Raw genomic sequence first — 115,343 nt, forward strand, 5'->3', positions numbered from 1 at the left:
CTACCGTAATTTCAATCTCATTGTATTTCATCATTCCTCCGGTCACAGTGATGCTATCGCAGATAAATTCCATATCAGAATATGCTAGATGGATTTCGCTGGGACACTCGTCTTCAATTTTTGTAGCCGGTCTAACCCCTCAAACTTATTCTCAGATTGTTGTTTCAGTGATTTTCTGGATAGTTCTGCCGTTCGTACTAGGTTTTGTGAACATCTGCAGACGAGATATTTCATAGCCCTAACTTGATGCACTTTTGCCGAAAAAACATTGAACATAAACACGAGACCACCCTACCGGCGGACACGCCGCGAACGCCCGGCCCGCCGACTTCGCCGCGCCGGGCGACGGCCTTCTCAGGCGACGGACGGGGCGGTCTTGGCGGCATCGGACGGACGGGCCGCGTCGACGACGTTCGCCGCGGAGCCCTTCTCGCCGTTGTCGGAATCCCAATGAATCTCATGCCGGTCATCATGGTTGCGCCACCAGCTGGACAGGATGGAGCCGGAAATGTTGTGCCACACGGAGAAGAACGTGGACGGCACGGCGGCGAGCGGGTTGGACGCGAAGGAGGTCAGGGCCAGCGTGGCGCCCAGGGCGGAGTCCTGCATGCCGACCTCGAAGGTGATGGCTTTCTGCTGTGCGTAGCGGAAGCCCTTCGGGTAGATCTTGTACATCAGCTTCGAGAAGCCGAAGCCCAGCGAGTAGCCGCACAGATTATGCAGGATGACCACCGGGATGGCCATCAGGGAGCTGGCCACGAACAGCTTCGGACCGTTGGCGGCGACGACCACGCCGATGATCAGCAGGATGGCCACCTGAGACACGATCGGCAGGGCCACGGTGACCTTCTCGATCTTCTTGCCGAAGACCATGTGGCAGATCACGCCGAGGGCAATCGGGAAAAGCACCACCTTGACGGCATTGAGGAACAGGGATTCGACCGGCACGCTCACATACTGGGAGGCCAGCAGCTGCATCAGCAGCGGAATCATGAACGGGGCGCACAGGGTGGAGAGGATGCCGATGGAGACATCGAGGGCCACGTCACCACGGGACAGGTAGCTCATCACGTTGGAGGAGGTGCCGGACGGGCAGCAGCCGACGAGAATCACGCCCACGGCCAGCGGGCCGGACAGGTGGAAGACCGCGCACAGGGCCACGGCGACGAGCGGCATGATGACGAAATGGGCCACCGTGCCGACGATGACCATCATCGGCTGGGTGAGGATGCGCTTGAAATCGTCCAGCGTCAGGGTCAGACCCATGCCGAACAGCACGATGCCCAGCATGTAGCCGGTGTACGCCTTGCCCCACAGGCTGGCGGCCGGCACGAAGTAGTTGAAGACGGCCCAGACGATGACGATGACCGTAAACCACTTGGTCAGCCAATCTGCAAAGGCTTTAACCTTTTCCATGGTGTTTCTCTTCCCTTGTTCGGTGTAGGTAACATCGCATGAAACTAGGCGGGTCGCGGTTGATATGAAACATAATGCTCACATTGTGAACGCTCACGTAATCATCTCTGCAATCCCCAGTCGCACCATCACGCCGTTGTGTGCCCTGACTTTTCATCAATCGCTGCACAAGACCCACTCGTCCACATCCCACCATTTGAGACAGCCCACAGCCTGGCCCCAAGAATGAAACCAACCACTTGATTCCATCGCGACACACCGATGAGCACACATCCGAAAAGTTGTGTATAGTATTCACCTGTTGTGCGAATTCAGCTTGCTGAATACGGCACTATGGTGGCCATAGCTCAGTTGGTAGAGCATCTGATTGTGGTTCAGAAGGTCGCGCGTTCGAGCCGCGTTGGCCACCCCAGTAAAACCCTTCCGTTCGCGGAAGGGTTTTGTTTTTCCTGAATTCCCCGCTCCTGCAGGGAACCACCGCGTTGTACACTCGGGCATATCCAATTCACCGAACATAAGGACAAAAGGTCCGTCATGCTGTCTTTTGAGAACGATTACTCCCGCGCCGCCCATCCCGCAGTGCTTGAAGCCGTGGCTGAAGCCAACAACCATCTGTATCCGGGCTACGGGTCCGACGAACTGAGCGATCAGGCCAAGGCCAAGATCCGCGAGGCCTGCGGCCAGCCGGACGCGGATGTGTGGTTCCTCGTCGGCGGCACGCAGACCAACCAGGTCGTCATCGACACCATCACCCCGGCGTATGCAGGCGTGGTCGCGGTCGCCTCCGGCCATCCGAACGTGCACGAGGCCGGCGCCATCGAGTTCTCGGGCCACAAGGTGCTTACGATTCCCCAGCACAACGGCAAAATGGATCCAACCGAACTGGACGAGTTCTGCAAGACCTTCTATGCGGACGGCAACTACGAGCACATGGTGTTCCCTGGATCCGTGTACGTCTCGCAAAGCACCGAATATGGCACCATCTACTCCAAAGCCGAACTGCAGGCTATCGCCGATGTGGCGCATAAGTACGATATGCCGCTGTTCGTGGATGGCGCGCGACTCGGCTACGCGCTGACCGCCACTGGTTCCGACATGACGCTCACGGATCTGGCGACCATCGCCGACGTGTTCTACATCGGCGGTACCAAGGTGGGTGCGCTGTTCGGCGAGGCCGTGGTGTTTACCAAGCACAACACGCCGAAGCACTTCCTGACCCGCATCAAGCAGCACGGCGCCTTGCTGGCCAAGGGCTTCGTGCTGGGCGCGCAGTTTGACGCCTTATTCACCGACAACCTGTATTTCAAGATTGCCCGCAGCGCCAATGAGGCGGCCGATCGTATTCGCGAGGCCCTGCGCGCCAAGGGCTACATGCTCACTTTCGAAGCGCCCACCAACCAGATTTTCGTGACGATGGATCAGCCGACCATCGACCGTCTGGAGCGCGAGGTCAAGCTCGGCTTTACCGAGAAGGCCGACGACACGCATACCGTGATGCGCATCTGCACCAGCTGGGCCACCACGCATGAAGAGGTCGATCAGCTTATTGAGGTGTTGTAAAACCCTTCGCTAATCTCTCTCTCCGTCATCGCTTCGCGATGCCACCTCCCTCATCAGAGGGAGGTTTTTTCGTAGCTCCCGCCGATGAGGGAGCTGGCCGCCGCAGGCGGACTGAGGGAAAGACCTCTCCGCAAACGAGAAGGCTCCTACTCCCCTATCGCCTTGCGTTCCATATCCACGAACTTGTGGACCGAGGCTTCCACGGAATAATGCGCCTTGGTGTATTCGGCGTATTTCTCGCCCCATTCGGCGCGCTCGGCCTGATGTGCGATCCACCAATCGATGCGTCGGGCCAGCAGGGCCGCGTCCCGCACGGGGAACAACGACTCATCGATCAGCGCGAACTGGCCGGCCGCCGACAATTCGGACGCGGCGATCACCGGCACCAATCCGCACGCCATCGCCTCGATCACGCTCACCGATTCGATGTCGGCAATCGAACAATGCACGAACAAATCGCCCGAACGCAACAAATCGGGCATATCGGCGTGCTTGTGGAATCCGATATCGGCCTTGCGCGCCAGCAAACGCCCGGCGCGGAACTTGAGATACTGCTTGAGCGGCCCAGTACCGGCGATCACCAGCTGAATATCGCCGGCGTGGCGGGACATCGACACCGCCTTGATCAGCGTAATCTGATCTTTCTCGCTGGCCAGTCGGCCGGAAGCGACGACACGGAACGGCACGGGAGCCGAGGCATCCGGATCGGCCGGCTTCTTCGGCGAATACACCGGTGAATAACCATTGGAAATCACGTGCAACTCGGCTTTATACCCGTGCGCGCGCAACAGGCTCGCGGTCATTTCGGTGGGCACATGGATGTGGTCAATGTGCTTGTACAGCCAGTGCTTGAACAGCCAGTACAGGAAGCTGGAAATACCGGGAATGCGACGTAGCGGGCCGGCCGAATACAGCACGTTCTCCGGCTGCAGGTGGAATCCGGCAGTCACGGGAATGCCCATTTGGTGGGCGACTTTAGCGGCACGACGGCCGAATTTGAACGGCATATAGATATGCACCACATCCACGCCTTGGAAGGCGGTGCGGAACAACGTGTCGCTGGGTTCGGCGAATTGCATGAGCTGCTTGGCGGCCACCCACGAGACGAGCGGCACCTTATTCACGCGCGCCGGATATTCGGGCGCCCCTATACCGACAAGCCTCACATGATGGCCTTGCCGCTCCAATTCCGCAGCCCATTGCAAGGCCGAATTGGAGGTGCCGTTGCCCTGATTGCCCACCGTATCGACCACAAGAGCGATAGTCAGCGGACGATCAATGCTCTCTTCAATCCCGTTTTCGCGCATTGCCTCATCCTAAACCACCGCGCGGCAATGGCGTCGGCCGCGCTGCCTGAACGCGTGTGAAATGGTATGGGCTGCCGCATTTTGCCCAATATTGAATCACGCGCTTCGCAGCGCACGATCGGCGCGGGCCACGGCCTGGAACAACTCGGCGGTGTGCTTGAGCAGACTGATGCGCACCCAGCCTTCGCCCGCCTGACCGAAGCAGACCCCCGGCATCAGCGCCACGCCGGCCGTGTTGAGCAGCCAATCCACGAATGCGGCGGAATCGCCATGCCACCGCACCGGCACGCGCGCCCACGCGAACAGGCCGCCTTGGGCCTCGGCCACCGGCAGACCAGCCTGGGTAAACCCGTCACGCACCACTTCAAAACGATGCTGATATTGCACAGCCAGCAGCTTCACCGTGCTCTGATCGGATTCCAGCGCCACCGCACCGGCCTGCTGAATAACGCTGGAAGCCAACACCGCAGTCTGCCGGTGTACGGCTTTGACGGCAGAGAGGACTTCGGCGTTGCCCGCCACGAATCCACCGCGCCAGCCGGCCACCATATACATCTTGGACAGCGAGCCAAGTTCCAGCGCCACGTCCAGCGCGCCCGGAGTCTCCAGCAGGCTCAGCGAGCGCACGTCGCCGAATTCGAGCCCCGCATAGGCGAAATCGTTAAGTACGATGAATCCGTATTGCTTGGCCAGGCGCATGGCCGTCTCATACAGTTCGGGTGTTGCGGCCGCGCCGGTCGGATTGTTGGGATAGTTCAGAATCAGCAGTTTGGCGCGAGTCCATAGCGCTGGGTCCACCGCATCCAAGTCGGGCAGGAATCCGCGGCTCGGGTCAGCGGGAATCGCCTCGAACTGGCCACCGGCCACTACTGTTGAGCCCTCGTACTGCGGGTAATACGGGTCGACCGCCACCACCGTATCTCCCGGATCGACCAGCGCCTGGATGACGGTGGTTATGCCGACGGACGAGCCGGAAGTCGCCAGCAGCTGGGTGGCGGGGTCCACGGTGACGTTGTGCTGGCGCGAATACCAGCCGGCAATCGCATTCAGATATTCCGGAAGCCCATCAAATGGCGGGTACCGGAACAGGGAAGGATTGTGGGAAGCGTGAGAAAGCGCGTCCTGTACAAAGGATGGCGGCCAGCCATCGGGATTCCCTTTGCTCAAGTCGATGATATCCTTGCCAGCGGCGACGGCTGCTGCAGCGCGTGCGTCCGCCTCAGCAAAAGGATTGCCGGGCAGACTAGCCGCCCGTCGAGAAATCAGAGCCGCGTTCGACGTCGGCATGTCGCCCTCCCCCTTCGACTATTGCCGGCGTGCCGGCTTGTAGCCTGAAACGCCGGAACCGACACGCCGCTATTCGCTATATGTCGCATCCAAAAATGTTGGCCCGACCGCCCCATACTTCATCGGCCGGTGATTGCTAAGGTACGACGGCTCTGTTACACACGCAATGGCGTGTCTATACGCAGTATTTATGGCGGGTTACGGGCATCTGAATCTTCATGGGGCGGTAACCTGCCCATGGGGCGGTATTTACCCCATGGGGCGGTGAAATTCCCATGGGGCGGTAAGGCAAAACGGCTTAATTCCGCGGTTTCACAAAACCAACAAACCGCCCCATGGACTCATTACCGCCCCATGAAGCCGGATATTCCGCCCGTAATTTTGGCCGCGCGAGGCACTCCGCTCACGCGACATACCGAAATCATCGCGTCATGGCAGAATGTGGGTATGACTGAAAACGCCGTGAATACTGCCGTGACTTCCGCCTCCTCTCCCGCAATTCCCGCCGAGACTTCCGCCGTCCCCCCCGCAACTCGCACAGCCAACCGCCCGCTGGGCACACCGCTGGGCAAGCACCCCACCCGCGTGCTGTTTTTGGGCGCTGGCGAGCTGGGCAAGGAGGTCACACTTGAACTCATGCGACTGGGCGCATGGGTGTGTGCTGCTGACTCCTATGCCGGCGCTCCGGCCCAGCAGGTGGCGCATGAATACCGCGCGTTGGATATGGCGAATGCCGCCGAATTGCAGGCATTGTTCGATGAAATCAAGCCGGACATCATCGTGCCCGAGGTAGAGGCCATCGCCACCGATGTGCTGGCCGGTGCTGCGGCCGCGGGCGCCCAGGTGGTGCCGAGCGCCGAAATCGCCGCGATTTGCATGGATCGGGAGCGTCTGCGCGTACTGGCCCACGAAGAATTGGGCTTGCCGACCACACCGTATCGTTTTGCCGGCTCGCTGGAAGAGCTGCACGCCGGAGCTTCGGAAGTCGGCTATCCGTGCGTGGTCAAGCCGGTGATGAGCTCGTCTGGTCACGGCCAGTCGGTGGTGCGTTCCGCCGACGCCATCGATGCCGCTTGGACCGAAGCGCAGGAGGGCCGCCGCGCCGCCGATGAGGGCGATGTGTCGCGCGTGATCGTTGAGGCGCTTGCCCCGCTGGAGCGTGAGCTGACGGTACTGACCGTTTCTTCGTCCGCCGGCATTGTGACGTGCGCGCCGATCGGCCAACGTCAGGAGTCCGGCGATTACCGCGAGTCCTGGCAGCCGGCTACCGAGCCCGATGGCGAGGCCGAGCGGGCGCGCGACATCGCACGTACCGCCGTTGAAGGCTTGGTGGCCAAGGCTCAGGCGACCGGCGAAACCGGTTGGGGCGTATTCGGCGTGGAGCTGTTCGTGCTCACCGACGGCTCGATTCTGTTCAACGAGGTCTCCCCCCGTCCTCACGATACCGGTATGGTGACGATGACCTCCCAGCGTCTGAGCGAGTTCGCGCTGCACGCCCGCGCGATTCTCGGCCTGCCGATCACCCCCGAACATGTGGCGCTCACGATTCCGGCCGGCTCGGTGGCGGCAAGCCATGCGATTGTGGTGGCCGGCGACGGTGAGGCCGAGTTCACCGATGTGGCCGCTGCTCTGGCCGGACCCGGCACGGACCTGCGCATTTTTGCCAAGCCCGAAGTGCATGGCCACCGTCGTATGGCCGTGGCACTGGCCGTCGGCGAGTCCGAAGCCGACGCCCGTGCCAAGGCCGGCCGTGTTGCCGATGCGTTGACGATTACCGTGGAGTAGTCCACGGCCTGATCAGCTCAGCATGGCCTCAATATTATTGCCGTCCGGGTCGTGGATGAACGCGGCGTAATACGTGGGGCCATAGTTCGGGCGCGGGCCCGGAGCGCCGTTGTCGGTACCGCCAGAGGCGAGACCGGCCTCATGGAACGCCTTGACGGCGTCCTCATCCTTGGCGCGGAACGCCACATGAGACGGCACCACCGGGTTGCCGTCCTTCGGAGACTCCAGCCAAACGCTGTCGCCATCCTCGTCATTGGCAAAGCACACGGCGGTCGGGTACGCCACTTTCTTGACGTAACCCAGCGGGGCCAGCAGCTTCTCGTAGAAATCCGCGTACTGTGCGGCGTCGGAAACAAACAAACCAATATGATCGATCATGACGAACCTCCTTGCACCATTTCGTCACTCCCATTATCGTGCGTGCGCGGCCGTACACTCACGTTTTGTCTATTGACGAACACCTGAGTGTCCGCGCGCTTGCGTAGATACTGTTACGCCGAACGACTATGCGACCGGCAATGAGTCGATTGTCGGACCAATACCGTCCGCCTCCGCCATCCCAACAGCGTATGGCCGTTCGATGCAGCGACGTATGATGCGCTGACCGCATCGTAGCGTCATGCTGAGTGTTGTTGTAGCCCTCGATTGGTACCCTTTTACCGTTAGTTCACCCAGAAATTCCACTCCTGAAAGGTGAGTCATGGAGAAGCTGGAAAAGCTCTACGAGGGCAAGGCCAAGCAACTGTACGCAACCGACGATCCAGAGGTTCTGTGGGTCGAATACAAGAACACCGCCACCGCTGGCGATGGTGAAAAGAAGGAAGACTTCACCGGCAAAGGCCGCCTGAACAACCTCATCACCACCATCATCTTCGACCTGCTCAAGAAGCGCGGTATCGACAGCCACCTCATCAAGCGAGTGAACGACACCGGCCAGCTGGTGCGCAAGGTGAACATGTTCCCGTTGGAGATCGTGCTGCGCAACGTGGCCGCCGGCCACTTCTGCTCCCGTCTGGGCGTGGAGGAAGGGCTGCCGCTCAAGGAGCCGGTGCTTGAGTACTTCCTGAAGAACGATGATCTGCACGATCCGTTCGTCAACGACGATGACCTGGTGGCCCTCGACGTATGCACTCGCGAGGATCTCGCCGAGATCGCCCCGCTGGCCCGCAAGATCAACGAGGCCCTGATCGAGATCTTCGCCAAGATCGACGTCAAGCTGGTCGACTTCAAGATCGAAATGGGCCGCGCCACCGACGGCACGCTGCTGTTGGCCGACGAGATCACCCCGGATTCCTGCCGTCTGTGGGACCAGAAGGACCACTCCGGCAAGGTCGAGCACCTTGACAAGGACCTGTTCCGCCGTGGTCTCGGCAGCATCATCCCGGCCTACGAAGAGATCGAGGAGCGCCTCGCCGAACTCGCCAAGTCCGAAGGCATCGAAGTCGCCGAATAAGTCGTTTAGGTGCAGGTAGCAGAACATACAGCTGGCTCCCCTCTCTGAGGGGAGCTGTCGCCGATAGGCGACTGAGGGGAGGTCAAGACGTTCACCGCCATGACAACTCTCCTCAGTCAGCTCCGCTGACAGCTCCCCTCAGAGAGGGGAGCCAAGTTCTTTTACCGCACTTCTTCAATTTTTCAATAATTTCAAGAAAGGATTTCCATGGTTTTTCGCGTGTACGTGGAAAAGAAGCCCGGCTTTGATGTCGAAGCCCAGCAGCTTGCGGGCGAACTGCGCACAATCCTCGGACTGAACGGCCTCAAGGCCCTGCGCATCGTGAACCGCTATGACGTCGAAGGCATCTCCCAGGAACTGTTCGACCAGACCGTGCCCACCGTGTTCAGCGAACCCCAGGTGGACAATGTGGCCTACGACCTGCCCGACTTCGCCGGAGCCAAGGTCTTCGCCACCGAGTTCCTGCCTGGTCAGTTCGACCAGCGCGCCGACTCCGCCGCCGAATGCATCCAGCTCATCTCCCAGGGCGAGCGCCCGACGGTCCGCTCCGCCAAGCTGTACGCGCTGGAAGGTGACCTGACCGACGCCGACGTGGACACCATCAAGCATTACGTAATCAACCCGGTCGAGGCCCGCGAGGCCAGCCTGGAGACCAAGGAAACCCTGAAGACCCAGGTGCCGGTGCCCGGCAAGGTCGAGACGCTCACGGGATTCAACGAGATGGACGCCGAGGCCGGTCAGCGGTTCATCGACGAGCGCGGTCTGGCCATGGACCTGGCCGACCTCGAATTCTGCCAGAAGTACTTCAGCGAGGAGGGCCGCGAACCCACCATCACCGAGATCAAGGTGATCGACACCTACTGGTCCGACCACTGCCGTCACACCACGTTCGGCACTGAGCTGGACGAAGTGACCATCGATGACGCCACCGTCAAGGCCGCCTTCGAGCGTTATCTGGCGATGCGCCACGAGCTCGGCCGCGATGCCAAGCCCGTCTGCCTCATGGACATGGGCACCATCGGCGCCAAATGGCTCAAGAAGAACGGCATCCTTACAGGCCTCGACGAGTCCGAGGAAATCAACGCCTGCACCGTCAAGGTCAAGGTTGACGTGAACGGCCACGACGAGGACTGGCTGTTCCTGTTCAAGAACGAGACCCACAACCACCCCACCGAAATCGAACCGTTCGGCGGCGCGGCCACCTGCATCGGCGGCTGCATCCGCGATCCTCTGTCCGGCCGCTCCTACGTGTATCAGGCGATGCGCGTCACCGGCGCCGCGGACCCGACCGTGCCGGTCTCCGAGACGCTGGAAGGCAAGCTCCCCCAGCGCAAGCTCGTGACCACCGCCGCAGCCGGCTACAGCTCCTACGGCAACCAGATCGGTCTGGCCACCGGTCAGGTCGACGAGATCTACCACCCCGGCTACGTGGCCAAGCGCATGGAGGTGGGTGCGGTCGTGGCCGCCACCCCGGCCGACCATGTGCGCCGCGAAACCCCGGCCCCCGGCGACAAGATCATCCTCTTGGGCGGCCGCACCGGCCGTGACGGCATCGGTGGCGCCACCGGTTCGTCCAAGGCGCATAACGTGGAATCGCTCGAACTCGACGGCGCCGAGGTGCAGAAGGGTAACGCTCCGGTGGAGCGCAAGCTGCAGCGTCTGTTCCGCCGCGGCGATGCCTGCCGTCTGATCAAGCGCTGCAACGACTTCGGCGCGGGTGGCGTGTCCGTGGCGGTCGGCGAGTTGGCCGACGGCCTGTTCGTGGACCTCAACACCGTGCCCAAAAAGTACGAGGGCCTGGACGGCACCGAGCTGGCCATCTCCGAATCCCAGGAGCGCATGGCCGTGGACGTGGCCGCCGAGGACGTGGACGAGTTCCTGGCCTACGCCCGCGAAGAGAACCTCGAAGCCACGGTGATCGCCACCGTGACCGAGGACCCGCGCATGGTGATGACCTGGAACGGCGACAAGATCGTGAATCTGTCCCGTGAGTTCCTGGCCTCCAACGGCGCTTCCAAGCACCAGACCGTGCATGTCGAGGCACAGCAGTCCTACGAGACCCCGTGGGGCGAGGGCACGCTGGCCGAGCGCATGAACGAGCTGGTCACCGACATCAACGTGGCCTCCAACAAGGGCCTTTCGGAGCGCTTCGACTCCACCATTGGCGCGGGCACCGTGCTCATGCCGTTCGGCGGCAAGCGTCAGCTCACCCCGAACATGGCCATGGTCGCCAAGCTGCCGGTGTTCGGCGAGACCACCACCGCCTCGGCGATGGCGTGGGGCTTCAACCCGTACATCATGTCCAAGAACCAGTTCACCGGCGCCTACCTGTCCGTGGTCGAGTCGCTGGCCAAGCTGGTCGCAGCCGGCTTCGAGCATGAGAAGGCCTACCTGAGCTTCCAGGAGTACTTCGAGAAGCTGCGCGACGAGCCGGAACGCTGGGGCAAGCCGGCGGCCGCCGTGCTCGGCGCGCTGATGGCCCAGGTGGACCTGGGCGCCGGCGCCATCGGCGGCAAGGACTCCATGTCCGGTTCGTTCGAGGATCTCGACGTGCCGCCGACGCTGATCTCCTTCGCCGTGGCCGTGGGCAACATGAAGCGCGCCACCTCCCCCGAGTTCAAGGACGCCGATCACCGTATCGTGCGCATCGCACCGCGCTACCTGGCCGACGGTCTGACCCCGGACAAGGATGCGCTGCTTGAGGCGTTCTCCGTGATCGAGGAGCTCACCGACTTCCACGATGCCCTGGCCGTCTCCACGCCGGGCTATGGCGCCACCGCCGAAGCCCTGTTCAAGATGACGCTCGGCAACCGCATCGGCGTGACCCTGAACAACAGCATCGCCGTGGACGACCTGTTCACCCCGGCATACGGTTCGTTCATCGTCGAGCTGGCGGACGATGCCAAGCTTCCGGCCGTCTCCAATTTGGTCGAGATCGGCGAAATCGGCACCACCACCTCCGAGTACGTGTTCAAGGCCGCCGGCGAGACGCTGGACCTGGACGCTGTGCAGGAAGCTTGGGAGTCCGGCATCGAATCCGTGTTCCCGTACCGTTCCAAGGGCGAGGACAAGGGCGCGACCGTCGAGACCATCGACTTCCACGCGCCGAAGAAGACCGTGTACGTCGGCTCTTCCGTGGCCAAGCCGCATGTGGTGATCCCGGTGTTCCCGGGCAACAACTGCGAGTACGATTCCGCCGCCGCCTTCGAGCGCGCCGGCGCCGACGTGACCACGCTGATCGTCAACAACCTGACGCCGGCCGCCGTCGCCGAATCCACGCAGGCGTTGGTCGATGAGATCAACAAGAGCCAGATCGTGATGATCCCGGGCGGCTTCTCCGGCGGCGACGAGCCGGACGGTTCCGCCAAGTTCATCACCGCGTTCTTCCGCGCGCCGGCCGTCACCGAGGCCGTGCGTGACCTGTTGAAGAACCGCGACGGCCTGATGCTCGGCATCTGCAACGGCTTCCAGGCGCTCGTCAAGCTGGGTCTGGTGCCGTACGGCGACATCGTGCCGATGACCGACGCCTGCCCGACGCTGACCTTCAACACCATCGGCCGCCACCAGAGCCGACTGGTCCGCACGCGCGTGGCCTCCGACCTCTCCCCGTGGCTGTCCAAGACTTCGGTCGGCGACATCCACACCGTGGCCATCTCCCACGGCGAGGGCCGCTTCGTGGCCTCCGACGAGGTACTCGCCCAGCTCAGGGCCAACGGCCAGATCGCCACGCAGTACGTGGACGAGACCGGCACCCCCGGCATGGATCTGGACGTGAACCCGAACGGCTCGCTGCTCGCCATCGAGGGCATCACCAGCCCGGACGGCCGCGTGTTTGGCAAGATGGGTCACTCGGAGCGTTCCGGCAACGGCCTGTACGTCAACGTGCCCGGCAACAAGTACCAGCCGATCTTCGAGGCCGGCGTGGAATACTTCGCCGCCTGATCGCCCGGACGCCCGAACCGTGTCCGATGGACAGCCAGGGGGAGGAAGCCCGATCGGGTTTCCTCCCCCTGTCGTTGCCGAATCGTATGCACCGCGAACCCGACGTTGAAAGGACCTGCCGTCATGCCGATTAACGAAGCATTGCTCGCCGCGATGAAGGCCGCCACCCTCATCAAACCCAACGTGAGGAAAACCTATAGGATCCAACGCGCTGCCGAGGCGCTGGTCGCCAAGCAGACGCCGCCGAACCCGAAATGCCGCATCGAAGACGCCGCCGTCCCCATGCCGGACGGGCACGAGGTGCCGCTGCGCACGTTCACGCCGATCGCCCCGTATGGGACGGCCTTCCCCGGCGCCGATGCCGTCGGTGCCATCGTTGCCGGCGCTTCGGCCGATGACGCCGGCAACATCACGCCACGGGGCACGATCCTGTTCGTCCACGGCGGTGGCTGGTGCACCGGAGGCATCGACCTGTACGCGCAGGCGTGCGCCCATATGGCGGTTCGGCTGCAGCGTCGAGTGGTCGCGGTCGAGTACCGTCTGTCCCCCGAGTACCGGTTCCCCGTGGCGGTCGAGGAATGTTATGAGGTGGCGCGGCGTCTATGCCGCGAACGGTCGTCGTCATCCGCGTCCGGCACCGACGGCATCACCTTGTTCGGCGACAGCGCCGGCGGCAATATCGTGGCCGCCGTATCGCTCATGGCCCGCGACCGCGGCGAGTTCATGCCGCAGGCGCAGATGCTGCTGTATCCGGTGGTCGGCAACGACTACAATCCCGAGACCAGCCCATTCGAATCGGTGCGGACCAACGGCACCGACTACATCCTCACCGCACAGGACATGGCCGACTACATCGACATGTACCGTTCGTCCGTGGCCGACCTGACCAATCCGTATTTCGCGCCGCTCACCGCGCATGACCTGAGCAATCAGCCGCGCACGCTGGTGTTGTCCGCCGAATACTGCCCGCTCAGAGACGAGGACGAAGCGTACGCCCGTCGTCTGCAATTGGTGAACGACAACGTCTCCTGTTACAGGATTCACGATGGCATCCACGGCTACCTACTCAACACGTCGGCCGTGGGACTGGTGGCCACCACCTACCGAATCATCGAGCATTTCCTCGACGGCACACCGCTGGAACCGGCTCCCGGCACCGGCACCACCGCCAACGCACCGGAGGGAGGCGACGCGTGGCAAGACGTACTTGGTACCGACTAGACAACATCGGCAAGTTCTACTCCTCCCAGGCTGGCCGCTCCTCGCAGACCGTGTTCCGCTATTCGGCTGAGCTGGAGGACGACATCGCCCCGGACATCCTGCAGCACGCGCTCGACCATGCCATCGCCCAGTTCCCGAGCTTCAACGTGCACCTGCTCAACGGCATGTTCTGGCATTACCTCGAACAGTCAGATGGCCGGCCGCTGGTGGAGCCGGAACATCTGCCGATATGCTCGCGACTGCATTACGGGCCCAAAAGCATGCTGTTCCGCGTGAGCTATTTCCGCAATCGTGTCAATCTCGAGGTCTCGCACATCATTTCGGACGGTCGCGGCGCCATCAACCTGTTCAAGTCACTGCTGCACGCCTACATCGCCGAGCGGTACGACGTGCCGGGCGTGCCTTCGGATTATGACGGTTCGGATAGCGACAAAGCCGAAAACAGCTTCGACAAATACTACGAGAAAGACAAGGCCGGTGCCGCGCCCGGCACGAAGATCTACCGGCTGTCCGGCCCTATCGACCGGGACGCGCCCACGTTCATGGAATATCACGTCAGCGCCAGCAAGATGCTTGGTGCAGCACATCAGTGCGGAGTGAGCCTCACCTCCTACCTCATCGCCGCGATACTGTGCGCGATTCGCGACGTCATGCCCTCGCGCGCCCGCAATCGCGCGATTCGCGTGGATATTCCGGTCGACTTGCGCGCCTTCTTCAGGTCGGAGACCGTGCGCAACTTCTACGGCATGACTTACGTGGCGTACACGCCGGCCGATATCGAAGCCGATGAGGACTCCGCGAAAACTTCCGCAACGGGCCCAGACGCGACCGGCGACGGCCAGCAGTCCGCCGCCCGCACCGCGCACGGCAACGGTATGGGTGGGTTGCTGACCGATGAGCCGTTGGCCGACATCGCCCGCCATGTGCAGGAGCAGCTCGGCCATGCCACCAGTCGCGAGCGCGTCGAATCGCATATGAACCGCATGATTGCGCTGGAAAAGAATCCGGTGCTGCGTCTCGCGCCCTCCCCTGCCAAGGACTGGGTGCTGGAGCTGGCCCGGTTCATCACCGACCGCGAAACCACGACCACCGTCTCGAACCTTGGCCGAGTCACCTTGGACGAACGACTCGCGCGCCATGTGCGTTCGGTGAGCTTCCTCACTACACCGGCCAGCCTTAATTTCACGGTCTGCTCGTTCGGCGACGACCTGAGCATCGGCATCTCCACCATCTACCATGATCTGAACGTCATCAAGAACCTGTGTCGGATTCTCGCCACGCAGGGCATCAGCGGCCTTATGAACATCGCTGGCGTGCATGTGGAGAAAGGAGCGTCGGCATGAAGCATTGCGATGCCTGCAGCGTCGATTTCACCGGCGATATGGCCCGTTGCCCGCTCTGCCAGAACGAATTGCACGGCGAGGCCTCTCCCGCCGCATTCCCCGCGCAGCAGATCTATCTGCGTCCGAGGCGTCTGACGGTGGAGATCATCACGTTCGTCGCCGGTGCGATCCTGTTGCTGCTCGGGTTCTTCGCCTATCTGTGGTCGTGGCCGGCGCCGATCGTCGGCGCTTCGGCGGCCGCGCTGATCATCAGCGTGCTGTTCGTCAACAGTGCGATTCTGCACGCGCCACGGCCGCTTCGACTCATGTTTCGATATTTCTATATCATGCTGGCGATTGCGCTGGTCTGGTTTGTCGCGACGATGAATCATGTCGTCACCATGTTCGTCATACCGATCACGTGTCTGGTTTCGCTGGTCTTTGACGTGGTGCTGCTTATCGTGCTGAGGACCAAGGCCATTGACCAGTACGCCAAGTATCTGGCGTTCGACATCGTCGCTGGTCTGCTGCCTCTGACGTTCATTCCGCTCGGCTGGGCTCCGTGGGATGTGCTGGTGATGGTCAGCGGGCTGGTCTCCCTGCTGATGCTGCTCGGCCTGCTCGTCTTCGCCCGCCGTCAGCTCTTCTCGGAATTCGGCAAACAGTTCTCGGCCTGATTGCCTCGTGCGCTCAATCGCCCGATTTAGGATGGAAACCATGAGCGAACATGTGGAGCATGGGTTTGGGCCGGTGTGGGATGGCGAGTCGCGGGTGCTGATTCTGGGGTCGATGCCGAGCCCGAAATCCCGAAAAGCGGCGTTTTACTATATGCATCCGCGGAACCGGTTTTGGCCGGTGTTGCAGGCGCTGTTTGCCAACTCCGCTGATCCTACTGACGCTGTCGGCGATTTACCTGAGTCCCGTCGTGCGTTTGCTCTGCGCCACCACATTGCGTTATGGGATGTCATTGCTTCTTGCGATATCACCGGAGCCAGCGATGCCAGCATCCGCAATGCCGCGCCCAACGACTTGGCACCAATCTTGCGCGGCGCTCCAATCGCCCACATCTTCACAACCGGCGCGAAATCAGCGCAACTTTACCGCAAACTTATCGAGCCGCGCCTGACCGAAGCCGGTATCGCCATCGGCATGACCCAACTGCCCTCCACCAGTCCGGCCAACGCCTCAATGCGTTTGCCGGACCTTATCACCGCCTATCGCGAAGCTTTTCAAAAGGCAAACGTGCTAGAGAATGCGTATTGGAAAAACTAAGCATGGCGAAACCATCAATCTCGGACGGCAAACCCAGTATCACGAATCCTATCTTGCATTTCATTGGCAATAGCAATACAGCGCGCCCGCGAAATACCAGCCTTCACACCGACACTAGCCAAATCCGCAATAGTGATGTTCTTCCCCTTACCATTAACCGAAGTGGTGTGCTCGCCGTTTATCCCGGGATTCTCTGTCAAATCATATCCAGGCGACAATCTCCACGCTTGGCGAGAACGATCATAGAGATAAGAGAAATTCTTCGCATGATCGTCGCGGTTTCCGATGAGCACGTTAAAGCACATGAGACGGTACAACCGCTCGCATTCCTCTGTACTGTTGCAAACACGCATAGTCAGCCGCATCAATAGTCCGTAATCCAAATTGGGAATACGATGCGACGTTTCCAGCAATCCGCCGGCGGAAATCATATGCACCTTATGTTCGGTGCCATCGTCATCCCGTGTACGGTCAAACCGCCGGACACCGAAATATCCAGAACATTGCGCTGATGCGAACAAACGAGTTTCCGGCATATCAATGCCGCACTCGCGCGCAAGTACAGAAATTTGATACTCCTGTTCTCCGATATTCGCCGAGTCTACGGATGAGGGGAATTTGATAATCCATTCTTCTCCATCAACCTCAGTCAGAATTTTCGGCCGCGCGCCACCGGACGAGCCACCAAGTGCAAAAAGCTGATCCAAATCCTCAGAAAAATCAGTTTCCAGAAGATTCGCGCACTCTCTCGCTATATCGTCCAAGTCGGTAGCTGCAACGCTATTTTCAATAACCGCTGCTGGTTCATATTCCAAGGCTCCCATGCCGCTTGATCCCACAATGGACAGCCTCGTCAAGGTTCCGATAGAGTAAGGATCTATTCCTCTCTGGCGCAGAAGACGATCCGTAAGCAAACGCCCCCACCCGTCTGGCATACTGTCATCGAACACCCCAAACAAACCATGCAATGGATCTCTTTTGGCGACAAAGACCCCCTCACGCAATGGCAGACTCAGCGGACTTATGCTGAATCCACTGGACAACCACGAGCTTTCGTACGAGAACGCCACTGTTTTTGCCGGCGACAGCGTCAGCGAGCCAACAATTTCACCATCCAAAAACACCCGTACCCGATCAACCGATAAATCCAACGGTACTGTCTCGCTCATCGCGCTTCCCTCTCCCGCGCAGCAATGACATCATCGATAGTTGCATAGTACGGCTGTGAAAACAGTGTCTCAAAATCCTGCTCGCAACTCAGCACAAACGCGATATTGATGAGCGCCGTCAACGAAATTTCGTGCTGCTGCTCGAACCGTCTGATTGAGCCAAGACTCACACCGGATTTTCTAGCCAGAGCCGTTTGCGATAACTTATGCTCTTTGCGCCTGGCAACCATGCGTTCGGCAATCGCAGCCGAAACATCCCCAGGCATAGGCTCATCTAACAAAGAAAACATACTAATATACTAGCAATTTCGGCCCAAGAAGCCAATAACTACTCATATTTTAGTAGTTATCGATTGCGGCAAGTTTCACAGGACTACAACCGGCGTGTCGCAGTAGCCGCCAATTTGCGTCCAAGCGGGGTTGAGCTGCCTCAATAAGAATTGTTAACGCTCACGACTGGCTATGGAAAGACGGCGGTGGCGATTGGTCAGCAAGGAGCACATATGCAGTATCGCAATGTTGGCAAGTCGGGACTGAGGATCAGTGAGGTCGCGCTGGGCAGCTGGGTCACGGATCTCAAGGGCATAGCGGCCGAGGATATGGCCAAGTAGACCGTGAAGCTCGCCTACGATTCCGGCGTCAACTTCTTCGACTGCGCGGACGCTTACTCGGGCGGCGCCGCCGAACGCTTCCTCGGCGAGACGCTGAAGCAGTATGAGAGACCTGGTCGCCCAGGGCAAGGTGCTGTACTACGGCGTCTCCGAAGAGTGGGGTTCGGCTCGCCTCGAGGAAGCCCGGCGCATCATCGACCGCTACAACCTGTACCCGATCACCGTGGTTCAGCCGCAGTACAACCTGAACGACCGTTACATCGAGCACGAGATCATGGGCACCTGCCGCAAGCTCGACATCGGCATCATCACCTTCTCCCCGCTCGCACAGGGTCTGCTGACCGGCAAGTACCGCAAGGGTCAGCCGCTGTCGGCCGGTTCTCGCGTCACGTGGGCTGACGAATCTGAGATTTCCTCCAACGGGAGCGATTGTTAAGCACCGAAATCGGTATCGCCTTGGGCCTCGGCCTGGGCGATGGCGGTTTCGGCGTTTTTTGCTGTTTGCTTGATGACTTGGTTGTAACCGGTCAGGGCCGCGAACGGCATGAACTGCGCGGCCCGCTGGTGGCGGGACATGTGCGGATGCTTGCGCGACTGGTGATGGGGCAGGTTGATGATGTCGTCGTATGCCCGGGTCTCTTGCAGGGTCATGCGCGATGGCCTCCGATCTGACGGTTGCGGTCCTGACCGGTGGCGCCGTCTTCCATATCCATGGCTTTGATGACGGCGTTGCGGCCGAATTTACGTTTCACATCCAGCAGCGCACGCTGAATATCATGCTCTCGAGCCAACGTCTGTGCGGCGGCATCGTCCCCACAAGCCGGCATACGCCCGCTTCCGTCGCCACCGGATTCCGTGCTATCACAGTCATATCGCATATCGCCATCATCACCGAACAAATCAAGCTGCTCATAGCGTTTGCCCGCCGCCAGTTCTTTGGGCGTGGCCACATCATCGGCAACAACCGTGAGTCGACGCACCAGCAACCGCGCATCCACAATACGCTCGTACAGCATGGTCATCGCCTCGCGAATACGTGCGGCAGACGACGTAAAATCACCCAATCCAATCGACCCCACGGCCGACTTAGGCACCCGACGACCGAAACGGTCAACGGTCACCGGCCCTTGATAGGTCTTTGCCGCGCGTTCGGCGGCACGCCTCATCGCCCGGTCTGCGCATGAATCAAGCTTCGAAGCATCGAGACTGCCAATGTCATAGCCGACCGCCAGTGTCAGCCGATTCGTCATCACCCCCTTATCGACCAAATCGAGGGCGAGCGCATCGGCCATCTCCTTGGCGATCAGCCGAGCCGTATGCCAATCGGCGGGCCCGGTGAGCACCTGCCCGCTGCTGATGCTGTGCGCACCTGGCTCATAGGATCGGATATCTGCGATTTCGCACGGCTCCCAGCCCCACGCATGGTCGATGAGCAGTTCGGCATTGACACCGAACATGCGATACAGCAGGTCTTCGTTGTAGTAATCCGAAGCACGACCCACCGAGCATCGGGCGATATCCCCCATGGTCGTCAATCCGGCGCGCTCGAGTTTTCGGGCATATCCACGCCCTACCCGCCAGAAATCGGTGAGGGGACGATGGTTCCAGAGCAGCCGGCGGTATGACATTTCATCCAATTCGGCGATGCGCACGCCGTCGCGATCCGCGGGCATGTGCTTGGCGACGATATCCATGGCGACTTTGGCCAGATACATGTTGGAGCCGATGCCGGCAGTGGCGGTGATGCCGGTTTCATCGAGAATTTCGCGCACGATGGTTCGCGCCATGGCATGCGGCCCCATACCCAGCGAGCGCAGATATGGCGTGACGTCGATGAACACCTCGTCAATCGAGTAGACATGGATGTGCTCGGGTGCGGCGTATTTGAGGTAGATGCCATATACCTGCCCGCTGACCTCCAAATAGTGCGCCATGCGCGGCTTGGCGATGACCATCGAGGCTTTGAGTCTCGGCGAGCGTTCCAGGTCGCGCGCATCGCAGGACTCCCCGATTAATCGGCCGCCGGGAGCATGGACCGCGCGCTCGATGTTGACTCCATTCAGGCGCTGTTTTACCTCGAATAGCCGCGCACGACCGGGAATGCCATAGTTCTTCAGCGAGGGTGAGACCGCCAAACATATTGTCTTATCGGTGCGGGTTTCATCGGCCACCACCAGATGCGTGGTCAACGGGTCGAGTCCGCGCGCCGCGCACTCCACCGAGGCATAGAAGGACTTGAGATCAATGGCAATATAGGTATGCTCGCGTTGCGTCGATACCGTTCCGCTGCCCATCGCCATCACCTCCTTACCACCGCCGTCCCGGCCAGCATATCAATACGGTCGAACATTTGTTCGATGCAACATGCCTGTTCGAAGCTGCCGAAGTCGACGCACGCAACGCGCCCAAGCATGCTCTTCACCCACACCACACACGCAGCGGCAGAGCAGCGGCATGCATGCGTACCATGGGGAATATGAAGAAAAGCATTACGGCAGACAGCGATTTTGCGGCGTGGGCGGCAGCCCGATCCCAGAAAACGAATCGATCACTGGCAGGAGCCCGCCTCGCGATTCCGGAGCCGCAGGAGCATGCCGAAATCAAGTTTCAGGCCCAGCAATGGGGCATGACCGTCGAAGATGCCACGATGACTGACGGGCACAGCGAGGAATTCCTATGTGACGGCACACAAAGCATTGATTCCATTGCCGACATGCGCACGGCAAGTGGGCTGGAGGCAATGGAGTACGCGGAACAGCACATGCCGGTATTACGCGACACCATGGATGACCTCACCACCCGCGTCGATTTCTCAGGCATTCGTATTGCCGTCTGCCTGATACTGGAGCCAAAAACCGCGATTCTGCTGCGCAAGCTTAAGGCCGCCGGCGCAATCGTCGGCGTATATTGCGGCCCGGATTCCACGGATCCCCGAGTGGCGGAACAGCTGCGCCGGGAAGGAATCACGGTCGAATCCAGCCGAGCCTGGACCGCGGAACAGGCGCACGAGGCAGCCCTGCGCCTGCTGGACAAGATACAGCCGAACATCATCATCGACGATGGTGCCAGCTTCGCCCGTCTCGCCTCGTTCGAACGCCCCGAACTCACGGCGAACCTCATTGGAGTGGCCGAGGAAACGACCAGTGGCGTACGCGCGTTCCAGCAGATGCAGGAAGCGGGAGCGCTCACCTACCCGGTCGTAGCCGTTAACGACAGTGTGCTGAAAACCGGATTCGACAACGCCCACGGCACTGGGGAGACATGCGTGACCACCATGCAGCGCATTCTCGGCGAGCATGCATTCGACGGTAAGAACGTCACCGTCATCGGCTACGGCCCGGTCGGCCAAGGCTTCGCACGGCGTATTCGCGCGCTTGGAGCCGAAGTCACCATCTGCGATATCGATCCAGTGGCTTCACTCAAAGCGGTGTTCGACGGCTTCGCCGCACAAGACATTGACGAGGCACTCCCTTGCGCGGATATGGTGGTGTCCGCCACTGGCGTGAGACATACAGTCACACTTGAGCACATGCGCGCAATGCACGAGGGCGCGGCGCTCGCAGTGATCGGCGGCATCGCCAACGAAATCGCCTTGGACGAGGTAAGCGACTTCACCCCACAGGTCAACAGGGACACCGCGCAACTCATTGTTCCCGACGGACCAACGCTCACGCTAATCGCCGACGGCGATGGCGTGAACTACACGGTGGGAGGCGGCAATCCAATCGAGATCATGGATCTGAGCTTCGCCGTACAGGCCAGCGCCGTCGCATATCTTCTGGAACATCGAGGCACACTGGATCACACGCTTATCAGACTTGACGCAGCGACCGACCAGCGCATCGCCGCCAGCGCGCTCAAGGCGCGCGGATACCGAGCCAGCCATGCCGTGGAGGACAACGGCTACGATTGGCGACTGACCAGATTCGCGGAAAACGACCGAGAGAACGCCGACCGATAGCCATAGACACGGCACCGAACACAACGCAGCGAGGAGAATATGACCGACAACACCTGGCCGACCGTCGATACCGAGCTTATCGATGATGTGACACTGTATTCTGCCAAACTCATCATCCCCGTGACGGGCCCCGTCATCATCGATGGCGCAGTTGCCATACATGGCGACCGCGTGGTTCATGTAGGTAAACGCCGCTGGGTGCTGGAGGCGCTGAAGCAGGAAATGACGTCTCACGGCACCATCCGTGAACGGCATTGGGATGGGGTGCTCACCCCCGGATTGGTCAACGCGCACACTCATCTGCAGTACAGCGGCATGGTGCAGGTCGGGCAAGGCACCTACGATCGGTTCCGCGCCTGGGAACTGGCATTCAACGAGGTGTACGCCGAGGCGCAGAAGACCCAGCCATGGAAGCAGTGGGCCGAGGACGGTGCTCGCCAGATGGTCGAATCGGGAACGACGGCCGCCGCAGACATCGTCACCGATTTGGACGCCGCCGGCGCGCTGGCTTCGCAGGGCATGCACGGCATCGCTTATTGGGAGGTAATGGGCTGGCACAACGACGAATGGATGGAAAAGGGCCGCACCGAGCTCATCCGGCAGTTGCGCCGGATGAACGAGGAGCAGCTGCCGAACCTCGGCATCAGCCCGCATGCTCCGTATACGCTGGAGTCCGAACCGTTCGTTGATCTTCCAGACATTGCTCGTCAGCTGAACATGCGACTGCATATCCATCTGGCGGAGACCCCGCTCGAGGCCGGCACTTATCCGCCGGTGCTCACCACTTATTCGGCGTCCGACTGGCGTGACCACGATTGGGAAAGCTACCGGCAGCTCAAAGACGTGGGCAAAGGTGCCTCCGCCATCCAGTTCGTCGATCAGCTTGGCTCGCTTGGCCCGGATGTGCACATTGCACACGGCGTGTGGGCCAATGGCGAGGATCGGCGTATTCTACGTCAGCGCGGCGTGGGCGTGGCCTTGTGCCCCCGATCGAATCGCATTACCAACACCGGCAAAGATGCACCGGTGCGCGAATACCTCGAGGAAGGTAATCTGGTAAGCGTGGGCACCGATTCGCTCTCCAGCACGCCGACCCTCGATCTGCTTGATGACGTGTCGATGCTTTACGACCTGGCCCGCGAACAAGGCTATGCCAGCGACGATCTGACACATCGCCTGATTCGTATGATGACGCTGGGCGGTGCCGCCTCCATGGGTATGCACGTGGGCCGAAACCGCATTGGACAGATCAACGCGGGCGCATTGGCTGATTTCGCGTTCTTCGACATCCCCGTCGACACATCATCTCCGGCCGGCATCGAAGAAACGCTGGAAACACTGGTGAAGCACGGTGCAGGCACGAACCGAGCCACGGTGATATCCGGGCGCGAAGCCTACAACAACGTCTGGTGACACCGCTGACCCGACCTGATATCAAGAAGCCAAAAACCAGCAAACCCGCCAAGAACAGGAGATCTCATTATGAGCGTCGCTTTGCGAGACATGAGTCCATACGCCCGGTCCATAGTGGAACGCCTTGGACTGGAAGCCCACCCCGAAGGCGGCTGGTACACGCGTGACTGGCAATCCCCGCACACGGATGAGGCCTCAAGCCGACCGCTATCGTCACTGATTTACTTCCTGCTGCCCGAGGGAGATGCCAGCACCTGGCATAAGGTCGATGCGGATGAGGTCTGGCTGTGGCATGGCCCGGCATCGGTCAAGCTGGAACTCGGCGGCAGCGGCGAGACTCCGGAATCCGACGAATCCAAGCGAACCGTAATCACCCTGGGTTCCGGCATCACCACCGATCAGGCCGACGTAACCGTATCGGGACATGCGGTCGTACCGGCTGGCGTCTGGCAGCGCACAGTGCCTGGCCAGGGCGATGCGCTGGTCTCCTGTGTGGTCAGTCCGGGATTCGTATTCGACGGCTTCACACTCGAACAGTGAACGCCATTTCGCTCTGCGCCAATATGAGATATCCGTTCGCTTACGCGCCAGATTGCGCGGCTCTAGCCGGCCATAAGCAATGGAGATAACCAGCATCCGAGAATATCACTGTTTTGTAGTAACCCAATAGCCATACAATTGGCGCGCATGCATCAAGCACGACTTTGAACCGTGTGCATGACGAACACTTGAGGAGAGGAAGCCCATGTTCAATAAGCAACACATCGTCCGTACCATTGCGTCCACCGCCAGCATCCTGGCTCTGTCGTTCACCGCAGCCTGCGGTTCCGGCCAGTCCACCGCATCCAATTCCGCCGATTCGAACGACATCACCCAGCAGACGTACAAGCCGGGCAAGCTGACCATCGCCACCGGACAGCCGGCCTACGAGCCGTGGGTTATGAACGACAAGCCGGAAAGCGGTGAGGGCTACGAGGCGGCCGTCGCCTACGCAGTGGCCGACAAGCTCGGTTTCAAGAAGAGCGACGTGGTGTGGACCCGCACCGCATTCGACACCGCCATCGCTCCCGGCGCCAAGGACTGGGATCTCAACATCCAGCAGTTCGGCATCACCGACGAGCGCAAGAAGGCCGTTGACTTCTCGTCCAGCTACTACAACGACAGCCAGTCCGTCGTGGTCAAGAAAGACAGCAAGTTCGCCAACGCCACCAAGGTATCCGATCTGAAGAATGCGACCGTGGGCGTCATGGTCGGCACCCTTGCCTACGACTACGCCAAGGCGAACATCAAGGACGACATCCAGACGTTCAATGATGATGCCGCACTGGCTCAGGCACTTGACGCCGGTCAAATCGACGCACTGGTCACCAGCACCGTGGAATGCGTGTACATGGTGCAGTCCGAGCAGGTCAAGGACGCCAAGGTGCTCGGCCGTCTGCCTGACTCCGAAGACAAGAGCGGCATGGGCATCGTGCTGCCGAAGGATTCCAAGCTAACTGCAGCCGTGACCAAGGCAGTGGATGACCTGAACGCCGACGGCACCATCAAGAAGCTTCAGGACAAGTGGCTGGCCGAGTACACCACCGACCTGACCGAACTGAAGAAGTAAGTGGAGTAGGCTCACATCATAAGGTCACAACACCTTGGCCGGACGCTGCGGAAATTTTCCTGTGACACCCGGCCATTCCGGCATTCAGGAAGCGAGCGACATTCATCACATGACCGCAGCACCAACCGAAACCAGGCAGCACAATGCCCCTGACGGACACGAGGTAAGTCAGGTCGAGCTCAGACGACGCCAATATCGTGTTCATCAGCAAATTCAATCGACGATTACCAGTCTGATCAGCACCATTGTGTTCGTTGTGGTCATCGTCATCGGCCTGAAGCTCTCCCCCGGCTGGCCACGAGTCAAGGAGACCTTCTTCTCCGGCGAATACTTCGTCAAATCGTTTCCCCATGTGCTTGACGGCCTATGGCTCAACATCCGCGTTCTGCTCGTCGCAGTGGTCGGCGTGGCGATTCTAAGCACGCTGATCGCATTGGTGCGCACCAGCCGCTCCCCTATTCTGTTCCCGCTGCGTATCCTGGCATTGATCTACACGACTGTGATGCGCGGCGTGCCTATTATCGTCGTGCTGTATCTAATCGGTTTCGGCATTCCCGGCCTAGGCTTGTTCGGCCGTATCGATCCCTCGGTACTCGGCACCATTGCAGTGGTAATGGGATACAGCGCCTACGTCTCCGAGGTGCTGCGTGCCGGTTTTAACGACGTACATCCTTCTCAGCGAGCCTCGGCCCGCTCGTTGGGCCTGACCTCCGGCCAGACGACCCGACTGATCGTCATTCCTCAGGCATTGCGCAAAGTCGCGCCCGCACTGATGAATGACTTCATCTCCATGCAAAAGGACGTCGGCCTGATTTCCGTGCTGGGTGCGGTGGATGCCGTGCGCGCCGCACAGATCGACGTGGCCAGCACCTACAACTTCACGCCGTATGTGGTCGCCAGCCTGCTGTTCATCCTGATGAGCGTGCCGTTCATCCTGCTGAACGACTGGTACACGGAACGTCTGCGTAAACGCGAACTCAGCGGAGGAACGGTATGAGCGGAATAACCAATATCAACACCGAGGCGAGTGACTCCCCCGTGAGCAACAAGACGGTGCTGCGTCTTGATGACGTGCGCAAATCCTTTGGAAACACGCAGGTGCTGCGTGGCATTTCCTTTGACATTCACCAACATGAGGTGGTGGCTTTGCTGGGGCCTTCCGGTTCGGGCAAATCCACATTGATGAAATGCGTCAACCTGCTTGAGCAGGTCGATGACGGCCAGATTTGGCTGGGCAATACCGATATCACCGACCCGCGTGCCGATCAGGACAAGATTCGCGCACGTATCGGCGTGGTGTTCCAGCAGTTCAACCTCTTCCCCCACATGTCGGTGCTCAGGAACGTGACCCTTGCCGCAATCAAGGTTCACCACTGGAGCAAGGATCGCGCCGAAACCCGCGCTATGGAACTGCTTGAACGCATCGGCATGCGCGATAAAGCCAGCGCCTACCCTGATCAGCTCTCTGGCGGCCAGCAGCAGCGCGTGGCGATTGCGCGCGCACTGATGACCGACCCGGAACTGCTGCTGCTTGACGAGATCACATCTGCTCTTGATCCGATGCTGGTCGGCGAAGTGCTCAACATGGTTGCCGAGTTAAAGGCCCAAGGCACCACAATCCTCATGGCCACGCACGAAATGAGCTTCGCCCACGACGCGGCCGACCGCATCGTACTGCTCCGTCACGGCGTCATCGCCGAGAACGGCACACCCGCCGAGGTGATGGACGAGTCGCAGGATCCCGAGACCATCGAGTTCTTCAGCCATTTCAGGCACTGAGACGAAGCCGAAAAACAAACACCGGATTCATACGACGAAAGGCCAAAATCCTAAGCCACTATTCATACTCAACTGATCTGGTGCTTAAACCGCGTCCGCGAACCCCAACAAGTTCCACCACCCCACAACACGCGATGTAGCCGCCGATTGGTAGGGTTGGCAGATAGTTAATCCCCTGTTTGAAAAAGGAGCTTTGGCTTGTCGGCTGAACTCGAAGACATTCATGAGGAATGTGGCATCTTCGGCGTATGGGGCCACCCCGACGCCTCACGACTCACCTATTTTGGCCTGCACGCGCTGCAGCATCGCGGTCAGGAAGGTGCCGGCATCGTCTCCAACGATAACGGTCATCTCATCGGTCATCGCGGACTCGGCCTGCTCACCCAGGTGTTCGGCGATGAGCGCGAAATCGAACGACTGAAGGGCAATTGCGCCATCGGCCACGTGCGTTACGCAACGGCCGGCTCGGGCACCACGGACAACATCCAGCCGTTCATCTTCCGCTTCCATGACGGCGACGTGGCTCTGTGCCATAACGGCAACCTGACGAACTGCCCGTCACTGCGCCGCAAGCTTGAAGACGAAGGCGCCATCTTCCATTCGAACTCCGACACCGAAGTGCTGATGCACTTGATTCGCCGTTCGATGCAGCGCACCTTTATGGACAAGCTCAAGGAAGCGCTCAACACGGTGCATGGCGGTTTCGCCTACCTGCTGATGACCGAAGACGCCATGATCGGCGCACTCGACCCGAACGGCTTCCGCCCGCTCTCCCTCGGCAAGATGAAGAACGGCGCCTACGTGCTCGCCTCCGAAACCTGCGCCCTCGACGTGGTCGGCGCCGAACTGGTGCGCAACATCCGCCCCGGCGAAATCGTGGTGGTCAACGACCACGGCTACAAGATCGTGCAGTACACCAACAACACGCAGCTGGCCATCTGCTCGATGGAATACATCTACTTCGCCCGTCCGGATTCCGACATCTACGGCGTCAACGTGCACTCCGCCCGCAAGCGCATGGGCGCGCGTCTGGCGCAGGAGTCCCCGGTCGAGGCCGATATGGTCATCGGCGTGCCGAACTCCTCCCTGTCCGCGGCGTCCGGCTACGCGGAGGCCGCCGGGCTGCCCAACGAAATGGGTCTGATCAAGAACCAGTACGTGGCCCGCACCTTCATCCAGCCCACACAGGAACTGCGCGAACAGGGCGTGCGCATGAAGCTGTCCGCCGTGCGTGGCGTGGTCAAAGGCAAGCGCGTGGTCGTCATCGACGATTCGATCGTGCGTGGCACCACCTCCAAGCGCATCGTGCAGCTGCTGCGCGAAGCCGGCGCCGCCGAAGTGCACATGCGCATCAGCTCGCCGCCACTCAAATACCCGTGCTTCTACGGCATCGACATCTCCACCACCAAGGAACTCATCGCCGCCGAGAAAAGCGTCGAGGAGATCCGCGAATACATCGGTGCCGACTCGCTGGCCTACCTGTCGCTGGACGGTCTGGTCGAATCGATCGGCCTGAACGCCGACGCCCCTTACGGAGGCCTGTGCGTCGCCTACTTCAACGGCGACTACCCCACCGCGCTCGACGACTATGAGACCGACTTCCTGAAATCCCTCACGCCCGAAGACCGCGTGCGCCTGCCCGAATTCGCGCTGTACAAGAGCAAGTACATCGGCAACGAATACAACACCGTGCAGCCGGAAGCCGAATAGCTCACCACCAATCCACTCAATAACAATTCTTTGAACCAGAGGCGCTTGCCTCCCCTCAGTCGGCTTTGCCGACAGCCCCCCCCTCCAGAGGGGAGCCAAAATAAGTAGAAAGGCCAACCAAATGCCAAAAGCATATGAGAACGCCGGCGTGAGCGTCGAAGCCGGGTACGAAGTCGTCAAGCGTATCAAGTCGCACGTGGCCCGCACGAACCGCCCTGGCGTAGTTGGCGGTATCGGCGGTTTCGGCGGTCTGTTCGACCTGGCCTCCCTGGGATACAAGGAGCCGGTTCTCATCTCCGGCACCGACGGCGTGGGCACCAAGCTCATGGTCGCCAAGCTGGCCAACAAGCACAACACCATCGGCATCGACTGCGTGGCCATGTGCGTCAACGACATCGCCGCCCAGGGAGCCGAGCCGTTGTTCTTCCTTGACTACATCGCCTGCGGCAAGAACGACCCGGCACTGCTTGAGCAGGTCGTGGCCGGTGTGGCCGACGGCTGTGTACAGGCCGGTTCCGCGCTGGTCGGCGGCGAAACCGCCGAAATGCCGGGCATGTACGACGAGGACGAGTACGATCTCGCCGGATTCTCGATCGGCGTTGCCGAAAAGTCCGCCATCGTGGACGGTTCCACCATCGTTGAAGGCGACGTGCTCATCGGCCTGCCCTCCACCGGCGTACACTCCAACGGCTTCTCCCTGGTGCGCAAGGCCCTGTTCGAGCAGGCTGGCTACACCGTGGACACCAAGCTCGACGAGCTGGGCGGCGAAAAGCTCGGCGACGTGTTGCTCACCCCCACCAAGATCTACGTCAAGGCCCTCTCCCCGCTGTTCAAGGCGGGCGTGGTCAAGGGCGTGGCCCACATCACCGGCGGTGGCTTCATCGAGAACATCCCGCGCATGATCCCGGACGGCCTGGCCGCCGAGATCGAGCTCGGCACCTGGCCTGTGCTCCCGATTTTCGACGTGCTGGAGAAGGCTGGCAACATCGATCACAAGGAGATGTACAACATCTTCAACATGGGCATCGGCATGGTGCTGGCCATCGACCCCGCTCGCAAGGACGAGGCGCTGAAGCTGCTCGCCGATAACAACGAGCCCGCCTATGTGCTCGGCCAGATCACTGCCGACACCACCGGCACGCAAATCGTACTGAAGTAACTCGCTTTCCGCAGGAAAGGAACAACATGGGTCAGAAAGTATTGGTTATCGGCTCCGGTGCGCGTGAGCACACCATTGCCTACACGCTGCTCAAAGCGCCGAGCGTCGATGAGGTCACCGTGGCGCCCGGCAATCCGGGCATGGTCAGGGACGGCATCCACATCACGCAGCTGAGCCAGTCGAACCACGCCGCACTTATCGAATTCGTGAAGAATAATGGCTATGACTGGGTGTTCGTAGGCCCGGAAGTCCCGCTGATCGAAGGCATCGTGGACGATTTCGCCGCCGCGGGCATCAAGGCGTTCGGCCCCTCCAAGGCCGCCGCCCAGATTGAAGGCTCCAAGAACTTCGCCAAGCAGCTCATGGAGCGTCATGACATCCCGACCGCCCACTACCAGACCTTCATCGACCTGGAGATGGCGCAGGCGTACGTGCACGAGCATGGCGCCCCGATCGTCATCAAGGCCGACGGACTGGCCGCCGGCAAGGGCGTGACCGTGGCCATGGACGAGCACACCGCCCAGCGCGCGCTCGAGGACATCTTCATCGACCACCGCTTCGGCGTCGCCGGCGCCAAGGTCGTCATCGAGGATTTCCTGGAAGGTCAGGAGTTCTCCCTGATGAGTTTCGTCAACGGCACCGATTTCTGGCCGATGCCGATCTCGCAGGATCACAAGCGCGCCCATGACGGCGACGAGGGCCCGAACACCGGTGGCATGGGCGCCTACAGCCCGGTTCCGCAGATTCCGCAGTCCGTGATCGACGAGGCCATCGAGACCATCGTGCGCCCCACCGTCGAAGGCATGGCCGAGGAAGGCACGCCGTTCACCGGCATCCTGTACGCCGGCCTGATCGCCACCGCCGACGGCCCGAAGGTCATCGAATTCAACGCCCGTTTCGGCGACCCGGAAACCGAAGTCGTGCTCCCGAAGCTCACCTCCGACCTCGGTGCCGCCATCGCCGCCATGCTCAACGGCGAAACCCCCGAATTCACGTGGAATGAGTCCAACGCCACCCTCGGCGTGGTCATCGCCTCCAACGGCTACCCGGAGAATGTCATCAAGGGTGCCCGTGTGCCCGAAATCGAGGTCGACGAGAATTCGCATGTCTACTATGCCGGCGTCACCTCCGACGACAAGGGTGGCCTGATTGCCAACTCCGGCCGTGTCCTGCTCGTCGAAACCTCCGCCCCGGACATCAAGTCCGCCCAAGACAAGGTCTACGCGATCATCGACACGCTCGAGCTGCGCGGACTGTTCTACCGCCACGACATCGGTTTCAAAGCCCTGAAGTAACAGAAGCGGCGCATCTGCCGCATATTTTGGCCCGGTGGCCATGTCAATCGATTGACGTGGCTACCGGGCCAGATTTTTCTGTCCCGGTAGCCGATTTCGGCTCTTTTTCGCAAACCAGGACAGTTGAACACCTCGAATATAGGAATATTTGGAATTCCCTTCCATGCAAAACCGCACTATTCCGCCATTTTCGTAATACGCGGACGATACTTTCGGCGTCAGTTTTGTCCCGGTAAGCAGAAAATGACTCGAAATCAAATACCAGGACAGAAAAATCTGGCCCGGTACACGAATCAATCGATTGACGTGGCTGCCGGGACAGCGAACGTCACTATGACAACGCCATCACCCAATATCAGCGAGCGATATCATGCTAGCTGAATTTGGCGATGATGTTGAACAGTTTGGCCTTGGCTTCATTGAAGGGCGGGTACACGAGGCGCAGAGTGTCGGGGAACTGCGGCTTGGTAACCACGGTTTTGACGTGGCTGAAGGTGAGGAAGCCTTCTTTGCCGCGGTAGGCGCCGATACCGGAATCGCCCACACCGCCGAACGGCAGTCGGCTGGAAAGCAGATGGCCTAACGGCAGCGAGTATCCAAGAGCACCGGAACTGGTCTGACGTTCGAAAGTCAGCCGCACCTCGTGATCGCGCGAGAACACGTACGCGGCCAACGGTCGAGAGCGCTTGTTGATGAATCGGATTGCGGACTCGGCATCCTCGACCACCAGAATCGGCAGAATCGGCCCGAAAATCTCCTCCTTCATTACCGGCGCATCTGGCGACGTGCCGTACAGTACGGTGGGCGCGATATATCGGGCGGCGCGATCGACCTTGCCGCCGCAAATGATTCGACCGGCCGGGTCGAACACGCCGGGCACCTTGTGAATCTCGCTCGGCTCGACAGCGGCCGAGGCAGTCGCATCACTATCAGCGGCTGCCGTATTCGAACCGGCCGCCGGCTTCGCCGCATTGTTCGCGCTACCGGCACCGCCACCGGCTGTCTCCCCCGCGCTTCCGCGTCCGGCAGCCACGACATTGAAGCGCCGCCCGACCATATCCATGGCCGCGCCTACCGCCGATGCCACCTGCACCAGCGGCGAGCTCGGCTCCTCAGGCGGCACGGTGCCGACGGGCAGTAGCTTGCACAGTCGTTCAAAATGACGATCGTTGATAATACGACCAAAATCAGGCGAGGCTTTCGGATCTTCACCATAGAATTCGGTGATGGATACGGCGATACGTTCAGCCAGAGCCTCGGCCACATCCGGCGTGGCAAGCACATAGTCGGGTGCCACACATGTCTGTCCGGCATTGGTGAACTTGCCCCATGCGATACGTCGTGCAGCTACATTGATATCCACCGTATGGTCTACGAAACACGGTGATTTGCCGCCAAGTTCCAGCGTGACCGGCGTCAGGTGCTTGGCCGCCGCCCGCATGACGATTTTGCCGACGTGGCCGCCGCCGGTGTAGAAGATATGGTTAAACTGGCACTTCAGCAGTTCGCCGGTTTCCTTGGGACCGCCTTCGACCACGCGCACGGCCTCGGGGTCAAGGTACTGCGGCACGAGTTCGGCGATAAGACGCGAGGTATTCGGCGAAAGCTCGGAGGGTTTCAGACAGATGGCATTGCCTGCGGCTAGCGCGTCGGCCATGGGCTCCAGAGCCAACAGCACCGAGTAGTTCCATGGCGAGATGATGAGTACCACGCCTTTGGGTTCGGCGATCGTCCAGCCGACTGCGGGCTGCAGCATCCAATGCATTGCCTTGGGATGGCGAGCGGCCCATAAACCGAGCCGATTACGGACGAACTTCGCCTCGCTGGCCACCAGATTGAGCTCCATCAGTATGGTTTCCGCCGCGGGTTTGCCCAAATCGGCCATGGCCGCGGATGCGAAGGCGTCGCGATTGTCCGTTACCAGCCGGCGCAGCGCATCCAATTGCGCCCGCCGCCAAGCCAACGGTCTCGTGCGGCCTGATTCATAGGCGTGACGTAGCCGGGTGAATTCCACATTGACCATGACGCTTCCTTCCCACACACCCCCGGAATGGTCTTCCCGGGTGCCGACCTACCCATCGTACGTCATCGCGCCCGCGTCCCGCCGTCGCGCCGGCGCGCGCCGCCCGGGTTTACGGCAACGTCATGAAATCAGTGTCTTTGAGGTAGTTTTTGCCGGCGGTGATGTCGTATTGGATGAGCTTGTAGTCGGCAAGCAGCTGCTTGGTTTCCTTGTCGAAGTCATCGGTGGACATCGGGTTGCCGTTCTGATCAAGGTAGATGCTCTGGCCTTCGGGGATACGGTCCCAGCCTTGGATCTTGTTGACCACGGGCGGTTCCATGGCGGCGATCTTGGAATGCATCTCGGTTAGGAACGCCAGATACGGGCTGACCTTGGCGTTCATGTGATCGGCGGCCTGCGCCACGAAGAAGTTCGGCGAGGAGTAGGCTGCATCACTTGCTTTATTGCCTTGGGAACCAGAGGCCTTGTTCGACCAGATGAAGTAATCGGTCAGGTGCAGGGCCAGGGAGTTATTGTCATCCTCACTGGCGGACGAGTAGATGCCCGGCAAGTGGTCGCCATAGAACACCACGGTGACGGGCTTATCCAGCGCATCCAGTTCATTCAGGAACTCCTGAGTGGCCTGATCGGTAATCTCCACACCCTTTTGATAGGTCTCAATCGACTGCTGTTCATCATCACCCAGCGGCGTACCCGTGGTGGATTCGGCGGTGTAGTCGTTATTCTCATACCACTCGTGGTATGGCATGTGATTCTGCATGGTGATGATCTGGATAAATTTGTTCGTCTTGCCGGACTTGATGCCTTCCAGCGCAGAATCATAGGAAGACTTATCAGAAACGTACGGCGACTCGTCGATCTTGTCCTGATACTTGATCACGTCCGGACCGGTCAACGTGTAGAAGTGCGAGAAGCCGAACTTCTTGTAGTTCGTGGCACGCGAGTACATGCTGGATTCGTACGGATGATAGCCGAGCGAGTTGGCGGGCGCGCCCCACATCTGGTTGATGGTGGGGGTCCAATGCTGGCTCGGGACCAGCTGCTGGTACGGGCTGGACAGGGAGGAATCGAAATTGGCCATGCTCAGGCCGGAAAGTCCCATGTATTCGAGGTTGGCCGTACCGCCGCCGTAGCCGGAGGAGAGCATCAGGCCGGAGGTGGTGCCCGCCTTGATCTTGCGGATGTTGGGCATCGAATCCTTGCTGGTCTTCAGTCCCGGCACGCGGCTCGGGTCGGAGAAGGATTCGGACAGCACGTACACCACTGTCGAATCAGTAAGATTATTGGTGCGGGAGGCGTTGATCATCTCCGCTTTCTTCTGGTAGCGAGCGGCGACCTTCTTCATGGTCTCCTCGGAGTAGTTGCTCGGCTTGTCCATGATCTTCGGGTTGAGCTGGCGGGTAAAGGCTACGAGCGGACCGTTGCGCTGCGCGTCATACACGGAATCCCACATGGATGGCGTGTCTCCCAAGGCGCGGGAGAACTTGTTGGCCAGCGAATCGGTGGTGCTCACATGCATGCAGTACAACGCGAACACCAGAATCGGCAGCAGCAACAGGATCAGACGGGACGTGAGGTTCAGGCGGCGATCATCCGTTTGAATCATGCGGCCTTTGCGTCCGTCGGCGTACCGCAGCGCCAATACCGGGACGAGCAGCACGGCGAACACGGCGAGCGCGATGAGGATGGTCACGTGCGCGCCGGCCGGGGCGAAGGTGAGCATGTTGCCGGTATTGGAGCCGAGGAACCCGAGATCGGCGGGCAGGATGGCCTCGTAGCGGATCTCGATTTTGAAATGCTCGATGACGGCGACGATGATCCCGGCCGCGAGCATCACGATGCTCGACGCCCAGAACCGGTTGAGCAGCATCAGGAGCATAAGGTACAGCAGCGCGACAAGTATCATGTTGAGCGCGAACACGAAGTTGCCGTCGGTCCACATCTTGCTCACGAAGCCGAATCCGACGGTCGGACTGGACAGCTGCACGCGGGTGGAGCTTGCCGAAACACCGACTTCGAGCGCCGTCACGACGATGATGTCGAAGATAACGAAGAGCACGCCGTACACCCAGCCGGGGAAGGGCTTGTGGGGGTGCTGGGGCGTGACTTCATTGGCTTCGGCCTTTTTGGCCCAAAGCTTGAAATGGGGTTTCACTGTGGTGGTGGTACTACTAGTGTTCTCGCTCATTCGCCTGTTTCCGTATGTGCCTTTTCAAGGGCATATTGTTGCCACTGAACTTTGGAAAATCCATAGTTCCACTATTTTCTTACCGTTTCCTAACTATTCACCCTAACGCAAAGGGTGCCTCGGGACATCCCCGAAGCACCCTGATATATAAGGAGCCTTCCCTGATAGCGAAGTGTTCTGTTCTCCCCTAGACAACGCCTCGCTATCTGACTTGGCTATTTCCCTTATCGCTGTTGCGGATTGCCAGCTACTGCCGCATTACTTCACGGCGGCGGCGAACTGGTCGACCAGCGCGCTCATCCAGTCGAGCAGGTTGGTGTACTGCTTCGGCATCTGCTCGGTGAGCTCCACGATCGGCACGCTGGCGTCCTTGGCGGCACCGGTGATCTGGTCAGTGGTGGAGGTGGCTTCCTGACTGTTGAAGACGAGCATCTTGATGGAGCCAGCCTTCAGGGTGTCCTGGAAGTCCTTGATGTCGGCCGGGGTCGGCTCGCTCTCGTTGGCGGAGGCCTGGGCGTAGCCCTTCGGGGTGACGTCGGTCATCTTGAGGTCGTCGGCCAGGTACCAGGCCACGGATTCGGTGGCGGCGTACGGCAGGCCCTCGGTCTTGGCGGAAGTCTCCTTGATCTTGGACTCAAGCTGGTCTTCCTTGGCGTGCCAATCCTTGTTGAGCTTGGCGTAGTCGTCCTTGTGGCTCGGGTCGGCCTTCTGATAGGCGGCGGTGATGGCGTCGGCGGTGCTGGAGCGCACCTTGGCGGAGAACCAGACGTGCGGGTTGTCGCCTTCCTTGATGCCGGTGGTCTCGGCGGCGGTGACCAGCGTGGCCTTGGTCGACTTGGCGGCCTTGGTGGCCCACGGGTCGTAGTCGGCGCCATTGACTACGGCTACCTTGGCAGTGCCGAACTTGGCGACATCCTGGCTGGTGGGCTCGTAATCGTGCGCCTCGACGTTGGTCTTGGCCATGATGTTGGTGACTTCGACGTTGCTGCCGCCGAGGTCTTCGGCCACGGAACCCCACTGGTTGATGGAGGCGACGACCTCGATCTTGCCGGAAGACGCGGCGCTGCTGGAATCGGACTTGCTGCCGGCGGCATTGCTGGAACCGCAGGCGGCCATCGAGAACAGGGTCGCCGAGGCGGCCGCGATGGCGAGCGCGCGCTTGGCGTTGGACATGATGGACATGATTGGATTTTCCTCTCTAATTCAGCTGTTTGGCCGGGCGATGCTGCTGTTGCTGCATCATCGCCCGGCCCCCAACACGACAGAATAACATGTATTGAGAATTATTATCATTTGCATTTACGTCGGCGTGTTGCACGCGCACACCCGCGCTGCCGGCGGAAATCCCGCGCCCCGACGATGACAACGCGGGATCCCGCCGTTTTCGGCAGACGAAACGGCAGTATCCCCGCGTCCGAACGATACCCGCGCGGGGGTTCTGCCATTTAAGGCCTCGGAAACGACAGAAATCCCGCGCCACCTTCGTTCGGACGCGGGGGTTCTGCCGTTTGCCGCACATGTCACAACGGCATCGCGGCACAGACCGACGCCTGCACCAGGTCGACGAGCCCCACGGTGTGGGCATCCTCACAGACCAGCGCATCACGCAAGGCGATTGCACGGATGATGTCGCGGCAGGCGCACTCCCCGTCTGTATCCAAATGGCGTGCCAGGCAACCGGCACCAATGACCGGCAATTCGAGCACGCACGAGGCCTCACGGATCAGGCGGGAGACCACTACGCCGGTCGAACGCTCGTCATAGACGCCGTTCTCCTCGCCCATGCCGTACAGGCACAAACGGTCGTCGTCAAAGAATCGCTCTTCGAATTCGTCAAGGCCTACGGCATTGGCCACCGCACCCACGAACATCGACTCACCCCACTCGTTGAGACGGAAGGAATCGGCCAGATACTGCGCGACCGGCGTGGCCTCAAGGCCCACAGGCAGCGAGACCAGAAACGCGCCGGCCCGCCCTTGCAGCGATCCGAGCGTCCGTTCAAGGTCATGTTTGACCGTGCAGCTCATGCAGCACCCCTCGAGCCCGAACGAATCGGACTCGCCGAACACCACCCCGCTTGCCTGGGGCTTCGCGACGTTGCGCACGATATCGAGACCGGATTCCACGGCTTCGTTCGGGCGCACGTCATAAGCAATCGAGCATACGGATGGGAAGGAATCGACCAACGAGAACGTCACGGAGTCCAGGCTCAGGCGGTCGGCGCCGGTGAGCAGCACCACGGGCGTGCGCCCCTCCGCGTTTCCCTGTGATTGCAATGCCGGATGAATCATGACAGCCTTTCTGATTTGATAATGGTTATCATTATGATATAGTTGCAGGCATGTCCAAAACATGTCAAATTCTGGGAACACGCGCCGGGGTCGGCAACCGCGTCTCCCACTCGCACAGGAAAACACGCCGAACCTTCGCCCCGAACCTGCAGTCCAAGCGGTACTGGGTGCCGTCCTTGCAGCGGCACGTCACGCTTACCGTGAGCGCCAAGGGCATCAAGACCATCGACCGCATCGGCATCGAGGCGGCGATCGCCCGCATCCGCCGCGATCAGAACGTCAACTGAACCGGCCACGGCATCACCCCCATGCTCGGGCAGTCAGTAGGCCCGCCACTGTGCCGGCGCGTAACCGCGCAACAAACCGCGCTAACGAGCTGCATCACCCACATGGCACCGCGACGTACGCGACATACGTGACATAACAGCGTGACACCCACACATAGAAAGCACCACTCATGGCAAGCAAATCCTCCGCAATCCGCCCGGTCATCACCCTGAAGTCCACGGCCGGCACCGGATTCACCTACACCACCACCAAGAATCGTCGTAATACGCCGGACCGTCTTGAGCTCACCAAGTTCGATCCGGTAGTCCGCAAACGGGTGCTCTTCCGAGAGACCCGCTAATCCATCTGTTCGTTCATTGGACACCAGTCGCGAGGCGAGGAAGAGGCTTAAGCACCCGCCGAAATCGTTTCCTTGTTGGCATTCCGGCGGTTTCCTCTATCACCATTTCATGAACTCATCTTCCGAACCTTGCGGCATGCGCCCAATGAACGAATGCACTCGTCCCAGCTCCGGCCGGCGCGATTCCCGCGCCCCGGAGCCTTATCAAGGAGCCGGACATGGCCAAAACCAGTAAGATCAACCGACAATTGCAGCGCGAACGCATGGTCGCCAAGTATGCCGAACGCCGCGCCGAATACAAGCGCGACAGCGTCAACCCTCATCTGACCGCCGAAGAACGCGCCGAGGCGATGCGCAAGCTGCAGGCCCTCCCCCGCGACGCCAGCCCCACCCGTCTGCGCAACCGCGATTCCATCGACGGCCGCCCGCGCGCCTACAACCGCAAGTTCGGCCTGTCACGTATCAATCTGCGTGAGAAGGCACACAAGGGCAAACTGCCCGGCGTGGTGAAATCCAGCTGGTGATCAGGCCGTCTCAGGCCATCTCAATTCACCGGATTCCGCCCGCGCGTCCGACGCCATTCTCATCCATATCACCACACAACACCACACAACCAAAGGTCCATAACCATGCAAGAGGGCATCCACCCCGAATACGGCCCCGTGGTCTTCTATGACCGCTCCGCCGACAAGTACTTCCTCACCAAGTCCACACTGGTGGCCAAGGCCGTAAACCTGCCGACCATCGACTGGGAGGACGGCAACACCTACCCGCTCGTCAATGTGGAGGTGTCCAGCTACAGCCACCCGTTCTACACCGGCAAGAATGTGGTGATCGACGCCGCCGGTCAGGTGCAGAAGTTCAACGCTCGTTACGGGCGCAAGTGATTCGCCGCACATTCCGCAAAGACCGTAAGACAAGAAGAAAGGAACGGACATGAAGGTCAAGGCATCGGTCCGCTCATTGGCCCGCAAGGATGGCTCCTATGTCGTCCGCCGGCGCGGCCATCTGTATGTAATCAACAAGAAGAACCCCCACTGGAAGGCGAGGCAAGGCTGATGGCACTGCCCAAGTACAAGGCGTCCCGAGCAAACACGCATTCGCGCCGAGCCAACTGGAAGGCCAAGGTGCCTCAGCTGGCCACGGTCAGAACGCCTGAAGGCGAAGTGGTTCAGGTTCCGCAGAATCTGGCCGCAGCCGTACGAAAGGGGTATATGAAGCCATAACCAACATCGTGGATTCCGCAATCCATCAAGTCTCGTAACAACAACTCGACGGTCCGCTCCACAGGCCGGCGGCGTACGTTCTTTCTCCCATTTCCTTCCGTATGCCGTCACCTGCCGGGGCGAACCGCCGTTTTATGGAGTCCACCGCATCCGATCTGGCCAAGCTCGCCAAGGCAGACATCGTGGCTCAACGTCGCCGGCTACGATGGTTGGGCGGAAAGGCGCAGCTTGACAAGAAACGCCAGACCATCGTGAACGCGGGCGACCTCATGGGCGTCACCGCCACCGACGAGTACGAGCATTCCCACGACCACGCCGAGGGCGAAGAAGGCCACCATCACCACCATGGTGCTACGAACCCGCACCTGTGGTTCAGCCCGGAAGCCGTGCTAAAGGATACCGAAGCCATCAACGCCGCCTACGCGGACAAGGCCGGGGCCGGTTCTGCCACCGCCGCCACCGCGCAACGTCACTTCAACGACAGGAAGAAACCCTCAAGGAAATGGACAACTGGCCCACGTATTACCCGGTGTCCATGAGCAAGGAGGAAGTGGCCACCGAGATGCTGGCCCACTGATTCGCCATCGGCCCAGGCAACCATGTGCAAAGTTCCCCGCATATCGATGTGTACCATCGGCATGCGGGGACTCGCATATTATCTCGACCACTATCATGCGTACGGTGCTAATATGACGGCGATATGGCAGGTGATATTCGCATGAAAGAACCTCGCACGCAGCGCACGGAACAGGTGAACACCGCGCAACAGGACCATTCGGCGAACTATCTGTTTCTGATTATCGGCACGCCGCTGGTGGCGTTCCTGATTGCGGCTTCCGCGATGCTCGAGTCGCGTGGGTTTCCGGTTCCGCTGGTGCGTATCGGCACCGGTGCCGCGGGGCTTATCCTGCAGGCGATTCCGTTCATGCTGCTGGGCGCGATGATGTCGGCCGCGGTCAGCACGTTCGTCAGCGCCGATTTTCTGGCCCGCCACATACCGAAATCGTTGGCCGGCGGACTGGCCGCGGCATTGGTGGCCGGTCTGTGCCTACCGGTGTGCGATTGCATGGTGGTGCCTACGTTCGCGAATCTGATGCGCAAACGCCTGCCGCTGCCGTGTGCGGTGACGTTTCTGTGCGCAGTGCCGGTGATGAATCCGATGGCGATATGGTCCACATGGTTCGCATTCACCGACAAACCATGGATGGTGGCGGCCCGCATGGGGTTGGGCATGGTAGTGGCGATAGTCGCGGGGGTGTCGTTCGCGGTGTGGCCGCTCCGCTCCCCTGCGGTGCGTGAGAGGCCGCTGACGATTGGGCGGTCGTTGATTTGCGAGGATTGTGCAGGGGCGACGGGTGATTCGCCTGAGAGCCACCCCCAGTCGGCTTTGCCGACAGCCCCCGCCGGCGGGGGCACGGGGCGCGGATTGGAGCGGTTCACGCATTTCATTCGGCATACGCATGACGACTTTATGCGGATGATGCCGATTCTGCTGTTCGGCACGATCATTGCCTCCATCATGCGCACCGCATTGTCGTCGTTGACCAACGGTTCAAGCACGCTCGATGACGCTGGTGCCATCGTACTGATTCTGGCGGCGATGGGACTGGCGTTCCTGTGTTCGCTGTGCTCTACGTCCGATGCGGTGATCGCCGCCAGCATGATTGGCGCGCTGCCGGTCTCCGCCATGCTTGCCTTCCTGGTCTTCGGCCCGATGCTCGACCTCAAGAACACGCTGATGCTGGCCACGGAATGCCGGCCACGGTTCATCATCCGGTTCATCGCGACCGTGGCGGCGGCCTGCCTCCTCGCCGCGATTGCCGCCCATCTGGTGATGGGAGCGTAGCCATGAAGCGCAAAGCCACACTCCCCGACCGCGTGGAGGCGCTGTGTTTCGCGGCGCTGGGCGCGGCCATCGCCTATGCAGCGGTGGGCGGATCATACACCACGCTGACCACGCCGCGTTCGCTGCCGTATCTCATCATCGGTGCGGTACTGCTGTTCGCGCTGGCGACCGCAGCATGGCTCGGACTGTTCCACGCCACGGAGCGTTCGGTTTTACGGTTCCTGATCGCCTTGATTATTCCGGCGCTGCTGATCGCCGTGCCGTTCCAGCCCAGCAGCGGCAGCGGCGGCTTCGACGAGTACGCCGGCGGCCGCGCTATCGCCATTCCCCGCAGCTCGCACAAGCCTGATGGCTCCTCGCAGCTGCACGGACTCGACACGGCGAACAAGACCCTGACCATCAGCAACGACGAATTCGGCTCATGGTTCGAGCAGATCGACCATAATCCGCAGCGTTACGTCGGTTACCATGTGCAAGTCACCGGGTTTGTGAGCAAGTCGCGTACGTTCGACGCGGACGAGTTCGAGCTGTCCCGCCAGTTCATGTCCTGCTGCATTCTCGACATGACCCCATTCGGGTTCATAGCCAGCTCCGGCAAGGCCGGCACCTCGCACAATCACGACTGGGTCACCGTCGACGCCGTCATCAAGCAGGGCGTCTACGGCTCCGCCGGCCACGAGCGCCAAGGCCTTATACTGCAGGTCCGGTCGGTCAGCAAAGCCGCAGCCGCCCCGACCGGCTACTTCTACTGGCAGTAAATGACGCGTCTCCCGAAATGGAAAGCACTGCGCTGCGCCATGACTCGCCCCATATCGGCAGAAATCCCGCGTTACAACGAAAGGTACGCGGGGGCTCTGCCTTTATAGGGCTCAAAACTGGCAGAAATCCCGCGCAGGCCTCGTTGAAACGCGGGATTTCTGCCAGTTGATTCAAATCATGTGACAACATGCCGGGCATCTGATTTGCTTTAATAACGATAATGAATATCATTTGTTAACAGAAAGGGGCAGAACGTCATGAGCACCGAGCAAACCGCGACCACTCGGCGCGTGACGCGACCCCGACTCCTCATCACCCAGGTCCTGGCGGAACTATCCCGATTCGCCACGGCCCAGGAAATCACCGACATCCTGCGCGAGCGCGGCACGCGCATCGGCACGGCCACCGCCTACCGCAATGTGCAGATGATGGCCTCCCAAGGCGAGCTCGACGTAATCCACGTCAACGGCGAGGCCCTCTACCGCGAGTGCTCGGACCAGCATCACCACCATCACATCGTATGCCACGAATGCGGGCGGACCATCGAAATCGAGATTCCCGGACTTGAGCAGTGGATCGACAAAGCCGCCAAGCAGTTGAAGTACCAGACCATCGCCCACGAACTGGAGATTTTCGACCTGTGCCCCAAGTGTGCGGCGAAGCATGCCATCGAACCGCCTCTCAGCGTCGGCACCTCACCAAAGGATGGACCACTGACGACGCCAGACGATACTGGCCGTCGGCGCTCGAACAAATAATGGCGCAGTCCCGACGCTACTGGCCTTCAGCATCGGTGCCCTTCCAATCCTTGGCGCAATAGCGACGATATAAGCTCCACTCGCATCGTTAGATTGCCAACGCTTGGCGCAGCACCGACGCCAGACACGATCATCGTCGTCGTTCCACCAATATTTGGATTGGTACCGCCACCACCTATACCAGGCGTCGACACTCGGCCAACAATCGGCCCGTTACCGACACAAAACTGCATGAGGTCTCATTGCTCTTAATAGCAGCAATGGGCCTGATAATCACTTTCACCAACTTTCGTCGCTGCCGTCTGCCTCCCTACAGTCACAGACGAACAAACGCTGAAAGGAACAACAATGACTATCAAGACCATCGATGAGCATGCTTACGAGATCGTTACCGAAGAGGGCACCTTCGCCGTCTGCAAGGACACGCTGGCCAAGTTCGACGCCACCAAGCACGAGCACGGCGTGGCCGCCTGTGGCCGCTGCGGCTGCTGCTTCACCGGCGACTGCTGCGACGACACCGGCTGCGAGCACAACCACACCGAAGAGTACGGGGGCAAGGCTTGCCTGCACGCTTGCCACGAGAACCGCGAAGGCCACGAGTGCGCCTTCTGCCACCTTGCCTTCGACACCAACGAGAAGTGCCACGATGAGATCCTGGCCGACCTCAAGGAACTCAAGGCCGAGCTGGCTGCCTGAGTTTTAGGTTTCCGATTTCTCCTGCGGATTGGCTCCTCTCAGGGAGGGGAGCCAAATTCCGACACGAACCACCGCGCTTACCGTATGATGTCTACGGGCGCGGTGGTTTTGTTTTTCTCGATGATGGCGCAGATTTGCTCGGGTGCCTCCTTGCAGCCGCGCCGGATCCATAGCCAAATAATCGATGAGACGGCGGAGACCAGAATTTCCAGCGCATAGTCGCGCGGAATGCCGCTGTAGCTCAGCTCGGCACCCACACGGGCCGCCTGCCCAAGCAGCATCTGCTTCAACACATCCTTGACCCGGTCATACATCTGCATATCGTTGCCCGAACGGGACAGTGCGTCGAAGAACGCATACTCACGCTTGACATAGCGCAACGCCTCGGCTTCGTGTTCCAGTTCTACAATCTGGTGGCCAACCTCACGGCCAAGGAGAACGTGGAGCTCGCCTCCGAAATCATGAAAGACGCGCAGGAACCGACCCAAGCGCTTATCGACGTGGGGCTTCAGGACCGTATCAACAACTTCCCCGCGCAGCTTTCGGGCCGGACATGCAAACAACCGGCACCGACTTCTTTAATCAGAACAATCTCGATGACATAACCGTCATCAGCGATTATGGCCTGACCAAAGCTGACGAAAACATTATTCGCGGCGCGCCGAAGTGGCCAAGGCGATGAAGGGCGGGGCCGTCTCCGAGTCCGCGCCGATCTACTACGAGGAGATGTCGAAAGTGGCCGGCAAGGAGAACGACAAACAGTCGATTACCCTGATCGCCACTGATGACACCTACAATTTCGGCGACTACATCACCCTGCGTTCGCGCACCGGGCACAAGCCGCAGGTGCTCACCGACCGTGGTGCGATCATCTCCGAACGTATGGCGGAGATGATGGACGCCAAGGTAGGCGACACGATTACCGTCACCGATTCGAGCGGCACCGAGCGCAAGGTGCGCGTGGACGGCATCACCGAAATGCATATCGGGCATTTCATGTTCATGACTTCGGGTGGCTATAAGCACGTGTTCGGCGAACAGTACCAGTCGAACGCCTATATGGTGAGGCTCAAGAACCATGAGACCTCCAATGTGGAGTCGCGTAGCGCCAAGCTCATAAAGTTGGACGGCGCGAAGGGCATTGTGCAGAACACGACTTCGAAGAAACAGGTGGCCACAATCGTCGACTTGCCGGATCAGATCATGGAAGTGCTGATTCTCGTGGCTGAGCTGCTGGCCGTGGTGATCCTCTACAATCTGATGAATCTCAACGTCTCCGAACGTATCCGCGAACTGCCGACCATCAAGGTGCTCGGCGGACTCGGCGTGCTGGTCTACCGGCGGTTGAAGACGGTCGACATGCTCGGCGCCCTGAAGTCGGTGGAATAGCAGCGGAATAACAAATGGGATCGGCTTTGAAGCCGATCCCATTTGTTATTCGCTCACTGCTTTCTGAGACTTCTGCGCTTTCTGCTCCTTTTGGCAATCAGGGCATAGTCCGAAGACCTCCAGGGTGTGGGATTCGACGGTGAAGCCGTGGCCGTCGGCCACTTTGCGCAGCCAAGCCTCGCTGGGCGGGTCGATTTCCACGGTTTTGCCGCACCGCTTGCACACCAAGTGGTGGTGATGTCCGTCGTCGCCGCATAGGCGGAACAGCTGCTGGCCGTCCAGGCGGATCGTGTCGGCGGCACCGGCATCAGCCAAGGCGTTGAGCTGGCGGTACACGGTGGCCAAGCCGATTTTCGAGCCTTCGTCCTCCAGCCTGCGGTGCAGGTCCTGAGCGGAGATGAACTCCTCACAGTCGGCCAAGGCGGCGCGAATCGCGTCCTTCTGCTTGGTCTGGCGTTCGATATGTTCAACCATCGATAAGGTCACGCCTTCTTTTTCAGGTCGTCCCAGCAGCCGGTGGCCTCAAGGTCAGCAACCGTGGCATCAGGGTTGTCGGTGAGCACGGTGATGTGGCCCATCTTGCGGTCGTGGCGCACTTCGGCCTTGCCGTAGTCGTGCACATTCCACTCCGGGTGGGTGGCGATCAGCGCGCGCGTCGGCTCCACATGCTGGCCGAGTACGTTGACCATCACGGCCGGCGAGAGCAGCTTGGGCTTGGGCATGGGCCAGCCGGCGATGCCGCGGATGTGGGCGTCGAACTGGTCCATCGAGCAGGCCTCGATGGTGTAGTGGCCGGAGTTGTGCGGGCGCGGGGCGAGCTCGTTGACGATGACCTGATCGTCCTTGGTGATGAACAGTTCGATGGCCAGCGTGCCAGCCAGTTCGAAGCCCTTGGCCAAGCGAATCGCCAGTTCATGCGCTTCGCGAGCCACATGTTCGGACACTTCGGCGGGGGCGATGGTCATGTGCAGGATGTTGTTGCGGTGCTCGTTACGCACGATGGGGAAGGTGACGAAGTCCTTGCCGTTGCCGGAGACCAGGATCGAAGCCTCGAATGCGAAGTCGACGAAGCCTTCCAGGATGCTCGGCGGGAAGCCGCCACCACGGTCGGAACGGGAGCGGATCTTCTCCAAGTCGGCGTCGGAACGCAGCACGAGCTGACCGTGGCCGTCGTAGCCGCCGGACACGGTCTTCAGCACGGCCGGATAATGAATATCATCCAATGCGGCGTCAAGCTCATCGAAGTTGTTGACAGCGTGCCACGGTGCGGTGGCGGTGCCGTGGTCGTTGATGAACTGCTTCTCGTGCACGCGGTGCTGGGTCACGCGCAGCAGGTCAGTGCCCTGCGGGGTGGCGGTGATGCCGCGCACCTCGTCGATGGCATCGGCGTCCACGTTCTCGAACTCGTAGGTGAGCACGTCGGACTGCACGGCCAGATCATGGATGGCGGTTTTGTCATCGTATTCGGCGGTGATCTGGAAGTCGGCCACCTGACCGGTCGGGCAGTTCGGCGTCGGGTCAAGCACGCCGACGCGGAAGCCCATGTAGCGGGCGGACAAAGCCATCATGCGGCCGAGCTGGCCGCCGCCGATGATGCCGATGGTCGATCCCGGCATCAGCATCGAAACACGACCGCCTGTTTCCTCAGACAAGCTGGGCATTGGATTCAGCCACCTTTTCTTTCAGTTCGTTACGGTAATCCTCAAGCTTGTCGGCCAGTTCGGGCTCGAAGGCGGAGAGCATCTGCACGGCGAGCAGGCCGGCGTTGGTGGCACCGGAGTTGCCGACGGCGGTGGTGGCCACCGGAATGCCGCCGGGCATCTGCACGATGGACAGCAGCGAATCCCAGCCGGACAGGGCGTGGGAGCGCACGGGCACGCCGATTACGGGCAGTGTGGTCTGCGCGGCGATCATGCCCGGCAGGTGGGCGGCACCGCCGGCACCGGCGATAATGACCTTCAGGCCATTGGCGCGGGCGTTGTGCGCGAACTCGGCCATGAGCTCGGGCGTGCGGTGCGCGGAGATGACCTGCTTGTGGTAGGCGACGCCGAACTGGTCGAGAATATCGCAGGCGCGCTTCATGGTCTCCCAGTCGCTGGCCGATCCCATGACCACTGCGACTTCGGGCTTGGATTCATTTGCCATTATCATTTACTCCCTAGTTATTGAGAATAAGGCCCACTGTACGCTTGGGCGCTTACTTCGGCAACGCCTTGCGGTTTTCCCCGGGTCCGCCCCGCAGACCCGCTCCCCCGGCCCGTGAAGCCGGGCTCCTACAATGCGATGACGATCTTGCCGAACATGTCGCCGGCGATCATTCTGGCGAACGCCTCGGGGGCGCAGTCCAATCCGTCGACCACGGAATCGATCACCGGATGCAGGTCGGCGTGCTCCACGAAGCGCAGCAGCCGGGCGAAATCCTCGCGCGAACCCATGGTGCAGCCCTGCACGCGGATGTCCTGGAAGAACAACCGGGTCAGTTCGGCACCGGGCTGGTCGCCGGTGGTGGCGCCGCAGATGGCGATGGTGCCGCCGGGACGCACCGACCGCACCGAATGACCCCATGTGGCCGCCCCCACGGACTCGATCACCGCATCGACCTTGCGCGGCAACCGCGCACCGGTCTCCAGCGCGGCCTTCGCGCCGAGTTTCAGCGCTTTGGCGCGCTTGTCCGCGTCGCGTGAGGTGACGAACACCTCCAGACCGGCGGCATGGGCGAGCTGGATGGCCGCAGTGGACACGCCGCCGCCCGCGCCCTGAATGAGCACGGAGTCGCCCGGCTTGATGCCGGCGGCATCGAACAACAGCGAGTAGGCGGTCAGCCAGCTGGTGCCGAGTGCGGCCGCCTCAGCCGTGGTGAGGTTTGCGGGCTTGGCGAACACGTTGGCGGACGGCACGGCAGTCTTCTCGGCCATCGTGCCGGGGTATTTCTCGGAGAGGATCGTGCGGCGCTCGCCCGGGGCCACGCCCGCGCCATCGGTGCCGACGAACGTGTACAGCACCACTTCGCTGCCGGCCTTGAGCCCATGCTTGCCGGGGATGTCCTCGTCCAGAATGCCCACGGCATCGGTGCCCAGGATCATCGGCGTCTGTTCGGCGGCGAGACCCACACCCTGTAACGACCAGACGTCGTGATGGTTCACGCTCACCGCACGCACCGAGACGGTCGACCAGAACGGGCGGGCCTGGGGTTCGGGCTGCTCGCCCACCGCCAACGCGGCAAGCGGATCGGCATGGTTGACGGTGGATGCGTATACGGCCTTCATTGCGCGCTCCTTGGTATCAAGGGAATTACCGCATTCATTGTCCCACATCGCGCAGCGAACGAATCACCCATTTACGGAGATGTTGGGGGCATTGCTTCGTCATGTGGACCTCGGACAATGCCGGGCGTTAGCATTCAACTTCGGAAAGATTAGCGAAGGGAGATTCGAGGGTATGCGCAACGCGTCAGGAAACGGATTTGATTCAAGCGATTCCCTCGCCGTCTCCGGCGCCGCCGAGGGGACCGCGCGCCTTCACGACATCCCCCCGAGCATTACCCCTTCCCATGGCGACGACTCCCATCTGCTGAGCCGCATTGCCAGCCCGGCCGATGTCAAGGCCCTTGCTCCCAACGAGCTCGCCGAACTCTGCCGTGAGATTCGCGCCACGCTGCTGGCATATGGCCACCAACACGGCGGTCATATCGGCTCCAATCTGGGCATGGTGGAGGCCACGGTGGCCCTGCATCGCGTATTCGATTCGCCGCGTGACCGCATCGTGTTCGACGTGTCCCACCAAAGCTACGTGCATAAGATGCTCACGGGCCGCGCCGACGCCTATCTGGACCCAGACCGTTTCAGCGAGGTGACTGGCTTCACCAATCCGGATGAAAGCAAACACGACCAGTTCGTGCTCGGCCACACCGGTACCTCGATTTCACTGGCTTGCGGTTTGGCGAAAACCCGCGATATGGAAGGCCCGAACAGCGGCATCGGCAATGTGGTCGCCGTGATCGGGGACGGTTCGCTGAGTTCGGGCGTGGCGTTTGAAGGACTGAACAACGCGGCTGAGCAGGGCGGCAATCTCATCATTGTGTTCAACGACAATGAGATGTCGATTGCCGGCGATTTCGGTGGCATGTACGGTCCGCTCGCCCGCCTGCGCGCGTCCGGCGGCACCGCCCAGCCGAATCTGTTCAACGCGTTCGGTCTGGATTATCGGTATGTGGAATCCGGCAACGATGTTTCCGCGCTGGTCGCGGCTTTCGAGGAAGTGCGCAATATCGATCATCCGGTGGTGGTCCATATCCACACGCTGAAGGGCGCGGGATACGACGGCGCCGGTCACGTGGCCGGCACATCCTCGGCCTCGGTCGGGAACGTCCATGAGCCGGATTCGGCAGTCTCCGACACCGGCGTGCGCCCCACGAGCAACGTGCTGCACAGCGAACCGTGGCATTCGGATCACTGCAATCTGTCCGATCACGAACCGCATGAGGGCCAGTGCGAGGCCTCACACTGGCAGAACCCGGATTCGGCCATCGGCAAGGCGGACAATCCGCGCAAGCATTACGGCAAGATGGCGATGGCGGCCCTCGAGCCCCGATTCGCCGACGAACCGGGGCTGGTGGTCATCTCCCCCGCCACGCCGGGCTCCAACGGCATCACCCATGAATTCCGCGAACGCGCGGGCTCGCATTACGTGGACACGGGCATCACCGAATCGCATGCCGTGGCGTATGCCGCCGGCATCGCGCGGGCGGGCGGCACCCCCGTGGTGGCCACCACGGCGTCCTTCTTCCAACGCGCCTACGACCAGTTCTTCCAGGAGATGAGCCTGAACCGTTCGCGGGTCACGGTGCTTGATTTCCTGGGCGGCGTGTCTGCCTCGGACAATACGCATTCGGGCGCATATGACGTGGCGATGTTCGCCAACATCCCCGGGGTCACGATGCTGGCGCCGACCTCGGCCGACGAGTATCTGGCCGACCTCGCGTGGGCCACCGCGCCTTCCGGCGCCACGCACGCCCCCGACGGGCCGGTGGTGATCCGCGTGCCCGGAGAGCCGCTGCTGTCGGCCGAGCGAGACCCGAGTCTGCTGCCGCTGACCGGCGGTCGGTTCGCGGCGCACCCCCGGCCTGCCACAAGGTCCCACGGCGACGACGGATACCGCATGCTGGACTGGCGCGTCAACCAGGCCGGGTCGGCGGTCGCGCTCATAGGCCTGGGCAACGCCTATCCGCTGGCCGAGCAAACGGCCGCCGCGCTGTGCGCGGACCACGGCATCACGGCGACGGTCATCGACCCGCGCCAATGCTCATCACTGGACTGCGCCACCCTGGAATCGTTGCGTGACGGCCACACACTGGTCGTCACTCTCGAGGACGGTCAGCGCGAAGGCGGCTGGGGCGAGAAGGTGACCGCATACTACGCGAATCATCACGTGCCCGAATGCGATGCGGCCGGCCACGATCGCAATCCGCGCGTGCTGAACTTCGGCGCGGACAAGGAATTCACCGACCGCGTGCCGCTGGACGTCTTGGACGAGCGGTATGGCCTGACGGTACATCAGGTGGTCGAATCGGTCACTCGTTGTTTTTGATGGCGTCTAGGGCCGGGATTTTAACGGCTTTATTGGCCGGGCCGAAGCCGAACAGCAAGCCGATCAGCGTGGAAAACAGTACGGCGAACAGGAACAGCCACCACGGAATCACCGAATAACGGGTCACATTCTCGCCACCAACTATCGCCTGCCGCAGTATGGTCCAGAGGGAGGCGCCGGACTGCGCGCCATCGCCGCCGCCCGGCGCACCGGGAGCACCACTCGCGTACAGCATTCCGGCGACGTTGATGCCCAGCGAGACCAGTCCGCTCAATGCGCAGCCGATCAGTCCGCCGAAGAATCCGATCGCGCCGGCCTCCGCGAGAAACATGATGCGGATGTCCCGCACATAGCAGCCGAGCGCCTTCATGATGCCGATCTCCCGCGTGCGCTCCGTGACGGACATGATCATCGTATTGGCGATGCCGATGGCCGCCACCAGCAGCGCGACCGCGCCGATGCCGCCCAGAATCAGCTGGACCGCCCGTGATTGCTCATCCATCGACCTGCGCATGTCCTCATAGGAGGAGGTCTCGTATCCCAACGCCTTGATCTGCGATTCGACTTCGGGCACGGATCCGAGGTCGGCGGCCTTGACCAGCACCTGACTGTAGGTGTCGGATTTCCTGGCGGACGGATTGACCTTTGCGGCCAGCGCCTTCATCGCCTTCACATCCATGATCAGCCCATCGGAGGTGGCAAAGCCTTTGCCGTAGTCGCTCGCCGTGACGCCGCTGATCTGCAGGTCAAGGGTGATGTTTTCCGAGCGTCCCGCGGCGCCGCCCGCGCCCGCCGCACCGGCCGAACCGCCGCCCTGCATGGACATGGTGTACTGGTCGCCCTGGTAATTGACGCCGGTGGTCACGCGAATCCGCGTGACGAGCGGGTCGAAGAACGGCTTCTCGTCACGGCGGCCCTCGCATTGGGCGTCGGCGCCGGAGACGCACGGGGGCGTCATGCCGTCACCCGCGCCCATGCGCCGCTCGCCGTTCCTCAGCGTGTCCAGGAACCCGTAGGCGAACGTCTCCCCGGCGAGCACCTGATCGTCGCGGAACGGTTTCTCGCCGCCGACGAGCTTGTAGCCCATACGGTCGAACTGCGTCATATCGACGCCCATGACCTGCACGTAATCATGGAGGTAACGCCCGCCGGCGCCGGCTCTGGCCGTCACGGTGTAGGGGAAGTCCATCATCGGCGTCACGCCGTCCACGCCGTTCATCGCACGGAAGGACTCCAGAGCCTTGTCGTCGAGCTTGGCGCCGCTCCCGGTCGACGAACCGCCCCGCTCCGCCCGGTCGGGGCCGCCGTCGGCATACACGGTGACGATGGACAGATCGCCCATGGATTTGATCAAGGCGTTCATCTGCTCGTTGATGCCCTGGCCCAGCGAGACCATGAGCACGATCGAGCAGCAGCCGACGATGACGCCCAGCACGGTCAGGATCGTACGGGATTTGCGCCGCCATAGGTTCTGCCGGCAAAGTCGCAGGATGTCGCCGAATCGCATGGCCGAACCTTTCAACCCTTGCGGGAGGGGGCGGCGGGCGCGGGTGCCGTCCCGCCGGGCGCCGTCCCGTCGGGCGCCGAGGTGCGCGGGGACGCCTGATCGGCGGCTCCATCGCCCGGGGCCGCGCCTTCCCCGCCCGCGGACCAATCATCCCAATCCTCATCGATGTCGTTCTTCCCGGCCTTCCTCCTGCGGCGACGCACGAGCAGCACGATCGCCGTGATCACCGTCACAACGCCCACGGCGATGGCCACATACGCCGGCACCGGCAGCCCCCGATCGCCGCCGCGGCCTTCGACCGAATCGGACGCGCCGGGCTGGTCCGCCGCTGGCGCGTCGGCCACGGACACGGTGAGCGGGAATTCCTTGGTTTTGGTCTGTCCGTCGGAATCCTCGTACGTGACTTTGAGCGTGGTCTTCAGCTCGCCTGACGCGTGCGGCGTGAAGGCGTACCCGATCGTGCCGGTGGCGCCGGAAGCCACATTGCCCACGTACTGGGTTTTCATCGTGGCATCGAAACCTTCGCCCTCCATCGTGGCCTCGACGTTGGCGATATCGCCTTTGCCCTTGTTCACATATTCCATCGTGACCGTGTTTTCCTGGCCGGCGATCACCTGGTCGGGCACTACGGGATCACTGATTTCGAACCGGTCAGGCTGACTGATCGGCACGGAAATCTTGACGTCGGACTGGCTTGAGGAGCGGGCGCCGGCGTCCACATACTCGTATCGGAAGTTCACGGTCACGGGCTGCGCGCCGCTTTTCGCGGAGGCGAGCGCCTGCATGGGCACGGTCTGCGTCATCGCGTACCCGGCCCACAGCGCGTCGACGTAGAACGTGTTCGTGCCGCCCGCGATGGCGAATCCCTCCGCGCCGTCCACGGTGACGACCATGTTCGTCACCGCCACCTGTCCCTTGTTCTGGAAGGTGAAGTCGAGGTTGAATTTGGATCCGGCGGCCACGGAATCACCGCCATACGCGAAGTTGGTGATGATGATGTTGGGCACCGGTCCGGCGAGCGGCGTGGCGCCGCCGTCGCTTCCCTGCGCGGCGCCTCCCGCGTCCGCGCCATCGACCGCATACGCCTGGCGCGGCAGGGAGACGACGGTGAGCGTCAGCGCGAGTGAGGACAGCAACGCCACGATGATGGCGATGGTGCGGCGGGTGAGATGCTTCATCGGTCTGCTCCTTGCATGCCTTGGCTGGATGGTGTGGATGATGCGGATGGGCGGGGAGTAGGGGATCCGGCACCGAGGAGCCGATCGCCGGTGATGCGACCATCGAGCAAGGTGACGATGCGATCGGCGTATGAGGCCATCTGCGGATCATGGGTGACCAGCACGATGGTCTGGTTGAAGTCATGGGCGAATGCGCAGATCATCGTCATGACCTCGGTTTTGGTTCTGGAGTCGAGGTTGCCGGTCGGCTCATCGGCGAACACCACCTCGGGCTTGGTCACAAACGCCCGGGCGATGCCGACGCGCTGCTGTTGGCCGCCCGACATCTGGCGCGGGTAATGGCTGAGACGATGGCCGAGCCCGACTCGTTTGAGTACGCCACGCGCCGCACGTTCGCGCTGTTCCTTGGGCACGCCGTGGAACATCAGCGGCATTGCCACGTTTTCCAGCGCGGTCAGATTGGGTAGCAGGTTGTACGACTGGAACACGAATCCGAGATGCTTTTGGCGGAAGGCCGCCAATTCGCGTTCGTCGAGCCTGCTGACGGGCACACCGCCGATGCGCACGCCGCCGCGCGTCGGTTTTTCCATGCCGGCCAACTGGTTGAGCAGCGTGGATTTGCCGGAGCCGGACTCGCCGAAAATGCAGCAGATCTGGCCTTGCGGGATACTGAGATTGACACGGTCAAGCGCCACCACCGTCTCATCCTCGACGGGGTATTCCTTGCGTAGGTTTCTTACCTCGATGATTGCTCGCGGCACGGGCCCTTCTTCCTTCGTTCGTCGCCATTGGCGGACGCGCGATAGCTGGTTATTATCCAGCACATCTCAAATCAGAGTATAGCCGTTATGCAGGAGCCGCACCCCTTAAGGGTGTTCCCGGATGGCAGTGATAAGCATATAACCGCTGATCTCGAGGTCGACGGTTCAGGCTCCAGACGGACCCAGACCGGCATAATGCCCAAAAGCCCCTGGCCCCCACAAACGATGAGGAACCAAGGGCTTATTACATCGTGACCCCGGACGGGCTCGAACCGTCGACCTTGAGATTAGAAGTCACATGCTCTATCCAGCTGAGCTACGGGGCCAAACTCATGTAAGTCTAGCCGTAGGGGTGTAAAACACCTCGGCGTAACGTCGGCTTGCACCGGTACCATCGGCGATATGGGGACAACGGAGAGCAACATAGATCACACCGCATCGGGCCAGACCGTCGCAGGCGATAGTGGTGAGCTCACTTTCACATACGCACAGGGTCGTTTTGCCAGTGAAGGCAGGGATTGGGAAAGCCCGGTTGTGACCAACATGACTGCATCCGTCTCTGCCGATGCCGGTAATGCCCTCGCCGGCAGCATCATCAACACCGGCTCCAACAACACTTTCACCAGCACCACCGAATCGTCGCTTGCCACCCTGCTGTCCGACCAATGCCCGTTCGTTATCAAGGCCACCATTTTCGAGGGCAATGGCAAAAACGCCATTCGCGAACGTCACACATTCACCGGCTCGGTGCTGCGCCAGCTCGACCAAGCCAGCGCCCTGCTGAACGGCATCAACGAATCCGGCCAACACCCGGCCATAGCCCTGCGCGAAGCATTGGTCAACGCACTGGAACATCGCGATTACACGTACTCCGGCCCCACACTGATCAATATCTTCGATTCCCGCTTGGAGATCGTGTCGCTCGGCGGCCTGACCGATGGTTTGGAAATCAATGATCTACTCAACGGCGTATGCCAGCCACGCACCCCGCGTTTGGCTGAATTGTTCGCCGATCTGGGCCTCTGCGAGAACTGCGGTACCGGCATTCAACGCATTATGGACGCCTACGCGCAGAGCGCGGTCAGTCCGCAACTGCGCGTGGGCCCCACTTCGGTGGCAATGGTGCTGCCCATCCCGGTATCGGCCGAGGCCGCATCCTCGCATCGAACCGATACCGATGCATCCGCCGCGCCCAGCACCACTGACGAGGCGCAGCGCGCCAAAATGTACTCATTCCCCACGATTCAGCGCATGACGGATAACGCCGCAGATGCTTTGGCCGGCGCACGCATCATCGGCTGCGCGCCATTGCAGACACTGATTCTCGGCAGCGGATTCGGCGAGCGCCCGGACGGTGACGATCAGGTCAGTACCCGCCCGCTCGATACGGCAACGCTGGAACCGTCGCCTCAAACGTTGGAGCAGTTCACGCTCAATTTCCTCGCGTTCCGCGGCGTGAAGCTCAGCCGTAAAACCATGCAGAAAGCGCTTGGTCTGAACAAGGATCAGATGACGCAGCTCTTGGACCAGCTGGAGTTGAGCGGCAAGATCGAACGTCATACACACGCCAAGTCCACTACGTATTCGCTGGCACATGCCTCAGGACGGTAGCGACCAGGGCGACAACGACCAAATCGTCAACAACCCAAGCAGCAACGACCAGAGCAATACAGCCCAAGGCGCGATAAAGCAGCAGCTCAGTTCTCGAATACGCGATCGCGAATCATGCGACCGGATTCGTCGAGCGCGGTGGAGAACCGGCCGTAGTCGGACAGAATCACGCCCATGTACAGCATGTCCACGAGCGCGGTATCGGCCACGCACGAAAAAATCGCATTGCCATAAATCGTATGCGAGTCACGACCCGTCAGCAACGTCACGTCGGCCCAACTGGCCAGCGGCGCGCCGATGGCATTGGTAATGGCGATGGTTTTCGCACCATGCGATTTCGCCAATCGCAACGCTTTGACAGTATCCGCCGAACTGCCCGAATGAGAGAAGGCAACGGCCACAGCGCCGTGGGTCAGGTGCCCGGCACCGATCTGCTGCAGGTAAGCGTCAGTATTGAGACGGCACGTCAGTCCCAGGTAGCCGAGCTTGGTGAACAGATCCATCGCCGGTGTCAACGAGTTCTCCACGCCGAAAATGTCGATGAACTCCGATTCGGCGAGTAGGGCGACCGCCTTGCGATAGGCCTTGGGGTCCAACGCACTGTGCAGCTCATCGATCAGCGCCTTCGCGCCATCGGCCGCTTTGCTGGGAATCTCATCCTCGCCATCCCACGGATTCAGATCGAATCCATCCAACGGATTGAAGGTCACTTTGTGCTCGGCGGCCGGATGGCGCAACACGTACCGCAGTTCACGGTAACCGCCGAAGCCGAGCTTGCGGGCGAACCGAATCACCGTCGGCTGGCTGACGTGGGCGATGTCGGCCATCTGACCGACGGTCAGGTCGGCCGCCTCCTCGATATGATCCCGAATATACTGGGCCACGGCGCGCTCCGCCGGACGCAGCGACGGATACACGTGGTCGATGCGCTCGCGTATTCCCACCGAGGACTGCACAGCCACGCTCCTAGTCGCCCGTATTTTCCATTCCCGTTTCGAGGGTACCGGCTGTATACCGGCGAACAATCGACTTGGATTGACCGCAACATGAACGGTGAGCGAACTCTTCCGTTTACCTTTCCGCTCCATGCCCTCTACAATCGAAACCATGGTGCGGATTAGCGTGGGAAGCCCCACCCATCACACAAGCGGGCGGCTGTACGGCGTGTTCCTCGAGGACATCAACCATGGTGCGGATGGCGGGCTGAACGCCAACATGGTGAACAACTACAGTTTTGACGGCGTCTATCTCGACCATCACACGTGGCGTATGGCCGGCGCCGAACGATGGCGCACACAGGCCGATTCCCTGCGTTTCTGGGATTTCATCAACTGTTCCGCCGCCAGCCTCGGCAGTGAGATACGCGGGATTCACGGCCAGCGGGTGACCACCGACTGTCCCGCCCCGCCAATTCACGCACATAGCCGATACGCTCGCATCACGTTCGATGTTCCTTCCGAAACCGGCCCTGCATATCTGGAAAACCTCGGCTATAACGGAGGCGGCGACAACGGGGGCGAGCCCGCGTTCTCCATCGTCGCCGACCACACCTATTCCGTCAGTTTCGCGGTACGTCCGGTTCATGGGCGGGCCGAGCTGTCCGTCGGCGTGGTCGATAGGTATGGCCTGCCGCTCACCAGTATCACTCGATTGTCGTATATCGTGGACTCCGATCCGCTTGACGGTACGGAAGAGACCGGTCTGAGGCAGGACGATGGGGCCGATGCGCAGGATTCCGGCGTTTCGATCAGTCCGGATTCATCGGATGATGCCATCGTCATCGGTCGTGACGGCTGGTACCGGTTCAACGCCGACGTAACCGGCCTGAACACCGATTACGGCAAGCTGCGTATCACCATTGACGCCGGCGAACGCACCACGTTCGATCTTGATCTGGTGCAGTTCATGGATGCGGACTATTGGGGCGTGGGCGACCCGAAATGGCGTTACGGCAAGCTGCGCCGCGATTTGGTGGAGACCATTCAGGCGTTGCATCCAGCGTTTCTGCGATTCCCCGGCGGCTGCATCGTCGAAGGTGTGACGCCCGGCAATGAATATCGCTGGAAGGATACCGTCGGCTCTCTGGCCGCGCGACGCCAACAGTATTCGATGTGGTCGTTCAAGATGCCGGATGGTTCCAGCTATTCGCAGAGCTACCAGATCGGTTTCTACGAATATTTCTGCCTGTGCGAGGACCTCAAGGCCAAGCCGCTGCCTACCCTGTTCGCCGGCATCGCATGCCAGTCGCCCGGCCGCGATCCGCGCCACATGGATATCAATTCGGCAACCTTCCGCAACAATGTTATTCAGGACTACCTGGACCTCATCGAATTCGCGAATGGCGATCCGGAGTCCAGCTCGTGGGCCGCGGTCCGGCGTGATATGGGCCATCCAGAACCGTTCGGCCTGGACATGATCGGCGTGGGCAACGAAAACTTCGGGGCTGACTACGTGGCCAAGTTTGACATGATCAGCGAGGCCATCCACGAACGATACCCGGATATGCTGTGTGTGATGAGCGCCGGACTGTTCCCCTTCCAGCCGGCGATGAAGCGCATCTGGGACCATGCGCGAGCGTTGGCCGCAACCGATTCCGGGGCACATGATTCCGCCACCAGTGACGCGATTATCGTCGACGAGCATTCCTACCACTCCCCCGAATGGTTTGCATCACAAGCGTCACGATTCGATACTTACCCGCGTTGCGGTGCCGGCGTCTATTTCGGCGAATATTCAGCCAACGGCTATTTTGCCGGCCAACCACAGACCGAACAAGGCGCGAACACGTGGAAGTCGGCACTCGGCGAGGCCGCGTTCCTGACCGGTTGCGAGCGCAATTCCGACGTGGTGCGCATGACCTCCTATGCGCCGCTGCTCGCGCATATCCCGGCTAAGGGGTGGGCGCAGAATCTTATCGAATTCAATCCGGCGCATGTGAACCCCACGGTGAATTATGAGGTGGAGCGGCTGTTTTCCACGCATCTGGGCGACACGACGTATGCCGTATCCATCAAGCAGACCGCGTCACGTCCCACCAAACATCTGTATGTCAGCGCCACCGGGCATGACGGGGATGACGCCTGCCGTTACATCAAAATCGTCAATACCTCCGATTCCCCGGTGGATGTGACGTTGGAAATCGCGCGCGGACTGGCCGGGCTGGGCACCTCGCCATCGCGACCGGTGCGTTTGGAGGTGACGACGTTAAGCGCCAGTCCGACGGCGAAGACCACTATCGGATACCGCGGCGAGGCTTCGGGGGCGATTGTGCCGGAACGTCGGGCTTACACATTGCCGTCGCCGTCTTCATTGCTGGCGATGAAGATCAAGCCGTACAGCGTCACGCTGGTGGTTTCGCGCTGATTGGCATCGGCCATTAGGCCGATTCCTTTGCCGTTAGAATCACCCTCAAGGATGAGGGGAATCGTGCAGATTCAGGGAATAATAGGGGCTATCCCCCATAGCGAATACAAGCGCGGGAGGGCAGGATGGAAACCACGGCGGCCAGAAGACCGCCGGCCAACGATGAAGGAGTGTGCGGTATGTTTATCAATCTGTTCCGCAGGCAGCGCCCTGCGCTCGCCCGGCTGGCCCGCAACTCCAACGCCTATCGTCAGCCGATGGTTGCGGCCGTATCATCGTCCGCAGTCGGCGTATCCAGCATCACCTCTGCATCCACCACAGCCAACACAGACGGCGTATCCGGCGTATCCACGCTGGATGCCACCATCGGCCGCATTCATGACATCCCGCAGTCGGCCATGAGCCGACTGACCGGCTCCCCCACCGTATACGCGCGGTAGACCACCCCAGTCGGCTTCGCCGACAGCCCCCGTCGATGAACAGCAGCGACCAGCAACACGGCCGCCGTGCCGGAATACGGTGCCATGATGCCGCGCAATGCTGTGCCCGTATATACGGCTGCATCATTGTGTGGCAGTCCAGACACGACTACCGTACGTGACTGGCTCAAACCAATGGAACATAGTTTCATTGCCACGGCCGACCGCCGGCAGAACGATCATGCCGCCATCGCCATGATGCGCGGCGACTTCGTCCAAAGTGGCCGTCGCGGCATCCTCGACGTTCTCGCCGGAGAAACGCACACGATCCGACACCTGATGGGCGGCGACCACAGCCTCATGCGCCGGTGCTCCGGATTCCAACAACTGGTATCCGGCATCGAGGGCGCGCTGCAGATCAAGTTCGACCTGGGCGATGCGTTCAGGCGTGCTGTGCTTGCCACGACTGCCCGCTCCGGCGTGAATGATAAACGTGATGCCGGTTTCGCTGCCCGCCAGTTCAGTGGTCACCGGCGAAACGGAGGATGTGGTCATATCGTGTCCCTTTCTGGAGTCAGATGGATGTGCTGACGCCAACGTATCGCTGCTCCCGCATGTATGGGCCGCGACCGGTTCCGCATTTCGCATCATCGGCTCGCGATGGCGTGACTCGTTACTGCGCCACCTCGCCACTACGCCAGGGGCAATGCGATGCCGGCTCGATCGGCCAGATCACGCAACGACCACGTGGTCTGCCCCGTTCGCCCGACAACGCTATGCGCATGCCACAGCGAACTGATGATGGCTTCCTCGCTTATTCATTCGTCGAATGCACTCATCGATGTGGGTATGTAGCCATCAAAAAAACTCGACAACCGCAATGAGCCAGTCACTTGGCTACATCTGTGCTATCGTCTCGCCAATGATTCGAATGCCGGTATCAATGTCAGCAGCATCCGGGCGCACAAAGTTGAGACGGATGTGGGAATCATCCATTTCGTCAACGTCGAACACACTGCCCGGCATGAACGTGACGCCTTGGGAACGGCAGGATTCCAATACATCCAGAGAGCGCACGCCGTCCGGTAAGGAAACCCAAATATAGTAGCCACCTGCAGGCACGGTCCAATACACTTCATCCGGCGCATACTGTTCCAATGCTGCGATTGCTGCATCTCGTCGAATGCGGTAAGCCTTAATCAAACCGTGCAAATGTTCGGCGACGCGGCCTTCTTTAAGCAGTTCCAGGCAGATGCGCTGCGATGACGTGCTCGTATGCTGGTCGACCATGCGCCGCAGAGCCGCCAGCCGGTTGATCACATGCGGGTCGGCCACAACCCATCCCGTGCGCAGGCCCGAAGTGACGGTTTTCGAGAACGTCGACAAATACATCACGTATCCCGCATTCTCCATGCCCTTAAGCGGTATGGGGCGATGTGCGTCAGATGATCCCCCGCCGTACCACAAATCGCCGTAAGCATCGTCTTCCACGATCAGACACTGATAGCGCCGCGCCACGTCGATGAGTTCGCTGCGTCGTTCGGGCGGCAGCGTGGTACCGGTGGGGTTTTGGAACGTCGGGACGGTGTAGATGAGCTTGGGCCGGAATCGCGCGCAATAGCCGTCCAACAGGTCTGTACGCATACCGTGCTCGTCCACTGGAACGCCGATGATGCGCGCATCCGCCGAGCGGAAGGTCTGCAATGCCGGGAAGAATGTGGATTGTTCGACCAGCACGCAGTCGCCGGGGTTGATGAACGCGCGCACGATGAGGTCGATGCCCTGCTCGGAGCCGGAGAGCACCATCACGTTGCGGACGCCGCATTGTACGCCTCGTGTGCGCATATGTTCGGCAAGTAGCGCACGCAACTCTTCGAATCCCTCGATAGGTGATTCCGGTTGGCCGTCGAATTCCCGCGATTCGAACGCCTCGATGCTCACCTTGCGCAACAAATCGTCCGGGATATCCGCCGGGTTCGGCGAACCGGTGGCGAAGTCAATAATGGTGTCGCCGCGCTGCGCCCGCTCGGCCGAGGCGATGTCATGGTAGGTAAACCGGTTGGAATAATCAGAGAACAACACCGACCATGGAGGACGCACGACGCTCGGTTTCGGCTCCTCGTCAATCGGCTTATGTCTCACTACAGGAATCCGGGCAGTCTCAGTATGCTGCAACGGCAGCACGAACGTGCCTTTGCCGACTTTGGAGGCGATAAGACCTTCGTCCTTGAGCTGCTGATACGCCTGCAACACCGTGGTGCGATTGACTTCGAGACGTGAGGACAGCTCGCGTTCGGGAGGCAGGCGGTAGCCCTCGGCCATCGCGCCGGAGACGATCTGTTCACGCAGCTCGGCAGCCAGCTGCCGGTACATCGGCACCTTGCTGCGTCGATTCAGCTCAAGCTGCATGGCAGATCGTCTCCTTGATTCGTCAGTCGGATACCAGTCTAGCGGCAGACGAATCGACTACAGCGACAGGAAGAGCTCGTGGATGCGGGTATCGTCCGTGAGTTCCGGGTGGAAGGCGGTGGCCAGGATATTGCCTTGACGCAAGCCCACCACGTGGCCATCGACTTCGGTTTCGACCGTGGCCTCAGGGCCGACCGACACCACGTACGGTCCGCGGATGAATACCAGTGGGAAGTCCGTGATACGCTGCGGATCATCCGCCGCACCAAAATCGGCGGTGGCCTGGAAACTACCGAGCTGACGACCATAGGCGTTGCGGCGTACGACGGCGTCGAGCGCGCCAAAGTAGACATTGTCGTCATTGTCGAGCTTTTTAGCCAGCAGAATCATGCCGGCGCAAGTGCCGAATACCGGTTTTCCTGCCTTGATGTGTACGGCGATCGACTCGAACAGTCCGGTCGAATGCAGGAGCTTGCCCTGTGTAGTGGATTCGCCGCCGGGTAGAATCACGCGGTCGATGGATTCATCGAAATCCTCGGTCGCGCGCAGCAGTTTCCACGGCGCACCGAGCTTGTCCAGCACCGCCGCATGTTCGGCGAATGCGCCTTGTACGGCCAGGATGCCGGTCACGCCGTGCTTGGCGTTTTCGGCGTCCTCGGACTCTTCTTTGGAAATATATTCAGCAGCTACAACCATGTTGTCTCCTTGGGCCTTGACTCCCGCTGGCGGGAGCGTCACCTTTTCTTGGCTCCCCTCAAAGAGGGGAGCCAAGGTGATGCACTCACTCGCCGCGAGCGGCCATGATGGTCTGAATCTCGTCCTCGTTGATGCCGACCATGGCTTCGCCGAGGTTTTCGGACAGCTTGGCGAGCAGATCGGCGTCCTGCCAGTTGGCAGTGGCCTTGACGATGGCGGCGGCGCGCTTGGCCGGGTCGCCGGACTTGAAGATGCCGGAGCCCACGAATACGCCTTCAGCACCGAGCTCCATCATCAGAGCGGCGTCAGCCGGGGTGGCCACGCCACCGGCGGCGAAGTTCACGACCGGCAGACGGCCGTTGTCGTGCACGTACTTGGCCAGATCATATGGCACGGCCAGCTGCTTGGCCGCCTCGTACACCTCGTCGTCGCGCAGGCCGACGAGTTCGCGGATCTGCTTATTCATGGTGCGCATATGACGCACGGCCTGAATCACGTCGCCGGTGCCGGGCTCGCCCTTGGTGCGAATCATGGCAGCACCCTCGGCGATGCGGCGCAGCGCCTCGCCCAGGTTCTTCGCGCCGCACACGAACGGCACGTCGAACTGGTTCTTGTCGATGTGGTACACGTCGTCGGCCGGGGAAAGCACTTCGGATTCGTCGATGTAGTCGATTTCGATGGCCTGCAGAATGCGGGCTTCGGCGATGTGGCCGATGCGCACCTTGGCCATGACCGGAATCGAGACAGCTTCCTGAATGCCCTTGATCATGGCCGGGTCGCTCATGCGGGAGACGCCACCGGCGGCGCGAATGTCAGCGGGGATGCGCTCCAGCGCCATCACCGCGCAGGCGCCGGCGTCCTGCGCGATTTTCGCCTGTTCGGGCGTGGTGACGTCCATGATCACGCCGCCCTTGAGCATCTGGGCCAGATTACGGTTGAGTTCCGCACGATTCTGCGTCATGAGTTTTCCTTCGTTTCGACGTTGCTTGGTATCGCGCTTCATTATTGAACGAATCGGATTGGCCCCACCCAGACCAGTCCAATTTGGATGGGGCCAATCCGCAACTTCTGCACCCATCCAATCCGGCAACCGGTTGTATGGCCTTATGCATCCGGCACGTATTCGAAGATGCGCGCAATCAGTGGGAGGTATTAGCCGACGGTGTTGCCGTAGATTTGGGCTTGGAGGTCTTTACGGGCGGTTTCCATGCGGGTGATCTGGCCGAGGAGGGTTATTTTTTCTTCGCCGTCGGGCAGCTGGGCCATGCGGCGTTTGGCCAAGCCGATCTGGCGCATGAAGCCCATGTCCAGTAGTCGGGTGAGCAGTTCGGTGGCATAGCGCTGCTCTTCCGGCGTGGCAGGGCGTAGCTGCACGGCGGCCGCACCACCGCCGGCTCCCCCGGGCGCGTTCGACTGCGGAGGTTGTGCGCCATTACCACCGTCGTCGCCAGGCAGTGGCAACGGCATGACGGCCAGCTCGTTGATTACCTGATTGAGCATCGGCCCGCCTGCCTTGGTGAGGTTGTGCATCCACAGCCCCTGCGGGGTATCGTCGGATGGCAGTCCGCCAGCGGCCGCGATCGCCTGGAACAGGGTGCGGAACACCGAAGTCATGAAATGCTCGATGGTCAGCTGCCCGAACATGATGCGGTCGATGGCGCGCGGCACCTGAATCAACACGGCCATGAACTGCTGTTCGGCGATGAATACGGCGTCGTCGATCTTGAAATATGCCTGTTCGGCGGCGTCACGGCGCTCCAAAGCCTTGCGCGTGGCCGGATTGGTGTACGGGTTGGTGCCGGGTTCCACACGCGGCTCGTCACGCTCGAATCGACGTTTGGGCGCATAGGCGTCCTCATCGCGCACGTGCATCTGCCGGCGCGCGTTCATCACCTCGCGGCGCATCACCTCAAGGTCCACGCCGATACGGCCCGCGGACTTGCGCGCGTAAGCGTCCCACAGGGAGCGGTCGCGAATCTGCGCCACCAGCGGGGCCACGGCTTTCATCGCACCCACCTGGCCGGGCGTGTAGGTCAGGTCGAACCGGCTGATGGCGGCGTCGATCACGAAATCATACAACGGTTTGGCGCGGGCGATCAGCGAGCGCACCGCCTCGTTGCCTCGCTCGATGCGCAGGTCGCACGGGTCAAGATTGTCGTCGGCCACGGCCACGAAGGTTTGGGAGAGGAAGGCCGAATCAAGGCCGAAGGCGTGCAGCGCGGCCTTATGACCGGCAGCGTCACCGTCGAACGTGAACACAATACGCGAGCTCAATGGCTGGTCCTTGACCTTCAGCGGCCCGACCAGCTGGACCGCGCCCAGCGAATCGTCGGCGATCAGGCGGCGCACAATCTTGGCGTGCTCGGCGCCGAACGCCGTGCCGCACGTGGCGATGGCGGTGTCGATGCCGGCCAAGTGCATGGCCATCACGTCCGTATAGCCTTCGACGATCACGACCTGCCGCTTCTTGACGATGGCGGATTTCGCCAAATCGATGCCGTAAAGCACCTGGGTTTTGCGGTAGAGCTGCGTGTCCGGCGTGTTGATGTATTTGGCGGCGATCTGGTCGTCTTCGTATAATTTGCGCGCACCGAAGCCGAGCGTGCGGCCGGTCGAATCGCGGATAGGCCACGTCACGCGGCCACGGAAATAGTCATAGATGCCGCGCTGGCCTTGACGGGCCAAGCCCGCGTCGAGGATTTCCTTCTGCGTGAAGCCCTTGGAGGCCAAGTGGCGCACAAGATTATCCCAACCTTGGGGCGCGTAGCCGCAACCGAAACGTTCGCAATCAGCTTGGGAGAAGTTGCGGCCGCCAAGCAGCTTGCGGGCGGGCAGCGCTTCCTTGGTCAGGATCTGGGAGACGAAGAAGCGCTGGGCTTCCTCGCAGGCTTCCAGCAGTCGCGTGCGCTTGGAGCCGGTGTTCTCGCGGCTCGGGCCGTTGCCGCTGTTCTCGTAGTGCAGCTCGATATGGTACTTGTCGGCGAGCAGTTCCACGGCTTCGCGGAAGTCGATGTTTTCGGATTGTTCGACGTATTTGAATACGTCGCCACCCAAGCCACAGCCGAAGCAGTGCCACACGCCGAGCGAGGGACGCACGTTGAAGCTGCCGGTTTTCTCGTCGTGGAACGGGCACAGGCCCACGAAGGTGCCGGTGCCGGAGGGCTTAAGCGTTACGGTCGCAGATACAATGTCATACAGGTCCGCGGCGGCGCGCACCTTCTCGACATCTTCTTTCTTAATCATTCCGACCATAAGTCTCTAGAGTACCGCCTCACCTGAGACACAGTAAATTTTTACCGTTGGACACCAGTTCTTCTGGGTTCGACTCCCCTCAGACTCAGCGAGGCCCCTTCCAAGAGGTGAACCCGCAGGACGGAGTATCGCACCCGCCTGACACAGCCTCAGCACAAAATGGAGTGCAGGGCCAGGGCGGAGTTGTCGGTCAGGCTTGCGACCTGATCGATGGCGACGCGCAGGCGCTCGTCGTCGTTGGTGGATTCGTTCCAATCGGCCAGGAACTGGCTTTCCAAAGCGTCGGATGGGAGCGGCGAATCGGCCATAAGCACATCGACCAAATCCGATACGATCTTGAGCTCCTCCTGATGGAATGGCTCGCGCTCGCGAGGCGCCATGACGAAGTACACGGCGATGCCCTTCAACGCCACGATCTCGTAATTCGTGTCCTCGGGAATCACGATGTTCGAGGAATACCGGGTCAACGGCCCGGGCCCATACGTGTCGCGCGTGGCGGTTTCCACCGACCAACAGAAGCGGCCGATCAAATCGGACGTAATGTTCTTGAGCTGCGCCAACGATTCGCGCGAACCATTGAAATGCGCGGGGAACAAATGCTCTCGGCGCAATCGCATGAACGCGGCCAGCAGCTTGTCGGCATCCCACTTCGCCCCATACCATGCGCGCGTCTGCTCGATGATGTGGTCCAGCATCCTCGGATCGGCGAGCACAATCGGATCGAACGCGCCGGTGGCGATGGAATCCTCGACATCATGCACGGAGTAGGCGACATCATCCGAAAGGTCCATGATCTGGCATTCCATGGGCTTGGTGGCCCGGGGAGCGCCGATTTTGAGCCAGCGGAACACCGGCTCATCATCCGGGTAGACGCAGAACTTCTTCGACCGCTCCCCCTTGGGGTGTTGGTCGGCTTCGGCCAAGGTCCACGGGTATTTGACGGCCGCATCCAAGGCCGCACGGGTCAGGTTCACGCCGGCCGAACGCCCGTCCGGGTGAAAGATCTTGGGTTCGAGCCGGGTCAGGATACGCATGGTCTGTGCGTTGCCCTCGAAGCCGCCGATATTGCTGGCGATATCGGCGAGCGCACGCTCCCCGTTGTGCCCGAACGGCGGGTGACCAAGGTCGTGGGCCAGACAGGCGCAGTCGACCACGTCCGGATCGCAGCCGAGCAATGCGCCGATTTGGCGACCGATCTGGGCGACTTCCAGCGTATGCGTCAGTCGGGTGCGGGCGAAATCGTCGGTACCGGCAATCAGAATCTGGCTTTTCGCGCCCAAACGCCGCAAAGCGGACGAATGAATCAGTCGCGCGCGATCGCGTTCGAAAGCCGTGCGCGACTTGGATTTGGGCGGCTCGGGTGCCCATCGCTCCTCGTCGAAGGCGCTGTAGCCCTCATCGCTCAGCACCTGTTCCCCATCCAACGTTGTTTCCATATGCCCAGCATAGGCACACATATCGGCCGCAGTAATCCCGACTTCCCGAATATGTGCCACTGACGTCAACTCAACGGCACATATTCGGGAGATTGGGGCCGATTTCCCGAATATGTGACGCTCAGCACATGTCAGTGGCACATATTCGGGAAGGAAGGGATTACGGGGTGCCACCGTATGGCGGTAATGCACCTTATAGCAGCGTGGCCGGGTCGAGTTTGGCGAGGTCGGCGGCGGGCAGCGCGTCGGCGGCCTGCTCGTACAGGCGCGGGATGCGGTTGCGCAGGCAGGTGAAGATCTCGTAGCTGATGGTGTCGGCGGCGCGGGCCCAATCGTCGGCGGTAGGCTCAACGTAATCCTCGCCGCGTCCCGCGCCGAACAGTTCGACCGTGTCGCCCTCGTGAACGCCGAGTTCGGCGGCGGATCCGTGCAGGTCCACGATGAACTGGTCCATGCACACGCGACCGCACACACGGTACAGTCTCGGGCCTTCGGCGGTCATGATGCGCACCGGGCCTCCCGGCTTCTCCACATGCTTGGCCCCCTCCATGTCGAATCCCGAAGCGGAGCGGTGGATGCCGTCGGCGTACCCCAGCGGCACTATGGCGGTGGACGTGTTGTCCGGGGTCAGATAGGTACGGCCATAGGAGATGCCGTGACCCGCCTCCACGTCCTTGACCGTGCCGAGCTGCGCCTGCAGGCGCATGGCCGGGGTCAGATGCCAGTCGCGCGGGGTGCCCATCGCGGGGTCGGGTTCGTAGCCGTACAGGCCGATGCCGGGGCGGGTGAGTTCGAAATGGATCTCGGGTCGGTCCAGTGTCGCCGCCGTATTGGCCAGATGTCGGATCTCGGGCGGGATGCCGGCCAGCTCCATGCGCCTGGTGAAGTCCTTGAACGTTGCGATCTGCTGGTCGGTGGAGGCGACGAATTCGGGCACATCGGGCGAATCGGCCACGGCGAGGTGGCTCCACTGGCCCACGATGCGCAGCACACCCTCCTTGGCGAGGGGCACGAGCGCGGCGAGCGCGGCGTCGAATCCGGCCGGAGTGAACCCGTTGCGGCCAAAACCGGAATCGACCTTCACATGCACGCGGGCGGGCTTGCCGAGCCTGCGCGCGGCGGCGGCCAGCGCTTCGATGCCGGACAGGGAGCCGACCGACACGTCGATGTCGGCGGCGATCAAATCATCGAACGGCGCCGCGGCGCCGTTGTATACCCAGGTCAGGATATGGCACCGGTCGGGGCCGATGCCAAGCCTGCGCAACAGGAGCGCCTCATGCGATTGCGCGGTGCCGAGCCATGTGGCCCCGCCGGCGAGCGCGGCCAGGGCGGTGGGCAGCAGGCCATGGCCGTATGCGTCGGCCTTGACCACGCCCATCACCGCCGTGCCCGATGTGGGGCCACCCACCACGGAGACCAGATGGGCCATGTTGTCGCGCATGGTTTTGAGGTTCACGATGGCCTGCGCGGGGTATTGCCGGCGGGCGGCCTCGTAATTGGCTTTGCCCCGCTCGGAGGAGAATGCGATTTCCGGTGCTGCGTTCATGCTCATGGATATCTATTGTTGCGCGGGAATATGACGTGCGGTCGTTTCGACCGCATGACGCCGTCCCGGCGTGCGGAACGGCGGGCACCGTTTTCGCCGGGCAGTCGTACACTAATGTCCAATGTGCGGTTTTCGACACAGGACCGCCTATGATTCCCGGCGTTGAGGCGTGCCGGGATCCCGGAAATCCGTCCGGTTCAGCCCCATAATCCTAGATTTCATGAGAGAAGAACATGGATCTGTTTCGTAAGAAAAGCGTGGATCAGCTTGTCGCCGAATCCACTCCCCTCAAACGCACGATGCGCACATTCGATCTGACGATGCTCGGCATCGGCGCGATCATCGGCACCGGCATCTTCGTGCTCACCGGCAAGGGCGCGCTGACCGCCGGCCCGGCCCTGTCCGTATCGTTCCTGCTGGCCGCCATCTGCTGCGGTTTCGCCGGCCTATGCTATGCCGAGTTCGCCGCCATGGCTCCGGTCTCCGGCTCGGCCTACTCCTACGCCTATCTGGCGTTCGGCGAACTCGTCGCCTTCGTGATCGGCTGGGATCTGATCCTGGAATACGCCCTGCAGGCGGCCACCGTGTCCGCCGGCTGGTCCGGATACTTCAACAAGCTGCTGGAAGGCTTCGGCCTGCATCTGCCGGTCGAACTGACCGCCGCCTACGGCACCAACCCGGACGTCACCACCTACTTCAACCTGCCCGGCTTCGTCATCGTGCTGATCATCACGTGGGTGCTCTCCATCGGCATCAACCAGACCAAGCGCACCAACGACGTGATGGTGCTCATCAAGCTCGCCATCATCGTGCTGTTCATCGCATGCGCCGTGTGGTATGTGAAGCCGTCCAACTGGCAGCCGTTCTCCCCGTATGGCGTCTACACCTTCCAGCCCGGCTCCACCCAGCCGTATGGCATCGTGCCGGCCGCATCCATCGTGTTCTTCAGCTTCATCGGATTCGACGCCGTGTCCTCTTCCGCCGAGGAGACCATCAACCCGAACAAGACACTGCCGCGCGGCATCCTGCTGTCCCTGGCCGTTTCCACCGTCCTGTACATCATCATGACCCTGATCATGACCGGCGTGGTGCCCTACAAGGATTTCGCCAAGTACATCGACGCCCCAGTGGCCGGCGTGATCCTGGAGACCGGCATGAACTGGCTCGCGGTGATCGTGAACCTGGGCGCCCTCATCGGCATGACCACGGTGATGCTCGTACAGCTGTACGGCCAGTCCCGTATCTGCTACGCCATGAGCCGCGACGGCCTGTTCCCGAAGTTCTTCGGCCAGGTGCACGAGAAGTACCGCACCCCGTTCAAGGGCACCTGGTTCTTCGGTCTGCTGACCGCGTTCGCCGGCGGCTTCATCAACATCAACGTGCTGTTCGAGCTGGTGAACATCGGTACGCTGTCCGCGTTCATCATCGTGTCGGCCGGTATTCTATGGATGCGCAAGACCCAGCCGAATGCGCCCCGCGGCTTCCGCGCGCCGGGCGTGCCGGTCACCCCGATTCTGTCCATCGTATTCTGCTTCGTGCTCATCGCCGGTCTCAACTGGGAGACCTGGGTGCGTTTCGCCATCTGGTTCGGTCTGGGCCTGATCGTGTACTTCGGCTACAGCCGCAAGCGCTCCAAGCTCGGCCTTGAGCAGAAGGCCGGGGCTGACGCCAAGGTCGCTGCGACTGAGGACTGAGGTCTATCGGCTGACCGATAGTCGATGGCTGCTTTCGTGAAAACCGTACGCTGAGTTACTTTCAGCGTACGGTTTTTGCGATATGCACGAGTTTGAACGGGCGGCCGACGGACTGTACGTGCGCGACGACGTGGACCTTACCTGACCAGCTCCACCGCGGAACCGAACACGCTGGCGACAGCCACACTCACCACTCGTGGCGCTGATAGGCGATTCTGGTGGTGTCGACCGGCCGGTCGAGCAGCTGGATCAGGCCGCAACGGGCGAAGCCGGAGCTTTCGAGCACGTGCTGCATGGCCTTGTTATTGGGGTGGGTGTCGGCGCGCACGTTGCCGTAGTGCTTCAGGGCCCACCTGATGCAGTCGCGGGCCGCGTGGCGCACCAGACCGGATGCGGCGATGCGGTGGATGGTCACATAGGTGTCGTTGTCCAGCCAGGCGCCTTCGATTTTGGCGTAGGTCGGATCCTTGCCCGGGCACAGGGCGAACTGGGCCAGAATGCGTTCGTGGCCATTGCAGGTGTCGACCAGCAGCATCGTACGCTGGTTGGCGATGTCGTCCTCAATCACCGATTCACGCGGAAATTCGTTGCCCCACTGGGTGGGGTTGCCGTTGGCGGCCATCAACGCGCGTGCGCGTGCGTAGATTTTTTGCATCTGCGGCAGATCGCGCATGGTGGCGTGGCGGAAACGGCGGCCTGTCGCCTTGTTTGCAGCGTTCGACTGAGTCACTTCTCACCTCTCCGACATGCCGGGTTGCCGGCACGGTGACCGGCGACTAACTGACGGCCAACCTACCATGCCGTAGGCACAAGAAATCACCTCCGCGTTGCATGACGGACACTAATAAACAATGGCTTCCGTCCGCAGGAGCCGGACAGTCCAGCCGAGTTGAGGACAGCCACCCTCAGTTGGCTTTGCCCCCAGCTCCCGCCAGCGGGAGCCGAATCAGAATTGGATCGAATCAGACGAATCAGACGACCTTGCGTTCGAACGGGTCGGAACTGATGCCTTCCTCAAGGATCTGCTTGGCCCATTCCTTGGCGGCGAACAGGCTGTGGTCGCGATAGTTGCCGCAGCTCTTCTCAGTGGTGGCGGGCACGTCATCCCACGTGGCCTTGTATGCGATGAACTCCAACGATTCCTTCAACGCCTTGGCCACATCCTCGGTGGAGTGGGTGCCCCAGGTCAGCAGGTGGAAACCGGTGCGGCAGCCGAACGGCGAGCAGTCGATGTAGCCCGGGATACGTTCGCGCAGCAGCACGGCGATGGTGTGTTCGATGGTGTGCAGGCCGCCGGTGGGGATGGCCTGCTTGTTCGGCTGGGTCAGGCGCAGATCGTAATTGGAGATCACGTCGCCGTGAGGGCCCGTTTCGGTGTCGATGTAACGCACGTACGGTGCCTTGACCTTGGTGTGATCAAGCTGGAATGATTCGACGACGGGCTTTTCGGCCTTGCCTTCTGTCATGCTGTTGCCTTTCTACTTGCTGACTGTTCGGTCATGAAGTATCGAACAGTCATCGTAGTCGCGCCAGCCCAAGAACGCCCGCAAATACTCCGCGGTTCGCTATAGGAGATTGTTATGACGCACTCCCGGCATTGAACGAGGCGACGGTTTGCATGAAGCGCTGGCCGTAGAGGTCGAGCTTGTGTTGACCGACGCCGTTGACCGCCAGAAATTGCGCGTTGGTAACCGGCTTGATGCGGGCCATGTCGCGCAAGGTCTTGTCGGAGAACACGATGTACGGCGGCTTGCCGATTTCCTGGGCGATGGTGCGTCGCAGTTCGCGTAGCTTCTGGAACAGCGATTCCTCGTCATCGTCCGGGATATACGAGCCCAGCGCATCGCCGGGAACATTGGCGGAATCGGCAGTATCAGCCACTCCCCCGCTCCGACCGGAACCGGCCGCCGCCGACTTGCGTTCCACCCGTTTGATCTCATAGTGGAAGTCGGGAGCGGCGGTTTCGGCCGCCCGCGCACCGAACATGACGATTGGCATACGCCCTTCGGCGATTGACAGGTAACCGTCCGTGGCCATCTGGCTCAACACGTCGCGAACGCGAGCCTCGTTCACGTCCTTGAGCATGCCGAAGGTGGGCATCCGCTCCGGGTTCAGCCATGCCAGATCCTGTGCCCGCGAACCGCGCAGGATCTTGACGATCTTGCCGGAACCGACGCGCTGCCCCACGTCATGCACGCAACGGCTGATTGCCTGCGCCACGCGGGTCACGTCGATGGTCTCGAACGTGCTTTCACAGTTCGAGCAGGCACCGCATCTGCCGGACTGCGAAGAGTCCGCCGCAATGTCTTCACCCGCCGTGGAACCAGCATTCGACGACAATTCCTGACCGAAATACCGGGTCATATACCGGTGCAGGCAGTCGGTGGTGCGGCAGTAGCCGACCATACCGTCCAGCAGCCGGCGCTTGGACTGGCGAACGATTTCCTGCTCTTCGGGAGTCAATCGCTCGTTCTCATAATCGTTATCCAGCAACCGACGCCGGGTGACGATGTCTGACTCATTCCACAGCAGCGTGCATCGGCTGGGCTCGCCGTCACGGCCCGCGCGGCCGGCCTCCTGATAGTAGGCCTCAATGGATTCGGGCAGATTGTGGTGGATGACGTAACGCACGTTGGACTTATCGATGCCCATGCCGAAAGCGTTGGTGGCCACGACCACCGGCACCTTGTCGGTGATGAAGTCGCGCTGGGCCGCCTCACGCGCGTCCGGCGACATGCCGCCATGGTAGGCGACAGCCGGATGCCCCATCTGGTTCAGCGTGTCGGCGAGTGCTTCGGTGGTCTTGCGGGTGGCGCAGTAGACGATGCCGGATTCGTCCGTATGGTCGGCCACATACCGCGCCACCCATGCGGCCTTGTATTTGGTCTCCAGTTTGACCACATCAAAATACAGGTTCGACCGGTCGAATCCGGTAACGGTGACGGCCGGATTCCGCAATCCCAGCAGTCCCACGATGTCCCGGCGCACCCGTTCGGTGGCGGTGGCGGTGAACGCACCCACCGGTGGACGCTGCGGCAGCCCGGCGATGAAATCGCCGATACCTAAGTACGACGAGCGGAAGTCCTGACCCCACTGGGAGACGCAGTGGGCTTCGTCCACGGCGATCAGCGAGATCGGCGTACGGGCGGCAAAGTCGCGGAATCGCCCGGTTTCCAAGCGTTCCGGGGCCACGTACAGCAGTTTGATCTGTCCGGCGGCGGCTTGGGCGAACACCATCGCCTGCTCGTCGGGAGTTTGAGTGGTGTTGATGAACGCGGCCGGCAGACCGAGGTCGTTCAGCGCATCGACCTGGTCGCGCATCAGGGAAATCAAGGGAGATATGACCAAAGTCGCACCCGGGCTGAGCGCGGCGGGAATCTGGTAGCACACGGACTTGCCTGCGCCGGTGGGCATCACGCCCAAGACATCGCGTCCGGCAAGCAAAGCCTCGACAATTCCTTGCTGTCCGGGCCTAAACGAGTCATAGCCGAAGTATCGTGTGAGCGCCTCCAGCGCCGCCTGATGTGCTGTCATAAACGACCAGTGTAGGCCGACCGCGGATGGATTTCATCGTATAACGGAATACCTCGTAACGATGTACGTAGCCCTTCCGTATTATTATGCGTCGAGGAACGCTATTCCCGGCATATCGCACGATATGCCGCTTTGAGAGAACTAAGACGGGGCATTTTATGGCCAACGATACATTTTCCTTCTCCTCTCCTGACGATCAGGAGACGGCGGTGTTGCAGCCTGTGGCCGCCGATGGGCTGTTCGCAGCCGCGGCCACAGGTACCGCCACACCACAGCAAAGTGACAATGGCACCAATAACCATGCCGACAATACAGCCTATGTGGGTGAACATGTCATGGCATCTACCACCGCTAAATCACATGGCAAGGCCGCACGGATCGCCATCATAACCATATTTGCAGTGTTGCTTGCCGCATTAATAGCCTATTTCTTCGTCGGACGTTGGTACTTCCAAGACAAGGCTGCGCCCGGTGTTCATTTGGGCAATGTCTCTGTCATGGGCCAGACCCGCGAAGAACTTGCGAATACTGTGAAGCAGCAGCAGAATAACACCACGGTGACGTTCACCGCCGAAGGAAACAGCGTCAAAGCCTCGCTGAAGGACCTTGGTGTCACCGTCGACACGGATAAAACCGTAGATGCGCTGTTGAACGCGAAGACCGGCGACGTGGCCAAGCTCAATATTTTCGATCAGCCGCATATCGCTCTGACCGCCACCACGCACAAAGAGACTGCCGAACAATTCGTCACCGACGGCCTGGTCGACGAGACCGACCGAGCGCAGATTGCCACCGTTGTCTACAACAAGAGCACCAAGCAGTTCGATTACACCGCGGGTCAGGATGGCAAGGGCCCGGATATCAATGTTGTCAATGCTGCAGTCAAGGAGGCCGTCGCGACCCCGGGCGAAAATGCGACGGTGCCGGTCAAGATACAGACTGCAAAGAATCCGATTGATGAGGCGAGCGCACAGCAAACACAGTTTGACGCCAATGCCAAGCTTGGCCTCAAACTGACCGTGGACAACGGCGTGAACAAGAGCGTCACCATCCCGGCCGATACCATTGCCTCATTCCTCAAGCCCACGGTGAATAAGGCGGATGGCACCATGAGTCTGGTAGTCGACCGCGATGCCATCACCAAGTACGTCACCAGTGACAGCGTAACCAAGGAACTGACTGTTCCCAAGGTGACACGCGAGGTCTACATCACGCCGAAAGACGAAGGCGGCGTGGAAATTGGTGCCGATAAGACACTCGGCGTGGATGGTATTGAAGTGACTGGTGCCGGGGACGCCCCCGAACGTCTGGCTACCGCCATCGAGCAGAACCAGTCCACTGATTCCACTGTGGCTGTGAAAGACAGCCCATATGATGTCAAGCAGGTCGAGGTGCCTCATAACTTCGATACGGCAAATGGCGATAAGTGGGTTCATGTTGATCTGACGAACCAGACTGCCACTGCATATCAGGGCACCACGGTGGTCAGGAAGTTCAACATCGCTTCTGGCAAGCCCACCGACGATGGTTCCATGCTGTCCGATACCGGCACGTTCTACGTGTATCTCAAGTACGAATCGCAGACCATGGTTGGCGAAGGCTACAACCAGCCAGGCACGCCGTGGATTTCCTACTATAACGGCGGCGAAGCCCTGCACGGTGTTCCTGCATACATGTGGGGCGAGCACCCCATCTATGTGCAGCAGGGTATCCCAGGCTCGCACGGCTGCATCAACATGCAGGTGGCCGACGCCAAGTGGATGTACGACTTTGCCACCATCGGCACTCGTGTGGTCGTTGATGGCACCACACCGACTTCCGGTCAGGCGTTGCGCCCGGCTGGTGCGGATGCCACTGGATGGCAGGGCGGCAACGCCAGCTGATTCAATCCATGTTTAATCGATAACGAAAAATCCCCGACCCTTGTGGGCCGGGGTTTTTTGTAGGTACCAATCGATAGCGAGTCCGCCGATAAGCGTGGTGGCACCGTCAATACGGTGCCACCAGTACCGTCAGTACAGTCAGATACGATCCAACGCCTGCTTGAGATCGGCGATAAGGTCGTCGGCGTTCTCGATACCGACCGAGATACGCACCAGGTTGGCGGGCACCTGCAGGGTGGTGCCGGCCACGGAGGCGTGGGTCATGGCGGCGGGCACCTCGATGAGGCTTTCCACACCGCCGAGCGATTCGGCCAGTGTGAAGATCTGCGTGTGGTCCACGAAGTGCTTGGCCGCCTCGGCACCGCCCGCGAGCTGCACGGAGACGATGCCGCCGAAGCCGCCGTGCATCTGGCGGGCGGCGATTTCATGAGCAGGGTGGGACTCGAGGCCCGGGTACCAGACGCGCTCAATCACATCAGAGGGCTGGGATTCGAGCCATTCGGCCACCTTCAGGGCGTTGGCACTGTGGCGCTTGACGCGCAGATCCAGGGTCTTCAGGCCGCGGATGTCCAGCCAGGAGTCGAACGGGGAGGGCACTGCGCCGGCGGCGTTCTGCAGGAAGGCGACCTTCTCGCGGGTCTCCTCGTCGTTGACCACCACGGCACCGCCGACCACGTCGGAGTGGCCGCCGATGTACTTGGTGGTGGAGTAGACCACCACATCGGCGCCATCGGCCAGCGGGTGCTGAAGGGCGGGCGAGGCGAAGGTGTTGTCGACCGCGACCTTGGTGCCGTACTTGTGGGCAACTTCGGCGGTGGCCGCGATGTCGGTGATGTTGAGCAGCGGGTTGGACGGGGTCTCGACCCACACATACTGGTAGTGCTTGGAGGCCAGTGCGGATATTGGTATTGATTCTTTTGATAGCTAGTTATGGAGTCCGTCCCCAGCTCCCTCATCAGAGGGAGCTCCGTCAAGGTACTGCTCGGCGAGGGAGGGTTTGCTGGTGCGCTCCACAATATCGCCGTAGCCGTTGGCGCGCATCCAGTCGTCATTGAAGATCTTCTCCAGATAGCTGCGGCCGGAATCAGGGGCGAGCACCACCACGATCTGGTTCTCGTCCAAATCATTGGCGAGCGCGTACTTGATGGCGCTGGCCACGGCCATGCCGGACGAGCCGCCGACCAGCAGCGCCTCCTCGCCGGCCAGACGGCGGGTCATTTCAAAGGCTTCGGCGTCGGATACGCGCACGATGTCGTCGGTGATATTCCGGTTGAAGGCCTTGGGGTAGAAGTCCTCCCCCACGCCCTCGATGTCGTACTGGTGGACTTCATCGCGTGAGGAAGCGGAGTAGATGGAGCCTTCCGGGTCGGAGCCGATGACTTTGACCGCGCCGTTGGAGGCTTCCTTGAGGTACTTGCCGGTGCCGGAGATGGTGCCGCCGGGGTTGAAGTATTCGACTTTGACGGCGATGGTGGATTTGACGCCGGCCACCTGCGGGATGTGGTTGAGTTTGACGAGTGGGGTGTTGCCGATGAGTTCTGCGAGGCTGTTGTGGATGGTCATGTGAAGTCCTTCGTTGCTGGGGTTGTGGCGTTTTGCTGCGTTGCGTTCGTGAACCGACGTTCCCAGACGAATGGACTGTGGCTTTGGTTTGAAATCGAGTATTCCCACTCACTGTACGGTGAAGCCGAAAAGTGAGTCGGCTTTTCATGTCGGCCCACAGCTCGCGCGTTACACGGTTACGCTCGTGCCATCAATTCCATGAAAATTCATGCGACAGATTTGCCGCAATTCGAATGCTCTATCTCAAGTTATGCGTCACTGACCGCTCGCCCAGGGGCGTCGGTTAGCGACAACAACATGAGATAATCTGCATGTCCCACACCATAGCACAACCCGCGACAAGCGCGTGTCGCCGGCGTTCATATGGTGGCCAAGATTCTTTGACAACGATTCCGCCACGCCTTCAAGCAGAACGCTTCCATACCGCCAATCATGCTCTTGTAATGGCAGAATCGTCAATCCGAAGTGATGGCAAAACACAACAGTTCGGATCATAGACAACGATGAGGGCCGGCACAAGCCGGCCCTCATTTCACTTCGCCACGACCTGACGGCCCTGCACCCACACTGCGCGGATGTTCTCGGGTACGGCAAGATTGAGGATCTTCTGGAAGATGTCGGCGGGTGGCTCCTGCTCACCGTCCGGGATGCGGCGATATACGCCATGCCGCCGAGCTTCGTCCCGCTCGACGGCATACCGTTCGGCATCCGGCTGGAGCACGGACGTGATGATGCCCCGGTCATCAATCAGGAACAGGGCGTTGTGGAAATACGCGACCTCGTCGCACGTGCGCGCGGTGAAGCCGGATCCTTCAATGGCCAGGGACAGCGTCATGGCATCAGTCCTGTGCGTAGATCTTCTTGCGGAACACGAGGAACACAATCAGACCGAGCGTCATGACGCCGGCGCCGATGAGCAGCAGGTTCGCGTATCCGGCCGCGGCACCGGTGGCGCCGGTGATGCTGGAACCGGCGAGCGCCTGCGAACCCATGAGTCCACCGATGATGGAGATGCCGATGGAGGCGGTCACGTTCATCAGCAGATCGTTCATGCCCACGCCACGGCCGGACTCCTCCTGCGGAATCGTGCTCAGCACGGTGGAGACCACGGGCGAATACATCAGACCCACGCCGCAGTAGAACACGCATGCGGCGATCGTCAACGCCAGGAAGCCGGCGTTGACGGCCAGGGCGGCGGACACGAAGCCGGCGATCATGAGGCATGCGGCGATGATCAGCGCAGCCTGCTTGCCGATCCTGCCGATGATCAGGCCGGAGCAGGTGCCCACGATGGCCGCGCACACGAACGCCCACACGACGTACGTGGACACCTGGGCGGTGGTCATGCCGTACACGGTGGTGCCGATGCCGTTGAACAGCGGGGAGATGCAGTAGTTGGTGAAGTAGAACACGAGGATCAGCGACATGGCCGCCAGCCAGCGCGTGTTCTTGAAGAAGGCGGGGGTCACGAACGGATCGGAGGCCTTGGCGATGTACACGGCGAAGACCACGAACAGCGCGACGGCCACGATGAGCATCCACCATGCCATGTAGGAGAAGAACAGGGTGAGGAACGCGCTGGCCAGGCCGAAGATGGTGAAGCCGATCCAATCGACCTTGTCGCCGCTGCCCTGACGTCCGGGCAGGCTCTTGAGCAGGGTGGGCAGGAAGAGGATGGTGACGGCGGGGATGAGGAACAGGTACTGCCAGGCGATGGAGCTGAGCGCGCCGGCAGCGAACACGCCGATGGAGGCGGACAGCTGGTAGCCGGCGGTGTACAGGCCGAAGAACACGACCTTGAGCTCGTTCTTCAGATATTTGGTGGTGATGACCAGATACACGGAGCCGGCCACCTGTTCGCCTGCGGTCTGCAGCACGCGGGCGACGATGACGGTCCACAGGTTCGCGGGGAAGAAGAAGTTGGCCACGAACCCGAAAACGGAGCCGACGAACAGCATGATCAGGCCGACGATGACCAGTCGCTTCAGGGAGACGAAGTCGCCGAGCGAACCGTAGATGAAGCACACGATGCCGAGCACGATGCTCGGGAAGGCGGTGATCAGCGAGGCCTGGGCCGGGGCGCCGACGTCTTCGCCCACCTGGGTGAACACGAGGTTGAAGCCCTGCAGGCACAGGGTGCCGAGGATGAAGGTGATGAGCAGCAGCACCAGGGCCTTGACGGCCGTTTGGGTGGTGACCTGCTCGTCGGCGGACTTGACGTCCGCGGTGTTGGTCGATGATGTCATGGAATTCCTCTCTGTTCTCTGTTTGCTATGCTCTGTTTGCGGTGTTCGGCATGTTCCGTGCGCCGACGCCGTTACCCGGCGTGCTTGGCGAGCGCGGTGATGCGGGTCATGAACTCGTGCAGGAAACGCGGCACGTCGACGCCGACCGCGGCCTTCATGGTCTTGACCGGATCGTTGAGGCGCGTATTGTCGCCGATGGTGCGGCCGCGCGTGGGGCCGTCCACATCCACCTTGAGGTTCATGGGCAGGGTGTCGACCAGCGTGGGGTCCACGGCCACGCCGACCGCCAGGGGGTCGTGCAGGCCGCAGCCGCCCAGATGCGGGGAGGTCGTCTCGTATGCCTTGATGTAGAAGTCGGTCATGTCCGCCAGGAACGCGCCGGCCTTGGTGCCCAGATCACGCCACTGCCGGGTCTCCCGGTAGGTGAGCAGGGTCTGGAGCGTCACGTCGAGGCCGATCATCGTGGCCGGGGCGCCCGAACGGAACAGGTAATCGGCGGCGTCGGGATCCTGGGAGATGTTCGCCTCCTCCCAGGCGTTCACGTTGCCGCAGACGGTCAGCGCACCGCCCATAAGCACGATGCGGCCGATCTCGTCCTTGATCTCCGGCGCCTTGCGCAATGCGGCGGCGATGTTGGTCATCGGGCCGGTGGGCACGTAGACGAGCTCCTTGCCGTACGTCTTGGCCGCGTCGATGATGAAGTCGACCGCCGGCTCGGATTGCGGTTCGCGGTTCGAATCGGGGATCGAGACGTCGCCTATGCCGTTGGCGCCGTGGATGAACTTGGAGATCTCCAGCACCTCGAACGAGTCGGTGGTGCTGGAGTGCGGCAGACCCTTGTACACCCCGACTTCCGGGTGGCCGAGCAGATCGGTGATGGCCAGCGCGTTGCGCACGCCCTGGTCGAGCAGCACATTGCCGTATGTGCCGGTGATGCCGATCAATTCCACTTCCGGACTGCCCAATGCGTATGCGATGGCGAGCGCGTCATCCACACCGGTGTCAAGGTCGAGAATGAGCTTTGTCATGAAACACCCTTCCCTTGGGGGGCGAGACCGAATGGCCGTCACTGATTCCCCCGCAAGCATCATCTATGATAGCCGCCATGCCGCGATGGTGCGCGTCAGAGCGAGGCGGCCTCGATAAGCCGTCTGGTGTAATCGGATTGCGGGTCGCCGAGCACCGCGGAGGTGACGCCCGTCTCCTCGACCCGCCCGTCATGGAGCACCACGATACGGTCGGCGATGTGCCGTACCACGCCGAGATCGTGGGAGACCATGATGATGGCGGTGTCCGGGCGGGCCGCACGGATGGCGGCGAAGGTGTCGAGTATCTGGATGCGGGCGGCCACGTCGATGGCGCTCATCGGCTCGTCGGCGAGTATCACTTTGGGTTCGTTGATGACGGCGCGGGCGATGGCCACACGCTGCGCCTGTCCGCCGGACAGGTCGATCGGGTATCGGTCCAGGAAGTCCGCCGGTTCGAGGCCGGCCATGGTCAGGGCCGAGGCCACCCGTTCGGCGATGGCCGCGGATCCAAGGTCACGCCGTTGCAGGGTCAGCGGTTCGGCCACCGATCTGGCGACCCGCCATCGTGGGTCGAGCGAGGAGAACGGGTTCTGGAACACCAGACCGGATTCGCGGCGCAGGGCCCGCCCTCCCGGCGACCTGCGGCCCGGGGCCACGGATTGGCCCTCGTAGTCCACGCTGCCGGCGTCGGCGGGTTCCAGGCCCAGCATGATGCGGGTCAACGTGGATTTTCCCGAACCGGAGCCGCCGATCACGGCGAGGCATTCGCCGGCGTGGACGTCGACGGAGATGTCGAAGAGGACTTGGTGGCGTGCGGCGCGCGGGCCGAAGGATTTGGTGATGGAGTGGGCGGAGAGGAGCGGCACACTGCTGTTACTCATGCGAATCCTCCTTGGGAGTGTGGAGGGTGAGGGTTTGGGCGGCGGCGACTAGGCGCTGGGCCTGCGGCGTGTCGGGCGCGGCGAGCAGATCGGCGGTGGCCCCTGATTCGATGATGCGGCCGGCGTCCAACACGTAGCATCGTTCGGTGGCCCGCGCGAGCACGGAGAAATCGTGGGTGATGAACAGCATGGATGCGCCGGCGTCGTCCACCAGCGAGGTCAGCAGGTCCACGATCTGGCGTTGCGTGATGGAGTCGAGCGCCGTGGTGGGTTCGTCGGCGATGATGAACCGCGGCGAGGTGATCAGCGCCGTGGCGATGCCTACGCGCTGCTGTTGGCCGCCGGAGAGTTCATGCGGGTATTTGCCGGCCACGTCACGGCCCAGTCCGACCTTGTCCAACATGAAGGCCACCCGGTCGGCGCGTTCGGCTTTGCTCAGATCGTAGTGCATGCGCAACGGCAGGGCGATCTGCTGCGCCGCGGTCATCACCGGATTGAGCGCATGGGCCGGATTCTGGAATACCGTGCCCACATACCGGCCTCGCAGGTCGGCGAGGACATGCTCGTCGGCGTATGTGCAACGCGCGTTCCCCGCCAGCCCGTCCGCGCCGCCGTCTTCGCCGGACAGCACGGAGGTGTCCCCCATCGTGATCTCGCCGGACGGCACGGCCTCATGCGGCAACAGGCCGAGCAGCGATTTGGCGATCATCGACTTGCCGGAGCCGGAGGCCCCTATCAGGCCCACCCGTTCGCCGTCCGCGATGGACAGGTCGACGCCCCCGATGATCGGCGTGCCGCCGATGACGATGCGCAGTCCACGGATCTCAACGCTCATCGTCCGCCTCCTTCGCCGCCGACGCGGCGTCTGCGCGCACGGCGCGGCCGACCCCGGCCGATCGCCGCAGCGCGGGGTTGGACACCGGGTCGGTGGCGTCGCGCAACGCGTCGCCGAACAGGTTCAGCGCGACCACCACCAGGGTGACGATCAGACCGGGCCACACCACCGTCAACGGAAACACGTTGATGAGTTTGACCGAGGTGGCCAGCGAATGGCCCCAGCTCGGCACCCCCGCGCCGACGCCCACGCCCAGATAGGTCAGGCCCGCCTCGGCCAGCACCGAGGTGCCCGCCGACATCGACGATTGCACCATCAGCACCGGCGTGATGTTCGGCACGATGTGTCTGACCAGTACGCCGAACCCGCTGGCGCCGTTCGCCCGGGCCGACTGCACGTATCCCGAGCGGGCGGCGAGCAGGGCGGCCGGACGGGCGACGCGCGCCAGATGCAGCCCGTAGCCGATGGAGCACGCGCCGATCACCACGGCCGCGGATGCGCCGAACGGCACGGCGAGCAGCAGGGCGATGAGCACGGTGGGGATGGAGATCAGCGCGTCGACCACGGCGACCGACGCCGAGGCGAGCACCGCGGAACGGGCGACCATAAGCCCGACCAGCAGCATGCCGATGCAGGCCGAGCAGATGACGGTCAGCAGGGCGATGGCAAGGTTCGTGCGTGAGCCGGCCATCAGCCAGCTCAGCACGTCCGCGCCGGTGCCGTCGGTGCCCAGCCAATGCGCGGACGACGGCTTGTCCCACACGTGGTAGCCGTCGGTGGCCAGCAACGACTGCGGGGTCCAGAACAACGACACCAGGGCGACGACCATCCACAACCCCAGCACGATCAGCGAGTAGCGGCCGGTGCCACGGGACCAGATGGTGCCCAGAACCACGCCCGAACGACGCCATCGACCATTGCGATCAACCATCATTCCTCCTTTCCGGCGGCCAGACGCGGGTCAAGCAGCGCGTGCAGCAGATCCACCGCCAGGCCGATCAGCAGGAAGAACGCGGCGAGCAGGAACAGCTCGCTTTGCACGGCCACCAGATCGCGGTTGCCGACGTCGCCCACCAGCAGGGCGCCCAGACCGGGCAGGGCGAACAGGTTCTCCACCACCATCACGCCGGTGATCATCGAGGCGAACGCCAGCCCCACCACCGAGACGAGTTGCGGAGCCGCCAACCGCAATCCCACGCGCACCAACGCCTGGGTGCGGGTCATGCCGCAGGACATGGCCATATCGATCGGACCTCCCTCATCGGCGATGCCTTCCAGAATGGAGCGCGTGTAACGCATGATGCCCGCACCGGACACGAATCCGGTGGCAAGCGCCGGCAGGATCAGGGACGAGACCGCCCGCCCGGGAGCGCCCCACCCAGCGGCGGGGAACCCCTGCGAGGGCAGCAGACCGACAAGGCCCACGCCCCGTGCGAACAGAAGGATGAGCATCAGGCCGCTCCACAGGGCCGGTACGGCGCCGCCCACGATGGACAGCACGCGCAGGAAACCGCGCACGGCCGGCGACCGGGAGATCACGGCGGCGGCGCCCATGGACAAGCCGAGGGTGAGCGCGATGGCCAGACTCATCACGATCAGCGGGAACGTGATCGTCGCACGTTGGCCGACCTGGGAGGTCACCGCCCGCCCGGTCAGCGCCGACACGCCGAGGTCACCGTGCAGCAGCCCTCCGGCCCAGTCGAGATACTGCACGACATACGGCCGGTCAAGGCCGAATTCGGCGCGCAGGGCCGCCACACGCGCCGGCGATGCGTTCATGCCGGCCATCACGACCGCCACGTCGCCCGGCAGGATGCGCAGCATCGCGAACACCAGCACCGAAATGCCGAACAGCGCCGCCGCGAACAGCAGCAAGCGTTGCATCAAGAACCGCATAACGCCTCCCTTATCGATTCCCTCGCCACCGCCCGTGGCGTCACCGGCCGGATGGGCCGTCCACGGTCGGGCGCGCCACGGAATCACTCCCGCGCCGCGCCCGACCGATGGGTTCCGGGACTACTTGGTGTAGGTGATCCGCCAGAGGGGCAGCACGGTCTGGCTCAGGTTCTGCGGGAAGCCGTCCACGCCCTTGGCGTAGGCGATGGTGACCTTCCAGCTGAACAGCCAGTCGGCCGGCGCGTCCTCGGAGACGATCTTCGCGGCCTTGGCCAGATACTTCGAGGCCTCGTCGTCGGAGGTGGCCTCCAGCGCCTTGGCGTACAGGGCCTGCACGTCCTTGTTGTCGTAGTGGAAGTAGTAGCTCGGCGTGGTCCATCCGTAGAAGTCGTGGCTTTCGGCATGGTCCACGAGCGAAAGATCGTAGTTGCCGTTGGCGTGCACGTCCTGCAGCCAAGTGGAGAACTCCACGTAGTTGATCTTCAGGTCGATGCCGATGGGCTTGAGCTGGCTCTTGAGCTGGTCGCCGAGTTCGGTGCCGTACACGTTGGCGTAGGTGAGGGTCAGGTCCAGCGGCTTCGACTCGGAGTATCCGGCCTGCTCCATGAGCTTCTTGGCCTTGGCCACGTCATGCGGGTACAGGCCGCTCAGATCCTCGTAACCGGGATCGACCTTGGGGATCGGACCGCCGAGGGGGGCGTCCACGCCGCCGCGCGAGGCGATGATCTGCTTATGGTCGATGGCGTATCGGATGGCCTGACGGACGCGCTTGTCGGAGAGCTTGTCGTTGGCCATGTTGAAGGCGAGCACGAACTTGTCGGAACCGTCACCGGACTTGACCACATAGTTCGGATCCTTGCGGAACGGATCGGCAAGGGTGGCGGAGATGGGCGAAAGCACCTGCACGTCGCCGCTCTTGAGGGCGTTGATGCTGGCGTTCTCGTCCGGCAGGAACCGGACGATCACGTTCTCGGTCCTCGCCTTGTGCTCGGTGCCCCAATACTTGGGGTTCGCCTTGAGCACGATCTTGTCGTTCGGGTCAAAGGAGACCACGGTGTACGGGCCCGAGCCCAACGCGCCGTTCTTCTGATCCCAGGTGGCGTCCTTGTCGTAGACCAGGCCGGGACGGCTGGTGAGGTACCACAGCATGTTCGAGTTGGGCGCGGAGAGGGTGAGCCTGACCGTGTTGGCGTCCACGGCCTCGGCCTTGTCCAGGCTCTTGACCTGCTCGTAGTCGTAGTACTTCTGGGCCTTGAGCTCGTTGATGGACCACGCCACATCCTCGGCGTCGAGCTTGTCGCCGTTGGAGAAGTTCATCTTCTCGTTGAGGTGGAATGTGTAGGTCAGGCCATCCTTGGAGATCTCCCAGCTCTTGGCCAGACCGGGGTGGACCTTGTTGTCCGAGCCACGCGAGACGAGACCCTCGTACACGTTGCCGATGAGGATCTGCTCAAGGGCCGAACCCGACTGGTGGCGGATGTCAAGATTGACCGGGGCGAGTTTGAGGCCGACGGCCACGGTGTCGGATCGGCTGGCCGAGCCGGAGGCGTTCGCGTCCTTGCCCTTGCCTTTCCCGCCGAAGACGGTGACGCCCACGATGAGCGCCGCGGCCACGACGACCGCGATCAGCGTCCACAGCCACCATTTCGGGCCGCCGTTCTTCTTGTTTGATGATTTCGCGCGCGCGTTCAGGCTCGCGTCGGTGCTGGCGGCTTGATTCGCGCCGTCGATGTTCCTGTCTTCGGTTGCGCCGGACTCGCCGTGCACACCATTGTTCTGGGACATGGATACTCCCTGATGCATTCGGGCATGCTTACGCCCGAATATGGTTTCGTTGTTATCTTGCGTGGTTGACCGCCCATTCGGGTCGATCACCACGTTCTACTATATCCCCGGACACGCCGGAGGCAATGGCTATACTGGATTGCGGCGCCGACGGAGGGTCCGCGGCGACCACAGCACGCGGCGCATCGTCGGGCAACAACGCGGGAAGCGCTGGCGTGGGCACATGTGCGGCCTTGGCATAAGGCCGGGAGGCAGCTATGGCACATATTCTTCTGGGCGTCACCGGCAGCATCGCTGCATTCAAGGCCTGTCATCTGGCATCCGATTGGACCAAGGCCGGCCACGAGGTGCGGGTTATCGAAACCACAGCGGCCGAAGGTTTCGTCACTCCCCTGACCTTCACCTCGCTGACCCATCAGCCCACCCGTACCACGATGTTCCCCGCTTATCCGGCCGCGCACGGCGACGTGACGGCCAATCCGACCGTGCCAACGACCATCAATCATGTGGCCGATGCGGCCTGGGCCAATCTGCTGGTGGTGGCCCCGGCGAGCGCCGACGTCATCGCCCGCATCGCCTGTGGATTGGCGAACGATACGCTGACGTCCACCATTCTGGCCTATGAGGGGCCGAAGATCCTATGCCCGTCGATGAACGTGCATATGTACAACAATCCGGCCACGCAGCGCAATCTGAAAACCTGCGCCGAATTGGGCTGGCAGATTGTGGAGCCGGAGGAAGGCAATCTGGCTTGCGGCGACGTGGGACGAGGCCGTATGGAAGAGCCGGCGCGCATCGAGGAAGTGGCCGCTCGGCTGCTGGCGGATGCGCAGGATGACCAGGCTCCCTCATCTTCCCCGCTCAAGGGGCTGCGCGTGCTGGTCACTGCCGGGCCAACGCAGGAGCCGCTAGACCCGGTCCGCTATCTGACGAACCATTCCACCGGCAAGATGGGGTATGCGATTGCCTCGGCCGCAGCCGAATTTGGTGCCGACGTAACGTTGGTCTCCGGTCCAGTCGCCTTGACCGCGCCCGATGCGGTGGATGTGGTGCGCGTCATGACCGCGCAGGATATGTTCGATGCGGTGGCCGACGCCTTCCCGGCGGCGGATATCACGATTATGGCCGCCGCCGTGGGCGATTTCCGCGTGGCCGAGATTGCGCCGGAGAAAATCAAGAAGGCCGGCCGCAGCAGCATCACCGTGGAGCTGGTTTCCAACCCGGATATTCTGGCGTGGGCCGGCGAACGCAAGCGCGACGACGGCTCGCAGATCCTGTGCGGATTCGCGATGGAGACCGAGCATCTGATTCGTAATGCGGAGAAGAAGCTGACGTCCAAGTATTGCGACATGCTGGTGGCCAACAATCTGCGCGACGCCGGTGCCGGGTTCGGCACCGACACCAACGTTGTCACCGTGCTCACGTCCGGAGCGGAGGATGCCGGTACCCCGAAGATCGAGCATTGGGACAAGATGGACAAAACCGTGCTTGCGCAACGACTGTTGCTGCGGCTCGCAGCGTTGCGTTCCGGCGGCGCGAGCAATGTCGATGACGAGAACAAGGAGGCCTGACCCATGCTGATGGCGGTCGATATCGGCAATACGAATATCGTGATCGGTTTTCTGGAGGGCGACCGCATCGTCGGCTCCTACCGCATCACCACCAAGGCGACGCACACCTCAGACGAATACGGTCTGATGATCACGCAGTTCCTGGCTTTGAGCGATTACACGGCCGACGATGTGGACGATGTGATCGTCTGCTCGGTGGTGCCGAAGGTGATGTATTCCTTCCGCGCCTCGCTGATCAAATTCCTCGGATTGGAACCGATGGTGGTGGGCCCTGGCGTCAAGACCGGCATGAACATTCGTCTCGACGACCCCAAAACCTTGGGCTCTGACTGCATCGCCGACTGCGCCGGCGCCTACCACACCTATGGCGGCCCGGTGCTGGTGGCCGACTTCGGCACCGCCACCACGTTCAACTATGTGGACAGTTCCGGCACGATTCGTTCCGGCTTCATCACCACGGGCATCCGCACCGGGGCCGAGGCGTTGTGGGGGCAGACCGCCCAGCTGCCGGAAGTGGAGATCACGCAACCACAGTCGATTCTGGCCACCAATACGCGCACTGCTATGCAGGCCGGACTGTATTACACGTTCCTCGGTGGCATTGAGCGCACGATTCAGCAGTTCCGCAAGGAAATCGATGAGCCGTTCCAAGTGGTAGCCACGGGAGGGCTCAGCCGCATTTTCAAGAACAACACCGACATGATCGACGTCTACGATTCAGACCTGATCTTCAAAGGCATGGCATACATCTACTCGCGCAATGTGAAGTAACGCGGCGTGCAGGAATCGGCCGCGCATAGCGCAGTCGATTCCGTCCCTCCCCGAAAACCAACTCAAAACCCTACTTAATCGTAAAGCCCTGATTGAAGCCGTATTCTCGGAGGTCTTTCTGCCATTGGGCCAGGCCGTCGGAGAGACTGACTTTCTTGCCGGGCTTCTCCAACGGTTCGAGCGGGTTGCCTTCCTCGTCCTTCATGCCCATCTCAATGGCTTCCTGTCGCTGCTGATAGTCGTGGAAACTGCTGGACCATTCGTATGCCTGGCCCACCGTAGATTTGAAGTCACTGCGCGCATACACTTCGAACGGCAGATACTGGTATCCGATCGGCACATCCTCGGCGGCCTCCGACAGTACACGGTTGAACTTCTGCCCGCCGAAATACGGGATTTCAATGCCACGGTCATTGGTAATCGTGGTTTTATCCAAAAAATCAGCGGAATTCAGGGTGTCATAATCGGCCGGGAAAGCACCGCCATCCACACGCGCGCTAATGCCTTGGGCGTTATGCGCCACAAAGTCCACGAAACGATAGGCCGCATCCGGCTTACGGGTCAGCTGCAACACGGTCAGCGCCGATCCGCCGCTTTCGGCATTGGCGGGCTGACCACCATAGGTGGGCATGGGAGCCACGCGCCACAGACCGGCCGCGCCCGGCACATTGGACAGCAGCAGCGACGGCATCCAAGCTCCGGAGAACACGGAGGCGATGGTGCCGGTGCTCACGCTGCTTTTCCACCGATCCGACCATGTGGCGGAGGTGGTATCGACAAGCCCCTCATCGATCATTTTCTGCCAGAATTCGGTGAACCGTTGGGTGCCGGCATCCTCATCCAAATCGATGGTCACGGTTTTGCCGTCGGCCGACGTGTGGAACGGCTGACCACCGGCAAGCCAGACCATCGCGTCATAGAAACTGCCATCACCCGAGTCGGCGGCGATGTACACGCCGATCTCCTTGAGCTTTTTGGCGGCCTCATAGTAGTCATCCCAAGTCTTGATCTTGGTGGCGTCCACGCCGGCTTGGCGGAACACGTCTTCGTTGTAGAAGAAACCCATCGGGCCCGAATCCATGGGCAGCCCGTAGATATGGCCGGCGAGCTGCACGGACGACCATGTGCCGAGGGTAAAGAAGTTGGAATAATCCGAGCCGATCTTGTCGGTCAGATCAAGCAATTGGCCGGAGACCGCGTACTGCAACAGTGCATAGTATTCGATTTGAGCCACGTCCGGCGTGCCGTAACCGTCCTGAATGGCGGTATTGAGATTGTCGTAGCCGGAGATGTTGGTCCATTTCACGCGGATGTCCGGATTGGCTTTTTCGAAGCGGCGGACGACCTCTCCCATGCTCGGTTCCCAGCTCCATACGCTGATCTCCGTACGGTTGTCGTCCGTAGCCTGCCCGCACGAGGCCAGGGATACGGAAAGGATGGCAGTCACTGCTATGGTTGCCATTCTTTTGATTCGCTGTCCGATCACTCGCATGGTGACGAGTGTACTAGGCGGGGCTTAAAACGGTAGATGCATCCTGCTCATGACCACTCACAACAGCCAGCATTCCGCCGAAGCGCTCGAGGCCTTCACGCCGCAACCGCTCGACATTGCGATGAACACCGAGGCTACCGAAACACCGGCCTCATGGGCCACGTCCGCCATCGTCACTCTGTTTTTGCCTCGCACGGTGACCACCCTACCCGACTTTGCTGGAGAAACGAAAACGGCTCCCTGCTGCGATGAGCAGCAAGGGAGCCGTTGAATAATTAGGCGCTATGCGCGGTTTTACAGCTTGACGACGAGTACGCCGTTGGGCTGGATGGCGGCCGTGTGCTCGGACTCGTTGACCTGGGCCAGCGAGGCGACCAGCGGTTCGCCTTCCACGTCCACGACCGCAACATCGTGGGTGCGGTTGAACAGGAACACGAAGTGGTTCTCGCCAGTTTCGTCCGCACGCTCGACGCGCAGCACTTCACCACGATCGTCCTCAGCCGAAGTCTCGATGCCGAGTTCCTCCAGCAGCGCGGGCAGGCTCTTGGCCAAGCCCTCACGCCCGAGACGGGCACCGACGTATGCGGCCTTGCCGTCGCCGAAGTCGTTGACGGTGATGGCGGGAGCGCCGTCGAAACCGGTCCACTTATCTGCCTTGAAGGAGGCGACCACGTGAGCGGTATCGGCCACGGAGGTGATCACGTCGGCGAAATCGTGCGCCACGGTTCCGTTGTCCAAGTCAAGGTGGTCCATGGTGCCGGGGGCGTCGGTGCCCATCGGGGCGAATTCCTCGACGCGCACGCCCACCACGTCGCGAATGGAGCCGGGGTAGCCGCCCAGCCAGACGTGATCCCTGTCGTCCACCAGACCGGTGTAGTAGGTCACGAACAGCTTGCCGCCGTTCGCCACATACTCGCGCACGCGGCGCGTGGTCTGCTCGGACAGGATGGCCAGGCTCGGCAACACGACGGCCTCGTACTCATCCCAAGGACCGCGGACCGGCACCACGTCGGCGGTCAGGCCATTGTCCGCCAGCGCGCGGAACCAGTCCAGCGGCTCGGTCCAGTGGCGCACCTCCTGCGTGGGGGTGGCGGTGTGCTCGGTGGCCCACTGGGACTCGTAGTCGAAGACGATGGCGACCTTGGACTTGACCAGCTTGGTGCTCAGCAGGCCCTCGTCAGCAAGCTTGTTGAGGTCGGCACCCAGCTCGCACACATCGCGGAAGATCTGGGAGTCGGGGCCTGCGTGGGGCACCATGGCGGAATGCCACTTCTCGGCGCCGGCCTTGGACTGACGCCACTGGAAGTAGCAGATGGCGTCGGCGCCCATGGCCAGATGGGCCAGGGAGTCGCGCACCAGCTCGCCGGGCTCGAGCCGGTAGTTGGTCGGGCGCCAGTTGACGGCGGACGTGGAATGTTCCATGAGGAACCACGGGTTCTTGCGGGCGATGCCGTCGGTGAGGCAGGCCGCGTAGGCCATCTCGTCGAAGTGGGCCTCGCCGGGCGAGAAGTAATGGTCGTTGGACACGAAGTCCACGTCATGACCCCACTTGTCGTAGTCGAGGACGGTGCAGCCCGCGGAGACCATGAAGTTGGTGGTCTGCGGCTTGGGGGCGATCTCGAGCAGGGCGTCGCGCTCGGCCTTGTAGAAGTCCAGCAGCGCGTCGGAGCTGAAACGCTTCCAATCAAGCAGCTTGCCCGGGTTCATGAAGTTGCCGTCGCCGATGAATCGCGGCGGGATGATCTCGGAGAAATTGTTCATGCGCTGCGCCCAGAAGGCGGTGCCCCAGGCGTCGTTGACAGCGTCGATGGTGCCGTACTTCTTCTCGCACCACTTCTGGAAGGCGCGCTCGGCGTCTTCGGAATAGTCGAAGCGGTTGTGGCAGCCGTACTCGTTGCTCACATGCCAAGAGACCACATAGGGGTTGTCCTTGTAGTGCTCGGCCATCTTGCGGCACAGGTTGAGCGCGTAGTCAAGGAAGACCGGGCTGGTGGCGCGCCAGTGCTGGCGGGCACCGGGCTGGCAGACGTCGCCGCGGTAGTCGACCCAGAGGATCTCCGGGTGGGCCTGGGTCATCCACATCGGCGGGGATGCGGTGCCGGAGGCGAGATCGACGGCGATGCCGGCCTTGCCGAGCTTGTCGATGACGCGGTCGAGCCAATCGAAGTCGTACACGCCTTCTTCGGGCTCAAGCTTGGCCCAGGAGAAGATGGCTACGGAGACGAGGTTGACGCCGGCCTGCTGCATGAGGGCTACATCTTCGTCCCACACTTCCTCAGGCCATTGGTCGGGGTTGTAATCGCCGCCGTACCAGATGCGGGGCTTGTTGCCCGCAAGTGGCTGCGGCCACTTGAACGCTCTATGTTCCATGATGATTCGGTTCCTTTATTGCATTGCATCGATAGTGTGCATGTACGCGAGTGGATTTTCTCATGTCACACAGACACACGGGACGACGCCGGACGGGGCGTCGCGGTCAGATCAGCAACGGTTGCCGGGAAACGAATTCCCGCTCCTGCCCCGTCACCGGATCGGTGAACCGCAGCACACGCGCCACCAACTGCAGCGGCTGGCTGAAATCGTCGTACCGGCGCGCCTGGATGCATGGATAGAAATCATCGCCCACGATGGGCAGCCCCAACGCATTCATGTGGACGCGCAGCTGATGGGTTTTGCCGGTATGGGGGCGTAGCGTGTAGCGGCAAACGGGCACGGCCGACGGACGGGGGCCGCCCGCCATCGGCATGCACGGCTTCACACCGGGGAAAAGGGACACGGGTTCGCCGCGTTCGATAAGGGTTTCGGCGTTGACCAAGCCCGGCATCTCGAAGGCGGCCAGAACGCCACGCTCCTTGACGATATGCGAGCGGCGCAGCAACGGGAACGGACGCGGCGGGTCGATCCGGGTCACGGTGCCGTATCGAGGCCGCACGATCGGCCGGCATGGCGCCAGACACTCGTAGACCTTGACGGCCTGCCGGTTCTGGAACAGCATCTGATACGCGCCGCGGCAGGCCGGATCCCGCACGAACACCAATACGCCGGCGGTCATGCGGTCCAATCGGTGCGCTGGCGTGATGTCCGGCTCCCCCAGCCGCTCACGCAATCGGATCAGCGCGGTCTGCCGATACCACATGCCTCGCGGCATGGTGGCCAGAAAATGCGGCTTGTCCACCACGATGATCCGCTCGTCCTCATACAGCACGTCCATCTCAAACGGAATATGAGGCTCGTCAATCACATACCGATGTGGCTTACTCAACGGTCACGGACTTGGCGAGGTTGCGGGGCTTGTCCACGTCGTAGCCCTTGAGCTTTGCCATGTCCATGGCGAACAGCTGCAGCGGCACCACGTCAACCAGCGGGCTCATCAGCGTTGGGCAGGCGGGGCGCCAGAACACCACGTCAGCGTACCGTTCCACATCCGGGTCGCCCTGCTCGGCCACGGCGATGATGTACGCGCCACGAGCCTTGACCTCCTCGATACCGGAGATCACCTTGGCGTGCAACACATTGCGGCCGCGCTGCGGCGGCACGATGAACACCACCGGCTCACCCTCGTCCACCAGCGCGATCGGTCCATGCTTGAGCTCGCCGGCCGCGAAGCCTTCGGTGAAGGTGTAGGCGATTTCCTTGAGCTTCAACGCGCCCTCAAGCGCCACCGGGTAGCCCACGTGGCGGCCGAGGAACAAGAAGGAGTTGGCGTTCACCATGCGCTCGGCGGCCGCCTGGATGGTCTTGGGCTGGGTGTCGAGCACCCACTGAATCTTGCGCGGCATATCTTTCAGGGAGTCGAGCACCTGATGAATCTCATCGCGGAACATCGCGCCCTTGACCTGCGCCAGATACAGGCCCAGCAGGTAGGCGGCGGTGATCTGCGCCACGAACGCCTTGGTGGATGCCACGGCAACTTCCGGGCCGGCGTGTGTGTAGAGCACGGCGTCGGATTCACGCGGAATGGAGGCACCCTGCGTGTTGCAGATGGCCAGCACCTTGGACCCCTGTTCGCGCGCGTGGCGCAGGGCCATCAGCGTATCCATGGTTTCGCCGGACTGAGAAATGGCCACCACGAGCGTACGCGGGGTCAGAATCGGGTCACGGTAACGGAATTCGTGCGCGAGTTCGATTTCCACGGGGATACGCACCCAGTGTTCGATGGCGTATTTGGCTACCTGGCCGGCGTAGCTGGCGGTGCCGCAGGCCACAACGATGATTTTGTCGATGGCCTTGAAGTCGTGTTCGTCGATACGCACTTCATCAAGGGTGATGCCGCCATTCGTATCGAAGCGGCCAAGCAGGGTGCGCTGCACTGCGGCAGGGTCTTCGTGGATCTCCTTGTCCATAAAGGAATCCCAGCCGCCCTTTTCGGCGGCCGAGGCGTCCCAATCCACGGTGTAGGTCTTCGGGTTTTCGACCACGTTGCCGTTGAAATCGGTGACGATGACCTTGTCGGCGGACACGCATACGGCCTGATCCTGGTCGACTTCCATGGCGCGCTTGGTGTAGGCCACGAATGCGGCCACGTCGGAACCGAGGAAGTTCTCCCCCTCGCCAAGGCCCACGACCAGCGGCGAATCATGGCGGGCTCCGACCACGATGCCCGGCTGGCGGCAGTCGGTGGCCAGAATGGTGAACGCGCCTTCAAGCATGCGGGCCATGCGGCGCACAGCCTTGAACAGGTCTGGCTTGCCTTCATCCGCGATAATCTTGTCCACGATCTTGCCGAGCAGCTTAGCGGCCACCTCAGTGTCGGTGGCAGAAGCAAATCGGTAGCCTTCGGCTTGCAGGTCGAGACGCAGCTGAGAGGCGTTTTCGATGATGCCGTTATGGATGATGGCCACCTTGCCGTCCATGCTGGTGTGCGGGTGGGCGTTCACGTCGCTCGGCTCGCCATTGGTGGCCCAGCGCGTGTGGCCGATGCCCACCGTGGCAAGCGGCATCGGCTTACGCTCGATGTCTTCGACCAGGTTCTTCAAACGGCCGGCCTTCTTGCGCACGACCACCTTATCCATGCCGGGCGCGGTCAGCGCCACACCGGCCGAGTCATAGCCTCGGTATTCCAGACGTTCCAGGCCTTGCAGGCAGACCTCCAAAGGCCTACCGCATGCCGTTTCAATATTTCCCGCGTATCCAACGATTCCACACATGGCTCACCAGCCTAGCGGACGATTATTGCGCAAAGCGAATCCAACCCGCCGTATTCGCGCGATCGGAGCATGCGGCGCGGGCGAACCACCCGGCGTGTCCGCCCGGCTTGGCATGGCCTACAGCACGTGCTGTAGGCGGAGCCGTAAAGCGGGGAGCCCAGTGGGCTCCCCGTAGGCGACGCCGAAGCACGACAGTGCTGAGGTAATATAACAGCCTTCCTACAGCACGTGCTGTAGGAAGTCCTTAAACCTAGGCTCGGTGGGGTGGTCGATGATGTCGGGGCCGCCCTGCTCCACGACCACGCCGCCATCCATGAACACGATCTGGTCGGCGACTTCGCGGGCAAAGCCGATTTCGTGGGTCACGCACACCATGGTCATGCCTTCCTTGGCCAAGGAACGCATGACGTTGAGCACCTCGCCCACCAGTTCGGGGTCAAGGGCGGAGGTCGGCTCATCGAAGAGCATGATCTCCGGCTTCATGGCCAGAGCACGGGCAATGGCCACGCGCTGCTGCTGACCACCCGACAGCTGGGAGGGGTAATAGTCCGTGCGATCGCCTAGACCGACGCGCTGAAGCTCGGCCACGGCCAGGTCACGGGCGGCTTTCTTGGACTGGTGCTGCACGTGGATCGGGGCTTCCATCACGTTTTCCAGCGCGGTCATGTGCGGGAACAGGTTGAAGCGCTGGAACACCATGCCGAGGCGAGAGCGCTGTGCGGCGATCTCCTTATCGTCCAGGGTCTGCAGCATGTCCTGGCCGTTTTTGGTCACGTGCTTGTAGCCGATGAGTTCGCCGTCCACCTCGATGGAACCGCCGGTCAGGGTTTCCAGCTGGTTGATCAGACGCAGGAACGTGGACTTGCCGGAACCGGAGGGCCCCAGAATCACGGTCACAGTACCGGGCATAACGGTTAGATCGATGCCCTTGAGCACATGCAGCGGCCCAAACGCCTTGTGCACCTGCACGGCCTTGACAGCAGGAATCACGGAACCGTCAGCCGCCTTGCGCACGACCGGGGCAACACTGGTGATGTCATTCGTAGTCATAATCGCGCTCCCGCCTTATGCATTCAATCCGACAAATGTGGTCTGGTTGAGCTTGTCCACGTCATCCTTCGGTTCACCGTCGGTCTTACCCGGCAATGGCGCCTGCTTGCCCTTGGTGCCCACCGGTCGGGCATCGAAGCCCTTGCCGAAGTGCGCCTCGAGGCGGGACTGCACAACCATCAGAATGGAGGTGATCAGCAGGTACCAGAAGCAGGCCACGAGAAGCAGCGGAATCGGCTTGTAGATACGGTTGGCGATGGCGTTGGTGGCAAACTGCAACTCGAGGGTGAACGGCACGGCGGTGACCAGCGAGGTGGTCTTCAGCATGCCGATGGTCTCGTTGCCGGTGGGCGGGATGATGATGCGCATGGCCTGCGGCAGCACGATGCGGCGCATGATGAGCGTGCGGTTCATGCCCAATGCCTTGGCCGCCTCGGTCTGGCCGGGGTCCACGGCTTCAAGGCCGGCACGCACGATTTCGGACAGGTAGGCGGCCTCGTTCAGGGCCAGACCAATCCATGCGGCGTTGAATGCGGTGACCACCACGTTGGAGTCGATGCTCCAGAACTCCACCGAGGTGAACGGAATGCCGAGGCTGATCTTGGGAATCAGCACGGCGAACAGACCCCAGAAAATGAGCTGCGTGTACACAGGCGTGCCGCGGAAGAACCAGATGAAGAACCAGCTGACGCCGCGCAGCACCGGATTGATGGATTTGCGCATGATGGCAAGAATCACCGACAGGATGATCGCCACGACCATGGAGATCACGGTGAGCTCCAAGGTATAGCGAATGCCTTCAAGCACGTTCTCGTTGAACAGGTACTTCCAGACGGTGGGCCAATCCAGTCGCGGATTGGTAATCAAGCCTTGAATGAGCATCGCGGCGAGCAGTACCACGATCACTGCGGCCACAATCGGGCCGGGGCGCTTGACCGGCAGCGCCTTGATGCGGTTGGGGATGTTCAGCCCCTCACCGTCGACTTCTTTCTTCGCCATAATCTGGTTCCTTGGATGTGTTGGGCAGCCTGAACTGCAAGTTGCGACTAGCATTGAACCTTAGTGCACGAATGGGGCGACTGTGTTACAAACAGTGCGCCCCATCTGGATTGCTGGGCGTCGTGTGGACCACCCTCAGTCTCGCTCCGCGAGCCAGCTCCCGCAAGCGGGAGCATTCTTGGGGGGGACTATTCGACGGCCGGGTTGATTTCGGCCTTGTCCAGTGCGCCGGATTCGACGCCCCAGTGCTGGAGGATCTTGGTGTAGGTGCCGTCGTCCATGAGCTTCTGCATGGCCTTCTGCACGGCTTCGGTGGTCTGGGAATCGCCCTTCTTGATGGCGATGGCGTTCGGCACGGAGTCGAAGTCCTTGCCGAGCTGTTCCAGCTGGCCTTCGGTCTGGGCGATGGCGTAGCCGACAACCGGGGAATCGGCGAAGAACACGTCGGCCTTGCCGGTCACCACAGCGGTGGTGGCGTCGGTCTGCTGCTTGGAGGACTGGATGGTGATGTCTTTCTTGCCGTCCGCCTTGCACTGCTTGGCGGTCTTGTTGATGGCCTCTTCCTCGACGGTGCCGGTCTCGACGGCAACGTTCAGACCGCACAGGTCGTTCTCGTCGACATTCTTGGGGTTGCCTGCGGCCACTGCATAGCCCATGCCTGCGGTGAAGTAGGAGACGAAGTCGACGGATTCCATGCGCTCCTTGGTGATGGTGAAGGCGGCGATGCCCAGATCGTACTTGGAGCCGATGGCCGGAATGATCGTATCGAAGTTGGAGGAGACGATTTCGGTCTCGAGACCGAAGATGTTGCCCATGGCGCGGGCGAGATCCATGTCGTAGCCGATCTGGGTCTTGCCGTCGGCGTCGAGGAATTCGGCCGGGGCGTAGGAGGGGTTGGTGCCGATGGTGAGCTTGCCGTCCTTGGTCACGGATTCAGGCAGCAGTGCGGCTATTGCATCGTCCTTCTTCACGGAGCTCACGTCGTAGCTGGTGATGGTGACCGACTTGGAGGAGCCGCCCTTGGCGGAATCCGTACCGGCATCGGCCTTGTCGGAGGTGCCGCAAGCGGCGGTGGCGAACAGCATGGCCGAGCTCAGTGCAATGGCCATAATGGACTTCAGTTTGGTGGACTGCATAATCGTTTCTTCTTCTCTCTTACGCCGCTTCAACGGCAACGATCAACGGTTAAGCATATTTATACACTACAGTGCATACATATACAAAAAGACTCCCGCCGCAGGGCAACGGGAGTCTTCATAGTAACCGAAACTACTCGACGGACGGGTTGATCTCGGCCTTGTCGACGGCGCCGGAAGAGACGCCCCACGTGTCGAGGATCTTCTTGTACGTGCCATCATCCATCAGCTTCTGGATGGCCTTCTGTACGGCCTCGGCGGTCTTGGAATCGCCCTTCTTGACGGCCACGGCCTCAGGGGTCACACCAACGTCCTCGCCGAGGGCCTCGAGCGTATCACCGGTCTGCTTGATGGCGTAGCCGGCAACCGGCGTATCGGCGTAGAAGATATCAGCCTTACCGGAAGCCACGGCGGTAGTCACATCGGTCTGCAGCTTGGAGGACTGGATGTCGATGGCATCCTTACCGTCCGCCTTGCACTGCTCGTTATCCTTGTTGACTTCCTCTTCCTGGGTGGTACCGGTCTGCACAGCCACCTTCACGCCGCACAGGTTCGAGGAGTCGACCTTGTTCGGGTTGCCCTTCTGCACCACGAACGTGGAACCGGCCTTGAAGTAGGTCACGAAGTCCACAGCCTCCATGCGTTCCTTGGTCACGGTGAAGGAGGAGATGCCGATGTCGTACTTGGAGCCGACGGACGGGATAATCGAATCGAACGTGGAGGAGACGGTGTTTTCCTTCAGTCCGAACACTGCGGCCAGCGCCTTGGACAGGTCGACGTCGAAGCCAACCGGGGTCTTGCCGTCTTCGGCCAGGAACTCGGCCGGGGCATAGGAAGTATCGGCGCCGACGGTCAGCGTGCCGTCGCCGGCCACGGAATCGGGCAGCAGTGCGGCAATCTCGTCGTCCTTCTGGATGCTGCTGGTGTCGAAGCCTTGAATCGAAGTGCTGGACGAGTCCTTGGATGAATCGCCGCTCTTGGATGCGGTGTCGGTGCCGTCAGTCGTGCCACAGGCCGCCACGGCGATCAGCATGGCCGCGCTCAGGGCGGCGGCCGCAGCGGATTGTATTCCCTTGCTTAGAGACATTGGATTTCCTCTCTCCGGATAGTCAGCTGGGCGGGTATGTTTCCCAGATGGTTCCAGAGCGTAGGAGTGCAATGCTACGGAAGCGTTAATCGTGGGCGAAACGACCCACAACGCGGACATCCTACTCTTGGCCCCCCTCCGGAGAGGAGCCAAGTGGCGGGACTAGTGGCGCATGTTGGCGTAGCGCATGGCGCGTAGGGCTTCACGCTTGTCCTGCTCTTCGCGCAGGGCCTGGCGTTTGTCGAATTCCTTCTTGCCTCGGGCCAGTGCGATCTCCGCCTTGACGCGACCGTCCTTGAAGTACAGGCTCAGCGGCACAATCGTGTATCCCTTGGCCTCGATGCCGCGGGCGAGCTTGGTGATCTGCAGTCGGTGCAGCAGCAGCTTGCGCTTGCGCTTGGGCGCATGGTTGTTCCATGTGCCGTTCAGGTATTCGGGGATGTTCGCACCCTCCAGCCACATCTCGCCGCGGCGGTCGATGGAGATGAACGCCTCGGACAGCGATGCGCGCCCCTCGCGCAACGATTTGACCTCGGTGCCGGTCAGGGCCAGCCCTGCCTCATACTTGTCTTCGATGGCATAGTCATGCCGGGCCTTCTTGTTCTGGACGATGAGTTTCTCACCAGTCTCCTTGGGCATGTCTCCTCCTTTCGTGGGCAACAACTCGTGGGTAGCAGTAGCAACGCAACATCCGACGATATCACGGACCGGCATCGAATACGAAAAAGGGTTCCTCTTCAAGAGGAACCCTTCAACCGTATATATCGGCCGAACCAACCGATCAGTGGACGAACCAGTACTGACCCAAATTGGTCAGCGTGCGGTCGTGCATGTTCCACGGACCACCCCAGTTCATTTCGGAGATCTGGAATGTGCCGTCGCCATACACGGCTTCGACTACGGCAACATGGCCATAGGTACCGTCGGCACCATCCTGACCAGGCAGGAAGGAGAGCGCCGCACCGACCTGAGGGTTGTGGTCCACGCGCAAGCCGTACGAGGGGGCGTTGCGCCACCAGTCGCCGCCATTGCCGAGATAGGACGGCGTGCCAATGCCCATCTGCCTACGGCGTTCATACGCCCAGTACGTGCACTGGCCGGCGGCATAGGCGTTGCCGTAATCACCGTTCGACGTGCCTTGGCCGCCGACGCTGGGGGCGGGGGCGGGGGCGGGGGCCGGCGCCGGAGCCGGAGCCGGAGCGGGCGCCGGAGCGGGGGTCACCGGAGTGGACGGCGTGCCGCCCTGGTTACCGGTATCCACCCGGTTGGCGGCGTCCTGCTGCTCCTTCTGGAACTGACGGTTGTAGGAATCGACCTGCGAGGCGATCAGCACGGTCCGGGCCGCCTGCCTGGCGGATTGGGAATCCAGACTGTCGACCATGGAGGACAGTTCGTTGCGCCGCGTCTCACCCTCCTGGCGTAGCTTGTCCAAAGCGTCACGTTCGCTTTGCGCGGTTTCGGCGGCGGTCTGTGCGGAAGCGGCCTTCTCATCGGACTGGGTCTTGAGCACAGCAATCTGCTTTTCGATGGCCGCCAGACGTTCGCCACGGTTCTTCGACGTGCTCAGTGAGGTCGCGGCGGAGGAAGCCGCATTCGCCTCGTTGCGAGACAACGCGTCCCGGGACTGCATGGAGTTGACGAAGTCCTGTGTGCTGGTGGCACCCGTCACCACGCTCATCACGTCGGAAGCATTCGAGCCGTGCATCTCGTCACGGGCCAGCTGGGCCACGGCGGCGTGCGCGTCATCGTAGTCCTTGCCGGTCTGCTTGATCTGCTCCTCGAGCGTCTCCTTGTCTTTCTGCGCGGCGGAAAGACGTTTGGATGCGGCGTCAGCCTCGTCCTGAGCGGTGGCGGCATCCTCGTTGGCCTGCGTGACCTTGCTCTGGGCGGCGACAATCTTGTTGTTCGTCAAATCATCCAGCTCAAGTACCTTATCCGCCAGTTCCTGGCTGGCACCGGCCAACTGCTGCTTGAGTTCGGCCTCGCGCTGTACCGACGCGGCGTGCTGGTTCTGCGCAGTAATCAGGTCGGAATAGGTGTCTGCCTGGGCAGGCTGTGCCGAGCTGAACGCCAGACCTCCCACACAGGCTGCGGCGGCCACCAATGCCGCCAGTGCGGGCTTGATCACACGTACATTCGTCATATGTGAATAGTCCTTTCGCTCACTTAAGCCAATACCATAACATGTGAACCTGAGAGGTTTGCACACGATATCATCACATTTCTTGCGGGTAAGCCGGTCGCGTTACGCCCTCAAATAACGCCGCAACGAGATGGTTGAAGCGATGATGGACAGCAGTATCGCGCCCACAACCAGGAACGGCGATATCACCAGTACCGTGAACTGATTCACATAAGGAATCCAGGTAATGGATTTCGCCAGCCAGCCGGTGATGAACACATTCACAATGGCCGAAAGCATCAGGCACGAGAGCACCGAGCCGATCAGCGAGGCGATGGCGCCCTCCAGAATGAACGGCAGACGAATCGTCCAATTCGAGGCACCCACGTACCTCATGATTTCGGTTTCGGTTCGTCTGGATGCGGCGGACATGCGAATGGTGGTTCCGGTCAGCAGGATGGCGACCACCACCATCACGCCGGCGAGCACGGCCGTAACCGCCGTGGCTCGGTTGAGCACGGCGAACACCGGGTCGAAGATCTGGCGCTGGTCGGTGACGTCCTCCACGCCCTCCTTGCTGGAGAGCACTTCGGAGACCACCTGATATTTGGTCGGATCCTTCAGCTTGAGCCAGAGGGAGTCCTGCATATCGTCCGCGGTCAGCGTACGGCCTTGGAATTCGCCATTCGGGTACTGCTTGGTGAATGTGTTGTCGTAGAAGTCCTGCTTGCTGACGTAGTCAATGTTGGAGACCACGTCGTTGAGTTCGTCGCGAATGGTTTTCTGCAGTGCCGTGATCTCATTGGCTGAGGGCGATTTGCCGGAAGCACAGTTCGCGGATTGGCTGGTGCCGTCGGGGCATAGCCATACCACGACCTCGACCTTGTCGTACCAGTCGCCCTTGGCTTTGGTGATCTGCGCCTGAGTAAGCACCGAAGCGCCGATGAACAGGAACGAGATGAAGGTGACCAGCGTCAGAGACAGCAGCATCGACAGGTTACGGGTGAGGTTGGCCCACGTTTCGGACAGAATGAATCGTGCTCGCATGATGATCCCCCTTACTCCTTAGCGCCCTCAGCGGGTTGATCGTCGGATGTTTGGTCTGCGGCGGACTGCTCGCCGGCGGACTGCTCGTTGGCCGGCGGTGCGGTCGGTTCCGGCGGTTCCGGCGGTGCGGGCAGTTCCGGCGGGGCCGGCAGTTCCGGCGGGGCCGGCGGCTCGGCGGCGGATGACACGGACGTATCGGCAACCGCGGCGGTCTCGCCGGACTCGTCCTTGAACGGGTCGAACGCCTGGGTGCTTTCCAGGGCGGCGGCCTGCTCGTCCAGCGGAATGCCCTTGCCCCAGGTCAGCGTGTTTTCCAGCGGCGCAAACGTCTCGCCATAGCGGCCGGTGCGGCCGGAATGCACGGAATTGGCCAAACGGGCGATGCCTTCGGACGGCTCGTCACTGCCCTCGATGGCCTTGGTCGCCGCCGCCAGCACATGATGGGCGGTGTCGGACTTGGCTTCGACTTCGGCATCCGGGAAGAACAGGGCGGAATCGTAGGAGCCATGAGCCTCGTCACGCACGATCTTGCCGTTGTGCAGTTCGACCACGCGCTTGCGCATCGAGTTGACGATCTCTTCGTTATGCGTGGCCATGACGATGGTGGTGCCGGTGCGGTTGATGGCGTCCAGCACTTCCATGATGCCCAGCGAAGTGGTCGGGTCGAGGTTGCCGGTGGGCTCGTCGGCCAGCAGAATCTGCGGGTGATTCACGTAGGCGCGGGCGATGGCCACACGCTGCTGCTCGCCACCGGAGAGCTCATGTGGGTAGTTCTTTTCCTTGCCGGTAAGCCCCACGGTATCCAGCACCTTGGGCACCAACGATTTGATGGTGGACCGCCGCGTGCCGATCACCTCAAGGGCGAACGCCACGTTCTCCCATACGGTTTTGTTATTGAGCAGCTTGTAATCCTGGAACACGAAGCCCAGCGAACGGCGGTACTGCGGCACTTGACGGTTGGTGATGCGCCGCAGATCGTTGCCGGCCACGCGAATCTCGCCGTTGGTGGCCTCTTCCTCGCGCAACAGCAGGCTCAAGAGCGTGGTCTTGCCGGAGCCGGACGCACCCACAAGGAACACGAAATCACCGCGTTCGATATCGAGGTTGATGTCGTCAAGCGCCGGTCGGGTGCCTTTGGGATAGATCTTGGACACATTGTCCAGTGAGATCAGTGCCATAATGCTACTTACTCCTCGGTTTCGGCGGCGCGGCGCTGTTCATGGCGCCAGCGGATGCCGGCCTCGATGAACGCGTTGATGTCGCCGTCGAACACGGCCTGGGTCTGGCTGGTTTCGTAGCCGGTGCGCAGATCCTTGACCATCTGGTAGGGGTGCAGCACGTAGGAGCGCATCTGATCGCCCCAGCTGGCCTTGATGTCGCCGGCGAGCTCTTTCTTCTTCTTGGCCTCCTCCTCGTGGCGCAGCACGAGCAGTCGGGACTGGAGCACGGCCATGGCGGAGGCACGGTTCTGAATCTGCGAACGCTCATCCTGCATGGTCACCACGATGCCGGTGGGAAGGTGGGTGATGCGCACGGCCGAGTACGTGGTGTTCACGCCCTGGCCGCCGGGGCCGGAGGAGCAGTAGGTGTCCACGCGGATGTCCGTATCCGGAATGTCGATGTGATCGGTGGCCTCGACCAGCGGCACCACTTCCACGGCGGCGAAGCTGGTCTGGCGGCGGCCCTGGTTGTCGAACGGGGAGATGCGCACCAGACGGTGGGTGCCGCCCTCCACGGACAGTCGGCCGTAAGCATAGGGGGCATCCACCTGGAAGGTGGCGGACTTGATGCCCGCCTCTTCGGCGTAGGAGGTGTCCATGACCTTGGCCTTGAAGCCGTTACGCTCGCAGTAGCGCAGGTACATGCGCAACAGCATCTGTGCGAAATCGGCCGCGTCGACGCCGCCGGCACCGGAGCGGATGGTCACCACGGCGGAACGTTCGTCGTATTCGCCATCGAGCAGGGTCTGAATCTCCATCTGGTCGAGATCCTTCTGAATCTCGCCGATTTCGCTTTGCGCCTCGTCCAGAGAGTCCTGGTCGCCCTCCTCGTGGCCGAGTTCAACGAGCGTTTCCACATCGTCGATGCGCTGGGAGGCGGAGTTCAGACGCTTCAGCTGCGATTCCGCGGCGGACAGCCGGCTGGTGATCTTCTGGGCGTTTTCCGGATCATCCCACAGGCCCGGCGCCGCGGCCTGCGTTTCGAGATCCTTGATGTCGGCCTTGAGCCGGTTGATGTCCAGCGCCTTGGCGATGGATTCGTATTTGGCGCGGGCTTCGCCGATCGCCTGGGTAAAGTCAAATTCTGCCATCGTGGTTTACCTTACTGTTGGTTCTTTGAGATTCCTTGGGAAGTCACGTCCTTGTTGGCAGCCTTCGCACATTCCTCTGGCGTTGGCGGGCACTGCCGCGCCACACACGCATTCGCCTGCAATCCATGCTGCCAGAAGGTTCCGGGGCCTGCCTTGCCGATAGCCGGCCGGGCGACCTCACGAATCCCTCGCATCAGACGTGTTCAACTGCGGGCACGAATATGCGAAGGCAACGTCAAAGCCCCGCGTAGATCGCCGGGATAACCAAGGAGCCGAGCATGGCCACAGCTATGACGACGCACACCACACGCACGATGGTGCGGCGGCGGTTCTCACGCTGCTGTCGGCTGTCCTGATAGTCACTCACGATGCCAATAGTGTACTCACCGCTTACGACCGACTACAAACCGATACAATCCGTTCACGGCGTAAACGCCTATTCAGATACCGATGCAAATCTGCACGACCGCCACGCACGAAATGTTCTTTTAACTTGACCAATCAGTACGCGGGCTTCACCGCACGTATGTCACACCATGTTTAGAACTCAAAAAAGGTGTGTTTACCCCAAATATAAAACCTTATAAATGTGCAATTTAGCGATATGATAAAACCTTAGAAACGTGCAATCAAGGAGTGTTGATGTTCCGGAGGAAGGCGTACGACAGACTACTGGCATGGAAGGGAGCTGATGACAGGACCGCCATGCTAATCGAGGGTGCCCGCCGCGTGGGCAAGTCCACAGTCGCCGAAGAGTTCGCCAAGAACGAATACGAGTCATATGCTCTTATTGATTTCACGCGAGTGGACGCCGAGTTCAAACAGACGTTCCTGGACCTACGCAACGACCTCGACGGCCTGTTCCTGTACCTGAGCGCGGCGCTTGGCGTAACGCTCACGCAGCACCAGTCACTGGTCATCTTCGATGAGGTCCAGATGTTTCCCCCCGCGAGGGAGTTCATCAAACATCTGGTCGCCGATGGACGGTTCGACTACATCGAGACCGGTTCGCTGATCTCCATCAACGCCAACGTGAAGGACATCCTGATCCCCTCCGAGGAGGAGTCCATGCGCATGGGACCGATGGATTTCGAGGAGTTCTTGTGGGCGATGGGTGAGGATGCCCTGGTTCGGATGATCCGCCACGCGTTCGATTCCGGCGTGGCATTGCCGGACTCATTGCATCGTAAGGCATCGCGTCTATGGCGCGAGTACATGCTGGTCGGAGGCATGCCCCAGGCGGTGGCGGCCTACGCTCCCGCCCGCAACATGGCCGCGGCGGACAGGGCCAAGCGCCTGGTACTCAAACTGTATCGGGAGGATATTGGCAAGTACGGCGGACTAGCAGCGAAGCGCGTGCGCGCAGTGTTCGACGCGATTCCCGGACAGCTGGCGAAGCACGAGAAGAAACTGGTCTACACCCAGGTCGAGGAGGGGTCACGCTCACGTGACTTCATGACGGCCTTTGCATGGATGCGCGAGGCCGCGACTGTCAACCTGTGCACGCTGGCCGAGGACCCGTCGCTGGGATTAGCACTCAGCGCCGACGACACGGTCGTGAAATGCTATATGGCCGACACCGGCCTGCTGTCTACCATGGCGTTCTCCGCGGACGGCACGTCGCTGCCGGATGTGTACCGTCAGGTGCTGCTGGGTGCCGACGGCGTGAACGAGGGCATGCTCGCCGAGAACGCGGTCGCCCAGCAGCTGGCCGCGGCCGGCCATGACCTGTATTTCTATGCGAAGTCGTCCAACGTGCGTGAAGAGCGCATGGAGATCGATTTCCTGATCGTGCGCCCGTACCCGGACGCCGCGATGAAACCGCGGATCAGCCCCATCGAGGTCAAGTCCGGCAAACGATACTCGACGATATCCCTCGACAAGTTCCGCGCGAAGTTCGCCAGCAGAACGGGAGAGGAATACGTGCTCCACCCACGCCCCATGGCGAAGAAAGACCATCGCCGTTTGCTTCCCCTGTACATGTCGTTCTGTCTGTAACTGCTGCTCCACATGTTCAGCGAGAACGGCAAGACTTGCCGCCGACGCCAGCCCTGCCGGCGGGCCCCCACGGCCCTTTCCCTTGCGCTTTCAGCGCCGCCAGATGGTGTTTCATGGCCACCAGCATGATGTGCGAATCCTCAAGGCCCAAGTGGCGTTCGTTGTGGGCGGAATCAAGCGCATCCTGACGTTTGGCGTAGGCGTCGAGCGTGTTGTCTCCGTAAGGATGCTCGTTGGTGGGCACCGCGCCGGGGTCCCACTGCCGGCTCATCGGCAGGGTGTCGATGATGGTGATGCGCCCGGCACGGTAGCTTTCCGCATATCCGGCGACGTTCAGCATGAACCAGCTATGTTCGAAGGTGGCGTTATGCGCCACGTACGGCTGCTGGATAAGCCGCGCGAGCAGGCCGGCCTGGGCTTGGGGCCATTCGTCGAAGAGTCGATACCCGGCCTCGCTGCTGCGGCCGCGTACATCGATGCCGGTGAGTTTGGCGATGAGGGCGTTGCCGAGCGCCGCGTTTTCCGGCGGCACGCCAAAAGCGAGACGAGACTGGCCGTAGGCGTCGCCGGCGGCATAATAGCCCTGCTCATAGGCGTATGTCTCGGGTTCGCCGGCCGGGCGCGGACTGGCCATGTTCATGAATTCGAAGCCGACGTCGATGATGTAGTCACGCGCCGGATCGATGCCGGTGGTTTCGATGTCGATGCCCATCACCGCGTCCACGTCGCGGCCGGGCAGATAGGCGTCGCGCCAGTCGGGCTTGGGATGGTGTCCGGTAGCGTTGCCAGACGCGGCGGCGCCACCCGGCAGAGCGGCACCACCCGGCGAAGTCGCGCCGGAGAGATTGGCGCGGGCCATCGCCGCATCGCCCGCACGCTTCTGGAAGCGCTGGGCCTTACGCCGTTTGGCGCGTGCGTCAAGAATCGCCTCCGTACGATCTTGGATATCGTCCAAGGCGACTGTTGTGGGGAACTTGACATCGCTGTTTTCGGCGGCAGTATTTCCGGCAGATGCGCCACCGGCTTCGCCGCTCAGATCCAGCATGCCTTGGTCATCGTTCGACGGGCCGCTGCCGGAGTACGGCTTGAGCACGGCAATGGTGGCCCTCCCCCGCCGTTCGCGACTGACCGCCCATAGGTGTTGCTGTTCGCCCAGATGCAACATCGTGTTGATGTTGTCGTTGAGCCGGCGATTGGCGTAGGCGAGCGCACGAGGCAGACGATAGGAGCCGATGAGCCGGTCGAAATCGGTCATGAATGCGCTGTTGCATTGGGCGATGATCGATTCCAGACGCTCGCGTGTGGCGTAGTCGGCCTTCAATGCGTCGTGGATGGACCGTGGGGTGGATTCCGGTATCGTGCCGACGCCATGCGCCAGGTCCAGAGAACGCACCCAGTCCCAGTCGATGGTGGTGCCATCGGCGTCCTTGGGCATAGCCGCCGCCCATTGGGGAATGTCTCCCTTGGCGGCGTCGAACCATGCGCGGTCGGTCATAGTGCGAAACCGAGCTCTTCAGCGGCCTCGGTGGGCACCGGGTCGTCGCACCAATAGTCCTCGAGGTTCTCGTTGGTGGTCAGCGAACGGATTTCGGCGCGATCGATATACAGCTCGCCGCTCAAATGATCGGTTTCGTGCTGGAAGATGCGTGCGGGCCAGCCGTGCAGCGGCTCGCTGTGGTGTTTGCCGTCTTCATCATCCCATTCGGCGGTGATGTCGAGCCAACGCTTGCGCACGGCTTGGTATCCGTCGAAGCTCAGGCAGCCTTCGTAGAACGAGGCGGTTTTGTCGCTGGTGGGTTTGTAGCTCGGATTGATGATCACGTGGAAGGGGAATTCCGCGATTTCGCGCGGATCATCCTCGTCGTCGCGCACGTGGTCTTCGACCACGGCGAGCGCGAGCCCCAAGCCGATCTGGGTGGCGGCGAGCCCCACGCCGGGTGCCTCCAGCATGGTGGTGTGCATCGTATCGATGAGTTTGGCGAGCGTACGCTTGGAAAGCTGGCCATTGTAGGCCACTGTCCGTTGGCGCAACACCGGTTCGCCGGCCTGCACGATGGGCAGAATCTTCTCCTTGCCGCCGGTTTTGATGAGTTGTTCGACGTCACGGTTGAGTTCGAGGTCGACTTTGGCGTTCTTTCCAAACATTGTTTTTCCTTAGGGAAGGGTGCTACAGCGCGAGTTCTTCGGCGACGATCTTGGCGAGGCGGGTGCAGACTTCGTCGGCGTAGGCCTGGGTGGCGGCCTCGGCCATCACGCGCACGAGCGGTTCGGTGCCGGAGGGGCGCAGCAGCACACGGCCGGTGTCTCCCAGCAGTTCCTCCTCGCGGGCCACGGCATCCTGGATGCGCTTGTTGGTGGCGGCGGCTTTCTTGTCCACGTTCGGCACGTTGATGAGGGTCTGCGGCAGCTGCGGGAAGTCGGCGGCGAGCTCCTTCAGGCTCTTGCCGGACTTGACGACCTCGTTGCACAGGGTCAGTGCGGTCAGGGTGCCGTCGCCGGTGGTGGCGAATTCGCGGTTGATCACGTGGCCGGACTGTTCGCCGCCAAGCGAGTAACCGCCCTTGAGCATCTCCTCAAGCACGTAGCGGTCGCCCACGGCGGTCTCCACGGTCTTGATGCCCATGTCTTTCAGGGCGAGCTTCAGACCGAGGTTGCTCATCACGGTGACCACGAGGGTGTCGTGGTTGAGCTTGCCTTCGCGCTGCTTGGCGCGGGCCAGAATGCCCATGATCTGGTCGCCGTTGATCATGTTGCCGTCTTCGTCCACGGCGAGGCAACGGTCGGCGTCACCGTCGAAGGCCACGCCCATCACGGCGTCAGTGGCCTTGACCATGGCCTGCAGCTGCTCGGGGTGGGTGGAACCGGCGTTCTTGTTGATGTTGTAGCCGTCCGGCGAGGCGTTGATCACGATCACGTCCGCACCGGCCCGGCGCAAGGCTTCGGGAGCCACCACGGAAGTGGCGCCGTTGGCGCAGTCGGCCACGATCTTCAGGCCCTTGAGCGGCTTGGGCTGGGTCTTGTCGTCGTTCAGCGGAGCGATGGTGGCCACCAGATGATCGATGTACAGGTTGGTGGCGGTGGTCTGGTCGTGGCTCACGCGGCCCACGCCGGCACCGGTCGGGCGGTCCCAGTCCTGGCCGAGCACGGCCTCGATGTCGTCTTCCTTCTGGTCGGGCAGCTTGAAGCCGCCGCGCGCGAAGAACTTGATGCCATTGTCGGGCATCGGGTTGTGGGAGGCGGAGATCACGGCACCTATCTCGACGTTGAGCACGGAGGTCAGGTAGGCCACGCCCGGAGTGGGGATGATGCCGGCGTCGATCACGTCGAAGCCGCCGGCAGACATGCCCGCGGACAGGGCGGAAGCCAGAAAATCACCGGACACACGGGTGTCACGGCCCACGAGCGCGCGGCGGCGCCCCTCAGGCTGATCGTCTTGGGTGCCGGCGTCGCCGAGCACACGCACGGCGGCATCGCCCAAATCCAACGCCAGACGTGCGGTCAAATCCCTATTGGCCAGTCCTCGAACACCATCGGTTCCAAACATCTTCGGCATATGAAGTTCCACTCCTTGTATCGCGTTACCCGCACCATCGTAGTCGTTGTACCGCGGCGCGGGGCGCGACTCGGCGAAAAACCGCCACGGAATCCACTCCGGGGCCGCGCGGGGACGATACGGGAACGCCCCGGTCGAGGGCACCGTCATGCGGCGTCCCGCGACACGGGGCGAGTGTCCCATGGCCGATGAAGTCGGCGGTCACCGGTCAGAGGGCGTCGTTGTATTCACGAACCTTGAGAGTGCGGTGGGAGGAGGCCACGTTCTCGATGATCAGACGCCTCAGGGCGTTGTCCGCGTCGCCATGCTCGTCCAGCCATGCGTCACCGAGCCGGACCAGCGTGGCGGGGTCGGCGTGGTCCGGGTACAGGCCGTTGAGCAGGGCCTCGGCCATGTGGTAGGTCTTGTTCGCCCAGATCCAGTCGACGGCCTCGAAATACCGGGCGGCGAATGGCTCGGCCAGGTCGTGGCGCGGGGTGGCGGAGAAGCCTCCGGCCACGGCCTCGAGCTGGGAGTTGGTCAGCTCGTCGTTGTGGAGCGCCTGATCCCACGCCCATTCCTTGGCTTCGGTGGTGGCCATGGAGGCGCGGGCGCCGTAGGCGAACTCGCGGTTCTCCGTGGTGTCCTTCTTGGCGAGCTGCGCGTCCACGTCGTCGTTGGTCATCTCGTTGACGGAGGTGAGCGCTTGGACGATGGTCCACGTGAAGTTGTTGTCGATTTCGAGGCCTTCAAGACGCACGGTGCCGTCCAGCAGACCGTGTGCGTTGGCGGCGAATGCGGCGTCGCCCTCCTCGCCATAGCCCAGATAGGCGGTGGCGAGCTGGAACTGGGTGTCCGAGCCGGCTTCGGCGGCGTTGGCCAGGGTCCACAGTTCGGCGGCCACGTGGCGCAGCACATCGTCGCGGCGGGCGGGCGCCACGTAGTGGTGGGCGGTGGTGCTCATGCAGGCCAGCGCGTAGCGGAAGGTGGTGGACTCGGTTTCGGTAGACAGCAGGCGCAGGGTCATGTCCACGAAACGCTCGGCCGGGAACTCGCCGTCCCGGGTCATGTCCCAGAAGGCGAGCCAGGTCACGGCGCGGGCCAGGGCATCGTCGAAACGATGCAGGTTGGCTTCGGCGAATGCCTGGGATTCGGCGTCGAAACGGATCTTGGTGTAGGTCAGGTCATCGTCGTTGACCAGCACGAATGCCGGGCGCGGCTTGCCTGCCGCGGCCTCGACGATGGTGGTTTCGCCATCCACGTCGAGTTCGAACTGCTCGGTGCGCACGATCTTGCCGGTTGCGGCGTCTTCATTGTAGAAGCCGACGGCCAGGCGATGCGGGCGCAGCACCGGGTGTTCGGCCGGCGCGCTCTGGGTGAGCTTCAGTTCGGCGATGGTGCCGTCCGCGTTTACGGTCAGGTCGGTGGCGATCGTGTTGATGCCGGATTCCTCCAGCCACTTGGCGCTCCAGGCCTTGAGATCGCGGCCGGAGGTCTTCTCCAGTTCGCTCAGCAGGTCGGCCAGGGTGGCGTTGGAGTAGGCGTGGCGGTTCAGGTAATTGTGGATACCTTCGAAGAACTGCGTGCGGCCCACATAGAATGCCAGCTGCTTCAGCACGGAGGCGCCCTTGGCGTAGGTGATGCCGTCGAAGTTGACATAGGTGTCGTTGAGGTCGTTGATCGGGGCGACGATCGGGTGCGTGGTGGGCAGCTGGTCCTGGCGCAACGCCCAGCTCTTCTCGCCGGAGCAGAAGGTGGCCCAGGCGTCGTGCCATTCGGTGGCTTCGGCGGTGGCGAGCGTGGAGGTGAATTCGGCGAAGGACTCGTTGAGCCACAGGTCGTTCCACCACTTCATGGTCACGTAGTCGCCGAACCACATGTGCGCGAGCTCGTGCAGCACGGTCACCACGCGGCGCTCGGCCAGCGCGTCGGTCACCTTGGATTCGAACACGTAGGAGTCGCGGATGGTGACCATGCCGATGTTCTCCATGGCGCCCGCGTTGTATTCGGGAACGTAGATCTGGTCGAACTTGGCGTACGGGTAGGGCACGCCCCAGGTCTTGGCGTAGAACGCGAAGCCCTTCTTGGTGATGTCGAACAGGTAGTCGACGTCCTTCGCGAAGGCCTTGGCCAACGACTGGCGGCAGTACTGGGCCATCGGCACGACGCGGCCGTCCTCGTTGTGGTATTCGGTGTGCCATTCGGCGTACGGGCCGGCGCAGATGGCGGTCAGGTAGGAGCTCATCACCGGGGTCGGCTCGAAGTTCCACAGGCGGGTGCTTTCGTTCGGCTTGTCGCCGAGGGTGCCGTCAAGGGTCGTGCGCGAATCGTCCTCGATGGAGGCGACCGGCATGTTGGAGGTGACGATCCAGCTGGCGGGAGCGAGCACCTTGAAGTCGAACGTGGCCTTCAGGTCAGGCTGGTCGAACACGGCGTAGACGCGGCGAGCGTCCGGCACCTCGAACTGGGAGTACAGGTAGATGTTGCCATCGGACGGGTCGACCGAGCGGTGCAGGCCCTCGCCGGTGTTGGAGTACCGGCACTTGGCTTCGACGGTGACCTCGTTCTTCTCCTTGAGGTCGGTCAGTTCGATGCGGTTGTCTTGGAAGGCCACGGCCGGGTCCAGGGGCGTGCCGTTGAGGTCGATGGAGGTCACTTCGTCGGCGATCAGGTCGAGGAAGGTCGACGAACCAGGCTTCGCGTTGAAGCAGATGAGCGACTTGGAACCGAAGTTCTTCGCGCCGACCGTCAGGTCAAGGTCGACGTGATAGTGAATCGGCGCTTCGATAACGGCCTTACGTTCTTCGGCTTCAATACGAGTGAGATTCGAACCGGGCATGACTTCAATTACTCCTTACGGTCGTCCCTGGATAATCCGGACTACTTGGTTTCTACGGTTTCGACGTCCTGGGCGATGTCGGCCACGACGGGCACGATCATCGGCTTGCGGTGCAGCTGGCGTGCAACCCAGCTGCCGAGCGTACGGCGCATGGTCTGCTGCAGCTTGTAGGTGTCGCGCGTGCCCTGCATCATCTGGTCGTTGAGCTGTTCGACGATCTGGTGACGGACCTTGTCGAACTCGCTTTCGTCCTCGGCCACGGCGTTCAGGTAGATCTTCGGGCCGGTGACGACCTCCTGGTTGTCGGTGTCGACCACCACGAACGCGGAGACGAAGCCCTCGGTGCCGAGAATGCGGCGCTTCTCCAGCTCCTCGTCGGTCAGCTCGCCGACGGAATCGCCATCGACGTACACGTAGCCGCACGGCACGGAGCCGACGACCGCGGCCTTGCCGTGGTAGAGGTCGACCACATCGCCGTCTTCGGCCAAGACCACGTTCTGCGGGTCCACGCCGGTCTTGACGGCGATCAGGCCGTTGGCCACCAGGTGGCGGTTTTCGCCGTGGATCGGCATGGCACACTTGGGCTTGACGATGTTGTACATGTACAGCAGCTCGCCCTCGTTGCAGTGACCAGACACGTGCACGGCCGCGTTGTCGCGGTTGACGACCTTGGCGCCGAGCTGCACGAGCTTGTTGATCACTTTGTAGACGCCGTGCTCGTTGCCCGGGATCAGGGAGCTGGCGAGGATCACGGTGTCGAACTCGTTGATGTGGATGTCGCGGTGGTTGCCGTCCGCGATGCGGCCGAGTGCGGCCATCGGCTCGCCTTGGGAGCCGGTGCACATGAAGACGAGCTTGTCATCCTGAATGTCGTTGGCCTGCCTCAGGTCCACGACGGTGCCTTCGGGGATGTGCAGGTATCCCAGGTCGGCGGCGATGGACATGTTGCGCACCATCGAACGGCCGACGAACACGACCTTGCGGCCGTACTTGTGGGCGGCGTCCACCACCTGCTGCACACGGTGCACGTGGGAGGAGAAGCTGGCGACGATGATCTTGCGGGTGGCCTGGGCGAACGCTTGGTCAAGGGCCGGGCCGATGGAGGTCTCGGGCTTGACGAAGCCGGGCACCTCGGCGTTGGTGGAGTCCATCATCAGCAGGTCCACGCCCTTTTCGCCGATCTTGCCGAATTCGACGAGGTCGGTGATGCGGTGGTCGAGCGGCAGCTGGTCGAGCTTGATATCGCCCGTGTCGATCAGGGAGCCGGCCGGGGTCTTGACATAGACGGCCAGGGCGTCCGGGATGGAGTGGGTGACGTTGACGAATTCGAGGTCGAAGGGGCCCACCTTGAGCTTCTCACGGCCGGCAACCTCAACCTTGGTGGGGTTCTGGTGGTGTTCCTTGCACTTGGCGTCCACGAAGGCGAGGGTCAGCTTGGAGCCGATCAGCGGGATGTCCGGGCGCAGCTTCAGCAGGTAGGGCACGCCGCCGATGTGGTCCTCGTGGCCGTGGGTGAGCACCAGGGCGTCGACCTTGTCGAGACGGTTCTTGATGTAGCTGAAATCGGGCAGGATGAGATCCACGCCCGGCTGCTCCTCCTCGGGGAAGAGCACGCCGCAGTCGATGAGCAGCAGGTGACCGTTGTATTCGATCACGTTCATGTTGCGGCCGATTTCGCCCAAGCCGCCGAGCGGTGTGATGCGCATGGAGCCCTTGCGGTACTTCGGCGGGGCGATCAGCACGGCATCCTGCTGAGGTGCGGTGGCCTGCCGGGTGGCGTTGATCTTACGGGACGGCGTACGGCTGTTGGATCCGTTGGCGTTGCGGCCGCGCGCGGAACCGCGACGGCGAGAATTCGTGTTCTTGCTTGTTTTCTTTTGTTCTTGTGCCATAACCTTTTTGGGATTTCTGTTGTGGTGCCTCTGCTCTGTCATGCAGGGGCGGCGGGCTGGCAACCCGTATGCAGCGTTTCGGGCTTACAGCAGTCCGGCAGCGCGCATGCCCTCTTCAGCCTTGTCAAGCTGAGTGGCGTCGGGACCGATGTTCGGCAGACGCAT

The 115,343-nt window shown here is 61.6% G+C and carries 101 protein-coding genes, 2 tRNA genes and 4 pseudogenes (2 of these 107 running past the window's edge); 45 read left to right on the forward strand and 62 right to left on the reverse strand.

Features of this window, described 5'->3' with window-relative positions; translation table 11 throughout:
• On the forward strand, nt 1-236 hold the 3' end of the coding sequence (locus BLIJ_RS14475) for an ABC transporter permease (protein ID WP_126386350.1). 529 nt of this gene lie to the left of the window's left edge; 236 of the gene's 765 nt are visible here — the last part of the coding sequence; its start codon lies off the left edge, out of view; the stop codon is at nt 234-236.
• A 118-nt stretch (nt 237-354) separates the two neighbouring features.
• Here the strand turns inward: BLIJ_RS14475 and BLIJ_RS10050 are convergent, their stop codons facing one another.
• Entirely contained in the window at nt 355-1,416 is a 1,062-nt protein-coding gene (locus tag BLIJ_RS10050) for a bile acid:sodium symporter family protein (protein WP_012578211.1), read from the reverse strand.
• Nucleotides 1,417-1,752: 336 nt separating this feature from the next.
• Between BLIJ_RS10050 and BLIJ_RS10055 the strand changes: the two genes are divergently transcribed.
• Both BLIJ_RS10055 and BLIJ_RS10060 read left to right on the forward strand, forming a co-directional pair.
• A tRNA-His gene (locus BLIJ_RS10055) sits at nt 1,753-1,828 on the forward strand.
• A 122-nt stretch (nt 1,829-1,950) separates the two neighbouring features.
• On the forward strand, nt 1,951-2,976 hold the full coding sequence (locus BLIJ_RS10060; protein WP_012578212.1) for a threonine aldolase family protein: 1,026 nt from the start codon (nt 1,951-1,953) through the stop codon (nt 2,974-2,976).
• A 146-nt stretch (nt 2,977-3,122) separates the two neighbouring features.
• On the opposite strand, the gene BLIJ_RS10065 is transcribed toward BLIJ_RS10060, so the two are convergent.
• Entirely contained in the window at nt 3,123-4,283 is a 1,161-nt protein-coding gene (locus BLIJ_RS10065; protein WP_012578213.1) for a glycosyltransferase, read from the reverse strand.
• Nucleotides 4,284-4,379: 96 nt separating this feature from the next.
• Complete coding sequence (locus BLIJ_RS10070) at nt 4,380-5,570, reverse strand: pyridoxal phosphate-dependent aminotransferase (protein ID WP_012578214.1); 1,191 nt, start codon at nt 5,568-5,570, stop codon at nt 4,380-4,382.
• A 447-nt stretch (nt 5,571-6,017) separates the two neighbouring features.
• On the opposite strand from BLIJ_RS10070, the gene purT reads away from it, so the two are divergent.
• The gene (gene purT, locus BLIJ_RS10075) at nt 6,018-7,355 is read left to right on the forward strand and encodes a formate-dependent phosphoribosylglycinamide formyltransferase (protein ID WP_012578215.1); all 1,338 of its coding nucleotides are present in this window, start codon (nt 6,018-6,020) and stop codon (nt 7,353-7,355) included.
• Nucleotides 7,356-7,367: 12 nt separating this feature from the next.
• Here the strand turns inward: purT and BLIJ_RS10080 are convergent, their stop codons facing one another.
• Nucleotides 7,368-7,733, reverse strand: a complete 366-nt coding sequence (locus BLIJ_RS10080; protein ID WP_012578216.1) for a VOC family protein — start codon at nt 7,731-7,733, stop codon at nt 7,368-7,370.
• 322 nt (nt 7,734-8,055) lie between these two features.
• Here BLIJ_RS10080 and purC point away from each other — a divergent pair, with 322 nt between their 5' ends.
• The 6 genes from purC to BLIJ_RS10110 all read left to right on the forward strand — a co-directional run bounded on the left by purC (nt 8,056) and on the right by BLIJ_RS10110 (nt 16,565).
• On the forward strand, nt 8,056-8,808 hold the full coding sequence (purC, locus tag BLIJ_RS10085) for a phosphoribosylaminoimidazolesuccinocarboxamide synthase (RefSeq protein WP_012578217.1): 753 nt from the start codon (nt 8,056-8,058) through the stop codon (nt 8,806-8,808).
• A 207-nt stretch (nt 8,809-9,015) separates the two neighbouring features.
• Nucleotides 9,016-12,750: a phosphoribosylformylglycinamidine synthase gene (locus BLIJ_RS10090; protein WP_012578218.1), complete on the forward strand. Its 3,735-nt coding sequence runs from the start codon at nt 9,016-9,018 to the stop codon at nt 12,748-12,750.
• A 123-nt stretch (nt 12,751-12,873) separates the two neighbouring features.
• Nucleotides 12,874-13,971, forward strand: coding sequence for an alpha/beta hydrolase (locus tag BLIJ_RS10095; RefSeq protein WP_012578219.1), 1,098 nt, complete (start codon nt 12,874-12,876; stop codon nt 13,969-13,971).
• The gene (locus tag BLIJ_RS10100) at nt 13,944-15,314 is read left to right on the forward strand and encodes a hypothetical protein (protein ID WP_012578220.1); all 1,371 of its coding nucleotides are present in this window, start codon (nt 13,944-13,946) and stop codon (nt 15,312-15,314) included. Before BLIJ_RS10095 ends, BLIJ_RS10100 begins: the two co-directional genes overlap by 28 nt.
• Nucleotides 15,311-15,970, forward strand: coding sequence for a DUF6320 domain-containing protein (locus BLIJ_RS10105; RefSeq protein ID WP_012578221.1), 660 nt, complete (start codon nt 15,311-15,313; stop codon nt 15,968-15,970). The genes BLIJ_RS10100 and BLIJ_RS10105 overlap by 4 nt, the downstream gene beginning before the upstream one ends.
• A 31-nt stretch (nt 15,971-16,001) precedes the next feature.
• Nucleotides 16,002-16,565, forward strand: coding sequence for a DNA-deoxyinosine glycosylase (locus BLIJ_RS10110; protein ID WP_014485082.1), 564 nt, complete (start codon nt 16,002-16,004; stop codon nt 16,563-16,565).
• A 14-nt stretch (nt 16,566-16,579) separates the two neighbouring features.
• Here BLIJ_RS10110 and BLIJ_RS10115 read toward each other — a convergent pair whose 3' ends face one another.
• Both BLIJ_RS10115 and BLIJ_RS10120 read right to left on the reverse strand, forming a co-directional pair.
• On the reverse strand, nt 16,580-17,734 hold the full coding sequence (locus BLIJ_RS10115) for a type II toxin-antitoxin system HipA family toxin (protein ID WP_012578223.1): 1,155 nt from the start codon (nt 17,732-17,734) through the stop codon (nt 16,580-16,582).
• Nucleotides 17,731-18,024, reverse strand: coding sequence for a helix-turn-helix domain-containing protein (locus BLIJ_RS10120; protein WP_012578224.1), 294 nt, complete (start codon nt 18,022-18,024; stop codon nt 17,731-17,733). Before BLIJ_RS10120 ends, BLIJ_RS10115 begins: the two co-directional genes overlap by 4 nt.
• Before the next feature lie 324 nt (nt 18,025-18,348).
• Between BLIJ_RS10120 and BLIJ_RS15210 the strand changes: the two are divergent.
• Nucleotides 18,349-18,436: pseudogene (locus tag BLIJ_RS15210) on the forward strand (aldo/keto reductase); the annotation flags it as partial.
• 12 nt (nt 18,437-18,448) lie between these two features.
• Nucleotides 18,449-18,781, forward strand: a complete 333-nt coding sequence (locus BLIJ_RS15095) for an aldo/keto reductase (RefSeq protein ID WP_014485085.1) — start codon at nt 18,449-18,451, stop codon at nt 18,779-18,781.
• Here the strand turns inward: BLIJ_RS15095 and BLIJ_RS10130 are convergent.
• Both BLIJ_RS10130 and BLIJ_RS10135 read right to left on the reverse strand, forming a co-directional pair.
• Nucleotides 18,778-18,996, reverse strand: a complete 219-nt coding sequence (locus BLIJ_RS10130; RefSeq protein ID WP_012578225.1) for a hypothetical protein — start codon at nt 18,994-18,996, stop codon at nt 18,778-18,780. The two genes, BLIJ_RS15095 and BLIJ_RS10130, sit on opposite strands and share 4 nt — an antisense overlap.
• Nucleotides 18,993-20,639, reverse strand: a complete 1,647-nt coding sequence (locus BLIJ_RS10135) for a Y-family DNA polymerase (protein WP_012578226.1) — start codon at nt 20,637-20,639, stop codon at nt 18,993-18,995. The genes BLIJ_RS10130 and BLIJ_RS10135 overlap by 4 nt, the downstream gene beginning before the upstream one ends.
• A gap of 164 nt (nt 20,640-20,803) precedes the next feature.
• On the opposite strand from BLIJ_RS10135, the gene BLIJ_RS10140 reads away from it, so the two are divergent.
• The 9 genes from BLIJ_RS10140 (at nt 20,804) to purD (ending at nt 31,271) form a co-directional block, all read left to right on the forward strand.
• Nucleotides 20,804-22,306: an adenosylhomocysteinase gene (locus BLIJ_RS10140; RefSeq protein WP_014485086.1), complete on the forward strand. Its 1,503-nt coding sequence runs from the start codon at nt 20,804-20,806 to the stop codon at nt 22,304-22,306.
• A 39-nt stretch (nt 22,307-22,345) separates the two neighbouring features.
• Nucleotides 22,346-23,719: an amidohydrolase family protein gene (locus BLIJ_RS10145; RefSeq protein WP_012578228.1), complete on the forward strand. Its 1,374-nt coding sequence runs from the start codon at nt 22,346-22,348 to the stop codon at nt 23,717-23,719.
• A 69-nt stretch (nt 23,720-23,788) separates the two neighbouring features.
• Nucleotides 23,789-24,259, forward strand: a complete 471-nt coding sequence (locus BLIJ_RS10150; protein ID WP_012578229.1) for a cupin domain-containing protein — start codon at nt 23,789-23,791, stop codon at nt 24,257-24,259.
• 205 nt (nt 24,260-24,464) lie between these two features.
• Nucleotides 24,465-25,328: an ABC transporter substrate-binding protein gene (locus BLIJ_RS10155; RefSeq protein WP_012578230.1), complete on the forward strand. Its 864-nt coding sequence runs from the start codon at nt 24,465-24,467 to the stop codon at nt 25,326-25,328.
• A gap of 109 nt (nt 25,329-25,437) precedes the next feature.
• Nucleotides 25,438-26,325: an amino acid ABC transporter permease gene (locus tag BLIJ_RS10160; RefSeq protein ID WP_012578231.1), complete on the forward strand. Its 888-nt coding sequence runs from the start codon at nt 25,438-25,440 to the stop codon at nt 26,323-26,325.
• Entirely contained in the window at nt 26,322-27,107 is a 786-nt protein-coding gene (locus tag BLIJ_RS10165) for an amino acid ABC transporter ATP-binding protein (protein WP_012578232.1), read from the forward strand. The genes BLIJ_RS10160 and BLIJ_RS10165 overlap by 4 nt, the downstream gene beginning before the upstream one ends.
• Before the next feature lie 198 nt (nt 27,108-27,305).
• Nucleotides 27,306-28,817 carry an amidophosphoribosyltransferase gene (purF, locus tag BLIJ_RS10170; protein ID WP_012578233.1) on the forward strand — a complete coding sequence of 504 codons (1,512 nt, stop codon included), beginning with the start codon at nt 27,306-27,308 and terminating at the stop codon, nt 28,815-28,817.
• 121 nt (nt 28,818-28,938) lie between these two features.
• Complete coding sequence (gene purM / locus BLIJ_RS10175) at nt 28,939-29,976, forward strand: phosphoribosylformylglycinamidine cyclo-ligase (protein WP_012578234.1); 1,038 nt, start codon at nt 28,939-28,941, stop codon at nt 29,974-29,976.
• 26 nt (nt 29,977-30,002) lie between these two features.
• Entirely contained in the window at nt 30,003-31,271 is a 1,269-nt protein-coding gene (purD, locus tag BLIJ_RS10180; protein WP_012578235.1) for a phosphoribosylamine--glycine ligase, read from the forward strand.
• Between the two features lie 373 nt (nt 31,272-31,644).
• Here purD and BLIJ_RS10185 read toward each other — a convergent pair whose 3' ends face one another.
• The 4 genes from BLIJ_RS10185 to BLIJ_RS10200 form a co-directional block, all read right to left on the reverse strand.
• On the reverse strand, nt 31,645-33,294 hold the full coding sequence (locus tag BLIJ_RS10185) for an aldehyde dehydrogenase family protein (RefSeq protein ID WP_012578236.1): 1,650 nt from the start codon (nt 33,292-33,294) through the stop codon (nt 31,645-31,647).
• 109 nt (nt 33,295-33,403) lie between these two features.
• Nucleotides 33,404-35,482: an LTA synthase family protein gene (locus BLIJ_RS10190; protein WP_012578237.1), complete on the reverse strand. Its 2,079-nt coding sequence runs from the start codon at nt 35,480-35,482 to the stop codon at nt 33,404-33,406.
• Between the two features lie 258 nt (nt 35,483-35,740).
• Nucleotides 35,741-36,664, reverse strand: a complete 924-nt coding sequence (locus BLIJ_RS10195; protein WP_012578238.1) for a metal ABC transporter solute-binding protein — start codon at nt 36,662-36,664, stop codon at nt 35,741-35,743.
• Between the two features lie 338 nt (nt 36,665-37,002).
• A complete protein-coding gene (locus BLIJ_RS10200) occupies nt 37,003-37,773 on the reverse strand; it encodes a hypothetical protein (RefSeq protein WP_014485089.1) in 771 nt (256 codons plus the stop codon).
• A gap of 50 nt (nt 37,774-37,823) precedes the next feature.
• On the opposite strand from BLIJ_RS10200, the gene rpmB reads away from it, so the two are divergent.
• The 12 genes and pseudogenes from rpmB to BLIJ_RS10255 all read left to right on the forward strand — a co-directional run bounded on the left by rpmB (nt 37,824) and on the right by BLIJ_RS10255 (nt 43,686).
• Nucleotides 37,824-38,060 carry a 50S ribosomal protein L28 gene (rpmB, locus tag BLIJ_RS10205; RefSeq protein ID WP_012578240.1) on the forward strand — a complete coding sequence of 79 codons (237 nt, stop codon included), beginning with the start codon at nt 37,824-37,826 and terminating at the stop codon, nt 38,058-38,060.
• 170 nt (nt 38,061-38,230) lie between these two features.
• The gene (rpmG, locus tag BLIJ_RS10210; protein ID WP_012578241.1) at nt 38,231-38,401 is read left to right on the forward strand and encodes a 50S ribosomal protein L33; all 171 of its coding nucleotides are present in this window, start codon (nt 38,231-38,233) and stop codon (nt 38,399-38,401) included.
• A 218-nt stretch (nt 38,402-38,619) separates the two neighbouring features.
• Entirely contained in the window at nt 38,620-38,925 is a 306-nt protein-coding gene (rpsN, locus tag BLIJ_RS10215; RefSeq protein ID WP_012578242.1) for a 30S ribosomal protein S14, read from the forward strand.
• Nucleotides 38,926-39,030: 105 nt separating this feature from the next.
• Nucleotides 39,031-39,288 carry a type B 50S ribosomal protein L31 gene (locus BLIJ_RS10220; protein WP_012578243.1) on the forward strand — a complete coding sequence of 86 codons (258 nt, stop codon included), beginning with the start codon at nt 39,031-39,033 and terminating at the stop codon, nt 39,286-39,288.
• Nucleotides 39,289-39,337: 49 nt separating this feature from the next.
• A complete protein-coding gene (rpmJ, locus tag BLIJ_RS10225) occupies nt 39,338-39,460 on the forward strand; it encodes a 50S ribosomal protein L36 (protein ID WP_012578244.1) in 123 nt (40 codons plus the stop codon).
• A complete protein-coding gene (gene rpmF / locus BLIJ_RS10230) occupies nt 39,460-39,627 on the forward strand; it encodes a 50S ribosomal protein L32 (RefSeq protein ID WP_012578245.1) in 168 nt (55 codons plus the stop codon). The genes rpmJ and rpmF overlap by 1 nt, the downstream gene beginning before the upstream one ends.
• 134 nt (nt 39,628-39,761) lie before the next feature.
• On the forward strand, nt 39,762-40,166 hold the full coding sequence (locus BLIJ_RS15390) for a metal ABC transporter solute-binding protein, Zn/Mn family (RefSeq protein WP_014485090.1): 405 nt from the start codon (nt 39,762-39,764) through the stop codon (nt 40,164-40,166).
• A pseudogene (locus BLIJ_RS15395) lies at nt 40,145-40,204 on the forward strand (hypothetical protein); the annotation flags it as partial. The gene BLIJ_RS15390 and the pseudogene BLIJ_RS15395, both read left to right, overlap by 22 nt.
• A gap of 141 nt (nt 40,205-40,345) precedes the next feature.
• Nucleotides 40,346-41,473 (forward strand): permease, encoded by a 1,128-nt coding sequence (locus BLIJ_RS10240; RefSeq protein ID WP_012578247.1) that lies wholly within the window; start codon nt 40,346-40,348, stop codon nt 41,471-41,473.
• 2 nt (nt 41,474-41,475) lie between these two features.
• Nucleotides 41,476-42,231, forward strand: a complete 756-nt coding sequence (locus BLIJ_RS10245; RefSeq protein WP_012578248.1) for a TIGR03943 family putative permease subunit — start codon at nt 41,476-41,478, stop codon at nt 42,229-42,231.
• 258 nt (nt 42,232-42,489) lie between these two features.
• Nucleotides 42,490-42,990 carry a Fur family transcriptional regulator gene (locus BLIJ_RS10250; protein ID WP_012578249.1) on the forward strand — a complete coding sequence of 167 codons (501 nt, stop codon included), beginning with the start codon at nt 42,490-42,492 and terminating at the stop codon, nt 42,988-42,990.
• A 348-nt stretch (nt 42,991-43,338) separates the two neighbouring features.
• Nucleotides 43,339-43,686, forward strand: a complete 348-nt coding sequence (locus BLIJ_RS10255) for a hypothetical protein (RefSeq protein WP_012578250.1) — start codon at nt 43,339-43,341, stop codon at nt 43,684-43,686.
• A 77-nt stretch (nt 43,687-43,763) separates the two neighbouring features.
• Here the strand turns inward: BLIJ_RS10255 and BLIJ_RS10260 are convergent, their stop codons facing one another.
• On the reverse strand, nt 43,764-44,066 hold the full coding sequence (locus tag BLIJ_RS10260) for a TetR-like C-terminal domain-containing protein (RefSeq protein WP_014485092.1): 303 nt from the start codon (nt 44,064-44,066) through the stop codon (nt 43,764-43,766).
• A 3-nt stretch (nt 44,067-44,069) separates the two neighbouring features.
• Here BLIJ_RS10260 and BLIJ_RS13825 point away from each other — a divergent pair.
• Both BLIJ_RS13825 and BLIJ_RS10270 read left to right on the forward strand, forming a co-directional pair.
• A pseudogene (locus BLIJ_RS13825) lies at nt 44,070-44,234 on the forward strand (ABC transporter ATP-binding protein); the annotation flags it as partial.
• Between the two features lie 118 nt (nt 44,235-44,352).
• The gene (locus BLIJ_RS10270; protein WP_014485094.1) at nt 44,353-45,075 is read left to right on the forward strand and encodes an ABC transporter permease; all 723 of its coding nucleotides are present in this window, start codon (nt 44,353-44,355) and stop codon (nt 45,073-45,075) included.
• Between the two features lie 45 nt (nt 45,076-45,120).
• On the opposite strand, the gene BLIJ_RS10275 is transcribed toward BLIJ_RS10270, so the two are convergent.
• The 4 genes from BLIJ_RS10275 to BLIJ_RS10290 all read right to left on the reverse strand — a co-directional run bounded on the left by BLIJ_RS10275 (nt 45,121) and on the right by BLIJ_RS10290 (nt 48,341).
• Entirely contained in the window at nt 45,121-45,549 is a 429-nt protein-coding gene (locus BLIJ_RS10275) for a Fur family transcriptional regulator (RefSeq protein ID WP_012578253.1), read from the reverse strand.
• An 8-nt stretch (nt 45,550-45,557) separates the two neighbouring features.
• Nucleotides 45,558-46,736 (reverse strand): 5-(carboxyamino)imidazole ribonucleotide synthase, encoded by a 1,179-nt coding sequence (purK, locus tag BLIJ_RS10280; RefSeq protein WP_012578254.1) that lies wholly within the window; start codon nt 46,734-46,736, stop codon nt 45,558-45,560.
• Nucleotides 46,720-47,220 (reverse strand): 5-(carboxyamino)imidazole ribonucleotide mutase, encoded by a 501-nt coding sequence (gene purE, locus BLIJ_RS10285; protein ID WP_010081100.1) that lies wholly within the window; start codon nt 47,218-47,220, stop codon nt 46,720-46,722. The genes purK and purE overlap by 17 nt, the downstream gene beginning before the upstream one ends.
• 128 nt (nt 47,221-47,348) lie before the next feature.
• Nucleotides 47,349-48,341 (reverse strand): zinc-binding dehydrogenase, encoded by a 993-nt coding sequence (locus BLIJ_RS10290; protein ID WP_012578256.1) that lies wholly within the window; start codon nt 48,339-48,341, stop codon nt 47,349-47,351.
• Between the two features lie 172 nt (nt 48,342-48,513).
• Here BLIJ_RS10290 and BLIJ_RS10295 point away from each other — a divergent pair, with 172 nt between their 5' ends.
• Nucleotides 48,514-50,661, forward strand: coding sequence for a 1-deoxy-D-xylulose-5-phosphate synthase (locus BLIJ_RS10295; RefSeq protein WP_012578257.1), 2,148 nt, complete (start codon nt 48,514-48,516; stop codon nt 50,659-50,661).
• On the opposite strand, the gene BLIJ_RS10300 is transcribed toward BLIJ_RS10295, so the two are convergent.
• The 4 genes from BLIJ_RS10300 to BLIJ_RS10315 all read right to left on the reverse strand — a co-directional run bounded on the left by BLIJ_RS10300 (nt 50,645) and on the right by BLIJ_RS10315 (nt 54,433).
• A complete protein-coding gene (locus tag BLIJ_RS10300; RefSeq protein WP_012578258.1) occupies nt 50,645-52,168 on the reverse strand; it encodes an ABC transporter permease in 1,524 nt (507 codons plus the stop codon). The two genes, BLIJ_RS10295 and BLIJ_RS10300, sit on opposite strands and share 17 nt — an antisense overlap.
• An 11-nt stretch (nt 52,169-52,179) precedes the next feature.
• A complete protein-coding gene (locus BLIJ_RS10305) occupies nt 52,180-53,346 on the reverse strand; it encodes a COG1361 S-layer family protein (RefSeq protein ID WP_012578259.1) in 1,167 nt (388 codons plus the stop codon).
• Nucleotides 53,343-54,107 carry an ABC transporter ATP-binding protein gene (locus BLIJ_RS10310; protein ID WP_012578260.1) on the reverse strand — a complete coding sequence of 255 codons (765 nt, stop codon included), beginning with the start codon at nt 54,105-54,107 and terminating at the stop codon, nt 53,343-53,345. The genes BLIJ_RS10305 and BLIJ_RS10310 overlap by 4 nt, the downstream gene beginning before the upstream one ends.
• 252 nt (nt 54,108-54,359) lie before the next feature.
• Nucleotides 54,360-54,433: transfer RNA gene (locus BLIJ_RS10315), tRNA-Arg, on the reverse strand.
• Between the two features lie 76 nt (nt 54,434-54,509).
• On the opposite strand from BLIJ_RS10315, the gene BLIJ_RS10320 reads away from it, so the two are divergent.
• Nucleotides 54,510-55,718, forward strand: a complete 1,209-nt coding sequence (locus BLIJ_RS10320; protein ID WP_012578261.1) for an ATP-binding protein — start codon at nt 54,510-54,512, stop codon at nt 55,716-55,718.
• Between the two features lie 86 nt (nt 55,719-55,804).
• Here the strand turns inward: BLIJ_RS10320 and BLIJ_RS10325 are convergent, their stop codons facing one another.
• Nucleotides 55,805-56,674: a MurR/RpiR family transcriptional regulator gene (locus BLIJ_RS10325; RefSeq protein WP_012578262.1), complete on the reverse strand. Its 870-nt coding sequence runs from the start codon at nt 56,672-56,674 to the stop codon at nt 55,805-55,807.
• 208 nt (nt 56,675-56,882) lie between these two features.
• Between BLIJ_RS10325 and BLIJ_RS10330 the strand changes: the two genes are divergently transcribed.
• Nucleotides 56,883-59,081, forward strand: coding sequence for an alpha-L-arabinofuranosidase family protein (locus tag BLIJ_RS10330; protein ID WP_014485096.1), 2,199 nt, complete (start codon nt 56,883-56,885; stop codon nt 59,079-59,081).
• A 179-nt stretch (nt 59,082-59,260) separates the two neighbouring features.
• Nucleotides 59,261-59,521 (forward strand): hypothetical protein, encoded by a 261-nt coding sequence (locus BLIJ_RS10335; protein WP_013140385.1) that lies wholly within the window; start codon nt 59,261-59,263, stop codon nt 59,519-59,521.
• Nucleotides 59,522-59,644: 123 nt separating this feature from the next.
• Here BLIJ_RS10335 and BLIJ_RS10340 read toward each other — a convergent pair whose 3' ends face one another.
• The 7 genes from BLIJ_RS10340 to alr all read right to left on the reverse strand — a co-directional run bounded on the left by BLIJ_RS10340 (nt 59,645) and on the right by alr (nt 68,845).
• Complete coding sequence (locus BLIJ_RS10340) at nt 59,645-60,055, reverse strand: isoaspartyl peptidase/L-asparaginase (protein ID WP_012578265.1); 411 nt, start codon at nt 60,053-60,055, stop codon at nt 59,645-59,647.
• A gap of 342 nt (nt 60,056-60,397) precedes the next feature.
• Nucleotides 60,398-61,909 (reverse strand): MocR-like pyridoxine biosynthesis transcription factor PdxR, encoded by a 1,512-nt coding sequence (gene pdxR / locus BLIJ_RS10345; RefSeq protein WP_012578266.1) that lies wholly within the window; start codon nt 61,907-61,909, stop codon nt 60,398-60,400.
• A 57-nt stretch (nt 61,910-61,966) separates the two neighbouring features.
• Nucleotides 61,967-62,605 (reverse strand): pyridoxal 5'-phosphate synthase glutaminase subunit PdxT, encoded by a 639-nt coding sequence (gene pdxT, locus BLIJ_RS10350; RefSeq protein WP_012578267.1) that lies wholly within the window; start codon nt 62,603-62,605, stop codon nt 61,967-61,969.
• Between the two features lie 85 nt (nt 62,606-62,690).
• A complete protein-coding gene (gene pdxS, locus BLIJ_RS10355; protein WP_007053677.1) occupies nt 62,691-63,566 on the reverse strand; it encodes a pyridoxal 5'-phosphate synthase lyase subunit PdxS in 876 nt (291 codons plus the stop codon).
• A gap of 191 nt (nt 63,567-63,757) precedes the next feature.
• Nucleotides 63,758-65,857 carry a DNA primase gene (gene dnaG / locus BLIJ_RS10360; protein WP_012578268.1) on the reverse strand — a complete coding sequence of 700 codons (2,100 nt, stop codon included), beginning with the start codon at nt 65,855-65,857 and terminating at the stop codon, nt 63,758-63,760.
• A 149-nt stretch (nt 65,858-66,006) separates the two neighbouring features.
• The gene (locus tag BLIJ_RS10365; RefSeq protein WP_041982077.1) at nt 66,007-67,293 is read right to left on the reverse strand and encodes a deoxyguanosinetriphosphate triphosphohydrolase; all 1,287 of its coding nucleotides are present in this window, start codon (nt 67,291-67,293) and stop codon (nt 66,007-66,009) included.
• A 193-nt stretch (nt 67,294-67,486) separates the two neighbouring features.
• Nucleotides 67,487-68,845, reverse strand: coding sequence for an alanine racemase (alr, locus tag BLIJ_RS10370; protein ID WP_012578270.1), 1,359 nt, complete (start codon nt 68,843-68,845; stop codon nt 67,487-67,489).
• A 227-nt stretch (nt 68,846-69,072) separates the two neighbouring features.
• Between alr and BLIJ_RS10375 the strand changes: the two genes are divergently transcribed.
• A complete protein-coding gene (locus tag BLIJ_RS10375) occupies nt 69,073-70,533 on the forward strand; it encodes an APC family permease (RefSeq protein WP_012578271.1) in 1,461 nt (486 codons plus the stop codon).
• Nucleotides 70,534-70,720: 187 nt separating this feature from the next.
• Here BLIJ_RS10375 and BLIJ_RS10380 read toward each other — a convergent pair whose 3' ends face one another.
• From BLIJ_RS10380 to recQ, 3 genes are all read right to left on the reverse strand, one after another.
• Nucleotides 70,721-71,263, reverse strand: a complete 543-nt coding sequence (locus BLIJ_RS10380; protein WP_012578272.1) for a GNAT family N-acetyltransferase — start codon at nt 71,261-71,263, stop codon at nt 70,721-70,723.
• 241 nt (nt 71,264-71,504) lie between these two features.
• Nucleotides 71,505-71,999 carry an S-ribosylhomocysteine lyase gene (locus tag BLIJ_RS10385; protein ID WP_012578273.1) on the reverse strand — a complete coding sequence of 165 codons (495 nt, stop codon included), beginning with the start codon at nt 71,997-71,999 and terminating at the stop codon, nt 71,505-71,507.
• 112 nt (nt 72,000-72,111) lie between these two features.
• Nucleotides 72,112-74,067 (reverse strand): DNA helicase RecQ, encoded by a 1,956-nt coding sequence (recQ, locus tag BLIJ_RS10390; protein WP_012578274.1) that lies wholly within the window; start codon nt 74,065-74,067, stop codon nt 72,112-72,114.
• A 158-nt stretch (nt 74,068-74,225) separates the two neighbouring features.
• Here recQ and BLIJ_RS10395 point away from each other — a divergent pair, with 158 nt between their 5' ends.
• A complete protein-coding gene (locus BLIJ_RS10395; protein WP_012578275.1) occupies nt 74,226-75,950 on the forward strand; it encodes a L,D-transpeptidase in 1,725 nt (574 codons plus the stop codon).
• A 138-nt stretch (nt 75,951-76,088) separates the two neighbouring features.
• Here the strand turns inward: BLIJ_RS10395 and BLIJ_RS10400 are convergent.
• The 10 genes and pseudogenes from BLIJ_RS10400 to BLIJ_RS10445 form a co-directional block, all read right to left on the reverse strand.
• Nucleotides 76,089-76,850, reverse strand: a pseudogene (locus tag BLIJ_RS10400) (PLP-dependent transferase); the annotation flags it as partial.
• Between the two features lie 24 nt (nt 76,851-76,874).
• The gene (locus BLIJ_RS10405) at nt 76,875-77,513 is read right to left on the reverse strand and encodes a pyridoxal-phosphate dependent enzyme (protein WP_012578277.1); all 639 of its coding nucleotides are present in this window, start codon (nt 77,511-77,513) and stop codon (nt 76,875-76,877) included.
• A gap of 532 nt (nt 77,514-78,045) precedes the next feature.
• On the reverse strand, nt 78,046-78,348 hold the full coding sequence (locus BLIJ_RS10410; protein WP_012578278.1) for a hypothetical protein: 303 nt from the start codon (nt 78,346-78,348) through the stop codon (nt 78,046-78,048).
• 4 nt (nt 78,349-78,352) lie between these two features.
• Nucleotides 78,353-79,759, reverse strand: a complete 1,407-nt coding sequence (locus BLIJ_RS10415) for an MFS transporter (protein WP_012578279.1) — start codon at nt 79,757-79,759, stop codon at nt 78,353-78,355.
• 71 nt (nt 79,760-79,830) lie between these two features.
• Complete coding sequence (locus tag BLIJ_RS10420; protein ID WP_012578280.1) at nt 79,831-80,787, reverse strand: nucleoside hydrolase; 957 nt, start codon at nt 80,785-80,787, stop codon at nt 79,831-79,833.
• Nucleotides 80,788-80,882: 95 nt separating this feature from the next.
• Complete coding sequence (locus BLIJ_RS10425) at nt 80,883-81,668, reverse strand: ABC transporter ATP-binding protein (RefSeq protein WP_012578281.1); 786 nt, start codon at nt 81,666-81,668, stop codon at nt 80,883-80,885.
• Entirely contained in the window at nt 81,661-82,503 is an 843-nt protein-coding gene (locus BLIJ_RS10430) for an ATP-binding cassette domain-containing protein (protein WP_012578282.1), read from the reverse strand. Before BLIJ_RS10430 ends, BLIJ_RS10425 begins: the two co-directional genes overlap by 8 nt.
• Nucleotides 82,493-83,434: an ABC transporter permease gene (locus tag BLIJ_RS10435; RefSeq protein WP_012578283.1), complete on the reverse strand. Its 942-nt coding sequence runs from the start codon at nt 83,432-83,434 to the stop codon at nt 82,493-82,495. Before BLIJ_RS10435 ends, BLIJ_RS10430 begins: the two co-directional genes overlap by 11 nt.
• A complete protein-coding gene (locus BLIJ_RS10440) occupies nt 83,434-84,399 on the reverse strand; it encodes an ABC transporter permease (RefSeq protein WP_012578284.1) in 966 nt (321 codons plus the stop codon). The genes BLIJ_RS10435 and BLIJ_RS10440 overlap by 1 nt, the downstream gene beginning before the upstream one ends.
• A gap of 120 nt (nt 84,400-84,519) precedes the next feature.
• Complete coding sequence (locus tag BLIJ_RS10445) at nt 84,520-86,184, reverse strand: ABC transporter substrate-binding protein (protein WP_012578285.1); 1,665 nt, start codon at nt 86,182-86,184, stop codon at nt 84,520-84,522.
• Between the two features lie 257 nt (nt 86,185-86,441).
• On the opposite strand from BLIJ_RS10445, the gene coaBC reads away from it, so the two are divergent.
• A complete protein-coding gene (gene coaBC, locus BLIJ_RS10450; protein ID WP_012578286.1) occupies nt 86,442-87,755 on the forward strand; it encodes a bifunctional phosphopantothenoylcysteine decarboxylase/phosphopantothenate--cysteine ligase CoaBC in 1,314 nt (437 codons plus the stop codon).
• A 3-nt stretch (nt 87,756-87,758) separates the two neighbouring features.
• Nucleotides 87,759-88,526 carry a type III pantothenate kinase gene (locus BLIJ_RS10455; protein WP_012578287.1) on the forward strand — a complete coding sequence of 256 codons (768 nt, stop codon included), beginning with the start codon at nt 87,759-87,761 and terminating at the stop codon, nt 88,524-88,526.
• 70 nt (nt 88,527-88,596) lie between these two features.
• Here the strand turns inward: BLIJ_RS10455 and BLIJ_RS10460 are convergent, their stop codons facing one another.
• Nucleotides 88,597-90,018 (reverse strand): ABC transporter substrate-binding protein, encoded by a 1,422-nt coding sequence (locus tag BLIJ_RS10460; protein ID WP_012578288.1) that lies wholly within the window; start codon nt 90,016-90,018, stop codon nt 88,597-88,599.
• Between the two features lie 49 nt (nt 90,019-90,067).
• Between BLIJ_RS10460 and BLIJ_RS14480 the strand changes: the two genes are divergently transcribed.
• Nucleotides 90,068-90,289 (forward strand): hypothetical protein, encoded by a 222-nt coding sequence (locus BLIJ_RS14480; RefSeq protein WP_014485104.1) that lies wholly within the window; start codon nt 90,068-90,070, stop codon nt 90,287-90,289.
• 23 nt (nt 90,290-90,312) lie between these two features.
• Here BLIJ_RS14480 and BLIJ_RS10470 read toward each other — a convergent pair whose 3' ends face one another.
• The 13 genes from BLIJ_RS10470 to BLIJ_RS15215 all read right to left on the reverse strand — a co-directional run bounded on the left by BLIJ_RS10470 (nt 90,313) and on the right by BLIJ_RS15215 (nt 105,284).
• Complete coding sequence (locus BLIJ_RS10470; RefSeq protein WP_012578289.1) at nt 90,313-92,388, reverse strand: beta-galactosidase; 2,076 nt, start codon at nt 92,386-92,388, stop codon at nt 90,313-90,315.
• A gap of 106 nt (nt 92,389-92,494) precedes the next feature.
• Entirely contained in the window at nt 92,495-93,229 is a 735-nt protein-coding gene (locus BLIJ_RS10475) for a pseudouridine synthase (protein WP_012578290.1), read from the reverse strand.
• A gap of 43 nt (nt 93,230-93,272) precedes the next feature.
• Nucleotides 93,273-95,165 (reverse strand): glutamine--fructose-6-phosphate transaminase (isomerizing), encoded by a 1,893-nt coding sequence (gene glmS, locus BLIJ_RS10480; RefSeq protein WP_012578291.1) that lies wholly within the window; start codon nt 95,163-95,165, stop codon nt 93,273-93,275.
• Nucleotides 95,166-95,384: 219 nt separating this feature from the next.
• Nucleotides 95,385-96,215 (reverse strand): amino acid ABC transporter ATP-binding protein, encoded by an 831-nt coding sequence (locus tag BLIJ_RS10485; protein ID WP_012578292.1) that lies wholly within the window; start codon nt 96,213-96,215, stop codon nt 95,385-95,387.
• A gap of 15 nt (nt 96,216-96,230) precedes the next feature.
• Nucleotides 96,231-97,214, reverse strand: coding sequence for an amino acid ABC transporter permease (locus tag BLIJ_RS10490; RefSeq protein ID WP_012578293.1), 984 nt, complete (start codon nt 97,212-97,214; stop codon nt 96,231-96,233).
• Between the two features lie 188 nt (nt 97,215-97,402).
• The gene (locus BLIJ_RS10495) at nt 97,403-98,350 is read right to left on the reverse strand and encodes an ABC transporter substrate-binding protein (protein ID WP_012578294.1); all 948 of its coding nucleotides are present in this window, start codon (nt 98,348-98,350) and stop codon (nt 97,403-97,405) included.
• Nucleotides 98,351-98,483: 133 nt separating this feature from the next.
• Nucleotides 98,484-99,437, reverse strand: a complete 954-nt coding sequence (locus BLIJ_RS10500) for an ABC transporter substrate-binding protein (protein WP_012578295.1) — start codon at nt 99,435-99,437, stop codon at nt 98,484-98,486.
• Nucleotides 99,438-99,599: 162 nt separating this feature from the next.
• A complete protein-coding gene (smpB, locus tag BLIJ_RS10505) occupies nt 99,600-100,076 on the reverse strand; it encodes an SsrA-binding protein SmpB (RefSeq protein ID WP_007051292.1) in 477 nt (158 codons plus the stop codon).
• A 142-nt stretch (nt 100,077-100,218) separates the two neighbouring features.
• Nucleotides 100,219-101,580 carry a CHAP domain-containing protein gene (locus tag BLIJ_RS10510; protein ID WP_012578296.1) on the reverse strand — a complete coding sequence of 454 codons (1,362 nt, stop codon included), beginning with the start codon at nt 101,578-101,580 and terminating at the stop codon, nt 100,219-100,221.
• A 102-nt stretch (nt 101,581-101,682) separates the two neighbouring features.
• Complete coding sequence (ftsX, locus tag BLIJ_RS10515) at nt 101,683-102,606, reverse strand: permease-like cell division protein FtsX (protein ID WP_012578297.1); 924 nt, start codon at nt 102,604-102,606, stop codon at nt 101,683-101,685.
• Between the two features lie 11 nt (nt 102,607-102,617).
• Nucleotides 102,618-103,784, reverse strand: a complete 1,167-nt coding sequence (gene ftsE / locus BLIJ_RS10520) for a cell division ATP-binding protein FtsE (RefSeq protein ID WP_012578298.1) — start codon at nt 103,782-103,784, stop codon at nt 102,618-102,620.
• 8 nt (nt 103,785-103,792) lie between these two features.
• Nucleotides 103,793-104,917, reverse strand: coding sequence for a peptide chain release factor 2 (gene prfB / locus BLIJ_RS10525; protein ID WP_012578299.1), 1,125 nt, complete (start codon nt 104,915-104,917; stop codon nt 103,793-103,795).
• Between the two features lie 235 nt (nt 104,918-105,152).
• Entirely contained in the window at nt 105,153-105,284 is a 132-nt protein-coding gene (locus tag BLIJ_RS15215) for a hypothetical protein (RefSeq protein WP_013140351.1), read from the reverse strand.
• A gap of 275 nt (nt 105,285-105,559) precedes the next feature.
• Here BLIJ_RS15215 and BLIJ_RS10530 point away from each other — a divergent pair, with 275 nt between their 5' ends.
• A complete protein-coding gene (locus BLIJ_RS10530; protein WP_012578300.1) occupies nt 105,560-106,915 on the forward strand; it encodes an ATP-binding protein in 1,356 nt (451 codons plus the stop codon).
• Nucleotides 106,916-106,931: 16 nt separating this feature from the next.
• On the opposite strand, the gene BLIJ_RS10535 is transcribed toward BLIJ_RS10530, so the two are convergent.
• From BLIJ_RS10535 to dapA, 6 genes are all read right to left on the reverse strand, one after another.
• Nucleotides 106,932-108,410, reverse strand: coding sequence for a PolC-type DNA polymerase III domain-containing protein (locus BLIJ_RS10535; protein WP_012578301.1), 1,479 nt, complete (start codon nt 108,408-108,410; stop codon nt 106,932-106,934).
• Nucleotides 108,407-109,060, reverse strand: a complete 654-nt coding sequence (locus BLIJ_RS10540) for a peptide deformylase (RefSeq protein ID WP_012578302.1) — start codon at nt 109,058-109,060, stop codon at nt 108,407-108,409. The genes BLIJ_RS10535 and BLIJ_RS10540 overlap by 4 nt, the downstream gene beginning before the upstream one ends.
• 22 nt (nt 109,061-109,082) lie before the next feature.
• Entirely contained in the window at nt 109,083-110,468 is a 1,386-nt protein-coding gene (gene glmM, locus BLIJ_RS10545; protein WP_012578303.1) for a phosphoglucosamine mutase, read from the reverse strand.
• 208 nt (nt 110,469-110,676) lie between these two features.
• Nucleotides 110,677-113,286 (reverse strand): aminopeptidase N, encoded by a 2,610-nt coding sequence (gene pepN, locus BLIJ_RS10550; protein ID WP_012578304.1) that lies wholly within the window; start codon nt 113,284-113,286, stop codon nt 110,677-110,679.
• 41 nt (nt 113,287-113,327) lie between these two features.
• Complete coding sequence (locus BLIJ_RS10555) at nt 113,328-115,178, reverse strand: ribonuclease J (RefSeq protein ID WP_014485106.1); 1,851 nt, start codon at nt 115,176-115,178, stop codon at nt 113,328-113,330.
• An 84-nt stretch (nt 115,179-115,262) separates the two neighbouring features.
• Nucleotides 115,263-115,343, reverse strand: the 3' end of a protein-coding gene (gene dapA, locus BLIJ_RS10560; RefSeq protein WP_012578306.1) for a 4-hydroxy-tetrahydrodipicolinate synthase. 825 nt of this gene lie beyond the right edge of the window; only the last 81 of its 906 coding nucleotides appear in the window; the start codon falls outside the window, past its right edge — the gene reads right to left on this strand; it ends in the stop codon at nt 115,263-115,265.

Origin of the sequence: Bifidobacterium longum subsp. infantis ATCC 15697 = JCM 1222 = DSM 20088 (genome assembly GCF_000269965.1) — a bacterium.
Lineage (GTDB): Bacteria > Actinomycetota > Actinomycetes > Actinomycetales > Bifidobacteriaceae > Bifidobacterium > Bifidobacterium infantis.

Bases quoted from the DNA above. Each gene is read 5' to 3' on its own strand.
- BLIJ_RS10050 (WP_012578211.1), bottom strand. From the start codon at position 1,416: ATGGAAAAGGTTAAAGCCTTTGCAGATTGGCTGACCAAGTGGTTTACG.
- BLIJ_RS10060 (WP_012578212.1), top strand. From the start codon at position 1,951: ATGCTGTCTTTTGAGAACGATTACTCCCGCGCCGCCCATCCCGCAGTG.
- BLIJ_RS10065 (WP_012578213.1), bottom strand. From the start codon at position 4,283: ATGCGCGAAAACGGGATTGAAGAGAGCATTGATCGTCCGCTGACTATC.
- BLIJ_RS10070 (WP_012578214.1), bottom strand. From the start codon at position 5,570: ATGCCGACGTCGAACGCGGCTCTGATTTCTCGACGGGCGGCTAGTCTG.
- purT (WP_012578215.1), top strand. From the start codon at position 6,018: ATGACTGAAAACGCCGTGAATACTGCCGTGACTTCCGCCTCCTCTCCC.
- BLIJ_RS10080 (WP_012578216.1), bottom strand. From the start codon at position 7,733: ATGATCGATCATATTGGTTTGTTTGTTTCCGACGCCGCACAGTACGCG.
- purC (WP_012578217.1), top strand. From the start codon at position 8,056: ATGGAGAAGCTGGAAAAGCTCTACGAGGGCAAGGCCAAGCAACTGTAC.
- BLIJ_RS10090 (WP_012578218.1), top strand. From the start codon at position 9,016: ATGGTTTTTCGCGTGTACGTGGAAAAGAAGCCCGGCTTTGATGTCGAA.
- BLIJ_RS10095 (WP_012578219.1), top strand. From the start codon at position 12,874: ATGCCGATTAACGAAGCATTGCTCGCCGCGATGAAGGCCGCCACCCTC.
- BLIJ_RS10105 (WP_012578221.1), top strand. From the start codon at position 15,311: ATGAAGCATTGCGATGCCTGCAGCGTCGATTTCACCGGCGATATGGCC.
- BLIJ_RS10110 (WP_014485082.1), top strand. From the start codon at position 16,002: ATGGAAACCATGAGCGAACATGTGGAGCATGGGTTTGGGCCGGTGTGG.
- BLIJ_RS10115 (WP_012578223.1), bottom strand. From the start codon at position 17,734: ATGAGCGAGACAGTACCGTTGGATTTATCGGTTGATCGGGTACGGGTG.
- BLIJ_RS10120 (WP_012578224.1), bottom strand. From the start codon at position 18,024: ATGTTTTCTTTGTTAGATGAGCCTATGCCTGGGGATGTTTCGGCTGCG.
- BLIJ_RS15095 (WP_014485085.1), top strand. From the start codon at position 18,449: ATGAGAGACCTGGTCGCCCAGGGCAAGGTGCTGTACTACGGCGTCTCC.
- BLIJ_RS10130 (WP_012578225.1), bottom strand. From the start codon at position 18,996: ATGACCCTGCAAGAGACCCGGGCATACGACGACATCATCAACCTGCCC.
- BLIJ_RS10135 (WP_012578226.1), bottom strand. From the start codon at position 20,639: ATGGGCAGCGGAACGGTATCGACGCAACGCGAGCATACCTATATTGCC.
- BLIJ_RS10140 (WP_014485086.1), top strand. From the start codon at position 20,804: ATGCGTACCATGGGGAATATGAAGAAAAGCATTACGGCAGACAGCGAT.
- BLIJ_RS10145 (WP_012578228.1), top strand. From the start codon at position 22,346: ATGACCGACAACACCTGGCCGACCGTCGATACCGAGCTTATCGATGAT.
- BLIJ_RS10150 (WP_012578229.1), top strand. From the start codon at position 23,789: ATGAGCGTCGCTTTGCGAGACATGAGTCCATACGCCCGGTCCATAGTG.
- BLIJ_RS10155 (WP_012578230.1), top strand. From the start codon at position 24,465: ATGTTCAATAAGCAACACATCGTCCGTACCATTGCGTCCACCGCCAGC.
- BLIJ_RS10160 (WP_012578231.1), top strand. From the start codon at position 25,438: ATGACCGCAGCACCAACCGAAACCAGGCAGCACAATGCCCCTGACGGA.
- BLIJ_RS10165 (WP_012578232.1), top strand. From the start codon at position 26,322: ATGAGCGGAATAACCAATATCAACACCGAGGCGAGTGACTCCCCCGTG.
- purM (WP_012578234.1), top strand. From the start codon at position 28,939: ATGCCAAAAGCATATGAGAACGCCGGCGTGAGCGTCGAAGCCGGGTAC.
- purD (WP_012578235.1), top strand. From the start codon at position 30,003: ATGGGTCAGAAAGTATTGGTTATCGGCTCCGGTGCGCGTGAGCACACC.
- BLIJ_RS10185 (WP_012578236.1), bottom strand. From the start codon at position 33,294: ATGGTCAATGTGGAATTCACCCGGCTACGTCACGCCTATGAATCAGGC.
- BLIJ_RS10190 (WP_012578237.1), bottom strand. From the start codon at position 35,482: ATGAGCGAGAACACTAGTAGTACCACCACCACAGTGAAACCCCATTTC.
- BLIJ_RS10195 (WP_012578238.1), bottom strand. From the start codon at position 36,664: ATGTCCATCATGTCCAACGCCAAGCGCGCGCTCGCCATCGCGGCCGCC.
- BLIJ_RS10200 (WP_014485089.1), bottom strand. From the start codon at position 37,773: ATGATTCATCCGGCATTGCAATCACAGGGAAACGCGGAGGGGCGCACG.
- rpmB (WP_012578240.1), top strand. From the start codon at position 37,824: ATGTCCAAAACATGTCAAATTCTGGGAACACGCGCCGGGGTCGGCAAC.
- rpmG (WP_012578241.1), top strand. From the start codon at position 38,231: ATGGCAAGCAAATCCTCCGCAATCCGCCCGGTCATCACCCTGAAGTCC.
- rpsN (WP_012578242.1), top strand. From the start codon at position 38,620: ATGGCCAAAACCAGTAAGATCAACCGACAATTGCAGCGCGAACGCATG.
- BLIJ_RS10220 (WP_012578243.1), top strand. From the start codon at position 39,031: ATGCAAGAGGGCATCCACCCCGAATACGGCCCCGTGGTCTTCTATGAC.
- rpmJ (WP_012578244.1), top strand. From the start codon at position 39,338: ATGAAGGTCAAGGCATCGGTCCGCTCATTGGCCCGCAAGGATGGCTCC.
- rpmF (WP_012578245.1), top strand. From the start codon at position 39,460: ATGGCACTGCCCAAGTACAAGGCGTCCCGAGCAAACACGCATTCGCGC.
- BLIJ_RS15390 (WP_014485090.1), top strand. From the start codon at position 39,762: ATGGAGTCCACCGCATCCGATCTGGCCAAGCTCGCCAAGGCAGACATC.
- BLIJ_RS10240 (WP_012578247.1), top strand. From the start codon at position 40,346: ATGAAAGAACCTCGCACGCAGCGCACGGAACAGGTGAACACCGCGCAA.
- BLIJ_RS10245 (WP_012578248.1), top strand. From the start codon at position 41,476: ATGAAGCGCAAAGCCACACTCCCCGACCGCGTGGAGGCGCTGTGTTTC.
- BLIJ_RS10250 (WP_012578249.1), top strand. From the start codon at position 42,490: ATGAGCACCGAGCAAACCGCGACCACTCGGCGCGTGACGCGACCCCGA.
- BLIJ_RS10255 (WP_012578250.1), top strand. From the start codon at position 43,339: ATGACTATCAAGACCATCGATGAGCATGCTTACGAGATCGTTACCGAA.
- BLIJ_RS10275 (WP_012578253.1), bottom strand. From the start codon at position 45,549: ATGGTTGAACATATCGAACGCCAGACCAAGCAGAAGGACGCGATTCGC.
- purK (WP_012578254.1), bottom strand. From the start codon at position 46,736: ATGCCCAGCTTGTCTGAGGAAACAGGCGGTCGTGTTTCGATGCTGATG.
- purE (WP_010081100.1), bottom strand. From the start codon at position 47,220: ATGGCAAATGAATCCAAGCCCGAAGTCGCAGTGGTCATGGGATCGGCC.
- BLIJ_RS10290 (WP_012578256.1), bottom strand. From the start codon at position 48,341: ATGAAGGCCGTATACGCATCCACCGTCAACCATGCCGATCCGCTTGCC.
- BLIJ_RS10295 (WP_012578257.1), top strand. From the start codon at position 48,514: ATGCGCAACGCGTCAGGAAACGGATTTGATTCAAGCGATTCCCTCGCC.
- BLIJ_RS10300 (WP_012578258.1), bottom strand. From the start codon at position 52,168: ATGCGATTCGGCGACATCCTGCGACTTTGCCGGCAGAACCTATGGCGG.
- BLIJ_RS10305 (WP_012578259.1), bottom strand. From the start codon at position 53,346: ATGAAGCATCTCACCCGCCGCACCATCGCCATCATCGTGGCGTTGCTG.
- BLIJ_RS10320 (WP_012578261.1), top strand. From the start codon at position 54,510: ATGGGGACAACGGAGAGCAACATAGATCACACCGCATCGGGCCAGACC.
- BLIJ_RS10335 (WP_013140385.1), top strand. From the start codon at position 59,261: ATGTTTATCAATCTGTTCCGCAGGCAGCGCCCTGCGCTCGCCCGGCTG.
- BLIJ_RS10340 (WP_012578265.1), bottom strand. From the start codon at position 60,055: ATGACCACATCCTCCGTTTCGCCGGTGACCACTGAACTGGCGGGCAGC.
- pdxR (WP_012578266.1), bottom strand. From the start codon at position 61,909: ATGCAGCTTGAGCTGAATCGACGCAGCAAGGTGCCGATGTACCGGCAG.
- pdxT (WP_012578267.1), bottom strand. From the start codon at position 62,605: ATGGTTGTAGCTGCTGAATATATTTCCAAAGAAGAGTCCGAGGACGCC.
- pdxS (WP_007053677.1), bottom strand. From the start codon at position 63,566: ATGACGCAGAATCGTGCGGAACTCAACCGTAATCTGGCCCAGATGCTC.
- dnaG (WP_012578268.1), bottom strand. From the start codon at position 65,857: ATGGTCGGAATGATTAAGAAAGAAGATGTCGAGAAGGTGCGCGCCGCC.
- BLIJ_RS10365 (WP_041982077.1), bottom strand. From the start codon at position 67,293: ATGGAAACAACGTTGGATGGGGAACAGGTGCTGAGCGATGAGGGCTAC.
- alr (WP_012578270.1), bottom strand. From the start codon at position 68,845: ATGAGCATGAACGCAGCACCGGAAATCGCATTCTCCTCCGAGCGGGGC.
- BLIJ_RS10375 (WP_012578271.1), top strand. From the start codon at position 69,073: ATGGATCTGTTTCGTAAGAAAAGCGTGGATCAGCTTGTCGCCGAATCC.
- BLIJ_RS10385 (WP_012578273.1), bottom strand. From the start codon at position 71,999: ATGACAGAAGGCAAGGCCGAAAAGCCCGTCGTCGAATCATTCCAGCTT.
- recQ (WP_012578274.1), bottom strand. From the start codon at position 74,067: ATGACAGCACATCAGGCGGCGCTGGAGGCGCTCACACGATACTTCGGC.
- BLIJ_RS10395 (WP_012578275.1), top strand. From the start codon at position 74,226: ATGGCCAACGATACATTTTCCTTCTCCTCTCCTGACGATCAGGAGACG.
- BLIJ_RS10405 (WP_012578277.1), bottom strand. From the start codon at position 77,513: ATGACCATCCACAACAGCCTCGCAGAACTCATCGGCAACACCCCACTC.
- BLIJ_RS10410 (WP_012578278.1), bottom strand. From the start codon at position 78,348: ATGACGCTGTCCCTGGCCATTGAAGGATCCGGCTTCACCGCGCGCACG.
- BLIJ_RS10415 (WP_012578279.1), bottom strand. From the start codon at position 79,759: ATGACATCATCGACCAACACCGCGGACGTCAAGTCCGCCGACGAGCAG.
- BLIJ_RS10420 (WP_012578280.1), bottom strand. From the start codon at position 80,787: ATGACAAAGCTCATTCTCGACCTTGACACCGGTGTGGATGACGCGCTC.
- BLIJ_RS10425 (WP_012578281.1), bottom strand. From the start codon at position 81,668: ATGAGTAACAGCAGTGTGCCGCTCCTCTCCGCCCACTCCATCACCAAA.
- BLIJ_RS10430 (WP_012578282.1), bottom strand. From the start codon at position 82,503: ATGAGCGTTGAGATCCGTGGACTGCGCATCGTCATCGGCGGCACGCCG.
- BLIJ_RS10435 (WP_012578283.1), bottom strand. From the start codon at position 83,434: ATGGTTGATCGCAATGGTCGATGGCGTCGTTCGGGCGTGGTTCTGGGC.
- BLIJ_RS10440 (WP_012578284.1), bottom strand. From the start codon at position 84,399: ATGCGGTTCTTGATGCAACGCTTGCTGCTGTTCGCGGCGGCGCTGTTC.
- BLIJ_RS10445 (WP_012578285.1), bottom strand. From the start codon at position 86,184: ATGTCCCAGAACAATGGTGTGCACGGCGAGTCCGGCGCAACCGAAGAC.
- coaBC (WP_012578286.1), top strand. From the start codon at position 86,442: ATGGCACATATTCTTCTGGGCGTCACCGGCAGCATCGCTGCATTCAAG.
- BLIJ_RS10455 (WP_012578287.1), top strand. From the start codon at position 87,759: ATGCTGATGGCGGTCGATATCGGCAATACGAATATCGTGATCGGTTTT.
- BLIJ_RS10460 (WP_012578288.1), bottom strand. From the start codon at position 90,018: ATGCGAGTGATCGGACAGCGAATCAAAAGAATGGCAACCATAGCAGTG.
- BLIJ_RS14480 (WP_014485104.1), top strand. From the start codon at position 90,068: ATGACCACTCACAACAGCCAGCATTCCGCCGAAGCGCTCGAGGCCTTC.
- BLIJ_RS10470 (WP_012578289.1), bottom strand. From the start codon at position 92,388: ATGGAACATAGAGCGTTCAAGTGGCCGCAGCCACTTGCGGGCAACAAG.
- BLIJ_RS10475 (WP_012578290.1), bottom strand. From the start codon at position 93,229: ATGGACGTGCTGTATGAGGACGAGCGGATCATCGTGGTGGACAAGCCG.
- glmS (WP_012578291.1), bottom strand. From the start codon at position 95,165: ATGTGTGGAATCGTTGGATACGCGGGAAATATTGAAACGGCATGCGGT.
- BLIJ_RS10485 (WP_012578292.1), bottom strand. From the start codon at position 96,215: ATGACTACGAATGACATCACCAGTGTTGCCCCGGTCGTGCGCAAGGCG.
- BLIJ_RS10490 (WP_012578293.1), bottom strand. From the start codon at position 97,214: ATGGCGAAGAAAGAAGTCGACGGTGAGGGGCTGAACATCCCCAACCGC.
- BLIJ_RS10495 (WP_012578294.1), bottom strand. From the start codon at position 98,350: ATGCAGTCCACCAAACTGAAGTCCATTATGGCCATTGCACTGAGCTCG.
- BLIJ_RS10500 (WP_012578295.1), bottom strand. From the start codon at position 99,437: ATGTCTCTAAGCAAGGGAATACAATCCGCTGCGGCCGCCGCCCTGAGC.
- smpB (WP_007051292.1), bottom strand. From the start codon at position 100,076: ATGCCCAAGGAGACTGGTGAGAAACTCATCGTCCAGAACAAGAAGGCC.
- BLIJ_RS10510 (WP_012578296.1), bottom strand. From the start codon at position 101,580: ATGACGAATGTACGTGTGATCAAGCCCGCACTGGCGGCATTGGTGGCC.
- ftsX (WP_012578297.1), bottom strand. From the start codon at position 102,606: ATGCGAGCACGATTCATTCTGTCCGAAACGTGGGCCAACCTCACCCGT.
- ftsE (WP_012578298.1), bottom strand. From the start codon at position 103,784: ATGGCACTGATCTCACTGGACAATGTGTCCAAGATCTATCCCAAAGGC.
- prfB (WP_012578299.1), bottom strand. From the start codon at position 104,917: ATGGCAGAATTTGACTTTACCCAGGCGATCGGCGAAGCCCGCGCCAAA.
- BLIJ_RS10530 (WP_012578300.1), top strand. From the start codon at position 105,560: ATGTTCCGGAGGAAGGCGTACGACAGACTACTGGCATGGAAGGGAGCT.
- BLIJ_RS10535 (WP_012578301.1), bottom strand. From the start codon at position 108,410: ATGACCGACCGCGCATGGTTCGACGCCGCCAAGGGAGACATTCCCCAA.
- BLIJ_RS10540 (WP_012578302.1), bottom strand. From the start codon at position 109,060: ATGTTTGGAAAGAACGCCAAAGTCGACCTCGAACTCAACCGTGACGTC.
- glmM (WP_012578303.1), bottom strand. From the start codon at position 110,468: ATGCCGAAGATGTTTGGAACCGATGGTGTTCGAGGACTGGCCAATAGG.
- pepN (WP_012578304.1), bottom strand. From the start codon at position 113,286: ATGCCCGGTTCGAATCTCACTCGTATTGAAGCCGAAGAACGTAAGGCC.
- BLIJ_RS10555 (WP_014485106.1), bottom strand. From the start codon at position 115,178: ATGGCACAAGAACAAAAGAAAACAAGCAAGAACACGAATTCTCGCCGT.